Source organism: Herbaspirillum sp. AP02 (genome assembly GCF_015767275.1).
In the GTDB taxonomy this organism is placed as follows: Bacteria; Pseudomonadota; Gammaproteobacteria; order Burkholderiales; family Burkholderiaceae_D; genus Herbaspirillum.
The window spans coordinates 1-114,644 of record NZ_JADWMY010000002.1 but is presented as its reverse complement, the minus strand read 5'-3'; the positions used below and the strand labels follow the sequence as shown (position 1 = coordinate 114,644).

General features: G+C 62.0%; 101 protein-coding genes, 1 tRNA gene and 1 riboswitch (1 of these 103 running past the window's edge). Of the genes, 47 read left to right on the top strand and 55 right to left on the bottom strand.

Features of this window, described 5'->3' with window-relative positions:
- Window positions 1–718, top strand: the final stretch of a protein-coding gene (locus tag I5R65_RS06445; protein ID WP_180665531.1) for a hydantoinase B/oxoprolinase family protein. It extends 2,909 nt beyond the left edge of the window; only the last 718 of its 3,627 coding nucleotides appear in the window; the start codon falls outside the window, past its left edge; it ends in the stop codon at window positions 716–718.
- Between the two features lie 262 nt (window positions 719–980).
- On the opposite strand, the gene I5R65_RS06440 is transcribed toward I5R65_RS06445, so the two are convergent.
- The 3 genes from I5R65_RS06440 to I5R65_RS06430 all read right to left on the bottom strand — a co-directional run bounded on the left by I5R65_RS06440 (window position 981) and on the right by I5R65_RS06430 (window position 3,154).
- The gene (locus tag I5R65_RS06440) at window positions 981–1,283 is read right to left on the bottom strand and encodes a hypothetical protein (protein ID WP_180665529.1); all 303 of its coding nucleotides are present in this window, start codon (window positions 1,281–1,283) and stop codon (window positions 981–983) included.
- 155 nt (window positions 1,284–1,438) lie between these two features.
- Window positions 1,439–2,587: a sensor histidine kinase gene (locus tag I5R65_RS06435; protein ID WP_180665527.1), complete on the bottom strand. Its 1,149-nt coding sequence runs from the start codon at window positions 2,585–2,587 to the stop codon at window positions 1,439–1,441.
- Window positions 2,588–2,776: 189 nt separating this feature from the next.
- Entirely contained in the window at window positions 2,777–3,154 is a 378-nt protein-coding gene (locus tag I5R65_RS06430; protein WP_180665525.1) for a response regulator, read from the bottom strand.
- Window positions 3,155–3,560: 406 nt separating this feature from the next.
- Here I5R65_RS06430 and I5R65_RS06425 point away from each other — a divergent pair, with 406 nt between their 5' ends.
- The gene (locus tag I5R65_RS06425; protein WP_180665523.1) at window positions 3,561–6,092 is read left to right on the top strand and encodes a chemotaxis protein CheW; all 2,532 of its coding nucleotides are present in this window, start codon (window positions 3,561–3,563) and stop codon (window positions 6,090–6,092) included.
- Between the two features lie 84 nt (window positions 6,093–6,176).
- Here the strand turns inward: I5R65_RS06425 and I5R65_RS06420 are convergent, their stop codons facing one another.
- Both I5R65_RS06420 and I5R65_RS06415 read right to left on the bottom strand, forming a co-directional pair.
- A complete protein-coding gene (locus I5R65_RS06420; protein ID WP_180665522.1) occupies window positions 6,177–7,151 on the bottom strand; it encodes an XdhC family protein in 975 nt (324 codons plus the stop codon).
- A 16-nt stretch (window positions 7,152–7,167) separates the two neighbouring features.
- Entirely contained in the window at window positions 7,168–8,718 is a 1,551-nt protein-coding gene (locus tag I5R65_RS06415; protein ID WP_180665520.1) for a methyl-accepting chemotaxis protein, read from the bottom strand.
- 617 nt (window positions 8,719–9,335) lie between these two features.
- Between I5R65_RS06415 and I5R65_RS06410 the strand changes: the two genes are divergently transcribed.
- Window positions 9,336–10,433 (top strand): porin, encoded by a 1,098-nt coding sequence (locus I5R65_RS06410; protein ID WP_102661631.1) that lies wholly within the window; start codon window positions 9,336–9,338, stop codon window positions 10,431–10,433.
- A gap of 145 nt (window positions 10,434–10,578) precedes the next feature.
- Here I5R65_RS06410 and I5R65_RS06405 read toward each other — a convergent pair whose 3' ends face one another.
- The 19 genes from I5R65_RS06405 to I5R65_RS06315 form a co-directional block, all read right to left on the bottom strand.
- Window positions 10,579–12,990, bottom strand: a complete 2,412-nt coding sequence (locus I5R65_RS06405; RefSeq protein WP_180665518.1) for a xanthine dehydrogenase family protein molybdopterin-binding subunit — start codon at window positions 12,988–12,990, stop codon at window positions 10,579–10,581.
- Window positions 12,987–13,481 (bottom strand): (2Fe-2S)-binding protein, encoded by a 495-nt coding sequence (locus tag I5R65_RS06400; protein WP_180665516.1) that lies wholly within the window; start codon window positions 13,479–13,481, stop codon window positions 12,987–12,989. Before I5R65_RS06400 ends, I5R65_RS06405 begins: the two co-directional genes overlap by 4 nt.
- Complete coding sequence (locus tag I5R65_RS06395) at window positions 13,474–14,379, bottom strand: xanthine dehydrogenase family protein subunit M (protein ID WP_180665514.1); 906 nt, start codon at window positions 14,377–14,379, stop codon at window positions 13,474–13,476. The genes I5R65_RS06400 and I5R65_RS06395 overlap by 8 nt, the downstream gene beginning before the upstream one ends.
- Before the next feature lie 54 nt (window positions 14,380–14,433).
- A complete protein-coding gene (locus tag I5R65_RS06390; protein WP_180665512.1) occupies window positions 14,434–15,153 on the bottom strand; it encodes an ABC transporter ATP-binding protein in 720 nt (239 codons plus the stop codon).
- Entirely contained in the window at window positions 15,146–15,913 is a 768-nt protein-coding gene (locus I5R65_RS06385; protein ID WP_006461860.1) for an ABC transporter ATP-binding protein, read from the bottom strand. The genes I5R65_RS06390 and I5R65_RS06385 overlap by 8 nt, the downstream gene beginning before the upstream one ends.
- On the bottom strand, window positions 15,910–16,932 hold the full coding sequence (locus I5R65_RS06380) for a branched-chain amino acid ABC transporter permease (protein WP_180665510.1): 1,023 nt from the start codon (window positions 16,930–16,932) through the stop codon (window positions 15,910–15,912). The genes I5R65_RS06385 and I5R65_RS06380 overlap by 4 nt, the downstream gene beginning before the upstream one ends.
- On the bottom strand, window positions 16,929–17,837 hold the full coding sequence (locus I5R65_RS06375) for a branched-chain amino acid ABC transporter permease (RefSeq protein ID WP_077236967.1): 909 nt from the start codon (window positions 17,835–17,837) through the stop codon (window positions 16,929–16,931). The genes I5R65_RS06380 and I5R65_RS06375 overlap by 4 nt, the downstream gene beginning before the upstream one ends.
- Window positions 17,838–17,848: 11 nt before the next feature.
- Entirely contained in the window at window positions 17,849–19,042 is a 1,194-nt protein-coding gene (locus I5R65_RS06370; protein WP_039874205.1) for an ABC transporter substrate-binding protein, read from the bottom strand.
- Between the two features lie 88 nt (window positions 19,043–19,130).
- Window positions 19,131–19,679, bottom strand: coding sequence for a carbon monoxide dehydrogenase subunit G (locus I5R65_RS06365; protein WP_180665508.1), 549 nt, complete (start codon window positions 19,677–19,679; stop codon window positions 19,131–19,133).
- Between the two features lie 92 nt (window positions 19,680–19,771).
- Window positions 19,772–20,806 carry an asparaginase domain-containing protein gene (locus I5R65_RS06360; protein ID WP_180665505.1) on the bottom strand — a complete coding sequence of 345 codons (1,035 nt, stop codon included), beginning with the start codon at window positions 20,804–20,806 and terminating at the stop codon, window positions 19,772–19,774.
- Window positions 20,803–21,183: a non-heme iron oxygenase ferredoxin subunit gene (locus tag I5R65_RS06355; protein WP_180665503.1), complete on the bottom strand. Its 381-nt coding sequence runs from the start codon at window positions 21,181–21,183 to the stop codon at window positions 20,803–20,805. Before I5R65_RS06355 ends, I5R65_RS06360 begins: the two co-directional genes overlap by 4 nt.
- The gene (locus I5R65_RS06350; RefSeq protein ID WP_180665501.1) at window positions 21,180–22,118 is read right to left on the bottom strand and encodes a dihydroorotate dehydrogenase; all 939 of its coding nucleotides are present in this window, start codon (window positions 22,116–22,118) and stop codon (window positions 21,180–21,182) included. Before I5R65_RS06350 ends, I5R65_RS06355 begins: the two co-directional genes overlap by 4 nt.
- On the bottom strand, window positions 22,112–22,996 hold the full coding sequence (locus tag I5R65_RS06345; protein WP_102661624.1) for a dihydroorotate dehydrogenase electron transfer subunit: 885 nt from the start codon (window positions 22,994–22,996) through the stop codon (window positions 22,112–22,114). The genes I5R65_RS06350 and I5R65_RS06345 overlap by 7 nt, the downstream gene beginning before the upstream one ends.
- Before the next feature lie 5 nt (window positions 22,997–23,001).
- Window positions 23,002–23,556 (bottom strand): nuclear transport factor 2 family protein, encoded by a 555-nt coding sequence (locus tag I5R65_RS06340; protein WP_180665499.1) that lies wholly within the window; start codon window positions 23,554–23,556, stop codon window positions 23,002–23,004.
- Complete coding sequence (locus I5R65_RS06335) at window positions 23,553–24,818, bottom strand: NAD(P)/FAD-dependent oxidoreductase (RefSeq protein ID WP_180665497.1); 1,266 nt, start codon at window positions 24,816–24,818, stop codon at window positions 23,553–23,555. The genes I5R65_RS06340 and I5R65_RS06335 overlap by 4 nt, the downstream gene beginning before the upstream one ends.
- The gene (locus I5R65_RS06330; protein ID WP_180665495.1) at window positions 24,815–25,183 is read right to left on the bottom strand and encodes a cupin domain-containing protein; all 369 of its coding nucleotides are present in this window, start codon (window positions 25,181–25,183) and stop codon (window positions 24,815–24,817) included. The genes I5R65_RS06335 and I5R65_RS06330 overlap by 4 nt, the downstream gene beginning before the upstream one ends.
- A gap of 1 nt (window position 25,184) precedes the next feature.
- A complete protein-coding gene (locus tag I5R65_RS06325) occupies window positions 25,185–25,598 on the bottom strand; it encodes a cupin domain-containing protein (RefSeq protein ID WP_077236929.1) in 414 nt (137 codons plus the stop codon).
- A 30-nt stretch (window positions 25,599–25,628) separates the two neighbouring features.
- Window positions 25,629–26,015 carry a hypothetical protein gene (locus I5R65_RS06320; RefSeq protein WP_180665493.1) on the bottom strand — a complete coding sequence of 129 codons (387 nt, stop codon included), beginning with the start codon at window positions 26,013–26,015 and terminating at the stop codon, window positions 25,629–25,631.
- A 13-nt stretch (window positions 26,016–26,028) separates the two neighbouring features.
- Window positions 26,029–27,306 (bottom strand): SRPBCC family protein, encoded by a 1,278-nt coding sequence (locus I5R65_RS06315; protein WP_180665491.1) that lies wholly within the window; start codon window positions 27,304–27,306, stop codon window positions 26,029–26,031.
- A 381-nt stretch (window positions 27,307–27,687) separates the two neighbouring features.
- Here I5R65_RS06315 and I5R65_RS06310 point away from each other — a divergent pair, with 381 nt between their 5' ends.
- Entirely contained in the window at window positions 27,688–28,332 is a 645-nt protein-coding gene (locus I5R65_RS06310) for a TetR/AcrR family transcriptional regulator (RefSeq protein WP_370546102.1), read from the top strand.
- Between the two features lie 37 nt (window positions 28,333–28,369).
- On the opposite strand, the gene I5R65_RS06305 is transcribed toward I5R65_RS06310, so the two are convergent.
- A complete protein-coding gene (locus I5R65_RS06305; RefSeq protein ID WP_180665489.1) occupies window positions 28,370–28,543 on the bottom strand; it encodes a hypothetical protein in 174 nt (57 codons plus the stop codon).
- 11 nt (window positions 28,544–28,554) lie between these two features.
- On the bottom strand, window positions 28,555–29,388 hold the full coding sequence (locus tag I5R65_RS06300) for a ZIP family metal transporter (RefSeq protein WP_370460916.1): 834 nt from the start codon (window positions 29,386–29,388) through the stop codon (window positions 28,555–28,557).
- Between the two features lie 553 nt (window positions 29,389–29,941).
- Between I5R65_RS06300 and I5R65_RS06295 the strand changes: the two genes are divergently transcribed.
- Complete coding sequence (locus tag I5R65_RS06295) at window positions 29,942–30,844, top strand: manganese catalase family protein (RefSeq protein WP_180665487.1); 903 nt, start codon at window positions 29,942–29,944, stop codon at window positions 30,842–30,844.
- An 11-nt stretch (window positions 30,845–30,855) separates the two neighbouring features.
- Here I5R65_RS06295 and I5R65_RS06290 read toward each other — a convergent pair whose 3' ends face one another.
- Window positions 30,856–32,847 (bottom strand): bifunctional diguanylate cyclase/phosphodiesterase, encoded by a 1,992-nt coding sequence (locus I5R65_RS06290; RefSeq protein WP_180665485.1) that lies wholly within the window; start codon window positions 32,845–32,847, stop codon window positions 30,856–30,858.
- A gap of 323 nt (window positions 32,848–33,170) precedes the next feature.
- Here I5R65_RS06290 and I5R65_RS06285 point away from each other — a divergent pair, with 323 nt between their 5' ends.
- The gene (locus I5R65_RS06285; protein WP_180665483.1) at window positions 33,171–36,107 is read left to right on the top strand and encodes a PAS domain-containing protein; all 2,937 of its coding nucleotides are present in this window, start codon (window positions 33,171–33,173) and stop codon (window positions 36,105–36,107) included.
- A gap of 11 nt (window positions 36,108–36,118) precedes the next feature.
- On the opposite strand, the gene I5R65_RS06280 is transcribed toward I5R65_RS06285, so the two are convergent.
- On the bottom strand, window positions 36,119–36,973 hold the full coding sequence (locus tag I5R65_RS06280) for an IclR family transcriptional regulator (RefSeq protein WP_180665481.1): 855 nt from the start codon (window positions 36,971–36,973) through the stop codon (window positions 36,119–36,121).
- Complete coding sequence (locus I5R65_RS06275; RefSeq protein WP_180665478.1) at window positions 36,970–37,755, bottom strand: IclR family transcriptional regulator; 786 nt, start codon at window positions 37,753–37,755, stop codon at window positions 36,970–36,972. The genes I5R65_RS06280 and I5R65_RS06275 overlap by 4 nt, the downstream gene beginning before the upstream one ends.
- A 374-nt stretch (window positions 37,756–38,129) precedes the next feature.
- Here I5R65_RS06275 and I5R65_RS06270 point away from each other — a divergent pair, with 374 nt between their 5' ends.
- The 6 genes from I5R65_RS06270 (at window position 38,130) to I5R65_RS06245 (ending at window position 46,015) form a co-directional block, all read left to right on the top strand.
- On the top strand, window positions 38,130–39,089 hold the full coding sequence (locus I5R65_RS06270; RefSeq protein ID WP_180665476.1) for an MBL fold metallo-hydrolase: 960 nt from the start codon (window positions 38,130–38,132) through the stop codon (window positions 39,087–39,089).
- Between the two features lie 23 nt (window positions 39,090–39,112).
- Complete coding sequence (locus I5R65_RS06265) at window positions 39,113–40,936, top strand: FAD-dependent oxidoreductase (RefSeq protein WP_180665474.1); 1,824 nt, start codon at window positions 39,113–39,115, stop codon at window positions 40,934–40,936.
- A 78-nt stretch (window positions 40,937–41,014) separates the two neighbouring features.
- Window positions 41,015–41,230 (top strand): DUF2783 domain-containing protein, encoded by a 216-nt coding sequence (locus tag I5R65_RS06260; protein WP_180665472.1) that lies wholly within the window; start codon window positions 41,015–41,017, stop codon window positions 41,228–41,230.
- A 60-nt stretch (window positions 41,231–41,290) separates the two neighbouring features.
- Complete coding sequence (locus I5R65_RS06255) at window positions 41,291–42,649, top strand: MFS transporter (protein ID WP_180665470.1); 1,359 nt, start codon at window positions 41,291–41,293, stop codon at window positions 42,647–42,649.
- A 262-nt stretch (window positions 42,650–42,911) separates the two neighbouring features.
- Window positions 42,912–44,657, top strand: a complete 1,746-nt coding sequence (locus I5R65_RS06250) for an ABC transporter permease subunit (RefSeq protein ID WP_180666275.1) — start codon at window positions 42,912–42,914, stop codon at window positions 44,655–44,657.
- 14 nt (window positions 44,658–44,671) lie between these two features.
- Window positions 44,672–46,015: a nitrate/sulfonate/bicarbonate ABC transporter ATP-binding protein gene (locus I5R65_RS06245; protein ID WP_180665468.1), complete on the top strand. Its 1,344-nt coding sequence runs from the start codon at window positions 44,672–44,674 to the stop codon at window positions 46,013–46,015.
- Between the two features lie 93 nt (window positions 46,016–46,108).
- Here the strand turns inward: I5R65_RS06245 and I5R65_RS06240 are convergent, their stop codons facing one another.
- Entirely contained in the window at window positions 46,109–47,743 is a 1,635-nt protein-coding gene (locus tag I5R65_RS06240) for a methyl-accepting chemotaxis protein (RefSeq protein ID WP_180665466.1), read from the bottom strand.
- Between the two features lie 488 nt (window positions 47,744–48,231).
- The gene (locus I5R65_RS06235; protein WP_180665464.1) at window positions 48,232–49,692 is read right to left on the bottom strand and encodes an MFS transporter; all 1,461 of its coding nucleotides are present in this window, start codon (window positions 49,690–49,692) and stop codon (window positions 48,232–48,234) included.
- 130 nt (window positions 49,693–49,822) lie between these two features.
- On the opposite strand from I5R65_RS06235, the gene I5R65_RS06230 reads away from it, so the two are divergent.
- The 3 genes from I5R65_RS06230 to I5R65_RS06220 are packed head-to-tail and all read left to right on the top strand — an operon-like array spanning window position 49,823 to window position 53,146.
- The gene (locus tag I5R65_RS06230) at window positions 49,823–50,764 is read left to right on the top strand and encodes a LysR family transcriptional regulator (RefSeq protein WP_006461899.1); all 942 of its coding nucleotides are present in this window, start codon (window positions 49,823–49,825) and stop codon (window positions 50,762–50,764) included.
- Window positions 50,765–50,817: 53 nt separating this feature from the next.
- Entirely contained in the window at window positions 50,818–51,228 is a 411-nt protein-coding gene (locus I5R65_RS06225) for a VOC family protein (protein ID WP_180665462.1), read from the top strand.
- Between the two features lie 31 nt (window positions 51,229–51,259).
- Complete coding sequence (locus I5R65_RS06220; protein ID WP_180665460.1) at window positions 51,260–53,146, top strand: AI-2E family transporter; 1,887 nt, start codon at window positions 51,260–51,262, stop codon at window positions 53,144–53,146.
- 102 nt (window positions 53,147–53,248) lie between these two features.
- Here I5R65_RS06220 and ilvD read toward each other — a convergent pair whose 3' ends face one another.
- Together ilvD and I5R65_RS06210 are read right to left on the bottom strand one after the other, a co-directional pair.
- Window positions 53,249–55,111 carry a dihydroxy-acid dehydratase gene (gene ilvD / locus I5R65_RS06215; RefSeq protein ID WP_180665458.1) on the bottom strand — a complete coding sequence of 621 codons (1,863 nt, stop codon included), beginning with the start codon at window positions 55,109–55,111 and terminating at the stop codon, window positions 53,249–53,251.
- A 168-nt stretch (window positions 55,112–55,279) separates the two neighbouring features.
- Window positions 55,280–56,740 carry an MFS transporter gene (locus I5R65_RS06210; RefSeq protein ID WP_180665456.1) on the bottom strand — a complete coding sequence of 487 codons (1,461 nt, stop codon included), beginning with the start codon at window positions 56,738–56,740 and terminating at the stop codon, window positions 55,280–55,282.
- Window positions 56,741–57,143: 403 nt separating this feature from the next.
- On the opposite strand from I5R65_RS06210, the gene I5R65_RS06205 reads away from it, so the two are divergent.
- Together I5R65_RS06205 and I5R65_RS06200 are read left to right on the top strand one after the other, a co-directional pair.
- The gene (locus I5R65_RS06205; protein WP_180665454.1) at window positions 57,144–58,097 is read left to right on the top strand and encodes a 2-hydroxyacid dehydrogenase; all 954 of its coding nucleotides are present in this window, start codon (window positions 57,144–57,146) and stop codon (window positions 58,095–58,097) included.
- A 64-nt stretch (window positions 58,098–58,161) separates the two neighbouring features.
- Window positions 58,162–59,091: a LysR family transcriptional regulator gene (locus I5R65_RS06200; RefSeq protein WP_180665451.1), complete on the top strand. Its 930-nt coding sequence runs from the start codon at window positions 58,162–58,164 to the stop codon at window positions 59,089–59,091.
- A gap of 2 nt (window positions 59,092–59,093) precedes the next feature.
- Here I5R65_RS06200 and mntP read toward each other — a convergent pair whose 3' ends face one another.
- The 3 genes from mntP to I5R65_RS06185 all read right to left on the bottom strand — a co-directional run bounded on the left by mntP (window position 59,094) and on the right by I5R65_RS06185 (window position 62,643).
- Window positions 59,094–59,675, bottom strand: coding sequence for a manganese efflux pump MntP (gene mntP / locus I5R65_RS06195; protein WP_180665449.1), 582 nt, complete (start codon window positions 59,673–59,675; stop codon window positions 59,094–59,096).
- Between the two features lie 11 nt (window positions 59,676–59,686).
- Window positions 59,687–59,860: riboswitch (yybP-ykoY riboswitch) on the bottom strand.
- Window positions 59,861–59,962: 102 nt separating this feature from the next.
- On the bottom strand, window positions 59,963–61,378 hold the full coding sequence (locus tag I5R65_RS06190; RefSeq protein ID WP_231395095.1) for a hypothetical protein: 1,416 nt from the start codon (window positions 61,376–61,378) through the stop codon (window positions 59,963–59,965).
- A 356-nt stretch (window positions 61,379–61,734) separates the two neighbouring features.
- Window positions 61,735–62,643 (bottom strand): cation diffusion facilitator family transporter, encoded by a 909-nt coding sequence (locus I5R65_RS06185; RefSeq protein ID WP_180665447.1) that lies wholly within the window; start codon window positions 62,641–62,643, stop codon window positions 61,735–61,737.
- A gap of 303 nt (window positions 62,644–62,946) precedes the next feature.
- Here I5R65_RS06185 and I5R65_RS06180 point away from each other — a divergent pair, with 303 nt between their 5' ends.
- Together I5R65_RS06180 and I5R65_RS06175 are read left to right on the top strand one after the other, a co-directional pair.
- Window positions 62,947–64,584, top strand: a complete 1,638-nt coding sequence (locus I5R65_RS06180) for a DUF342 domain-containing protein (RefSeq protein WP_180665445.1) — start codon at window positions 62,947–62,949, stop codon at window positions 64,582–64,584.
- Between the two features lie 77 nt (window positions 64,585–64,661).
- Window positions 64,662–65,060: a hypothetical protein gene (locus I5R65_RS06175; protein WP_180665443.1), complete on the top strand. Its 399-nt coding sequence runs from the start codon at window positions 64,662–64,664 to the stop codon at window positions 65,058–65,060.
- A gap of 18 nt (window positions 65,061–65,078) precedes the next feature.
- Here I5R65_RS06175 and I5R65_RS06170 read toward each other — a convergent pair whose 3' ends face one another.
- A complete protein-coding gene (locus tag I5R65_RS06170; RefSeq protein WP_180665441.1) occupies window positions 65,079–65,927 on the bottom strand; it encodes a LysR family transcriptional regulator in 849 nt (282 codons plus the stop codon).
- A 112-nt stretch (window positions 65,928–66,039) separates the two neighbouring features.
- On the opposite strand from I5R65_RS06170, the gene I5R65_RS06165 reads away from it, so the two are divergent.
- The 5 genes from I5R65_RS06165 to I5R65_RS06145 all read left to right on the top strand — a co-directional run bounded on the left by I5R65_RS06165 (window position 66,040) and on the right by I5R65_RS06145 (window position 69,616).
- Window positions 66,040–67,062 carry a bile acid:sodium symporter family protein gene (locus I5R65_RS06165; RefSeq protein WP_180666271.1) on the top strand — a complete coding sequence of 341 codons (1,023 nt, stop codon included), beginning with the start codon at window positions 66,040–66,042 and terminating at the stop codon, window positions 67,060–67,062.
- Between the two features lie 142 nt (window positions 67,063–67,204).
- Entirely contained in the window at window positions 67,205–67,576 is a 372-nt protein-coding gene (locus I5R65_RS06160) for a VOC family protein (RefSeq protein ID WP_180665439.1), read from the top strand.
- A 118-nt stretch (window positions 67,577–67,694) separates the two neighbouring features.
- The gene (locus I5R65_RS06155; RefSeq protein ID WP_180665437.1) at window positions 67,695–68,393 is read left to right on the top strand and encodes a YafY family protein; all 699 of its coding nucleotides are present in this window, start codon (window positions 67,695–67,697) and stop codon (window positions 68,391–68,393) included.
- 170 nt (window positions 68,394–68,563) lie between these two features.
- The gene (locus tag I5R65_RS06150; protein ID WP_180665435.1) at window positions 68,564–68,974 is read left to right on the top strand and encodes a DUF2325 domain-containing protein; all 411 of its coding nucleotides are present in this window, start codon (window positions 68,564–68,566) and stop codon (window positions 68,972–68,974) included.
- 138 nt (window positions 68,975–69,112) lie between these two features.
- Complete coding sequence (locus tag I5R65_RS06145) at window positions 69,113–69,616, top strand: hypothetical protein (protein WP_180665433.1); 504 nt, start codon at window positions 69,113–69,115, stop codon at window positions 69,614–69,616.
- Window positions 69,617–69,744: 128 nt separating this feature from the next.
- Here I5R65_RS06145 and I5R65_RS06140 read toward each other — a convergent pair whose 3' ends face one another.
- The 3 genes from I5R65_RS06140 to I5R65_RS06130 form a co-directional block, all read right to left on the bottom strand.
- The gene (locus I5R65_RS06140; RefSeq protein ID WP_180665431.1) at window positions 69,745–70,575 is read right to left on the bottom strand and encodes a diguanylate cyclase; all 831 of its coding nucleotides are present in this window, start codon (window positions 70,573–70,575) and stop codon (window positions 69,745–69,747) included.
- A 214-nt stretch (window positions 70,576–70,789) separates the two neighbouring features.
- On the bottom strand, window positions 70,790–72,376 hold the full coding sequence (locus I5R65_RS06135; RefSeq protein WP_180665429.1) for a methyltransferase regulatory domain-containing protein: 1,587 nt from the start codon (window positions 72,374–72,376) through the stop codon (window positions 70,790–70,792).
- A gap of 55 nt (window positions 72,377–72,431) precedes the next feature.
- A complete protein-coding gene (locus tag I5R65_RS06130) occupies window positions 72,432–72,899 on the bottom strand; it encodes a nucleotide pyrophosphohydrolase (protein WP_180665427.1) in 468 nt (155 codons plus the stop codon).
- A 197-nt stretch (window positions 72,900–73,096) separates the two neighbouring features.
- On the opposite strand from I5R65_RS06130, the gene I5R65_RS06125 reads away from it, so the two are divergent.
- From I5R65_RS06125 to I5R65_RS06110, 4 genes are all read left to right on the top strand, one after another.
- Entirely contained in the window at window positions 73,097–73,690 is a 594-nt protein-coding gene (locus I5R65_RS06125; protein ID WP_231395094.1) for an attG domain containing protein, read from the top strand.
- A gap of 382 nt (window positions 73,691–74,072) precedes the next feature.
- Entirely contained in the window at window positions 74,073–75,722 is a 1,650-nt protein-coding gene (locus I5R65_RS06120) for a PAS domain-containing methyl-accepting chemotaxis protein (protein ID WP_180665423.1), read from the top strand.
- 180 nt (window positions 75,723–75,902) lie between these two features.
- Window positions 75,903–76,112, top strand: a complete 210-nt coding sequence (locus I5R65_RS06115) for a protamine P1 domain containing protein (RefSeq protein WP_180665421.1) — start codon at window positions 75,903–75,905, stop codon at window positions 76,110–76,112.
- Between the two features lie 148 nt (window positions 76,113–76,260).
- Window positions 76,261–76,887 (top strand): trimeric intracellular cation channel family protein, encoded by a 627-nt coding sequence (locus I5R65_RS06110; protein WP_180665419.1) that lies wholly within the window; start codon window positions 76,261–76,263, stop codon window positions 76,885–76,887.
- Window positions 76,888–77,472: 585 nt separating this feature from the next.
- On the opposite strand, the gene I5R65_RS06105 is transcribed toward I5R65_RS06110, so the two are convergent.
- Window positions 77,473–77,682, bottom strand: coding sequence for a cold-shock protein (locus I5R65_RS06105; protein WP_180665417.1), 210 nt, complete (start codon window positions 77,680–77,682; stop codon window positions 77,473–77,475).
- Window positions 77,683–78,129: 447 nt separating this feature from the next.
- Between I5R65_RS06105 and I5R65_RS06100 the strand changes: the two genes are divergently transcribed.
- From I5R65_RS06100 to I5R65_RS06085, 4 genes are all read left to right on the top strand, one after another.
- On the top strand, window positions 78,130–81,051 hold the full coding sequence (locus I5R65_RS06100; protein WP_180665415.1) for an HD domain-containing phosphohydrolase: 2,922 nt from the start codon (window positions 78,130–78,132) through the stop codon (window positions 81,049–81,051).
- Between the two features lie 93 nt (window positions 81,052–81,144).
- Window positions 81,145–81,801: an alanyl-tRNA editing protein gene (locus I5R65_RS06095; protein WP_180665413.1), complete on the top strand. Its 657-nt coding sequence runs from the start codon at window positions 81,145–81,147 to the stop codon at window positions 81,799–81,801.
- A gap of 33 nt (window positions 81,802–81,834) precedes the next feature.
- Window positions 81,835–82,224: an alternative ribosome rescue aminoacyl-tRNA hydrolase ArfB gene (gene arfB, locus I5R65_RS06090; protein WP_196872164.1), complete on the top strand. Its 390-nt coding sequence runs from the start codon at window positions 81,835–81,837 to the stop codon at window positions 82,222–82,224.
- Window positions 82,225–82,404: 180 nt separating this feature from the next.
- Window positions 82,405–83,340 (top strand): exopolyphosphatase, encoded by a 936-nt coding sequence (locus tag I5R65_RS06085; protein WP_180665411.1) that lies wholly within the window; start codon window positions 82,405–82,407, stop codon window positions 83,338–83,340.
- A gap of 98 nt (window positions 83,341–83,438) precedes the next feature.
- Here I5R65_RS06085 and trmB read toward each other — a convergent pair whose 3' ends face one another.
- Window positions 83,439–84,158 (bottom strand): tRNA (guanosine(46)-N7)-methyltransferase TrmB, encoded by a 720-nt coding sequence (gene trmB / locus I5R65_RS06080; protein ID WP_180665409.1) that lies wholly within the window; start codon window positions 84,156–84,158, stop codon window positions 83,439–83,441.
- A gap of 79 nt (window positions 84,159–84,237) precedes the next feature.
- Window positions 84,238–84,311: transfer RNA gene (locus tag I5R65_RS06075), tRNA-Gly, on the bottom strand.
- A gap of 319 nt (window positions 84,312–84,630) precedes the next feature.
- Here I5R65_RS06075 and I5R65_RS06070 point away from each other — a divergent pair.
- Entirely contained in the window at window positions 84,631–85,929 is a 1,299-nt protein-coding gene (locus tag I5R65_RS06070) for a DNA cytosine methyltransferase (protein ID WP_180665407.1), read from the top strand.
- A 33-nt stretch (window positions 85,930–85,962) separates the two neighbouring features.
- Here the strand turns inward: I5R65_RS06070 and I5R65_RS06065 are convergent, their stop codons facing one another.
- Together I5R65_RS06065 and I5R65_RS06060 are read right to left on the bottom strand one after the other, a co-directional pair.
- Window positions 85,963–86,802, bottom strand: a complete 840-nt coding sequence (locus tag I5R65_RS06065) for a hypothetical protein (RefSeq protein WP_180665405.1) — start codon at window positions 86,800–86,802, stop codon at window positions 85,963–85,965.
- A gap of 146 nt (window positions 86,803–86,948) precedes the next feature.
- Entirely contained in the window at window positions 86,949–87,299 is a 351-nt protein-coding gene (locus I5R65_RS06060; RefSeq protein ID WP_180665365.1) for a hypothetical protein, read from the bottom strand.
- Window positions 87,300–87,997: 698 nt separating this feature from the next.
- On the opposite strand from I5R65_RS06060, the gene I5R65_RS06055 reads away from it, so the two are divergent.
- Both I5R65_RS06055 and I5R65_RS06050 read left to right on the top strand, forming a co-directional pair.
- Window positions 87,998–90,262 carry a phage/plasmid primase, P4 family gene (locus I5R65_RS06055; protein WP_180665403.1) on the top strand — a complete coding sequence of 755 codons (2,265 nt, stop codon included), beginning with the start codon at window positions 87,998–88,000 and terminating at the stop codon, window positions 90,260–90,262.
- Window positions 90,263–90,365: 103 nt separating this feature from the next.
- Window positions 90,366–91,508, top strand: a complete 1,143-nt coding sequence (locus I5R65_RS06050) for a site-specific integrase (RefSeq protein WP_180665401.1) — start codon at window positions 90,366–90,368, stop codon at window positions 91,506–91,508.
- A gap of 598 nt (window positions 91,509–92,106) precedes the next feature.
- On the opposite strand, the gene I5R65_RS06045 is transcribed toward I5R65_RS06050, so the two are convergent.
- Genes I5R65_RS06045 through fliL form a run of 3 tightly spaced genes read right to left on the bottom strand, consistent with a single transcriptional unit; the run spans window position 92,107 to window position 93,557 of the window.
- Window positions 92,107–92,421 carry a hypothetical protein gene (locus tag I5R65_RS06045; RefSeq protein ID WP_196872157.1) on the bottom strand — a complete coding sequence of 105 codons (315 nt, stop codon included), beginning with the start codon at window positions 92,419–92,421 and terminating at the stop codon, window positions 92,107–92,109.
- A gap of 13 nt (window positions 92,422–92,434) precedes the next feature.
- Window positions 92,435–92,785, bottom strand: coding sequence for a hypothetical protein (locus tag I5R65_RS06040; RefSeq protein ID WP_180665398.1), 351 nt, complete (start codon window positions 92,783–92,785; stop codon window positions 92,435–92,437).
- A gap of 16 nt (window positions 92,786–92,801) precedes the next feature.
- Window positions 92,802–93,557 (bottom strand): flagellar basal body-associated protein FliL, encoded by a 756-nt coding sequence (fliL, locus tag I5R65_RS06035; RefSeq protein WP_180665396.1) that lies wholly within the window; start codon window positions 93,555–93,557, stop codon window positions 92,802–92,804.
- A 533-nt stretch (window positions 93,558–94,090) separates the two neighbouring features.
- Here fliL and I5R65_RS24465 point away from each other — a divergent pair.
- From I5R65_RS24465 to I5R65_RS06015, 4 genes are all read left to right on the top strand, one after another.
- Entirely contained in the window at window positions 94,091–94,432 is a 342-nt protein-coding gene (locus I5R65_RS24465) for a helix-turn-helix transcriptional regulator (protein WP_180665394.1), read from the top strand.
- Between the two features lie 430 nt (window positions 94,433–94,862).
- Window positions 94,863–95,636, top strand: a complete 774-nt coding sequence (locus tag I5R65_RS06025; protein ID WP_180665392.1) for an HNH endonuclease — start codon at window positions 94,863–94,865, stop codon at window positions 95,634–95,636.
- A 174-nt stretch (window positions 95,637–95,810) separates the two neighbouring features.
- Window positions 95,811–97,045, top strand: a protein-coding gene (locus tag I5R65_RS06020) for an IS3 family transposase (protein WP_180665390.1) whose coding sequence is annotated in 2 segments (ribosomal slippage) — window positions 95,811–96,171 and window positions 96,171–97,045 — 1,236 coding nt in all. Because the reading frame shifts where the segments join, the coding sequence is not laid out codon by codon here.
- Window positions 97,046–97,124: 79 nt separating this feature from the next.
- Window positions 97,125–97,361, top strand: a complete 237-nt coding sequence (locus I5R65_RS06015; protein WP_180665388.1) for a hypothetical protein — start codon at window positions 97,125–97,127, stop codon at window positions 97,359–97,361.
- A gap of 36 nt (window positions 97,362–97,397) precedes the next feature.
- Here the strand turns inward: I5R65_RS06015 and I5R65_RS06010 are convergent, their stop codons facing one another.
- From I5R65_RS06010 to I5R65_RS05990, 5 genes are all read right to left on the bottom strand, one after another.
- On the bottom strand, window positions 97,398–98,363 hold the full coding sequence (locus I5R65_RS06010) for a hypothetical protein (RefSeq protein WP_180665386.1): 966 nt from the start codon (window positions 98,361–98,363) through the stop codon (window positions 97,398–97,400).
- A gap of 534 nt (window positions 98,364–98,897) precedes the next feature.
- Window positions 98,898–99,629, bottom strand: a complete 732-nt coding sequence (locus tag I5R65_RS06005; RefSeq protein WP_180665384.1) for a substrate-binding domain-containing protein — start codon at window positions 99,627–99,629, stop codon at window positions 98,898–98,900.
- A gap of 247 nt (window positions 99,630–99,876) precedes the next feature.
- On the bottom strand, window positions 99,877–101,721 hold the full coding sequence (recQ, locus tag I5R65_RS06000; RefSeq protein ID WP_180665382.1) for a DNA helicase RecQ: 1,845 nt from the start codon (window positions 101,719–101,721) through the stop codon (window positions 99,877–99,879).
- 38 nt (window positions 101,722–101,759) lie between these two features.
- Window positions 101,760–102,632 (bottom strand): undecaprenyl-diphosphate phosphatase, encoded by an 873-nt coding sequence (locus tag I5R65_RS05995; protein ID WP_180665380.1) that lies wholly within the window; start codon window positions 102,630–102,632, stop codon window positions 101,760–101,762.
- Between the two features lie 126 nt (window positions 102,633–102,758).
- Window positions 102,759–103,613: an undecaprenyl-diphosphate phosphatase gene (locus I5R65_RS05990; protein WP_180665378.1), complete on the bottom strand. Its 855-nt coding sequence runs from the start codon at window positions 103,611–103,613 to the stop codon at window positions 102,759–102,761.
- Window positions 103,614–103,910: 297 nt separating this feature from the next.
- On the opposite strand from I5R65_RS05990, the gene arsC reads away from it, so the two are divergent.
- Together arsC and I5R65_RS05980 are read left to right on the top strand one after the other, a co-directional pair.
- Entirely contained in the window at window positions 103,911–104,264 is a 354-nt protein-coding gene (gene arsC / locus I5R65_RS05985; RefSeq protein ID WP_180665377.1) for an arsenate reductase (glutaredoxin), read from the top strand.
- 145 nt (window positions 104,265–104,409) lie between these two features.
- Entirely contained in the window at window positions 104,410–104,577 is a 168-nt protein-coding gene (locus I5R65_RS05980; protein ID WP_180665376.1) for a hypothetical protein, read from the top strand.
- Here the strand turns inward: I5R65_RS05980 and I5R65_RS05975 are convergent.
- Complete coding sequence (locus tag I5R65_RS05975; protein WP_180665375.1) at window positions 104,574–104,849, bottom strand: YkgJ family cysteine cluster protein; 276 nt, start codon at window positions 104,847–104,849, stop codon at window positions 104,574–104,576. The two genes, I5R65_RS05980 and I5R65_RS05975, sit on opposite strands and share 4 nt — an antisense overlap.
- Before the next feature lie 162 nt (window positions 104,850–105,011).
- On the opposite strand from I5R65_RS05975, the gene I5R65_RS05970 reads away from it, so the two are divergent.
- From I5R65_RS05970 to I5R65_RS05960, 3 genes are all read left to right on the top strand, one after another.
- Window positions 105,012–105,641, top strand: coding sequence for a TetR/AcrR family transcriptional regulator (locus I5R65_RS05970; RefSeq protein ID WP_180665373.1), 630 nt, complete (start codon window positions 105,012–105,014; stop codon window positions 105,639–105,641).
- A gap of 186 nt (window positions 105,642–105,827) precedes the next feature.
- Window positions 105,828–106,493, top strand: a complete 666-nt coding sequence (locus tag I5R65_RS05965; RefSeq protein ID WP_180665372.1) for a protein-L-isoaspartate O-methyltransferase — start codon at window positions 105,828–105,830, stop codon at window positions 106,491–106,493.
- Window positions 106,494–106,510: 17 nt separating this feature from the next.
- Window positions 106,511–106,834, top strand: a complete 324-nt coding sequence (locus I5R65_RS05960) for a rhodanese-like domain-containing protein (RefSeq protein WP_180665371.1) — start codon at window positions 106,511–106,513, stop codon at window positions 106,832–106,834.
- A 107-nt stretch (window positions 106,835–106,941) separates the two neighbouring features.
- Here I5R65_RS05960 and I5R65_RS05955 read toward each other — a convergent pair whose 3' ends face one another.
- Window positions 106,942–107,592, bottom strand: a complete 651-nt coding sequence (locus I5R65_RS05955) for a TetR family transcriptional regulator (RefSeq protein ID WP_180665370.1) — start codon at window positions 107,590–107,592, stop codon at window positions 106,942–106,944.
- A 590-nt stretch (window positions 107,593–108,182) separates the two neighbouring features.
- Here I5R65_RS05955 and I5R65_RS05950 point away from each other — a divergent pair.
- From I5R65_RS05950 to I5R65_RS05940, 3 genes are read left to right on the top strand one after another with little or no spacing between them, the layout of a single operon-like run.
- Window positions 108,183–109,391 (top strand): efflux RND transporter periplasmic adaptor subunit, encoded by a 1,209-nt coding sequence (locus tag I5R65_RS05950; protein WP_180665369.1) that lies wholly within the window; start codon window positions 108,183–108,185, stop codon window positions 109,389–109,391.
- An 11-nt stretch (window positions 109,392–109,402) separates the two neighbouring features.
- Entirely contained in the window at window positions 109,403–112,558 is a 3,156-nt protein-coding gene (locus I5R65_RS05945) for an efflux RND transporter permease subunit (RefSeq protein WP_180665368.1), read from the top strand.
- Window positions 112,551–114,002: an efflux transporter outer membrane subunit gene (locus I5R65_RS05940; RefSeq protein WP_305037723.1), complete on the top strand. Its 1,452-nt coding sequence runs from the start codon at window positions 112,551–112,553 to the stop codon at window positions 114,000–114,002. The genes I5R65_RS05945 and I5R65_RS05940 overlap by 8 nt, the downstream gene beginning before the upstream one ends.
- Window positions 114,003–114,644: the final 642 nt, after the last annotated feature.

Here is a 114,644-nt window from a genome sequence, read left to right as displayed (position 1 = left end):
GCTGAACAACAACTTCAATGCACCCAGCGCGATCTGCATGGCCGCCGTGCTGTATGTCTTCCGCACGCTGGTGGACGACGAGATTCCCCTCAATGCTGGTTGCCTAAAGCCCTTGAACGTCATCATCCCGGAAGGCTCCATGCTCAATCCGCGCTATCCGGCGGCGGTGGTCTCGGGCAATGTGGAAACCTCGAGCTGCATCACCAATGCCCTGTATGGTGCACTGGGCGTGCTGGCGTCGGCGCCGGGCACGATGAACAACTTCACCTTCGGTAACGGCCGCTACCAGTATTACGAAACCATCTCCGGCGGCTCCGGTGCCGGCCAGGGCTTCAATGGTACCGACGTGGTGCAGACCCACATGACCAATTCTCGCCTGACCGATCCGGAAATCCTGGAGTGGCGTTATCCGGTCCGACTGGAAAGCTATGAAATCCGCGAGGGTTCCGGTGGCGAGGGTGCCTGGCACGGCGGCAACGGCGGCATCCGCAAGATCCGCTTCCTGGAGCCGATGACGGCATCGATCCTCTCCAACAACCGCATCATCCCGCCCTTCGGCGCCAATGGTGGCGAGCCCGGAAAATGCGGCCGCAACTATGTACTCCGCAACGACGGTCGCGAAGAGGATGTCGGCTTCGTCGCCAGTACCGAGATGCAGGCCGGCGAAGTATTTGTCATCGAGACGCCGGGCGGCGGAGGTTATGGGAAGCCCGTCTGAAGCCCGCCCTGGCAGGCAGTAGGGGGGTACCGGGTGGGTTGGAGCAGTGGGTTGTAAAACGCAGCAAGCAGTACCTGAGCAGTACCGTGTAGTGCCGTAGTGAGTAGTACTTCTGGTGGTAGTGTGTCTCTTTGCGGCGTCCTCTTCGATCTTCGAAGGCGACGCCGCTTTTTTCTGGGAAGACCGATTTCGCAACGTCGCACGATCTGACGTCACATTCCAGAACCCAGAACCTTCCTGGCTATCTTCCTCAGCTAATTTCTTAGCTGTTCTTGTTGCTTTGCTGGCCGGTCTTCACCTGTTGCTCAGGCGAGTCGCCACGCGTGGAGTTCCCGTGCTGCTGACCCGCACCGCTGCTGCTCTGGTTCTGCTGGTCATTCTTGTGACTCTGCTGGCCAGCCTGCGCAGGCTGCTCGCTCGAACCGCCACGGGTACCGCCGCCTTGTTGCTGGCCGGCCTGGTTGCTGCTCTGGTTCTGCTGGTCGTTCTTGTGGCCTTGCTGACCGGCTTGCACATGCTGCTCGTGGGAACCGCCGCGGGTTCCGCCTTGATTCTGGTTCGACATGTTTCGCTCCTGGTTGATATTGCATGACGCTGCGCTCATGCGCAGTACCTGCATCATCAATCTGCGCCACGCTCTCGCGTATCGGCCAAGTGCTTGTGCTGGCGTAGGCGCTCGCTGTCGGAGGCGTCATCGAAATCCGAATGCTTGCAAAACCGCTACCGACGATGGCGAGGCAGGCGAATGGTAAAAGTCGTGCCCTGGGCAGCCGATGAACTGGCCGTGGCAGAGCCCCCGTGTGCGATCGCCACCTCCCGTACGATGTAGAGACCCAGCCCCATGCTGCCGGGCCGATCCCCCTCCCTGCTGTCGGAGGCCACCAGACGCACCAGCGGCTCGAAGATCGCCTGGAGTTGCTCCTCTGGAATCACCGGTCCCCGGTTGGTGACGGAGACCACCACTTCCTCCTCGCCAGCATCGATCGCTATCACGATGCGCTCGGCAGGAAGGCCATGTTGTATGGCGTTACCGAGCAGATTTGACAGGGCCTGCGCAATACGCCCCGGATCCCATTGGCCGTCGAGCTTTCCCGAACTCTGCAATGCGATTTCCCGATCCGGGTGGGCGCTACCGATTTCATCTATCACGCGTCGAGCGATTTCGCCCATGTTGGCGGACTTGATGTCCAGCGGCAGGCCGGCACCGAGATGGGTCCGGGTGTAGTCGAGCAGGTCGCTGACGAGCTTGCTCATGCGATGGCCGCTGTTGTAGATGCGGGCAGCGATCTTGCGATGCTGATCGTTGATGTCGTCCGCCAGCAGCAATATCTGCGCCCCCTGGATGGTCGCACCCAGCGGATTGCGCAGATCGTGACCCAGGATCGCCAGGAACAGGGTGCGCGACTGTTCGAACAGTTTGGTATAGCGTGCCAGCGATTCGGCCAGTGCCTGATCGATGGCCTCGTTGAAACGCGTGATGTCGTCGACGTTGGTTTCATACCCTTCCTTCCATTCCCGCGCCCATAGCCGCAATACACTGGAGCGCAAGGCCCGGTATTCGGAGGCAAGCTGCTCCACATCGAAGCCCGACAATAGCCTGGCAATGGCGTGGGTCTCGGCCGCGGTGTCATCGGCGGTGCGTGGCGCACGCCCTTCCGATTTCACGATGCCCTCGGCTTCGGTCTGGGTATTGTCCAGGTCATCGGCGATGGCGCGCAGCATGACGGAGGCGTGGTTCCTCAATGCTTTCGAATCCATGGTCAAGGCTGGCGGGGTGATCGTTTTGGCAAATTGCTCCCAGGCTTCCAGGATCAACTCCATGCGGGAGCGGATGAAGTCGGACAAGCGCAGCACAGGTCTGTTGGACATTTTTTGTTTTTCCTCCGGATCAGCTTTCCAATGGATGGAGCTTAGAAAAATAAGAACGGATAAGCCAATGCCTTGTTCCTGATGAGCAGAAAAATTCCCGACAAAAACACTCGACCGCGCGCGCCAGGCGGCTTCTACGGGACTCAGCCTTGCCCTGATGCAACTGGCACATCCGGCCCGCCTGTTCCTCTACAGGACCGCCTCAATGGTGGAAAGCAACAAGGTGAAGGCGCAAGGCTTGGTGAGCAGCGCCGCAAAGTTTTCGCGTGCCTGCCACGCGTTCTTCATCGGTGTGGCGCTCAGCAGCACCACGGGTATGGCCGCCAGCTGCTCGTGGGATTTGAGTTTTGTCGCCAGGGCCAGCCCGTCCATGACCGGCATGCGCAGGTCGGTCAGGACGACATCTACCCGCTGCTGCTGCTGGAGCAACAGATGATAGGCCTGCGCGCCGTTGGCAGCCTCCAGGACCACATAGCCCTCGGTCCGCAACACTTCGCAAAAAAGTGCGCGGACATCGGTGTTGTCTTCCACTACCAGGACGGTGCGGGCAATTTCCGTTCGTTGCATGGATGAGTCCGCTCTCGAGTACTGCGCCCGAGGTGGGCGTCGGTCATGATTATGAAGCGCTATCGGCGCCGCCGGGATCAGGGAATGACTCAAAACTCGCAAAAAATGGCCTACGCCAACGTAGGAAAAATCGCACACAGCGCAACCATGGCACGGCCGAATGGCAGGCGCTGTCACTGCCCACGATAGGGTTGCCGAACTGCAAGCTGTTACGCCCCTGTCACGCGCCGGTCACATGTTTGTCACATGCCCATCATGCGCCTGTCTCGATGCGCGGGAACATCCTTTCGGCCAGGTGAAAAGCGTTCTCATTGGCGCGCTACTTGCTTAGTGCCAATGGGGGTTTCAACTAGTAATTCACAAGATCATGCATGACAATCAACAGACCGAAGAATTTTTGCGGCACATGCCTGCCGTCGTCGACTGCGAACGTTCGCTCAGGGAGCTCAGCGTTGCCTGGCGCCTGATCGAATCGACCGCCAAGATGGTATGTCCCACCGAAGCCAAGAGCATCCTGCCCACCATCAAGGTGACGCGCGAGGGCTTCAACCAGTTGGAAAAGAGGCTCATCGCCAATCTGGTGCAACAGAACGTGTCGAAAGTGGTGCAGGAGTTCGATTTCAAGGCCCGGGTCATCATCGACATCGTGGTCCGCAACCTGTTCGAGCGCACCGCCGATGTCGGCTTCCTGGCCATGGACGAGGCCATCCGCCAGTTCATCCTGGCCGGACCGGACGGCGAGCGCCACCAGATCGTGGCGCGACTCGATGCCTACCGGCAAAAGTACACGGTCTATGACGAGATCTTCGTTCTCGATCCGCAGGGACAGGTGCTGGCCAATCTCGACCCTGCCAATACCGTCACGCAATCCCGCGACCCGCTGGTAGCGCGTACCCTGGCCGCCAACGGTTATCTGGAGACCTTTGCCGTCACCGATCTGCGCGGCGGCAGCGAACGCTCGCTGATCTACTCTCACAAGATCGTCAACCCCGAGGATGGCAAGACCATCGGCGTGCTGTGCCTGTGCTTCCCGGTGGCGGTGGAGATGGACGACGTCTTCGGCGGACTGCGCAAGCCCAACGACCGCAGCGTCATGCTCATGCTGGACCAGGACGGACGCGTCATCGCCAGCAGCGATGCCGAACACGTGCCGGTTGGGCGCACCGTGCCGCTGGCGCTGGAAGGCCCCTACCAGCTGGTGACGCATGCCGGGCGCGACTACCTGGCGCGTACCTGCGCCGCGCGCAATTACCAGGGTTATAGCGGCCCGGGCTGGTATGGCCATGTGATGGTGGCCTGCGATGTGGCCTTCCGCCAGCCCGGCCAGGACATGCTCTCGCAATACGACGCAGAACTGCTGTCCGGCGTGATGTCACATGCCCGCTCCTTCTGCCCACCCCTGCACGACGTCACGCTGCTGGCCGACTCCATCAACCACTCGCTGCGGCGCGTGGTGTGGAACGGCAAGATCATGGCCTCGGGCGATGCCGGCGACCTGCTGCGGCTCAAGGCCATCCTGCAGGAAATCAGTCAGACCGGTGACGAGACCAACGAAGTCTTCCGCGAATCCATCCTGGACCTGTATGCCACCGCGCTGTCGTCGAGCCTGCAGGACCTGCAGTACATCTCGCGCCTGATGGTCGACATCATGGACCGCAACCTCTACGAGCGCGCCAACGATTGCCGCTGGTGGGCACTGACCCCGCGCCTGCGCCAGCTGCTGGCCCAGGAAACGCGCCGGCCCGCCGAACTGGCCGAGCTCCAGAAAATCCTGGTCTCCATCAATGCGCTCTATACCGTCTACACCAGGCTGGTGGTGTTCGACAGCCACGGCAGCATCGTCGCGATGAGCAAGCCCCTGGCCGAAGACAGCGAAGACAGCGATCCCGGCGCCTCCGGCGGCGGCCTGAGAGTGGACGAACAGCTGCTGCGCAATACGATGCGACTGAGCGATCCAAGTCAGTACTGCGTGTCGCCCTTCGAAGCGACGGCACTCTACGATGGTGCCGCCACCTATCTCTACAGCGCGGCCATCTTCCACCCTGAGCGCAGTGGTCCGCCGGTCGGCGGCATCGCCATCGTGTTTGACGCCACGCCCGAGTTCGCCAACATGCTGGGCTCTGCCCTGCCCGAGCAGGAAGGCGCCTTCGCCGCCTATACCGACCGCCAGGGGCGGGTCATCTGCAGCACCCACCAGGATTACGCACCCGGCAGCGTACTGCCGCTGGGCGCGGCCACCAGCAGCAGTGCCAACGGCAGCAGCGCAGCCGAAATCCGCATCCATGACGGCCACTACATGGTGGTCGGCCACACCACCTCATTCGGCTACCGCGAGTACAAGAACAGCGACGATTACGTCAACGACGTGATTGCCATGGTCTTCACGCCCATCGGCCAACAGAGCGACGCCGTGCGTGCGCTGGACGGCACCGATATCGAAGTCGCCAGCAGCGGCGGCAAGCTGCGCGAATTCGCCACCATCACCATCGACGGCGCTGTCTTCGCACTGCCGGCCGGCAACGTGATCGAAGCCATCGAAGCCTCGCGCATGCTTTCCACCTCCACCTTCAAACCGGTCCTGGCGGGCGCGCTGGACTATCACGAAGGGGGCGCGGCGAAATCGGTGTTCGTGCCGGTGGTAGACATGCGCCAGCTGTTGCTGTCGACCGCATCGACCACGACCGACAGCCGCGAAATCGTCATCGTGCGCCATGCCGGCCGCCTGGTCGGACTGCTGGTCGATGGTCTGCATGACGTACTGGAATTCGGCGAGAGCCACATCGATGCGCCGCTGATCATGTTCGGCGGTGGCGTCAATTACATCGGCAACCTGATCCGGACCGCCAAGCCTGGCGACACCATCCAGGTGGTGGATGTGGAGCGCATCGTCATGAATTTCTTCGGGCCGCGCAAGGAGGCCTACCTGGCCGCATCCTGAGGCGAGTGGTGGATAGCAGCGGGTGACCGACGGCATCTATCATCGGTCACCCGCCCTCAGTTGCCTTCCCTCGCTTGCCTGCCCTCAGCCGTCACCGCCGGATAGACCCGCAGCATTCCTGACGGCTGTCATCTGCGCCAGGATGGAGACGGCGATTTCAGCCGGCCTATGACTATCGATGGGCAGACCGATCGGCGCATGCAGCCGCGCAATCTGCACCGCGCCGAGATCGAACAAGGCCAGCCGCTCGCGACGGCGCTGGCTGCTGGCACGCGAACCCAGGGCGCCGACATAGAAGGACGAAGAAGTCAGCGCCTCCAGCAATGCCATGTCATCCAGCTTGGGATCGTGGGTCAGCGCCACGATGGCGGTGTGGGAATCGGGCTTCATCTCCAGCACCACCTCATCGGGCATGCCGGCGACCAGCCGGGTACCGGCGATATGCCAGCCCGCCGCATACTCCTCGCGGGGATCGCAGACCAGCACCTCGTAGTCGAGCATCAGCGCCATCCTGGCCAGCGCCTGTGACAGCTGTCCGGCGCCGATGATCAAGAGGCGCCAGCGCGGACCGTAGCATACGGTGAAGTCGGGCTGCGCCAGCACTGGCCGGCGCAAGGCACCGTCGGCATGGCCCAGCCGCGTGCAGCGGGACAGGCCGCTGGCCAGATCGAGCTGGCGCCGGATGCGCCCCTGCGCGGCGGTGACCTCCAGCACGTCGTCGAGCCAGCCGGAGCCCGGCAGCGATTCGCGTACCAGGACCAGGGTTCCGCCACAGGGCAAGCCAAAACGTGCGGCCTGCTCCCGCGTGGTGCCATATTCCAGAACAGCGGGGCGCACAGACGTCGCCCCCTCCTGACGCACGCGCTCGATCAGATCATCCTCGACGCATCCGCCGGAGACCGATCCCACCACGCGACCATCGTCCCGGATGGCCAGCATCGCCCCGGGACTGCGGGGCGCGCTGCCCCAGGTGCGCGCGACCGTGAACAGTTGTACTTGATGTCCTTGCCCCCGCCAGTCGCGGGCCGTGCGCAAGACCTCCAGATCCAGGCTTTCCATGTCCGCCCGCCCTGCCTCAGACCGCAGCCAGACGAAATACGCCCATCGACAGCTTCACCGCCCCGGCCTGCTCCACCAACGACGCCGACGAGGCCGCAGCCTGCTCCACCAACGCCGCATTCTGCTGGGTAATGCGATCCAGCGAAGACAATGCCGCCGCCACCTGCTGCACGCCCTCGCGCTGCTCGATGCTGGCGCGGGAGATCTCGTCGATCAGGCCGCTCACGCCACCGATGGATGAGACAACCTCCGTGATCGTGGTCGCCGAGGTCTTCACCTGCCTCTGTCCATCGCTCACGCTGCGTAGCGATGCGGTGATCAGCTCGGCGATTTCGCGTGCCGCCGTGGTGCTGCGCTGGGCCAGCGTACGTACCTCGCTGGCCACCACCGCAAAGCCGCGTCCGTTCTCACCGGCGCGGGCTGCCTCCACCGCAGCATTGAGCGCCAGGATATTGGTCTGGAAGGCGATGGCCTCGACCACCTTGACGATCTGGCCGATCTGCGCGGCATCGTCGGCCATGGCCTGCATGGTCTGAACGATACGATCGAAGGCCTGCCCACCGCGTTGCGCCACATCTGCAGCCGCCACCGCATTGGCCGCCGCAGAGACGGCGTGATCGGCATTGTTCTGGATGGTGGCGGCCAGTTCCTCCATGCTGGAGGCAATCTCCTGCAGCGACGATGCCTGGCTCTCGGTGCGCTGGGACAGGTCCATGTTGCCGGCTGCGATGTCCGAACAGGCCCGCGTCACGCCATGCACATCACGACCGACTTCGCCGATCAGGCTGACCAGGCTGCTCCTCATCAGCAGAAGCGCTCGTACCAGATCGGCGGCATGTGGCTGGGCGGTCTGATCAAGGGGCGCATCGAGATCACCGGCAGCCATCCGATATGCAAAGTCGGTCGCCTGCTCCAGCGGCTGCATCAACTGTCGTCGCTGCCAGAGACTACCCAGCACCAGCATGGCCAACGTCACCACCAGCATGACCAGTGCCGGCACCCGGCTTGCTGCGGACCACAGCAGGCCGGCTGCCAGTGCGCTCGCCGACGGCAAGGCCTGCCACAACACGATCCGCTTGAGCAGCCCCGGTCGCCACAGCCGCTGCACCATCCCCGGCAGACCGGTGCGCAGGAACTGGCCACCGCGCACGGTCCAGCCACGGGCGCGCCGCTCCCTGAAGCGCCGCAACATGGCAGCGGCGAAGCCGACCTGCTCCGCTGGCGCATGGGTGCGCACCGAGGTCGATCCGATCACGCGCCCGCCTTCCCGCACCAGCGAGACATTGGTCATGGCCCAGATGCGCTGCCCATCGCTGCCCCGGATGCAGGTCAGTCCTGCCCACCGGCGTCCCTGCTCGATCGTGGTACGACGCATGTCCTTGACGGCTTCGGCCGGCACGTCCGGATCGATCAGGCGCGTATAGGGCATGCCCACCAGCTCCTGCATGGGGATGCCTACCTCGTCGGCGAACGCCTGGTTGGCATAGGTGATGATGCCCTCCGAGCTGGTCCGGCTGATCAGATACTGTCCCGGCCGCAGTGCGCGACCATCTTGCTGCTGGCTCACCATCCCCCTCCTTCGCACCGTCCGGCCAACTCTGCGGCGGCGGTAGTTTCCCGCGATTAATAACGAACATCATTCTGTTATTTTGCATCCTTCGATGTCAAGAAAAATTCCGCAATCGACATCATCATCAGGTGGTGCAACTGCGCTTCGATAGGTCAGCGTCACGGCATCGGCAACGCAGCGTCGTACACGAACAACGACGGAGCGCAGAGGTATGCGATAGCGAGCATTTCCTCACATCGCCCCCTAATCCAGTACGCATAGGGCTTCCATGAGCATGAAGAATAAAAAACGCACCAAAAATGCGAATATGGACAGCTGAACTTCATTTTTAAGTGCATGTGACGGAACGGCTGCACCATTTGTTTCCCCAGCCATCCTGCCCTGCCTTCCCCGGCAAGGACGCGTGACGAAAAAACTTTCCCCTCACACGACAATAACGATTGACATTCATTTTATTGAGATTAAATAATGTCATTCATTATTTGACGCGCATCAAAGCAGGCGCCGCGCCGCCCACTCGTTCAGATCCATTGCAGTCCGATTCATCCGTAGCGCCACCGCCAGCGGTGGTTTTCAACGCTGTCTTGATTGTTCAACCTGAAGGGGAAATAAAAGTGAAGAAACGTCTGTTAGCCGCCGTCTCCGCCGGCCTGTGCCTGGGGGGGCTGGGTACCGAAGCGATGGCCCAGAGCAGTGTCACCATCTACGGCATCATCGATACCGGGGTCGAATATCTCAATCACACCAATGCCGCCGGCCAGGGCAAGCTGCGTACACTGCCGCTGACCGGACTGCTGCCCTCGCGCATCGGCTTCAAAGGGGTCGAGGACCTGGGTGGTGGCATGCGCGCCTTCTTCAATCTGGAAAGCGGCTTCGTGCCGACCACCGGCGGCATGGGCCAGGGCAACCGCCTGTTCGGACGACAATCCAATGTCGGCCTGATGGACCCGACCTGGGGTACCTTCACGCTGGGTCGCCAGTACAACATGACGGCCATCTCGCTGATCGCCGCCGACATCATGGGACCGGCCAACCACGGCCTGTCCAACATGGACTCCTACCTGCCCAACACGCGCAGCGACAATGCGCTGGGCTACATGAACAAGATCGGCAACACCACCGTGGGCGCCACCTATAGCTTCGGTCGCGATACTTCTGCGGCGGGCGGGCCTGCCGCCACCAATTGCGCCGGCGAGAACGCCGCCGACGCGCAAGCCTGTCGCCAGTGGACGGCGTTGATCAAGTACGACACCGCCACCTGGGGTGTCGCCACCGCCTACGATACCCTGCGCGGCGGCGCCGGGGCGGGCAACCTGCTCACCAGCAGCAACTACAAGGACAACCGCGCCTCCTTCAATGGCTGGTTCAAGGTCGGCGATCTGAAGATCGGTGGTGGCCTGATTGCCCGCCACCTGCAACGTGCGGTCGATATCAACTACAACCTCTGGTATCTCGGCGCCAGCTACGCGCTCACGCCACAGTGGCAGGTCGAAGGCCAGGTGGCTCATCTGGATACCCGCAACTCACCCGACGACAGCACGCTGGGCACGGCGCGCGCGATCTACTTCCTGTCCAAGCGCACCAGCCTCTACGCGTCGTATGCGTACATCAAGAATCGCGGCAACGCCGCCATTGCCGTCAGCTCCGGCAGCACGGTCGGTGTCGGCCAGAACCAGTCCAGCGTGATGGCCGGCATCCGGCATACCTTCTGAAGCAGCTTTACTCCTGAGGATCCCTTTGTAGGACTTGGCGGAACGCATCGAGGCGTTCCGTTTTTTTTGGGCGTCCCGGAGCGGCCGGAGAGGGACGAAAAAAAGGCGCCGTCACGACGGCGCCTGCTCTTCCATCTGGGCCGCCTCAGAAGGGAGGCAGCCTTGCCTCGCCCTGACGCATCTCGGGATGATGCAGCACGTCCAGCACATGTGCCGGCGTAAACGGCTGCTGCCATACACCCTGCCCAAGGGGGCGCAAGGCGTCGTTGACGGCGCACCAGATGGCGCCAATGGCCCCCACCGTCCCGGCCTCACCCACCCCCTTGGCACCGAGACTGGTTTCGCGCTCGGGCGTGGTCACATGGCCCACATGGATCTGGGGCATCTCTGAGGCCATCGGAATCAGATAGTCCGCCAGCGAGGCATTGCTCATCTGCCCGTTCTCGGAATAGATGCACTGCTCGAACAGGGCCGCGCCTATCCCCTGCACCACGCCACCTCGGATCTGCTCATCGGTCAGCAGCGGGTTGACGATACGTCCGCAGTCTTCCACCACCCATACGTCCAGCACGCGGATCATGCCGGTCTCGACATCGACCTCGACCTGCGCCGCCTGCACGCCATTGGCGGCGAAGTAGGGCTTGCCGGTCGGCGCATAGCTGCGCTCCACCGTCAGTTCCGGGATGACGTCCAGCTTGATGGCGGTCGAATCGTAATGCGCCTTGAGCGCCACCTCCGCCAGGCTCATCAAGGTCTCGCCGTCACGCCCGATGATCATGCCATCGACGATATCGAGCCCGTCCTGCGATTGCTCACCAAGGGCCGCTGCGATCGACAGGATATTGGCGCGCAGCTGCGCTGCGGCCAGCAGGGCCGCTTCCCCCGCCAGGGAGATGCCGCGCGAGGCCCAGGCACCGCCCCCCAGTGGATCGCGGGAGGTATCGCCGGCCGCCACCGCCACCGTCTCCAGCGGACTACCCATGGCCTGGGCCACGATCTGGGTCAGGCCGGTGCGCGTGCCCTGCCCCTGGTCGGTCGCGCTCGTGCGGCACTGAATGTGACCGGAGGGCAGCAGGCTCAGGCGCACTCCCTCCTTGCCGGCCACCCTGACCTGATTGGGTCCATAAAGGCCCGCGCCCACGCCGGTCAGCTCGACAAAGGTGCACAAGCCGATGCCACGATAGACGCCGCGCTGGCGCAGCGCATCCTGCGTGGCGCGCAGCTGGCGGTAATCCATGTTCTCCAGCAACTGATCCATGCAGGCGTCCAATGACAGCGGGCCCAGTGGGATGCCGCCGGCAGCAGGCAGCATCGGCGCCTCGGCCGGACGCGCCGGCAGATGATTGCGTCGTCGCATGGTGACCGGATCCATGCCGATGGCCGCCGCCGCGTCATCGATCAGCTGTTCGATGACGGCGCAGGCGATGGGCTGACCCACGGCACGATAGGCACCGGTCGGCACCTTGTTGACGAAGGCCCCGCGCACCCGCCCGCGGAAGGCGTCGATGCGGTAGGCCGAGCCGCACAGATCGAGTGCCTGCAAGGCTTCGCCGATACTGGAGCGCGGGTAGGCGGACACCGCCCCGAAGCAGAACAGCAGATCCACGTCCAGCCCCAGCAGGTGTCCTTCGGCATCCACCGCCAGTTGCGCCTCGACGCTGGCGTCCCGGGCGTGGACATCGGAGACGAAGGATTCCAGGCGGTCCGCCTGGAACTTGACGGGCCGGCCCAGCAGCATCGCAATGGCGACCACCGCGATCTCGTCGGCATAGGCGTGCAGCTTGATGCCGAAAGCGCCGCCCACGTCGGGGCTGGCGACCCTGACCCGCTCCAGCGGCAGGCCCAGCAGACTGGCGTAGATCTCCTGCATCTGGAAGGGCGCCTGATGGGATTGCTGGATGTCCAGCTCACCGGTGCGCCGGTCGAAGCTGGCCAGGATGCCACGCGGCTCCAGTGGCACACCGGTCTGGCGACCGAAGCTGAAACGGCGTCGTACCACCTGGGCAGCGCCGGCAAATGCGGCGGCCACATCACCCTTGCCGATCTTGCGCTCCAGCGCCAGGTTGTGCTCGATGGCCGGGTGGCAGGGTGGACAGCCGGGTTCCAGTGCGGCGCTCGGGTCCACCACGGGCTCGCCCTCCTCCCAGTCGATCTCGATCAGTTCGAGCGCGTCCTCGGCCTGCGCGCGCGTAGCGGCCACCACCGCCGCCACCGCTTCGCCCTGCCAGAACACTTCATCGATAGCCAGCGGATTCTGCGGGGCCGAGACATGCGCCGGCCACAGGGCAAAGCGGGTGGTCCAGCCAGCGCAGACGGTCGCCAGGTCGGCGCCGGTGACGACCGCACTCACCCCGGGCATGGCCGCAGCGGCGTCGACATTGATCGCGTGCAAGCGCGCACGCGCAAACGGACTGCGGTAGAACACCACATGCTGCATATCGGCCAGCACCAGGTCGTCGAGATAGCGTCCGCGTCCGGCCACGAAACGCTCGGCATCCGCGCGGGCGACGCTACGGCCGATCAGGCCAGCGGCCGCGGTCTGGGCGGCGGCGCTCATGCGTCGTCCCCGGCGGCCATTTCGATGGCATCGACGATGGCCTGGTAACCGGTGCAACGGCAGTAATTGCCCGAGATGGCATCGCGGATCTCCAGGCGGCTGGGGCAGGCCTTGGCCTGCAGCAGTTCGTTGGCCGTCATCAGCATGCCCGGCGTACAGAATCCGCATTGCATGGCATTGCGCGTTACGAAGGCGCGTTGCAGGGCGGCGATCTCGCCGCTTTCGGCCAGCCCCTCCAGGGTCTCCACGCTCAAGCCGTCGACCTGCACCGCCAGCATCAGGCAGCCGCGCACCACCGCGCCATCGACGCGCACATTGCAGGCACCGCAGACGCCGACCTCGCAGCCGACGTGAGCTGCCGTCAATCCCATGTCCTGGCGCAGGAAGTCCACCAGGTTGCGGCGCACCGGCACCAGGCAATTGACGTCCTTGCCATTGAGGGTGAATTGGATGTTGGCGTGTTCCACGCAACGGACGGACAGATCATCCATGGCTGGCTCCGTAAGGAATGGTTGAATCGGCCGGCGCGCCGAAGGTCGCCGCCAGCACGCGACGTATCAGGGCGGCCGCCTGCAGGCGCTTGACCTCGGGGCTGCCGAAGTGGTTGTGATCGGGATTGAGCTCGGCCACGGCAGCCCTGGCGATCTCCTCGCCCAGCGCAACGGACCACGCCTGCCCCTGCGCCAGTACAGCGGCCGCGGTGGACAGGATGGGCATGGGATCGGTGCCGAAGGTGGTCAAGCGCAGGTCGCTGATGATGCCCTCGGCATAGCTGGCCCGCAGCGCGACGCCGACCATCGCGAAGTCCCCATGGCGGCGCGCCAGCTCGTCGAAGCCGAAGACCTCCTGCGGCTGGCAGGCCGGATAGAGTGCTTCGATCAGGATTTCGTCATCCTGGCGGGCCGTCTCGTACAGACCGAAGAAATAATCCACTGCCGGTACCTCGCGCACGCCGCCGTCACGGCTCTGCAGCACCAACAAGGCATCCAGAGTGATGGCGCAGGCCGGCATCTCCGCCGACGGATCGGCCAGCGCCAGACTGCCGCAGGTGGTACCGCGATTACGTACTGCCGGATGGGCCACATGGCGCATGGCCATGTGCAGCAAGGGCAGATGTTGTTCCACCAGCGGTGAGCTGGCGGTCTCGGCATGACGCACCAGGGCGCCGATGCGCACATGGCTGGCATCCTCGGCCAGCACAATGCCCTTGAGTTCCTCGATGCGATTGATGTCGATGAGCAGGCTCGGCGCCGACAGGCGCAGATTGAGGGTGGCGAACATGCTCTGGCCGCCGGCCAGGATGCGCGCATCGCTGCCGTGTTCAGCCAGCAGCGCGCATGCCTCTTCCAGCGAGCTCGGGCGGGCGTATTGGAAACCTGATGCCTTCATGCAATATCCGATAAGTTGTGACAGGCCGGGTGAGCGCAGCCGGGATGCACATGCTCACACGCCCATGTAACGATGCACCAGGGACGGGTCCTGCTGCAACTGCTGTGAGCTTCCACTCCAGGCGATACGCCCCTTCTCGACCACATAGTGGCGGTCAGCCAGTCCCATGAGCGACTGGATGTTCTTGTCGATGACGATCATCGACAGCCCTTCCCTCTTCAGTTCGTGCAGGGCGCGCCAGATATCGGCACGCGCCACCGGCGCCAGACCTTCGGTGGCCTCGTCCAGCACCAGCAGGGAGGGATTGGTCATCAGCGCACGCGAGATGGCCAGCATCTGCTGCTCGCCGCCGGACAACTGCGAGCCCATGTTCTGACGCCGCTCCGCCAGCCGTGGAAAGAATTCATAGGCGCGTCGCAAGGTCCAGGGCCGACTGTCGGCCTGCCCGGCGCGCGCCGGGCGGGCGGTGGCGATCAGGTTTTCTTCCACGGTCAGGTCGGCGAAGATCTGGCGCCCTTCCGGCACCAGCCCCAGGCCACGGCGCGCCACTTCGTGACAAGGCAGGGTATCGATGCGCTGGCCGCCAAAGCTGATGCTGCCGGCACTCGGGCGCAGCAGACCGAACAGGCATTTGACGGTGGTGGATCGTCCCATGCCATTGCGACCGAGCAAGGTGATCACCTCACCGCGCTGCAGGTCCAGCGAGATGTCGAACAAGGCCTGCGCCCGACCGTAGGAGGCCTGCAGCCCGCGGATGGATAACTGTTCAGCCATGAGCGGCTCCGGAAAAAGTCCCTGCTTCATCCCCCAGGTAGATGGCGCGGACCTCGGGGTGATTGCGAATTTCATCGGGCGTGCCACAGAAGGCGGCACGACCCGACACCAGCACCGTGATGCGGTCGGCCAGGGCGAAGACCGCATCCATGTCGTGTTCGATGAGCAGCATCGAGTAACGGCCCTTGAGGGATTGCAAGAGTTGTACCACCGATGCCGATTCTTCGATGCTCATGCCGGCCATGGGCTCGTCGAGCAACAGCAGGCGCGGCTGCGCGGCCAATGCCATGGCCAGCTCAAGCTGGCGTCGCTCGCCGTAGCCCAGTTCTCCTGCCAGCGTATCGCGGCGGGCTTCCAGGCGGGTGGCAAGCAGTGCCTGCTGCGCGTCCTGGCAGGCCTGCTCACGGGCCATCATCGGACGCCAGAAACCGTAGCCGCCGGTCGCGCCGACTGCCGCCAGCACGGCGTTTTCCATCACGGTGAACTCTTCGAAGATGGAGGTGATCTGGTAGGAGCGCAACAAGCCCCGGCAGGCGCGCTGATGCAGCGGCAGCGTGGTCACCTCCTCATCGCCGAACCAGACCTGGCCGCTGTCGGGCCGCAGCTCTCCGGACAGCTGGTTGATCAGGGTGGTCTTGCCGGCACCATTGGGGCCGATGATGGCGTGCAGTTCGCCGGGACGGATGTCCAGGCTGACGTCGTCGGTCACCAGCAGGCCGCCGAAGCGCTTGGTCAATCCCTGGGTACGCAGGCCGTTCATTGCTTGGCTCCATTGGCGACGATGGCAGTCGCATCGATACGGCCGGACGCGCCGCGTTGGCAGCACCGCACATCCAGCCAGTGCAAGGCACCCATGAGTCCGTCACGACCGGTGAGCGCAATGAGGATGATCATCGGCCCGAAGATGAGCATCCAGTGCTCGGTATAGGACTTCATCACCTCCTCCAGGCAGATAAACGCCAGTGCGCCCAGCAACGGACCGAACACGCTGCCCATACCGCCCAGCACGACCATCACGATCAGCTCGCCGGACACCTGCCAGCTCATCAGCCCCGGCGAGGCATAGGCATTCAGATTGGCCAGCAGGAAACCCGCCAGGCCGCACAGGATGGCGGAGAGCACATAGGCGATCAGTTGCAGACGGCGTGCCGGGAAGCCCAGTGCGCTGACGCGCGCGAGGTTCTGGCGCGAGCCGCGCAGGGCCATGCCGAAGGGGGCGTGCCGCAACCGGTGCATCCACAGCAGGGTCACCGCCAGCACGCCCCAGGCGGCATAGAACAAGGGCAGCACCGAGCCGAGGTCGATCCCCGCGCCCAGCCGGCTGGTGGCGATGATGGACATGCCATCGTCGCCACCATACTGCTTGAGGCTGACGAAGACGAAATAGCCCATCTGGGAAAACGCCAGGGTGATCATGATGAAGCCGATGCCACGGGTGCGCAGGCTGATGGCACCGGTGAGCGCCCCGATACAGCCGCACGACACCAGCACCAGCAGCAGCTGCGGCCACGCCGACTCCAGCCCGGCCAGCGAGGACAGGGAGACGCAATACGCCCCCAGGCCAATGAAGAGTGCATGTCCGAAGCCGATCAGGCCGGCATAGCCCAGCACCAGGTTGAGTGCACTGGCGGCCAGCGCATAGATCAGCACACGCGCCAGAAAGCCGACGTAGAACTGTGCACCCAGTGCAGCGGCCACCGGTGGCACGGCCAGCAGCGCCAGCAACAGCAGCAGGGGAATGCCCAGGCTGGGACGGAACAGGGAGGAAGTCGTCTTCATCGTCTTGCCACGAAAAGGCCTTGCGGACGCAGCGCCAGGACGGCCGCCATCAGCAGGTAGATCAATAGGGAAGCCAGTGCCGGACCAGCCGCATCGGCCAGCTGGCGGCTGACCATCTCACGCAACAGCATGGGCAGGAAGGCCCGTCCCATGGTATCGACGACACCGACGATCAGGGCCGAATAGAACGCGCCCTTGACCGAACCGATGCCGCCGATGACGATCACCACGAAGGTGGCGATCAGGACCGGCTCACCCATGCCGGCCTGGACCGACAGGATGGGGCCGGCCACGGCACCCGCCAGTCCGGCCAGGGCGGCACCGACGGCAAACAGCAGCGCATTGAGGAAGCGGATGTTGATCCCCAGCGCGCCCACCATGGCCGCATTGTTGGCGCCGGCACGGATGAGCATGCCCAGGCGGGTGCGGTGGATCATCCAGTAGCAGCCCACGGCCACGGCCAGACCGACCACGATGACCGCAAAGCGATACAGCGGATAGGGCAGGCCGAACAGGTTGATGACACCGTCCAGCATCGGTGGCACCGAGACGAACAGGGGCTGCTTGCCCCACAACATCGAGGCCAGTTCATTGAAGAACATGATCATGCCGAACGTGGCCAGGACATGGTTCAGGTGGTTCTTGTCGTACAGCCGCGCCACCGCCACCCGCTCCAGCAGCACACCGATGGCCAGGCAGCCCAGCAGCGCGGCCAGCAGCCCCAGCAGGAAGCTGCCGGTGGCATTGGCGACCGAGGCCGCAATGTAGGCCCCCATCATGTACAGCGAACCGTGCGCCAGGTTGACGAAGCTCATGATGCCGAACACCAGGGTCAGGCCGGCCGCCAGCAGGAACAGCAAGACCCCGTACTGGAGACCGTTGAGCAGTTGCGCAAACAGTAGCATGATGGCCTCGCTCACTTCAGGGGACAGGCTGCCACGTAGGCGTCCTTGTGGTCTACCAGCGGGGTGGCGACCAGCTTGCCCTTGATCTGATCACCTTCCTTGACGATCTCGAAGGCATAGTAGTTCTGGATCGGCATGTTATTGGTGTTGAAGCGGAAGGGACCGCGTACCGATTTGAACTCCGCACCGGCCGCCTTGACGGCAGCGGCGAAGGCCACCTTGTTGGAGGTGTCGCCCTTGAGCTTGCGCACTGCCGTATCGAGCAGGAAGGCCGCGTCATAGGCATTGGCGGCATAGGTACTCGGAACGCGCTTGTAGCGGGATTCGAAGGCTTTGACGAACTTCTGGTTTTCCGGATTCTCCAGCGCCGGATTCCAGGTATTGCCGCTGATCACGCCCACGGCGGCCTCGCGCAGGGCTGGCAGATTGGTACCATCGACGGTGAAGGTGGAATACACCGGTACCTTGCCGATCACCCCGGCCTGCTTGAGCTGCTTGGTAAAGTTCACGCCCATGCTGCCGGGGTAGAACATGAAGACCGCATCCATCTTGCTCAGCTGCAGCTGGGTGATCTCGGCCGAATAGTCAGTCTGGTTGATCTGCGTATAGACCTCGGCGGCCACGCCTCCCTTGTACCAGCGCTTGAAACCGGCCAGCATGTCCTTGCCGGCCTGGTAGTTGGGGGCCATCAGATAGACATTCTTGTAGCCCTTGTCCTGTACCAGCTTGCCGATGGCTTCGCCCGAACCGTCATTGGGGTAGGCGATGGAAAACACATTGGCGCCACACTCCGCACCGGCCATCGGCGAGGGGCCGCCGGCCACGGCGATGGAAACCACACCGGATTCCTTGAGTCGTCGCAGATTGGCCATGATGATGTTGGAGTAGCCCAGGCCGACGATGGCATCGACCTTGTCCAGCTCGATGAACTTGCGCATGACCTGCGAGCCCACATCCGGCTTCATCTGGTCATCACCCTGCAGCACCTGCACCTTCTGTCCGCCAAGCTGGTTGCCAAGCTGCTCCAAGGCCAGGCCGAAGCCGTCGATATATTCCTGGCCGTCGGCGGCCATGGGTCCGGAGAACGGACCGGACAGGCCAATCTTGATATCGGCCATGGCCTGCTGCGGAAACGCCAGCACGGCCAGCCCCGCCAACGCCCCCAGGGCACTCACCATCGACTTCACTACCGCAGATCTTTTCATTTTCATTCCTGTTCGTGGCTAAGGTTGAACTACGAATGCTGCTTGCTGCGTGCGGGAAAACTTGACTGTGATCGACCGTCCTGCGCCACTAGCGCGCGACGCGTGACCACATGCTGCGCAGGGCGCCCTGACGCGGCTGCTCCTGCGCCGGCTGATCGCCCTGGCCTTCAGCCGCGGGCGCGGCGGCGGCCTCCGGTTCGAACAGCTTGACGAAGCGTGCAAAGAAGTCATCGGCCATCTTGCGGGCCGAACTGTCGATGAGGCGTGCCCCGAGCTGCGCCAGCTTGCCGCCGACCTGGGCCTGTACCTCGTATTGCAGCAGCGTGCCCTCGCCTTCTTCGGGTGCTACCAGCCGCACTGCGGCACTGCCCTTGGCAAAGCCGGCCATGCCGCCCTGGCCTTCGAAGGTAATTGCATAGGACTGCGGCGCCACGATGTCGATCAGGCTCATGCGTCCCTTGAACTTGGCCGACACCGGGCCGATCTTGATCGACATGCCCACTTCGTACTCATGCTCGCCGACCTGCTCCAGCCGATCGCAGCCGGCGATGCAATCGCGCAGGCTGGCCGGATCGTTGAGGGCTTCCCATACCGCCTGTCGGGAGGCGGGTACCAGACGTTCGCTGATCATTTCCATGCTTGATTCGCTCCTCTTTCAATTGCCTGTCATTCGTATAGTCCGCCCGCTCCGTGGGCGCTGCGCTGCGTGCTACTGACTGCTGGCGGCCTTCAATGCGCCAGCAGCAGCGCCTGTATCGCGGCCGCATCCGGCAATGGCGACTGCGCCAGAATCAGCATGAGCAGGATGCGCAGTTTGGGGGCGGCCAGATCGCCTCCCGCCAGCACCCCGTCACGTTGCAGGAAGGCCTGCGGCGGCACCACACCACGCGCAGCGCGTGCGGCCTGCACCACCACCACACCCTGCGCCACTGCGCGCTGCAGGGCGGCGCGTTCGCCGTTGGCCGGGCGGCCGGGCGCCAGTCCGATGCTGATGATTCCTCGGGCACCTGCTGCCAGCACGCCATCGATGGCCGCACCGTCAGCACCGGCATAGGACACCACCATATCCACACGTGGCAAAGTCCGGCTCGACGACATGTCGAGCGCCGGCAGCATGCTGTGCGATATCGATGAAGTCACGCGGCGGCGCAGCACCACGCTGCCATCAGCGTCCACCCGACCGAGCGGGCCATAGGGCGTGGCCTCGAAGGCCTGCAGCTCGAAACTGGCGGCCTTGCTGACATCACGTGCCGCAAAAACCATGCCATCCATCACGACCAGAACGCCCTGCCCCTGGGCCTGTGGGGCAGCGGCCACCGCCAGTGCTGCGCGCAGATTGGCCATGGCATCGCTGCCCGACGTGTTCAGCGGACGCTGTGCTCCAGTGAGCACGATCGGTTGCCGGATATCGGTGGCCAGCTGCAGAAACCATGCAGTCTCTTCCATCGTCGCCGTGCCATGGGTGACGACGATGCCGGTCAGGCCGGGGTCGTCCTGCACCGTGCGCCTGATCAGCTGCGCCAGCTCCATCCAGTCCTGCGGCAGGATGCCGGTGCTGCCGATCATGCGGAAGGACTGCGGCAGGATCTCGATATCCAGGTCGACCCGGTCCAGTTGTTCCACCAGATCGTCGATGGGATGCACCACGCCGCTCTCGCTGTACTCGACCCAGTCGAAGGCATGCCGCGCATGCATGGCGAAGGTGCCACCGGTGCCGATGACGGCGACCCGTGGCGTACCCGATGCGCGGGACAGGCCGCTCATGCAGCCACCAGACGCAGGTGCAGCACACCCTCTTCGAGACGGATCTCGTGGCTGCGGACATCACGTGTCAAGGGCGCCGACAAGGCCTTGCCGGAACGGATGTCGAACAGCCCGGCATGCAGGGGGCATTCGACCTCGAAGCCGTCGATCTCGCCTTCCGACAAGCGCGCATTGCCATGGCTGCAGATGTCGTCGATGGCATAGACCTCGCCATCCACCAGGAACAGGCCGATCTGCGCACCGCCCAGCTTCAGCGAGCGACAGGCGCGATCACCAAACACCTCGGCCAGCGGACCCAGTGTCAGCCAGCCCTGGGCATCGGGTAACAACGGGGACGCCTGGGCGTCTGCCGCCACGATAGGCAGGATGCCATTCACAGGCCGGCCCTCGCTTCCAGCAATTTGGCCTCATGCACCTTCATCGCCCCGACCAGGTCGCGGATACGGGTAATGCCACGACGTAGGCAATAGGCCTGGAGGTCGTCGATGACGCGCGGCATGGCGCTGGTGCTGATGAAATTGGCGGTGCCCACCTGTACTGCCGTGCAACCGGCCAGCAGGTATTCAATGGCGTCCTCGGCGGTGGCGATGCCGCCACAACCGATGACCGGAATGCTGACCGCCTGCGCCGCCTGGTAAGCCATGCGCAACAGGATGGGCTTGGTGGCGCTGCCGGTGATCCCGCCCATCAGGTTGGCGACCTTGGGTTGATGACTTTCGATATCGATGGCCATGGCCAGGATGGCGTTGGAACTGACCAGGGCGTCTGCGCCGCCCTGCTCGGCGGCACGGGCGATCACGGCGATGCTGCCGACATTGGGCGAGAGCTTGGCCCAGACCTGCAGGTCGGTATTTCGCTTCATCGCCTTGATCACCGCTTCGGTGGCCTGCGGGTCCATGCCGAAGGCCTGGCCATCCTTCTTCAGGTTGGGACAGGAGATATTGGCCTCGATGGCGGCCACGCCCGGCACACTCAGGCGTGCGGCCAGCTCACCGAACTCTTCCACGGTATTGGCCGAAATGCTGGCCACCAGAGGGGGCGTGTAATTCCGGTAGAACGGCACCAGCTCTTCCAGATAGTGCTCCGGCCCCTTGCTGGGAATACCGATGGAGAACAAGGTGGAATTGCGCAGCTCGGCCACGCGTGGCGGAGTGTTGCCCTCGCGCAGGTCGCTGGTGATGGTCTTGGTGACGATGGCACCCAGACGATTGAGATCAATCACCTTGGCCATGCCCTCGGCAAAGGTCCCGGAGCCTGGCATGACCGGATTCTGCAAGGTCAGCTTACCGATGGATACGCTCATGTCTACCATGTCACTGTCTCCTGCGCGTCGAACACCGGGCCATCCCAGCACACGCGTCTGTAACTCATCGTTTCCGAACCGGGACTCTTGCGGAACGGCCGCACGCAGGCAAAGCACATACCCAGCGCACACCCCATCAATTGCTCCAGCGCCACCTGGGCCGGCACGTCCAGCTCCTGGCCCAGTCGCTGCAACGCCAGCAGGAAGCGGTTGGAACCGCAGGTGGTCAGCAGGTCGAAGGGCAGCTGCGCATGCCGTTCACGTACCAGCTTTTCGATGTGGGCGATGTCGCTGCTGCCATCCTGGTCATGCACCACGATGACATCTGCCCCCACCGAGCGCAGGTATTGCTCCGACATCACCAGGGCCGGCGAACGCGCCGAGAGGATGGCCGTCACCCTTGCCCCGCGCTGCACCGCGTGCTGGGCCAGCGGGGCCATGGTGGCCAGGCCCACGCCACGCGCCAGCACCAGCACATGGCGGGCCTGCGGCGGCAGAGTAAAGCCCTGGCCGACCGGCCCGAAGGCGTCCAGCGTGGCACCCGGCTCCAGGGTGGCCAGGCCACGGGTACCGGCGCCCTGTACCTTGTAGAGGAATTCGATGGTGCAGTCCTGCGGCGAAACCCGGTACAGGCTCATCGGTCGGCGCAGGTAAGGTACGTCGTTGCCGGAGGGCGGGCAGTTGAGGTGGAAGAACTGACCCGGCAGCACCGCCAGCGCAATCGGCGGCGCCTTCAGGACCAGGTGCTTGTACTCGGCGTTGACCCACGCATTGCTCAGTACCTGGCACAGGTTCTCGGCGATGGTGAAATCTGCGCAGTGGCCGCCGCAGGACGAGGCCGCTGTACTCGGCGCTGGCTGCAGCGGGATAGGGACGCTGTTGGTCATGATCTCTAGAGGTGGGTGGAAGAGGATGCACGCACGGCGGCATCGGTAATCTGCTCGAAGGACGTCACCAGCGGGAAGGCTCCTGCATCGATGGGCAGCATCTGGGTCTGCTCGAAGCGCATGCGTGAACAGAGCCACTGTCCCTGCTGGTCGCGGGCATATTCTTCGTAGGTCAGCGCGCCCAGCAGCACCGCCTTCTTGGTCTGCTCACGCAGTGCGATCTGCCACAGTCGCCAGCGTGCCGAGGCGACGTCGCCTTCGACGCTGATCTCCGGACTGCCGTAGTAATGCAGCGCATAGCACCAGGGCGAGCGCATGAACCACTGCGCCAGCGCATCGCGCCCGACCAGGCTGGCACCGAACTCGGCGCCGCCTTCCCAGATGGCGTCCTCGGTAAAGCAGGCGGCCTGGGCAAGCGCGATCTTTTCCATGCGCAGCGGCGGCTGCCGCTGGTAGTTCATCGTATATTTCTGATCGGCCAGGCTGGCATAGCGCGCCTTGAGCTGACGGATCGCTTCGGCTGCTTCCAGTGCGGCCACGCGTTGTTCCAGGTTGCTCATGAGCGCACCAGTTCCTTGAGCGAAATGGCAGGATCGCGCAGCACCGCTGCATCGATGGTGGAGCCGCGTCGTACCAGTTCTTCAAGCTGGCGGCGCTCCCGCCCACTGTCGACCAGCATGCCGCCGGCCACCCTGCCCTCATGCAGCCAGAGCAGCACGCCGGCCCTCTCCCCTGGCGGAATGCGCGATATCACCAGGTCGCCCGGCGTATAGATGCCGACCACCTGGATATTGCGATCAAGCTGATCGGTCCACATCCACGGCACTTCGATATACGGCTCCGGTCGGCCGACGATGGCGGCCGATACCGCACGCGCCTGATTTTCGGCATTGCGCCAGGTCTCCTGGCGCAATGCCCGCCCGTACAAGGGGCTGAAGCTGTTGGCCACGTCGCCCACGGCATAGCACCACGGCGCATCCGGATTGCGGCACCAGGCATCGGTCGGCACGCCGTTATCGAGGCGCACCGGGCTGCCCTCCAGGAAGGCCGTATTGAGCGAAATACCCACCGCCACCAGCACCAGGTCGGCCGCCAGCGCCATTTCCTGTCCGGCGCACTGCGCGTCGATGCGCAATCCTTCGGCCGTCTTCGCGATGCCCGACACGCTCATGCCGGTCAGCACCTTGATGCCGCGCTGTTCGTGCAGCGCCTGCAGCCACTGCGATCCTTCCGGCGGCAGGCACCGCGCCATCACCCGGGCCCCGCCTTCGACCACGGTCACTTCCATGCCCAGGGCGGCCGCCGAGGACGCCGCCTCCATGCCGATCACGCCACCGCCGATCACCAGCAGGCGACGCTGCTGGGCCATGGCCGGGCGCAACGCAAGGCAGTCTTCGATGGTGCGCAGGACCCTGACCTCGGGCAGATCCGCACCGGGGATCGTCAGACCACGAGCCTGACCACCGGATGCCACGACCAGAATGTCGAAGGGGATGACCTCGCCGCTCTCCAGATGGGCCTGGCGCAAGTCGTCGATACGGGCGACCACGCCCTGGCGATGTTCGACCATGGCGGGGTCCTCCCAGAAGCTGCGTGGCCCCAGCATCAGTTCGTCCACGGTCTTGCTGCCCAGCAGCAGTTCCTTGGACAGGGCCGGCCGTTCATAGGGGGTGTGCGGCTCCGCACCCAGCAGCAGGATACGGCCACCGAAACCATCCGAGCGCAAGGCTTGCGCCACGCGCCCACCGGCATGCCCGGCACCGACGATCAACACGCGCTGATCCTGCGGCGCGCCCTGCGCTTGCGGCTGACGGTGGTTCATGACACCGACTCCTCGACCGGCGGCAGCTTGTCCAGGCGGGTGATGACGCGATAGAGCGCGCCCCGCTCACTCTGACAGGTCCAGCGCCGTGGCTCATTGGGCGGAATGATGATGCCCTCGCCGGGCGACAGCTCGTAGCGCTCGCCAGCGGCTTCGACCAGGAACATCCCCTCCAGTACGGTCGCCACTTCCTCGCCTTGCGGTTGCGGCGGCACCTCGCTGTGCTGGCCACGACGGAAGACGCCGATGCCGATGTTCAGGTGCTGGCCCTCGATGGCATGCATGCCGGGCGCTGCCTGCGGATTCTGCCAGTCGGTTTGCAGCGGCTGGCAATGCGGATCGGTCGGGTTCGACAGGCTGGACATCTCAGCGACTCCTGTTCTTGAGGGGGTAATACGGCGTCGAATCCTCCGGGCCATACTCCTTGCGCGCCGGGGTCACCACGTTCAGGCGCAGCGACACGCCCTCGGCACCGAAGCGGTTGCTGCCGTAATGCAAAACCCCGGCCGGAATGATGAGCGCATCACCGCTATCCATCACCGATTCGAGGTCGGTCTCTTCGCTGTCACTGCTTTCGAAAACGGAGCAGCCACCCAGCAGCTGCAAGGACGCTTCCTCGCCGTGGCTATGCGACTTGGCAGGCAGGTCATGCCCCTGCGCGGCGACGAACTTGACCACCGCCACGCTGACGGACGCGCCGAACATGTGCTTGCCATACAAGCCATCGGCCACGATCTCCTTGAGGTTATCGTCGATGGCGAACACTCTGCATTTGGGCATGAAAGCTCCTTGGTTGATGACAGCGTCGGCTCAGATCGGCGGGCGCATGACGAACTTCTCATCGGCCACGAAGCGCGAGAACTCATAGCCATCGATCACGCCCGGCTGCTGGTAGGCCTCCACCGCCGGCGCCACCTCGGCCAGGGACAGCAGCATGTACATCAGCGCTGCTTCCGGCGGCGCCATGGCATCCAGTTCGAAGCCGTTGAGGTAGGCGACGATGGCATCGACATCGGCCAGCATGGCGTCCTTGAAGGCCACGATGTCGGCGAACGCGCTGGTATTGCGCATGCGGGTGCGCTCGGTCTCGGTGGCCAGACTCCAATGGCTGAACGGCATCAGATGGGCAAAACGGGCCGGAAGGCTGATGGCGCTTGTGATGGCGCCTTGGGGGCTTGCTGGTTGCGGCGAATTCATTGCGGGCGACTCCTCAGGCCTTGGTTTCTTCATTGACGATGCGATCGACCACGTGGGCGCCGTGGCGGACCAGCAGCTCGTAGTCCTGCAGGATCATTTCCTTCTTCACGCCGGTCTGCACCGCGCTCTGGGTACGTTCCAATGTGCTCAAGTCTTCCAGCAGGACATCGCGCAGGGCGACCTTCATGTATTCGAGATAGAAGCGACCGCCGGCGGTCTTCATTTCCGGGTAGTACACGCGCGCCTCCAGCAGGGTCTTGCCCTGGGAGATCGGCCGGAAGTTGTAGGCCTGGAAGTAGTTCGGACGCAGCGACAGGTAGAAGTCCGGAAACACGACATTGATATCGAAGAGCCAGTTCTCGTGGCCGGTCCAATTCATGCCCTTGGGCAGGTCTTCCTTGCGGAAGTGGTAGCTGGCCGCCCCCATGCCGGCGCGCAGTGCGGCGGCAGCAATGGGCTTCTTCACGGCCGAGTCGGCGATGGCCTTGCTGGCCTGCTCGCCACCGGCGGTCACCGCATTGGGATTGCCGTAGACCGATTTGGGATTGCCGGCGATGGACAGGCGTCGATGGAATTGTCCGCACAGTGCATCCAGGGGCGGCATGGCGCCGTCCTCGGCGGTATCGATGGCATCGGCGATCGAATGGCCGTGCACATAGGCCACGTGGTAGGCCTCCTGGAATGCGTCCAGCGCCAGCTTCCAGTTGCAATTGACCACCGTGGTCCACTGGAAGCCGGTGGTGATCTTGTCGAAGGGATAGCCTTCGATATCACCGAACATGGGTTGCAGGAACTGCGCCAGCGACAGTTCCGGGGTGGGATCGAGGTTGATGAAGATGAAGCCTTGCCAGACTTCGCAGGCCACGCGCGACAGACCGTGGTCGCACTTGTCCAGATCGAAGAAGGAGCCCTCTTCCGGCACCCCGGTCAGGTTGCCCTGCAGATCATAGGCCCAGCCGTGGAACTTGCAGAAGAACTTGCGCGCCTGGCCACGCTTTTCGTAGACGATCTGGTTCATGCGGTGCGAGCAAACGTTATGCATGGCATTGATTGCGCCCTGCTTGTCGCGTACCACGATGATGGAAGCTTCGCAGGCTTCCAGGTCCTTGACGAAGTAGTCGCCGGCGGCGGGAATCTCTTCCACGCGCCCCACGTGCAGCCAGGTCTTCTTGAAGATCTTGGCCTGTTCCTTGTCGTAGTAGGCGGTGGAGATGTACGGTTCGACAGGAACAGGCCCCTTGCCCAGTTCCGGATAGCGATCGTGCAGATGTAGCTTGATGACCTTGTTCATGAGCTCCCTCACTCGTGGATGGCAGGCCCGATCAGAGAGGGGCCTGAGAACAGATGCGTCCTAATAACGAATGTCATTCTGTATTCCTCAAAAATGAATGTCAAGCGTTTTTGATCGATTTCAAGGACAGGTGAAAAAGGCCTGGCAACACGCCTTCAGCATGCTGCACCACAACACGACAGCGGGCTTTGGCGAAGCACGCCGGGGTAGCGGATTCGCCCTCTTACCGCACCGGCATTGCACCAATATCGCGCTCAAAAGCGAATATTGTTTAAAGGATTCACCGTTGTGGGGAAGAGAGAAGATCCGGGGACAGGGACAGCAGGAAAGGGCTTGCGTGCTAGAATCCACGCCATTCATTACCAGCACGCAAGAGGAATCGTGGCGCAAATCAAGAAGAGCGGCATGCGCGAGGCCATCCTGGAGTCGGCCTTCGATCTGTTTTCCCGCAAGGGCTATACGCCGACCACCATGGCCGAGATCGCACGGGCGTCGAACATGACCGTGGCCAATCTCTATGTGTACTTCGATTCCAAGCTGGCCATCCTCTATGAGATCTACCAGCCCTGGCTGGAACAGCAGCTGCAGGCGCTGGCCGAGTCGGTCCGCAAGTTCCGCACGCCGCGCTCACGCCTGCGCCGGGTCTTCACAGGGATCTGGGGCGACATACCGGCCAGCGATCATTCCTTCGCCAACGCGCTGATCGAAGCCCTGGCCGTGTCGCCCCAGGGCATGACCAAGCCCAATACGCTGCTGATGGATGTGGAAACCTTCCTGACGGCCCTGATCAGCGAGTCCCTTCCCCCGGAGCGGGCTCACCTGGTGCGCAACGACCTGCTGGCCCATGTCATCTGGATGGCGTTCGATGGCTTCACCATCAACCAGCATCTCGGCGACGTGCGCGATGTCAGTGCCATCGCCGACATCATGACCAATCTGCTGCTGGGCGAGACGGAAGCGCCGGCAGCTGCCCCGGAAGCTCCGGCCGCCGCCAAGCGAACCGCCCGCAAGGCGCGGGCGGAATAGAAAGCAGGCAGGCCCTTGGGCGCGAACTGCCTCCGGTTCAGACCACCGGCACCAGCGCCGAGAGGAACACCCAGCGAGAACCAGCGGGCTCTCCACCGACCTTCCTGACCGGAAGGTCGGCCCCGGTCCAGAGTTCGACATAGGTGAAGGTCTGCGGATCGGGCGGCAGCGGAGGCAGGCTGTCATCGGCGCGATCTTGGGAAGTGTTCATGGCTGGCCTGTTCAGGAGAGCGCGGTATCCATCACCATCATCAAGACGAAACCGACGAGCAGGCAGCAGGTCGCCGGCAGCGCATCATGACGACGATGCGGATCGGGAATCACCTCGTGCGCCAGTACGAACAGCATGGCCCCTGCCGCACCGCCCAGCGCCCACGGCAGCAGGACCGAAGACCAGGCCACCACCGCTGCGCCAGCGACCGCCGCGAGCGGCTCCACCAGTCCCGAGAGGATGCCGCAGCCGATGGCGTCAGCGCGGGAATAGCCAATGCCGCGCAGGGCGGTCGCCACGATCATGCCTTCCGGAATATCCTGTAGTGCAATGCCGAAGGTCAGTACCGACGCCTGCTCCGGCGCGACACCACCGTAAGCCACCCCCACTGCCAGGCCTTCCGGCAGGTTGTGCAGGCCTACCGTCAGCACGAACAACCACACCCGACGCAGTGCCGCCTGCTGGGCCAGCTCATCATGTCCCCGCCCGGCCCGTTGCAGCGCCAGCACCAGCAGGGCACCGGCCAGCACGCTGGCACCGATCACCAGGCTGCCAGTGGACTTGCCCACACCGCCCTGCTCCAGCGCTTGCATGGCCGGCAGGATCAGCGAAAACACCGACGCCGCCAACATGACCCCGGCACCGAAACCGGTGCAGCAGTCCGCCACGCGGGCGGAAAAGCGGCGCGAGAAAAACAACGGCAGGGTGCCGGCGGCGGTCGCCGCAGCTGCGGCCATGCCGCCGCAATAGGCGCGCCAGACGCGATCGTCCTGTGCGCTCCACCAGCCCAAGGCAGCGGCCACCACCATGACGACTGCCATCACCAGCGGCCAGCTCAGGCGCATGGGTTGCGGCTGCTCAGGCAAGTCGCTCGATATCGGCGACTCCGGCTGCAGCGCGGCTTGCGGATCAGGCGCGGGGGTGAGGGAATACTCCACTTTCTTGAGCATGCATGTCCTTCTGGTTCTGTAATGTGACAGGTGCGGGGTCTGCGACAGGATGAACCGACGGCCCGGGGTGGTAGTGATCAGCGAGGAGTGATCATGATCAGCGAATGTCCAGCGCCGACATCGGCAGCGCGTCACGATCATCGAAGTCTAGCCAGTACGCTCGGTCGGCCCCATCGGACGAACACTGATTCGGGACGCTGTACTCGTCCGACGCGTAACGAACGCCACTGCGTCATTCAGCACGGACGGTGCTGTTGCGCTAAGGATGTCCGACACCGGTCGGCGAGACCGATCACCGCCTGTTTTCCGCTCCCGCCGATGGTATGGCTGAGCACCTCGCTCTTAGGATCAAGGCTCTGTCAATCGAACCACCCGATTGGCCGATCAAGCTTGTGCAATTTGCTTTCCGCCTCGCTTCCACCCTGAACCTGACAAGGAGACCATCACCATGTTTGCCCACAACAAACGTCTGCAATACACCGTCCGCGTCGCCGGCCCCAACCCCGGGCTGGCCAATCTGATGCTGGAACAGTTCGGCGGCCCGCAAGGCGAACTGGCTGCCGCCTGCCGCTACTTCACCCAGGCCATTGCCGAGGATGATCCGGGCCGCAAGGACATGCTGTTCGACATCGCCACCGAAGAACTGAGTCACCTGGAAGTGATCGGCAATATCGTCGTGATGCTCAACAAGGGTGCCAAGGGCAAGCTAGCCGAAGGCGTGGAAGAAGAAGGCACGCTCTACAAGGAAATTACCGGCGCCGGTAACGACAGTCACCTCACCCAGGTGTTGTATGGCGCCGGAGCGCCGCTGGTCAATTCGGCCGGAGTACCGTGGAGTGCGGCCTACGTGGACACCATCGGCGAACCCACTGCCGACCTGCGCTCCAACATCGCCGCTGAGGCACGGGCCAAGATCGTGTATGAACGGCTCATCAATTTGACCGATGATCCGGGTGTGAAAGAAGCACTGGGCTTCCTGATGACGCGTGAAATAGCGCACCAGAAATCCTTTGAAAAGGCACTCTATTCGATTCGCCCAAACTTCCCGCCGGGAAAGCTGCCCGGCGATCCGCGCTTCTCGAAGGTCTACGTCAATCTTTCGCAGGGGCTGGGTGAACAGACCGGCCCCTGGAATGATGGCGAACAATGGGAGCGGCTGGATGGCGCCGATGCACTCACACCGGTAGACGGCGGCGATGGCCAGGCGAGCGTGGAATTGAGCGCTGACGATCAGGCCGTGCTGGATCAGATGGCCGCGCGCACCGCGTCCGCACAGGATGGTGAACCGCTGACCGGGGCCGAAATCGGCTCGGCTGACGCGGACATGGAGCGCGAGGCTAAGCGCCCCTGAGCCCCCGAGTTTCAAGCTCCCCGGTTCTCCCCCGACCTATTGGCCGGCCCGCTTTGAGGCGGGGGGACTAGGGCCTGGGACTGCAGCCACGCCTCGACCTGCCCGGATGCCAGCGGCATGGCGAACAGATAACCCTGCCCGTATGTCGCGCCCAGTTCGCGCAGGCGCTGCAGGTGCTGCGCGGTTTCCACGCCCTCCACCACGCAGGCCAGTTCCATGTCGTGGGTCAGGGCCAGGAGGGATTTCACGATCTTGTAGCTCACCTCGTTGTGTTCGATATCGGCGACGAAGCTTTTGTCGATCTTGATACGGGTCAGCGGCAGGGCGTGCAGATGACTGAGGCTGGCATAGCCGGTGCCGAAGTCATCGAGCGTGATGCCGCAGCCGAGCTGGCGCAGCGCCGACACCAGCTGGCGCGATTTCTCAAGATCCTGCAGCACGGCGGTCTCGGTGATTTCCAGATCGAGTCGGGACGGGCTGAAGCCGGAACCGGTAATGACCTTGACGATCTCGGCCATCCCCTCGCTGGTGTTGATGTCGTTGGCAGAGAGGTTGAACGACAGTCGCAGCGAATCGGGCCAGGTCGTCGCAGCCTGCAGGGCCTTCTTCAGCAGGATCACGCTCAACTGGTTGATGATGCCCATGCGTTCGGCGGCCGGGATGAACTCCATCGGGGCGACGCTACCCTTGGTAGCGCTATGCCAGCGCGCCAGCGCTTCGAAGCCGATCGCCTGGCAGTCGCCCAGGCGCACGATGGGCTGGAAGAAAACCGATAGTTCCCGTTCGAAATCGGCCAGTCGCAGGGCCTGTTCGATATTGGCATTGCGCTGTATCTGCGCCTTGTCACGTTCGGAGAAAAGGGTGATGGTGCCGCGCCGCTCCCGCTTGCCCTGATAGAGGGCGTAGTCGGCATGTTCATAGAGGGACGTGGCATCGACTGCCATGTCCGGGAAGGTCGCCACGCCCACCGAGGCCGCGATCTGCACGGTGGCCTTGTACAACACGAAGGGCCGACGCAGCGCGGCGCAGATACGCCCGCCGAAAGCCTGCAGGGCGGCGTCGCCGAGGTCACCGTCGATGATGATGGCGAACTCATCGCCCCCCAGCCGCGCCAGGTGAAAGCATTCATCGTGGCACAGCACGGAAAGACGCTGCCCCACCTCCCTGAGCAACTGGTCACCATGGGTGTGCCCGTAGAGATCGTTGACGGCCTTGAACCCGTCGAGATCGAGGATGACCACCGCAAAGCGCTGCCCCCGCGCCGTGGCACGGGCGCAGATGCTCTCCAGCTGGGCGAAGAACTTGCGGCGATTGGGAATTTCGGTGAGCGAATCCAGGTTCGCCAGGCGCAGGTTTTCGTCGCTCAGCAGCGCCGTCTTGACCTGGGCCTCGATGAGACGGGTGAAGTCGTTATAGTGGCTGTTGACGATGGCCAGCATGCCCACCGTCACCAGTACCACATTGAGCGCTGCGGCCACGAACACCGGCACATGGGTGGAGAGGAAGAAGACGGTGAAGATGCCATTGACGATCAGCGCCACCGACAGCGCCGCCGAGCGCAAGTACATCAGGCAGAAGATGCAGCAGATGACGGTGATGCCCATGTAGAACGCAACATGCGCCTGGGCGTAGCTATCGCCATAGGGGAATAGCATCACCGACCACAAGGAGAAGCTCAAGGCGATGGGGGCCGCCAGCAGGTTGGTACGCTTGAGCGCCCGGGCGGCCATGCCGGGGGTGGGATCGACCAGGCGACCGCGCCACCAGAACGTCAGCCGGGCCACGCACATGACGGTCAGCAGCGCCGGGAAGTACAGGCTCAGCCAATACGGCGCGAGATCCAGATAGGTACAGGCCAGCGCCCAGCTGTTGATCAGCAGGATCAGGTACATCATGGGCATCTTCCCGGAAAACGCCCGGTACTGAGCAATCAGCAGTTCCGGCTGATCGTAGTTCACACGCCAGTAGCGGCGCACCATGCTCATCAATGCGGAAGGAGCCATCCTGTGCCCTGTGCCGTGTTCACCCTGCGCCCCGGTCCACTCGTCGGGCGGGACTTTGGCGTGATGCCGGCTGTTGTTCTGTTGTCATTCGAACAGCCATTATAGCTGCGAGCGGTGCCGGCCAAGATCAGGAAATACCTGATGTGGCGCGCCTTTCCGGCTCACAACAATGCCTACCGGCAAGCCTCGCTAGGGGGTCGCCCTGGCGCCACGGTGCGGTCCGCGAATATTCCTGGGGCCGTGCTGCAAGTCGCGGGCTTGTCCTACAGCATCCTGTCCATGGCTCATCTACAATCTGGCGTAACCAGAAATCAAGGTGTGCCATGCCCATGCTCCCTTCCCGTAACGATTCCCAGACGCCATTGGCCGGATTACCGGTGCCTGCGGTCGCCTTGCCGGCGGCGTTCCTGGCCGTGGACCTGCAGTGGCGGGTGATTTTCCTTGACGATGCCGCCATGACATTGCTGGCCGTATCCGACCGTCAGGCCACGGGGAAAGTGATCTGGCAGATCTGCCCGGCGCTGGCCGGCAGCGCACTGGAGGCGCCGTTGCGCGCCACCCTGTCCGACAGCCAGAGCCGGCAGTTCCCTTTTACCCCACCCGGCCAGGCACAATCCTACGAAGTGATCTGCCATGCCGGCGGGCAAGGCCTGTCGGTGAGCCTGCGCGCAGGCGCGCGGCAACAGCACCAGCAGCACCAGCAACAACAGCAACAATCGGAACGGCGCCTGCGCGAAAGCGAAACGCGTTTCCGGCTGATGACCGGCGCCATACCGCAGATCGTATGGATCGCCAATGCCCAGGGTGATCTGGAATTCGTCAATGACCAGTGGCATGCCCATGTCGGCGGCATCGATGCCGGGGACGGCCTGGGCAGTTTCGATGAGCTGGTGGCACGCCACGTGCACCCCGAGGATCACGATCTGACGGCGCAGGCCTGGCAACATGCCCGCAACAGCCGCTGCGAACTGTCGGTGGAACATCGCATCCGCAATGCCGACGGCCATTACCGCTGGTTCCTCACGCGTGGCAAGCCCCAGCTGGCGGCCGGTAGCCCGTCCATCCTGCACTGGTATGGCACCTCCACTGACATCCACGCGCAGAAGGAAGCGGTGGCCGAACTGGCAAGGCTGACCCAGGACTCCGAACGGCGGCGACGCTTCTACGAGAGTTTTCTTTCCACCACACCCGACCTGGCCTATGCCTGGGACCTGAATCATCGCTTCACCTACGCCAACCGGGTGCTGCTGCAGATGTGGGGCAAGAGCTGGGATGAGGCGATCGGCAAAACCTGCCTGGAACTGGGCTACGAGCCCTGGCATGCCGAAATGCACAGCCGCGAGATCGAACAGGTGCGCACCACCAAGCGTCCGGTGCGCGGCGACGTACCGTTCAATGGCACGTTCGGGCGGCGCATCTACGACTACATCATCTTTCCCGTGCTGGGTCCGGATGGCGAGGTCGAGGCGGTCGCCGGCACCACCCGCGATGTCACCGAACGCAAGAACAGCGAAGCGCGCCAGCACGCCCTGTTCCGCATGGCCGAAGCGATCCGCGCCGCCGAATCGCCGCCGGCCATTGCCGCAGCCGCCGCCCATATCATTGGCGAGACACTCAGCGTGCGCTGGGTCAGCTACCGCTCGCTCGGACCACAACAGCAAGCCAAGGTCGAGGGACACTGGTGCTTTCAGAACGACACCGACAACTGCCGGGCATTGGCCCTGCATGACCAGCAACGCATCAGCCGCGCCTTACGCAGCGGCAGCGTGGTACTGGTGGGTGATGTCGCCCGCGATGCCCGCACCGCGGCCATCGCACAGGAGCATCTGGCGCAGGGCGTAGCGGCCTTCATGGACGTGCCCATCATCGAACAGGGCGAACTGGTGGGCATTGTCTATGTCAGCAGTCATACGCCCCGCACCTGGACCGACAACGAACTGGCCATCGTGCGCGAGGTCTCCGAGCAGGCCCGCGCCGCCTTTGAGCGCATCCACAACCAGCAGGCGCTGGCCGCCAGCGAAGCGCGCCTGCGCGAGATCAATGAGTCGCTGGAGGCCGAGGTCAGCGAGCGCACCCGGGAACTGATGGCCACCGAAGAGGCCTTGCGCCACTCGCAGAAGATCGAAGCCATCGGTCAGCTCACCGGTGGCCTGGCCCACGATTTCAACAATCTGCTGGGGGGCATCACCGGCAGCCTGGACCTGATGCGCGTGCGCCTGGTGCAAGGGCGCGGAGACGAACTGTTCCGCTACATCGACCTGGCCGCGCGCAGCGCGCAACGCGCGGCGTCGCTGACGCAACGGCTGCTGGCGTTCGCGCGCCGGCAGACGCTGGCGCCACGGCCCACCGACGTCAACACCCTGGTGTCAGGCATGGAAGAGCTGATCCGCCGCACCATCGGCCCGGCCATCACGCTGGAGGTGGTGGGCGCGGCAGGATTATGGCCGACCTTCGTGGACGGGCCGCAACTGGAAAGCGCGCTGCTGAACCTGTGCATCAACGCACGTGACGCCATGCCCAATGGCGGTCGCCTGACCATCGAGACGGCCAATAAGTGGCTGGACGAAAAATGGGCCAGGGAACGCGACCTGCCGGAGGGTCAGTATGTCTGCGTCGCCGTCACCGACAATGGCACCGGCATGCCGCCAGATGTGTTGGCACGGGCCTTCGACCCCTTCTTCACCACCAAACCCATCGGTGAAGGTACCGGACTGGGGCTGTCGATGGTGTATGGCTTTGCCCGCCAATCGGGGGGACAGGTCCGGCTGTATTCGGAAGTCGGTCAGGGCAGCACGGTCTCGCTCTACCTGCCGCGCCATGATCTGGATGCTCAAAGCGAGGAGCCCGAGACGAATGAAGCGCCGCATGCCGCCGGCAGTGGCGAGGTGGTGCTGGTGGTGGATGACGAAGCCTCGATCCGCATGCTCACGGCCGAGGTCCTCAACGACGCCGGCTACGCCACGCTGCAGGCTGAGGACGGTCCGGCAGCCCTGCGCATCCTGCAGTCGCCGGCCCGCATCGACCTGCTGATCACCGACGTCGGCTTGCCGGGTGGCCTCAATGGCCGTCAGGTGGCCGATGCAGCGCAGGCGGCACGACCTGGCTTGCAGGTGCTGTTCATCACGGGCTACGCGGAAAATGCGGCCTTCGGCAATGGCCACCTGCAACCAGGCATGCAACTTCTGACCAAGCCATTCAAGCTGGAAACCCTGGCGCGGCGGGTCGAGGCCATCCTGGAAAGCCGCACCACCTCTTCCTGATGGCCGCGATCTCAGCGGCTGGTGGGGTCCGATAGGCCGGTATCGAACGCGCCCAGGCGCCACGAGATGACACGCGCCGCGTTCGCCAGCAACTGTGCCACCTCGCCCGCGATGGCCGTATCGTAGCTGCCGCTGCTGCCCATCACGGCCATCACCAGCGCCAGTTGACCCGCATGGTTGAACACCGGTGCGGCCAGCGTATTGATGCCCGGCACCGGCCGTCCCAGCGCCTGGTCCATGCCATCGGTGCGGATCTGGCACAGGCGCTGTGCGTAGTCATGGCGCAGACTGCCATCGGCATGGAGGACGGTGTCGGCCTGCGCGCCTTCCATGCGAATCGCATCCATCGCCAGCGCGCCGGCCAGCATGTCGGCCGGCTGATGCGCAGCACATACGCGCCCTATTGCGGTATGCACCATCGACAGCACAGTACCGATGCGCAAGCTGACATGCTGTGGCCGCGAGGATTCTTCCAGCCGCACCACGGTCGGTCCCAGCGGACCCAATACCGCCAGTGCCACCGACAGGCCGGTGGCCTGGGCCAGCGGAGCCACTTCAGCCTCGGCCTCGCGCAGCGGCGAGAGTCGCTGCAGGGCGGCCAGTCCCAGTTCCAGGCTCAACGGCCCGGGGAAGAAATTGCCCTGGGCATCGCGGGCCAGCAGACCGATCTTCTGCAGGCTCACCAGATGCGGGAATGCCTTGGCAGCCGGCATGCCGGCCAGCCGTGCCAGGTCGCCCAGCGGCAGCGGACGGGCCGCCGCCAGCAAGGCGTCCAGCAGGGCGCCGGTGCTGTCCAGTGACTGGATGCCGCGCTGGCCCTTTGCGCCGTCGTCGGGTTCGACAACCCTCTCGTCCAAGTTCGTCATGCGGCCTGCTCCGTGCGGCTGGTGGCCAGCGTATGAGCGATGGCATCGATGCATGCGCGTAGCTGGCGCGCCACGGTGCCGCGCCAGCCAGCGTCGATGACACCGCTGGTGCCGATCACGGTCACCAGCAGTTGCAATTCTCCCGCCCCCTCCAGCAAGGGCATGCACAGGCTGGTCACGCCTGGACTGGGGATATCGACGGCACGCTCCATGCCACGCTGGCGGATGGCGTCCAGCGCTTCATGGAATTGCTTCAGATGCGACCGCGAGGCGCCCGGGTGCTGGGCCTCCCATTGCGCCTGCCACGCCGTGGCAGGCCGGAACGCACAGTAGGTGCGGCCGGTGGCGGTGTCGGCCAGCGCCATCACGGTTCCCACGTGCAAGTTCACATGCAGCGGCTTGCCGGCATGGGCGTAATGAACGATGGTCGGACCTTCCGGCGTGGGCAGGGTGAGAGCCACACTCAAACCGGTGTCCTCGCTCAGTTGCTGCACCTGCGGCAACGCCAGCCGGTAGGCCGGCTCCTGCGCCAGGCGCGCCATCCCCAGACGCAGCGCCAGCGGCCCCGCCTCATAACGGCCATCGCCCGGAGTGCGCTTGATCAGTCCCAGCCGCAACAGGCTGACCAGGTAGGTATGGGCTTGTGCCGAGGACAATCCGGCTGCGCTCGCCAGCTCGACCAGCGGCATGGGCTGGCGCGTCTGGGCCAGCGCCTGCAAGAGGCGACCGGCCACTTCCACGCTCTGGATTCCGCGTTGGGTCTTGACGGGTGCTGCACTCATCGGTGATTCCGTTGGGTCATGGAAAAATCAAAAACTGAAAAGGCAAGAACAGGCCCACAGATCGGCATTGGCAGCAGGTGTGGCACGCGCTGTACAAGGTCTCCGCGCTACCTGCGCCAGGTCAGGATTCTAATCCATGTCGCCCTGGCAAGAGCGCCGGTGGCCTACCACCACACAAAACCACAATTAACTCATAACAAACACATTTGATATTGACTAATCAAAACCAGCTGACTAAGATGCCATCAACCTGCTCACTCCAGGCAACAACAAGAACGTTTGACCCCCATTGACCCATGACGGCGTGGACGGAGACATCCCCTGATGGCGCAAGCCATGTCCACCTGCGTCCCAACCATTTGAACGAGGCAGACATGGCCAAGGCATTTGCATCCCAGGCGGATCTTGACGCCAAGAAAATCACTTTCGAACGCATCTCCGAAAACGCCTACGCGTATACCGCCGAGGGTGATCCCAACTCCGGCGTCATCATCGGCGACGACAGCGTCATGGTCATCGACACCACGGCTACGCCGGCCATGGCGCAGGACCTGATCGCCCGCATCCGCAGCATCACCGACCTGCCCATCAAGTACGTGGTGCTGTCGCACTACCACGCAGTCCGGGTGCTGGGGGCGTCGGCCTATCGGAAGGAAGGCGGCGAGCAGGTCATCGCCAGCCGCGGCACCTACGAAATGATCGTCGAGCGCGGCGAGGCCGACATGAAGTCCGAGATCGAGCGCTTCCCGCGCCTGTTCGCCGGGGTGGAGACGGTACCCGGACTGACCTGGCCGACCATGGTGTTCGAGCGCGAAATGAGCATCTTCATGGGCAAGCTGGAAGTGAAGATCGCTCACCTGGGCGCGGGCCATACCAAGGGCGATACGGTGGTCTGGATTCCCGGGCAGAAGGTGTTGTTCTCGGGCGACCTGGTGGAGTACGACGCGGCCTGCTATTGCGGCGACGCCCAGCTGGAACAATGGCCGACCACCCTCGATGCCCTCTCGGCGCTGCAGGCCGAGGCACTGGTGCCGGGGCGCGGCCCGGCACTGCGCGGGCGCGAACAGGTCGAGCAGGGCATCGCCTATACCCGCGATTTCGTCTCCACCCTGTTGCGCGCCGGGCGCGAGGCAGTGGCCGCGAAGATGGGCCTGAAGGAGGCCATGGCCCATGCGCGCACGCTGATGGACCCCAGGTTCGGTCAGGTCTTCATCTACGAACACTGCCTGCCTTTCGACGTCACCCGCGCCTATGACGAGGCGTCCGGCATCCACCATCCGCGCATCTGGACTGCCGCGCGCGACAAGGAGATGTGGACGGCCCTGCAAGCCTGAGCAGAGGGAGAGAGGAGACCGACATGAACAATATCCCGAGCCTCGATGCTACGGCCATCGACTACCAGCAACAACGCTTCCCCTATCAGCCCTGCGCCGAACAGACCCGGCCCGGCCATGCCCCACTGCATCCGGTGGTCATCGTGGGCGCCGGTCCGGTCGGCCTGGTCACTGCGATCGAGCTGGCACGGCAGGGCATCAAGGTGGTGCTGGTGGACGACGACAATACCCTGTCCACCGGCTCGCGGGCGATCTGCTTCGCCCAGCGCACGCTGGATATCTTCGACCGCCTCGGCTGCGGCCAACGCATGGTGGACAAGGGCGTGGGCTGGAATCGCGGCAAGGTCTTCCTGCGCGACCAGCCGGTCTACGAATTCGACCTGCTGCCCGAGCGCGGCCACGCCCGCCCGGCCTTCATCAACCTGCAGCAGTACTACGTCGAGGGCTATCTGCTGGAGCAGGCGCACACCCTGCCCGATATCGACATCCGCTGGAGCAGCAAGGTCAGTGCGATTGCGCATCATGCCGATCACGAAGCGCTGACCGTGGACAGCCCCGACGGCAGCTATCGCCTCAAGGCGCGCTACGTGGTGGCGGCCGATGGCGCACGCAGCCCATTGCGCAGGATGATGGGCCTGGAGAGCGTGGGCCATACCTTCCGCGACCGCTTCCTGATCGCCGACGTCCGGATGGACGCGCCCTTCCCGGCCGAACGCTGGTTCTGGTTCGATCCGCCCTTCCATCCCAACCAGTCGGTATTGCTGCACCGGCAGCCGGATGAGGTCTGGCGCATCGACTTCCAGCTCGGCTGGGAGGCCGACCCGGTGCTGGAGAAGACGCCGGAGAAGGTGATCCCCCGGGTACGCGCCCTGCTGGGGCCGGAGGTGCAATTCTCTCTGGAGTGGGTGAGCGTCTATACCTTTGCCTGCGTGCGCATGGAACGCTTTCGCCATGGCCGTGTGCTGTTCGTGGGCGATGCCGCGCATTGCGTCTCGCCCTTCGGCGCGCGCGGCGCCAACAGCGGCATCCAGGATGCCGAGAACCTGGCCTGGAAGCTGGCCTGCGTACTCCAGGGCCAGGCCCCCGAGAGCCTGCTGGACAGCTATGCCGACGAGCGCGAATTCGCGGCCGATGAAAACCTGCTCAACTCCACCCGCTCCACCGATTTCATCACGCCCAAGAGCGAGGTCAGCCGGCGTTTCCGTGACGCCGTGCTGGACCTGGCGCGCGAGTACGGCTTTGCGCGCAGGCTGGTCAACAGCGGCCGGCTGTCGCTGCCGGCCACGCTGCACGCCTCACCGCTCAACACCGGGGATAGCACGTCCTTCGGCAACAGCATGCAGCCCGGAGCGCCCTGCTGCGATGCACCGGTGGCGTGCACTCCGGTGGCCGGCATTCCGGTGGCCGGCACTCCGGTGGCCGGCACTCCGGTGGCCGGCGATGACTGGCTGTTGCGGCATCTGGGCAACAGCTTCGCGCTGATGATCTTCGCCCCTGCGGCAAGCCTGGCGCGGTCACAGTTGCAGGAACTGGTCGGCATGACGCAGGGCCGACTGCCGCTGCGCTTGCTGTTCGTCAGCGCGACAGCCACCACGTCGCAGGATCGTGAGACCCTCGAAGGCATCGGCGCGGCAGCCAGCCAGGTCCACGACATCGAGGGCCTGGCCGCCCGGCGCTACGACATGCACGCGCCCGCCAGCGCGCCCGGTTGCTACCTGATCCGCCCCGACCAGCACGTCTGCGCGCGCTGGCGCGACATTGATGCGCTGGCGATCCTCCAGGCCCTGTGGCGCGCCACCGGCCATGCCGGCAGCGGCGATGCCATCGCGGTCAGGGACGCTGCCTGAGCGACGCCCCATCCCCATCCTCATCCCTCCGAGACCATTTCATCTGAACCCGACCCCACATCGACCAAGGAGAACACCATGATCCTGAACACCTCGCCCAACCTGGCGCGCCCGGACGACTTCTATGAAGCGCTGATCGCCATGCACCGCGACCTCGACGACGACGCCAGCCAGGCCGTGAACGCGCGCCTGATCCTGCTGTTGTGCAATCACATCGGCGGCCACGAGGTCCTGCTGGAAGGCATGCAGCGCGCCCGCGCCAGCGTGACGCCGGCCACCGCCGCGATGGCCTGAGCCCGCACTCGTCCACATCCTCGAGAGCGCCGATACAGGCGCCTGACAACGGAGACAACCATGATCCACCCATCCCAGGGCGCCGGCACGCTGGCCGCCCAGCCCGCTGACGAGCTCGGCGGCAGCACCGAAGACGCCGTCTACCGCAAGGTCTGGCTACGCATCATTCCCTTCCTGTTCATTTGCTATGTCGTTTCCTTCCTCGACCGCATCAACATCGGCTTCGCACAATTGCAGATGAAGCAGGACCTGGGCTTCAGCGACGCCATGTATGGCCTGGGCGCGGCCGTGTTCTACGTCGGCTACGTGCTGTGCGAGGTCCCCAGCAACATGGCGCTGGCACGCTTCGGTGCGCGCCGCACCTTCAGCCGCATCATGATCCTGTGGGGTCTGGCCTCGGTGGGCATGATGGCCGTCACCGATGCAAGCCATTTCTATGCGCTGCGCTTCCTGCTGGGCGTGTTCGAGGCCGGTTTCTTCCCGGGCATCGTGCTGTACCTGAGCTACTGGTTCCCGGCGCGGCGACGCGCAGCGGTGATGGCCATCTTCTTCGCCGGGGTGGCGGTGGCCGGGGTACTGGGCGGACTGGTCTCGGGCTGGATCATGCGCGACATGGCCGGCGTCATGGGCATGTATGGCTGGCAGTGGATGTTCGCCATCGAGGGCGCACCGGCGGTGGTACTGGGTCTGCTGGCCATCTTCTGGCTGGCTGACGGCCCGGCGCAGGCGACCTGGCTCAACCCTGGGGAACGCGGTTTCCTGCTGGCCCGGCACAGCCAGGAAGCGCATCGTGGCCGACACGTCAGCGCACATTCGCTGGCGGCATTGCGGCAGGCACTGTCGCACCCGCCGACCTACCTGTTCGCCTTCATCTACTTCGCCCTGACCTGTGGCTCGCTGACGCTGAACTTCTGGATGCCGCTGATGATCCGCGACTTCGGCATCAAGGATGTGGTGCAGGTATCGCTCTATAGCGTGATCCCCAATGCCATCGGCGCGGTCGGCCTGCTGCTGATCGCGCGCCGCTCGGACCGGCGCAATGAGCGTCATGGCCACTTCCTGGTCTGCACCACCGGCGGTGCACTGGCGCTGGCGGCGCTGACGCTGCATCCGTCCAGCCTGGCGGTCTCGCTGGGACTGCTGTCGCTGGCAGCGGTCCTGATCTTCGCCGCGCTGCCGATCTTCTGGTCGCTGCCTCCCAGCCTGCTGCCGCCCCAGGCCATCGCCCCCGGCATCGCCTTCATTTCCAGCGTGGGCATCACCAGCGGCATCGTCAGCCCCTGGCTGATCGGCCTGGTCAAGACCCGGACCGGCAACATGGATATCGCCCTCTATATCCTGGCGGGTCTGCTGTTGCTCAGCGGGTTGACGATGTGGAGCCTGATTCCGGGAAAATCGGCAACGGCAGACCAGGCCTGAGGTTGCCGACCGATATGGCCATACCGGCCTGATTCGACGAGGTGCCGGAACCGGCGCCGGGGCTGATCGCTCCGGCGCCGCTTGTCATTTATCTGTGTACATTTGCACGATCATCGGTAAGCTGGTCAAGAAACTGTCAGACTCATTTGCTAAAGTGGCGCCGCCCGTCCCTGGGAGCGTTTGATCCGACTTGATCGCGCACGACCGGCATCCGCGAACCCGACCACTTCTTGCAGCGCTATCCCGCCTCATCGCCATGAAAATGAAGACCACCTCGCCGCAACTGACGGCCTACGAAGAAGTCAAGCCTGGCTTCGGCTGGATCGATGCGCTGGTGCTGGCGGTGCTGTTCGGGCTGTTGTGGAGCGCGTTGCACTTCGGCCGCGGGATGCTGGTGCATTTCGACCCGTCCGACCAGCTGGAGGTCGACAGCTCGCCGGCCATGATCCCCTATTACGCCGGCCGCACCCTGTTGCGCATGTGGATCGCCTTCGCCTTTTCCTTGTTCTTCGCCATCGGTACCGGTTACCTGGCCGCCAAGAGCCGCCGGGCGCGCGCGCTGATCCTGCCAGCGCTGGACATCCTGCAGTCGGTCCCGGTACTGGGCTTCCTCTCGGCCACGGTGGCCGGATTCATGGCACTGTTCCCGGGCAGCCTGATGGGTGTCGAATGTGCCGCCATCTTCGCCATCTTCACGGGGCAGGTGTGGAACATGGCCTTCGGCTTCTATCATTCCATGGTCACCATCCCCACCGACATGCAGGAAGCCGCCACCACCTACCGCCTCACCGCCTGGCAGCGCTTTCGCACCGTGGAACTGCCGGCCTCGGCCCACAGCCTGATCTGGAACTCGATGATGTCCTTCGGCGGCGGCTGGTTCTTCGTGGCGCAGAGCGAGGCCATCAGCGTCATGAACAAGGACCTGAAGCTGCCTGGCCTGGGCTCCTACATGGCGCAGGCCATCGACCAGGGTGACCACACGGCGGCGCTGTGGGCAGTGATCGCCATGCTGGCGTTGATCCTCATCAGCGACCAGCTGGTGTGGCGGCCGCTGCTGGCCTGGGCCGACAAGTTCAAGATCGAGCTGACCGAATCGGGCTCGGCGCCGACCTCCTGGGTCTTCGACCTGCTGCGCGGCTCCTATGTCTTCACCTGGCTCGACGAAAAGCTGTGGCAGCCACTGGGCGACTGGCTGGCGCGCCGCCGCCCGGTATCATCCGGCACTCCTACCCCGGCCCGCATCGCGCGCCGGCGCTGGACCCATCGCATCCTGAGCGGCCTGATCTGCGGGCTACTGATCTTCGAGGCCCTGCGCGGGCTGGTCGCTGCCATCGACGCCCTGCATGGGGCGATGAGTTGGAGCCTGTTCGGGCATATCGTGTGGCTGGGTTTCCTGACCATGCTGCGGGTGCTGGCCATGACCGTGATCGCTACCCTGATCTGGACTCCCGTGGGGGTCTGGATCGGTTCGAAGCCGCACATCGCCCGATTCGCCCAGCCGCTGGCGCAGATCGGTGCGTCCTTCCCGGTCAACATGACCTTCCCGCTGGTGGTGGGCTGGTTCGTGGCCGGCAACGTCAGCATGAACTGGGGCAGCATCCTCCTGATCGCCATGGGCACGCAGTGGTACATCCTCTTCAACGTCATCGCCGGCGCCATGGCCATCCCCAACGACCTGAAGGAAGCCGCCCGCATGTACGGCCTGTCGCGCTGGAATCTGTGGAAGACCCTGATCCTGCCGGCCATCTTCCCGTTCTGGGTGACCGGTGCCTGCACCGCCGCCGGGGGCGCCTGGAATGCCTCCATCGTGGCCGAACTGGCCAGCTGGGGCGATGTCTCGCTCAAGGCCGACGGCCTGGGCGCCTATATCTCGGCGGTCACCAAGTCCGGTGATACGCCGCTCATCATCGCCAGCATCGGCGTGATGTCGATGTTCGTGGTACTGATGAACAAGTTTGTCTGGCGTCGCCTGTATGCCTTCGCCGAACGCCGTTTCCGCCTCGATTGATCCTGAGCCCAGCCATGACCATGACTTCTCCGCAACAACGTCCCGCCGTCGCCGAACTGTGCGCGGTCAGCAAATCCTATAACACCGCCGGCGGCCATGAACTGAAGGTGCTGGACAACATCGACCTGGCCGTGCACGAGGGTGAACTGCTGGCCCTGCTGGGCCAGTCCGGCTCGGGCAAGTCGACCATCCTGCGCTGCCTGACCGGACTGGTGGAACCCAGCTCGGGCCACACCATGGCGGCTGGCAAGCAGCTCTATGGCGTCAATCGCGATGCCTCGGTGGTGTTCCAGACCTTTGCGCTCTATCCCTGGCTGACGGTGGAACAGAACGTGGCGGTGGGCCTGATGTCGCACAACCCGAGCCGCGAGGAACGCGATGCGGCGGTGGACCGCGCCATCGAACTGATCGGCCTGGGCAATTACCACAGCGCCTATCCCCGCGAACTCTCCGGCGGCATGCGCCAGCGTGTGGGCATCGCCCGGGCCCTGGTGTCCAAGCCCAAGCTCTTGTGCCTGGACGAAGCCTTCAGCGCCCTGGACGTGCTGACCGCGGAAAACCTGCGGCAGGAACTGATCAGCCTGTGGCGCGCACCGGACAGCGGCCTGACCTCGATCTTCATGGTCACCCACAACATCGAGGAGGCGGTGGAGATGGCCACCCGCATCGTGGTGGTGTTCCCGCGCCCGGGTCGCCTGGGCCTGGTGCTGGACAACCCGTTGCCTTACCCGCGCGACAGCAAGAGCCCGGAATTCCAGCGCCTGGTCAACATCATCCACGAAGCGATCACCACCCTGAGCCTGCCCGACCTGCCGCCGGAAGTGCACATGCCCGGCGAGCCGATCTCGCGTGGCCGCAAGCGCATGGAGTCGATCCCGCTGATCCCGGTGGGCCAGATTCTGGGCCTGATGAGCCTGCTGCACGACGAGCCGGAGCTGAACAACATCTACGACATCTCCGACGAGATCGGCAAGGAATTCGGCGAGACCATCGCCACCGTCAAGGCCGCCGAAATCCTGGAACTGGTCGATACCCCAAAGCAGGAAGTCTTCCTCACCGAGCTCGGGCACCGCTTCGTGGCGGCCGACCGGCTGGGCCAGCGCGCCATCTTTGCCGAGCAGGTCTACAAGCTGCGCATCTTCCACATCATCCTGGCGGTGCTGGGCGAGGCCGAGGAGATCGAGGCCGCGCGCGTGCTCAAGGACATCGGCAGCGCCCTGCCCTACGACAACCCGGAAAAGACCTTCGAGACCATGATCGCCTGGGGCCGCTATGCCGGCCTGATGGATTACAACGCCAAGACCGGCATGGTGTTCGTGCCCAAGGACGAAGACGACGAGGACGGTTCCGCGGCCTGAGCCCGAGATCGCGCCTCTCGACAACGGCTGATCACGATCAGCCGTTGTCGTTTTCGTTTTCGTTTTTGTTTTTGTTTTTGCTTACGACTGCGCTCAATGCAGGGCTGGCGCCGGCGTGGCGCCGTTCAGCCCCCCCTGCTCATGCATTGCGGTCAGCGATTTGTCCTGGCGGATCTTGAAGATCGATACCACCTTCAGCAAGCCGCTGGCCTGCTGCGCCAGTGACTGTGCCGCAGCACTGGCTTCTTCCACCAATGCCGCATTCTGCTGCGTGACCTGATCCATCTGTACGACGGCGGTGTTGATCTGCTCGATACCGCTGCTCTGTTCCTGAGTGGCAGTGGAGATGTCATTCATGATCTCGCCGAAGCGCTGCACCGAAGCCACGATCTCGCCCATCTGCTGCCCCGCGCTGGTCACCAGTTGCGAACCAGCCCCGACATGTGCCATCGATTCGCCGATCAGGTCCTTGATCTCCTTGGCGGCGACCGCACTGCGCTGGGCCAGCGAACGCACTTCCGACGCCACCACCGCAAAACCTCGCCCCTGCTCGCCGGCCCGGGCTGCTTCCACTGCCGCGTTCAGCGCCAGGATATTGGTCTGGAAGGCGATCCCTTCGATCACGCTGATGATGTCGGCCATCTTGCCGGAGCTGGCGGAAATCCTGTCCATCGTCTGCACCACGCGATCAAAGGCCTCGCTGCCTGCGGTCGCGGTCTGCGAGGCACCGCCGGCCAGGCGCAGGGCCTCGCCTGCGTGCTGGGTATTCTGGCGCACGGTGGTGGTCAGCTCTTCCATGCTGGCGGCGGTCTCTTCCAGCGAGGCGGCCTGTTCTTCCGTGCGCTGGGAAAGATCGAAGTTACCTTGTGCGATCTGACCGCTGGCCACCGATATTGTCTCGGCGGCCGACTTGATGCCATGTGCGATCATGTTCAACTGGTAACGCATCTGTTCGATGGAGGCCATCAGGCTGGAACCATCACCCTGACGCAGTTGCACCGTGGCGGTCAGGTCGCCGCTGGCGATGTCGCGCGCGACGGCTTGCGCTTCGGACGGCTCGGCGCCCAGCTGGCGCAGGATGCTGCGGGCAATCACCACCGATGCTGCCACGCCCACCAGCAGAGCCAGCGCCATGGCCGCCAGCGTGACGCTGCGCAGCCAGTCATAGGTGAGGCGGGCATTGGCAGCGGCTTCTTCATTGAGCTGATCCTCGAAGTCGGCAAGTTCGGTGAGTGACTTGATCCAGGCCTGCTGGCGCGGCCGCACTTCAGTGACCAGTACCTTGACCGCGTCGGCCGGCTGGTTGGCCAGGCCCAGCTGCAGAGCCTTGGCCATCAATGGCACGGTCGCATTTTCATCGGCCTTGATCTGCGCCAGCAACTGGCGCTCACGGTCGGTCGTAGCGGCTTCGGTGGCGAACATCCTTTCCAGGGCAGCGTAGGCATCGGCATACAGTTTTTCCTGGCGCGCCAGGGTCTCCGATTCGACCCGCATGGCGTCCTGCTCATCCAGCAGGGCGATGTTGCGCAGGGCGATGGCACGCTGGCTCAGTGCATTGCGCAAGGCCGTGGCCAGCTTGGTTTCGATGTTGTTGACACTGGTGATATCGGTCAGCGATGCGTTGATGCGCGCCATGCCGTACAGCCCCAGCGCGGAAATGCCCAGCAGAAACACGAGAATCAGGCCGAAGCCCAATGCCAGCCTGGTGACGACTTTCAGATTACCCATGGTATTGCCCCCTTTGCAGTATCCCCCTGCCGGATTCCTGAGAAGTCAGGGGAGAGTTGGTTGGAGCTTGCCAGGAATATCTCGCAGCACCCGCCTGCTTGGAGCAGGCGGGTGGTGATCGGTTTTATGATGGTTGTTGTACCAATCGATTGCGAAGAAACCGGCAAGCCAGGGCCTGTTCACACTCAATCTGCGAGTGCGAGAGGTCGTCAAGCGTTGTCTGCCTAGGCGCAGCGACGCGCCGTAGTGGTGCTACGGCAAGAAGCTGCAACAACGGCAGGCGACGCTTGCCGGCCTCTCCCGGCGGGTTGCGCCCAGATTTAGTGCGAACAGGCCCCAGCACCAGTCTATGCTCTCATCGGTCGGGACAAAGCGATGATTAGAGAGGATTTGGCCAGTCACTAAAAATGTATTTTTTTATGTACATTTCAGTTTTACCGCCACCAATGCGGGCTCAATCCTTGCGCACCAGGTACCGGCCAGACCGATCAGGCGGGCGATTGCGCCTTGCGGCGCAGGCGGCTGGCGCTGACCGCAGTGGCCAGCGCGGTGGCCAGCGCGGCCACCCACAATGCGATACGGATCGCCTCGCCATCCTGCACCGGGCTCATCTGTAGTTCACCATGGGCAACGGCACCGGCGGTATGGACTGCCAGGATCACGCCCAGCAACGCGGCGCCCAGGCACTGGCCGAAGGTGCGCATGATGGCCAGTACGCCGGAAGCATTGCCGCTGCGCTCGCGGGAGACGTTGCCGAGCATCTCGCGGTTGTTGGGGCTCTGGAAAAAGCCGAAGCCCATGCCGCACACCAGGGCGCGCCAGCCGATGTCCCAGGCCTGGGCATGATCGGGCAGCAGCGCCAGCAATCCCAGGCCGACGGTGAACACGGCCAGCCCCAGGCTGGACAGCAGGGCCGGCGAATGCCGGTCGGCCAGGCGCCCGGCATGCGGCGCCACCAACACGATGCCCAGGGGCCAGGGCGTGAACAGCGCCGCCGATTCGAAGGCGCTGTAGGCGTAGGCATTCTGGAACAGGAACGGCAGGGCCACGAAGGCGATCCCCTGGCCCACGAAGGAAGCCAGCGAGGTCAGCGCGGCCAGGGAGAAGCGCGCATTGGCAAAGATGTCCAGCGGCAACAACGGCTCACGCACGCGGCGCTGGCCGCGCACGAAGGCCAGTGCAGAGACCAGTGCCACCAGGGCATACGCGGCGGCGGTGAACGCTGCGTGCGCACCCTGACCCGGGTCGGCGAAATGGGCGCAGGTGTCGGCGGCCATGATGACCGCGCCCATGGTCAGCGCCGACCACAGTGCGCCGGCCATGTCGAAGGGCGGGCGCAGGCGGCCGCGCTGGCGCGTGTCCGGGATGGCGCTCCACGACAGCAGCACCGCTGCCACGCCCAGCGGCAGATTGATGAGGAATATCCACTCCCAGCTCAACGCGGCCAGCAGGGTGCCACCCAACACCGGACCGATGGCGGTGCCCGCCGCCACCAGCACTGCATTGAGCCCCAGGATGCGGCCCAGCAGGCGGTTCGGGAAGACCGTGCGATGGATCGCCGGCGCGATGCTGAGCATGGCCGCGCCACCCAGCCCCTGCAGCACGCGCATGGCAATGAGCCATTCCACCGTGGGCGACAGGGCGCAGCCCAGCGAGGCCAGCGTGAACACCGCCAACCCGGCCGTGAACTGGTTGCGAAATCCCAGTCGTGACGACATGGCGGCAAAGGCCGCCAGCGTCATGGCGGTGGCCAGCAGGTAGGCATTGGCCACCCAGACCGAGGCAGCGGCCGAGGTCTGCAGTGCCAGGCCGATCTGGGGCAGGGCGACATTGATGATGGTGCCGTCGAATACTGCCATGGTGGTGGCGGTCATCACCGCCAGCATGGCGCGGCGGCGGCGTACGCCCGGCAGGCCTTCGTCGCCGGGCAGGTCGGAAAACAGTTCCATGGGAAAATTTCCTGGAGGATCGAATCAGGTCTTCACTATAGCCACCCACGAGACAAGGCGGAAGACGCATGGCTTGCATTGGATCATTGCATGCGACGCCATGTCATGCCGGGCGTGCTAGGATGCCCGCATGACCGAAACCGACCTCAACCTGCTCATCGCGCTCGACGCCCTCATCGCCGAGGCCAGCGTGGCCGGGGCCGCGCGCCGCCTGGGTCTGAGCGCCTCGGCCATGAGCCGCACGCTGACCCGGCTGCGCCAGGCCACCGGCGACCATTTGCTGGTGCGCGCCGGCCGGCAGATGGTGCTCACCCCGTGTGCCGAAGCGCTGCGCGAACGGGTGCGCAACGTCGTGCACGAGGCCCGTTCGGTATTGCGACCTTCCGTCCCCGAGTTGGACCTGGCCCGGCTGGAGCGGGATTTCACGGTGCGCGCCAACGAAGGCTTCATCGAAGCCTGTGGCGCCGCCCTGATCGGCGCCGTCGCGGCCGAAGCGCCGCTGGTGCGTCTGCGCTTCGCTCCCAAGGTGGAACGCAGTCCGCTGCCGCTGCGTGAAGGCAGCGCCGACCTGGAGATCGGCGTGGCCAGCGAGATGGGACCGGAAGTGCGGCTGCAGACCCTGTTCCGCGACCGCTTCGTGGGCGCGGTACGCATCGGCCATCCGCTGGCGGCATTGCGCCGCGTGAGCGCCGAACGCTATTGCAGCTTCGAACACGTGAGTGCATCGCCACGGGGCGACCGCAGCAGCCCGCTGGATGCGGCGCTGGCCGAACGCGGACTGACGCGCAAGGTGGTGGCTATCGTCCCCAGTTTTCCTGCCGCACTGGCGGTGGTGCGCTCGTCGGATCTGGTCTCCATGGTGCCGTACTCCTTCCTGACCACGGCGGGCGCGCCGCGCAAGGATGGCAGCGCCTCCGGCATCCATTTGTTCGAACTGCCGGTGGCGACCGATCCCATCGTGGTATCGCTGATGTGGCATCCGCGCGTGGAACTGGACCCGGCCCATCGCTGGCTGCGCGAGAAGGTACGCGGCGTCTGCGCCGAGCTGGCGCGCACCGGGCCGCGACGTTGATGCCAGCGCTCCCCTCCGCCTCCCTCTTCCCTTCTTCTCCCAGAGAGATCCGCATGCAACTGCAAGGCATCCATCACGTCGCCATCATCTGTTCCGACTACGCGCGCTCGAAGGCCTTCTACGTCGAACTGCTGGGCCTGCGCGTCGTCGCCGAGCATTATCGCGAGGCACGGGACTCCTGGAAACTGGACCTGGGCCTGCCCGATGGCACGCAGATCGAACTGTTTTCCTTCCCGGCGCCGCCGGCCCGGCCCTCGCGTCCGGAGGCCTGCGGTCTGCGCCACCTGTCCTTCGCGGTGGCCGATGTGCAGCAATGCAAGCAGCAGCTGGAAGACCAGGGCGTGGCGGTAGAAGACATCCGCGTGGATGAATACACCGGCCGCCGCTTCACCTTCTTCGCCGACCCCGACGGCCTGCCGCTGGAACTGTATGAAGTGATCGACCAGACGCGGCCACGCCGCTGATGCCGCTGCTGCCCCCGCTACCCACCCTCCCATGCCAAATTTCAAAACTTCCGCCTTCTCGCGCCTGAGCTCCACCACCTTGCTGGGAGCTGCCGTCATACTGGGCATGCTGTATTTCGGCCGCGATATCCTGGCGCCGCTGGCGGTCGCCGGCATTGCCAGCCTGATCATCCTGCCGCTGGTGCGCAAGCTTGATGCACTAGGCCTGAACCGCGCCGCCGCTGCCATGATCTCGGTACTGCTGGTCGGGGCCTGCCTGGTGGCGCTGGCGGTGGTCCTGGCGTTCCAGCTGGCCAGCGTCACCAGTGATCTGCCGCAATACCGCGAAGCCATCCAGGAAAAAGTGGAGAGCGTACGTGCCATCACCGAGCGCCCCTTCGCTCGCCTGGAAGCAGAATTGAGCGCGGTCATCCCGCAACCGGTAACTGAGCTCAACCGCAGCGGCAAGAAGAACAGCCACGCGGCGGCGGCCGCTGCCGCCGCCGCTAACGCCACACCGGAAGCCGATACCCGCATGTCGGTCCGGGGTGCCTTGCGACGCCTGTTTGCATTGGCCTGGGGGCCGATCGGCCAGGCCGGCATCGTGCTGGTGCTGCTGGTATTCATCCTGCTGGAACAGGAATCGCTGCGCGAGCGCCTGATCCGCCTGGCCGGCCTGACCGAGATGAGCCGCACCATGCAGGCCCTGGGGGATGCCGCCGAGGGGGTATCGCGGTTCTTCTTTTCGCAGTTCCTGGTCAACCTGGCCTTCGGCCTGATCATGGGTGCCGTGCTGGCTGCCGGCGGGGTACCGCATGCGGTGCTGTGGGGCACGCTGGCCGGGGTGCTGCGCTTCGTGCCCTACCTGGGCGCGCTGGCCTCGGGACTGATGATCTCGGTCTTCATTGCCGCCATCGATCCCGGCTGGTGGCTGGCGCTGTCCTTCCTGGCCTTCTATGTCTGCCTGGAAGTGATCGTCGCCAATTTCATCGAACCACGTATCTATGGTCATAGCTCCGGCCTGTCGCCGCTGGCGGTGATCGTCTCGGCGCTGTTCTGGGGGACGCTGTGGGGACCAATCGGGCTATTGCTGTCGACCCCGCTGACGCTGTGCCTGGTGGTGGCCGGCCGCCATGTGGCGGCGCTGGAGCCAATTACCATCCTGCTGGGCGAGGCCCCGGACATGACCCACGCCGAACGCTTCTACCAGCGCGCGCTGGCCGGCGAATCCGAGGCCATCATCCGCGACGCCCGCAGCCATCTGCAAAAGCAGAGCTTCGCCAAGTACTGCGACCAGATCCTGCTGCCGGGCCTGGCACTGGCGGCGCTGGACTTGCGCCACGGGCGTATCGAGGGGGCGCAGCAGGAGCGGCTGCTCGGCGCCGTCACGCAGTTGACCGAAGTGCTCACGCAAACCCCGGGTGCCCCGCGCAGTCTGCGGCGCCGGCGCGAAGTGCCCCTGCTCAACAGCGGCGTGGGCGCCCATCTGCGCGAACTGCGCCTGGCGCGACTGGGACGCTGGCAGGGCTCACTGGATGTGCCGCTGGGCTCGGTAGTGCTGTGCGGCGGCCTGCGTGGTGAGCGCGATGACCTGTTGTCGGAACTGCTGGTGCATGCGCTGCGCGTGAGCGGCGTCGACGCCCGCAGCATCATGCTGGACCAGCCCGAGGACGAACGCCCCGATAGCAGCAAGGCTGAACTGGTGTCCATCGTCTTTCTGGTCTATCCCACCCGCGAGCGGCTGGAGGCCTGGATGGAGGTGGTGGGGACGCTACGCAGCAACCTGCCACAAGCCTTGCTGGTGACGATCCGGCCATCCTTCTTCAATGAGGAAGTAGATGCGGCAACCGTGAAGGAACAGGTGGACATGGTGCTGTCCTCCTTCGAGGAGGGGCTGGCCCTGGCGTCCACCCATATGCGCCCGGCGATCAAGGCCTGAACTGGCGCTTGACCCCGTGCCATGAAAAATGCCGCCGGGCATGAAAGCCGGGCGGCATCATCGTCTGATGCTACCCATGATCAGGGCAGCACCCGCAGGACATCAGCGCTTCAGTTGCGACAGGTCGCGCACCGCACCGCGATCGGCCGAGGTGGTCAGGGCGGCATAGGCCTGCAGCGCCTGCGACACCACGCGGGTGCGCTCGGCCGGCTTCCAGGCGGCATCGCCACGGGCCTCCATGGCGGCGCGGCGCTTGGCCAGGTCGTCCGCCGTCACACGCAGGTTGATGCTGCGGTTGGGGATGTCGATATCGATCAGGTCACCTTCTTCCACCAGGCCGATGGCACCGCCTTCGGCCGCTTCCGGCGAGGCATGGCCGATCACCAGGCCCGAGGAGCCGCCGGAGAAGCGACCATCGGTGAACAGTGCGCAAGCCTTGCCCAGGCCCTTGGACTTGATGTACGAGGTGGGGTACAGCATTTCCTGCATGCCGGGGCCGCCCTTGGGACCTTCGTAACGCACGATGACCACGTCGCCGGCCTTGACCTTGTCACCCAGGATGGCATCAACGGCGGCGTCCTGGCTTTCGAACACGCGGGCCGTGCCGGAGAACTTGAGGATGCTTTCATCCACGCCGGCGGTCTTGACGATGCAACCCTTCTCGGCGATGTTGCCGTACAGGACGGCCAGGCCGCCATCCTGCGAATAGGCATGCTCGCGGTCGCGGATGCAGCCGGTGGCGCGGTCCAGGTCGTTGTCCTCAAAACGTTCCTGCTGCGAGAACGCCACCTGGGTGGGCACACCGCCCGGTGCAGCGCGGAACAGCTTGTGGACCTCCGCATCGCTGGAGACGCGGATATCGTATTTCTCGATGGCCTCGCCCAGGGTCTTGCTGTGCACGGTGGGGCGCGAGGTATCCAGCAGGCCGGCGCGGGCCAGTTCGCCCAGGATGGAGATGATGCCGCCGGCGCGGTGCACGTCTTCGATGTGGTACTTGTTGGTCATCGGCGCGACCTTGCACAGGCAGGGCACGTTGCGCGAGATGCGGTCGATGTCGGCCATGGTGAATTCGACCTTGGCTTCGTGCGCGGCCGCCAGCAGGTGCAACACGGTATTGGTGGAGCCGCCCATGGAGACGTCCAGGGTCATGGCGTTTTCCCAGGTGGCCTTGGTGGCGATGTTGCGCGGCAGGATGGAATAGTCGTCCTGCTCGTAGTGGCGCTTGGCCAGCTCGACGATCAGGCGACCGGCACGCAGGAACAGTTCCTTGCGGTCGGCGTGGGTGGCGACGATGGTGCCATTGCCCGGCAGCGACAGGCCCAGCACTTCGGTCAGGCAGTTCATCGAGTTGGCGGTGAACATACCCGAGCAGGAACCGCAGGTCGGACAGGCCGAGCGTTCCACTTCGGCCACGTCGGCATCCGAGATGTTCTGGTCGCCGGCCTGGATCATGGCATCCACCAGGTCCAGCTTGATGACCTTGCGGTCGGCATTGACGGTCTTGATGACCTTGCCGGCTTCCATCGGGCCGCCGGAGACGAAGACCACGGGGATGTTCAGGCGCATGGCGGCCATCAGCATGCCCGGGGTGATCTTGTCGCAGTTGGAGATGCACACCATGGCGTCAGCGCAGTGGGCGTTGACCATGTATTCGACCGAGTCGGCGATCAGGTCGCGCGAGGGCAGCGAGTACAGCATGCCGTCGTGGCCCATGGCGATGCCGTCATCGACGGCGATGGTGTTGAATTCCTTGGCCACGCCACCGGCCGCCTCGATCTCGCGGGCCACCAGCTGGCCCAGGTCCTTCAGGTGCACGTGGCCAGGCACGAACTGGGTGAAGGAGTTGACCACGGCGATGATGGGCTTGGTGAAGTCGCCATCCTTCATGCCGGTGGCGCGCCACAGCGCGCGTGCGCCGGCCATGTTGCGGCCCTGGGTGGTGGTATAGGAACGATAGGTCGGCATGATGGGTGTCTCCTCAGGGCTGCTTAGGGAAAATGGGACGCCAAGAGTGCCTCGGGCGCTACCATTTGTCCAATATATAATTCGACTCGAATTAATATCCTATGGATATTTATCCCACATGAAAAAGCCCGCGCGATGGCGGGCCCGGGTCGGTGGCCGAAACAAGGCTCAGGCTTCCTCCCCCGCCTTTCGCACCGTGATCGGCTCCACCACGCTCAAGAGCAGCACCAGGCACAGCAACGAGGTCCCGACCATGTAGAGGAACACGCTGGTCCAGTCATAGCGGTCCAGCAACATGCCCACCGCCAGCGGCGCGCAGGCACCACCGATCTGGCCCAGCGAATTGACGATGCCGAAGGCGGTCGGATAGGTGGCCTTGGTAGCCAGCCCCATGGGATAGGCGGAATAGCCGGCAAAGCCGATACCCAGCATCAGGCCGGAGAGCATCAGCATGGCGCCCAGGTAGAGCACGCTGTCGGGCGCTTCCACCAGCAGCAGGGTCATCGCTGCGGTACCCAGTGCGCCGAGCAGCATCATGGGCTTGCGCCGGCCACCCAGCAGACGGTCGGAGATGATGCCGCCCAGCATGTTGCCGGCCACCGCACCAATGAAGGGCGCCGAGGCCAGGAAGCCCATCTTGACCGAGGCGAAGCCCTTGACCGTGACCAGATAGGTCGGCATCCACGACATGAAGATATTGCTGATGCCGATCATGCAGCCGTAACCCAGGGCCACGCCGATCACGTTCCAGGAAGTAAACACCTGGCGCAGCGTTTCCAGGCGCGGCACGCGGCGGGTGCGGTTGATCCCGTCCAGCCAGGGCATGGGCGTGACCTGGGCGCCCACCAGGGGCTTGCTGCCGGCGGTGGCGGTGGTGCTGGAGTTGGTGCTGGCGTTCACAGCCGGGGCTTCCTGGCTGATGTAACGACGCTCGGCCTCGTTGCAGAAACGGTTGCCGGTCGGGGAATTGGTCACCAGGAACAGCCACAGGATGGCCAGGAAAATGCCCGGCACGGCAAAGACGTAGAAGATTTCGCGCCAGCCCCAGAGCTGGATGACGATGATGCACACGGTCGGCACGATCAGCGGCCCCAGCTTGGAGGCGGCGATCCAGAGACCGGTGGCGGTGCCCTTTTCTTCCGGCGGGAACCAGCGGTTGATGACATTGGTACAGCCGATGCCCAAGGGGCCCTCCGACAGGCCCAGGCCGACCCGGTAGAGCTGCAGCAGCAACACCGAGGAGGTGGTCCCCATCAGGCCGGTGAACAGCGAGGTCAGCAGCATGAACACCGAAAACAGGATGCCGGTGGTCTTTTCGCTCAGGCGCTTGTACATCAGGCCGACCGGAATCTGCACGAAACCGTAGGCGAACGAGAACAGGCTCACGATCAGGCCGGCCTCGGTGTTGGAAATGCCGTACTCCTTTTTCATGTACGGCAGGGCGATGCCGAAGTTGGCGCGGTCGGCACAGGCGATGGCCCAGATCAGGAAGATCAGGCCCATCACCACCCAGCGGTAACGGGTAGGCTTTTGCAGGGCAGATGCAGCAGACGGGGCTGAAGTTGCAGATGCGGTGGATGCGGCGGAACGGTGGCGGCCGACCTGGTCGGCGGCGTCGACATGATTCATCGTCGGACTCCTTGTGGCGTGTCTCGTGGTTATCGTTATTGGCGGCGGGAAGATGACGGTGCCGCCTTCAGGGCGGCAGCGCCCTGCCCGTCCGGTGTGATCGCAGGTGCATGCTTGTCTCCATTGCGGGTGGTGGGCTTTGTTGTGCTTCCCGGCAAGGGGGATATTGGCGCCCGGCGTTCTTGGCGGCCGTCTCGGGATGGCCGACGCTGGGAATCATGGGCGTGCACCGCAATACCGTCCAATCTTTTCTGGCTATCAGGTGATGTGCAGATTGAATCGATGCTGATACCGGATCGCTCACCAATTCCTGTATCAATTGATAGCCTTTTCGGATTGGACGCGCTCCCCGAATGACCGCATCATCCGCCGGCATTGCCATCGAACGAGAAGGAGTCTCCCCATGAAACGCCACGTGCTGCAACTCAATCCCATCCTGGTCCCGGCCATCAACGACAAGCTGGAAAGCCTGTACCACATGCATCGCCTGTTCGAGCAGGAGGACAAGGAAGCCTATATCGCCCGTCACGCCGCGGTCATCGAAGGTGTGATCACCGGCGGTCACACCGGCATCAGCAATGCGCTGATGGATCGCCTGCCCGCATTGAAGGTGGTGGCCGTCAATGGCGTGGGTACCGATGCCGTGGATCTGAACCATGCGCGCAGCAAGGGCCTGCCGGTGACCGGCACCTTCGGCGCACTCACCGAGGATGTGGCCGACCTGGCACTGGGTCTGATGCTGGCGGTGTGCCGCCAGATCTGTCCTGGCCATGCCTTCGTGCAGCGCGGCGATTGGGTGCGTCATCCCTCGCCGGCGGCGATCCCGCTGGCACGACGCCTCAGCGGCAAGCGCGTGGGCATCGTGGGCATGGGCAAGGTGGGGCGTGCCATCGCCCAGCGTGCCGCCGCCTTCGGCTGTCCGATCGCCTATACCGACCTGCGCGCCATGGACGACCTGCCGCATCGCTTCATTCCGGATTTGCTGCAACTGGCGCGCGAAAGCGATGTGCTGGTACTGGCCGCCGCCGCCGACAAGGCGCAGGGCATCGTCAATGCGGCCGTGCTCGATGCCCTGGGTCGCGACGGGGTGCTCATCAACATCGCGCGCGGCAAGCTGGTGGTGGAAGAGGATCTGGTCGATGCCCTGCAACGCGGCGTCATCGCCGGCGCCGGTCTGGACGTGTTCGTGGATGAACCCAACGTGCCGGCCGCCCTGCTGCAGATGGATCAGGTGGTGTTGCAGGCGCATCGCGCCAGCGCCACCTTGGAGTCGCGTACCGCCATGGGCGAGATGGTATTGGCCAGCCTGGAACAAGGCCTGGCCGGCCTGCGCCCGGAAGGCAGCCTGACCACCTGAGGCCAGCCGGCCGCAACAGGGAGTGCGCCTATAATGCAGGCGCACTCTTCACAGGCGAATCCCCATGCTCGATCTGGCTCAAGTCCGTTGTTTCGTGGTCGCTGCGACCGAACTCAACTTCCGTCGCGCAGCGGCCCTGCTGAACATGACGCAGCCACCGCTGTCGCGCCAGATCCATCTGCTGGAGCACAAGCTGGGCGTGCAGTTGTTTGAACGGGTCGGCCGCACGGTGCGGCTGACTACCGAAGGGCGGGTGTTCCTGGCCGATGCCTCGCGCCTGCTGCAGCTCTCCGAACAGGCCGAAAGCACGGTGCGCCGTGCCAGCCAGGGCAAGACCGGGCGCGTGCGGGTGGGCTTCACCGGCGCTGCCGGCTATGAACTGATCCCGGAACTGTTGATGCAGGCGCGCAAGACATTGCCGGAAATCGACGTGGTGCTGTTCGAACTGATCTCGGTGGCGCAGCTGGAAGCCTTTACCGCCAATACCATCGACATCGGTTTCCTGCGACCACTCTCGTCGCGCCAGCCGCTGGAGCTGGCCCTGGTGGACAACGAGCCGCTGGTACTGGCCATGCCCAAGGGCCATGCGCTGGCGCGCCATGCGGAGGTGGCCACCGCGCAACTGGACGGCCAGCCCTTCATCATGCATTCACCCACGCATGGCAAGTATTTCTACGAACGCATCATGGCCATGCTGGGCGCGGCCGATGTCAAACCCGACTTCACCCAGTACATCGACCAGAGCCACACCATCCTCTCGCTGGTCAGGGCCGGCCTGGGGGTGGGCATCCTGCCGGCCTCGGCTCAGCGCTTCCATTACGACCGGGTGGAGTTCCGTCCGCTGGCCGGCGAGGTGCCGCGAGCGGAAATGAGCATGGCCTGGCGCGCCGATCAGGACAACCCGGCGGTGACCGCCTTTCGCCTGATGGCCGCCGACTACTGCGCAGCCAGGGCAGCCAGCGGTGGCACCACAGGGGATGTCACACCGGGCTGAATTCAAGCGCCTGCGCGGCTCAGGTGTTCATACAGAATGGCCGCGCCGACACCGATCAACACCACACCACCGATGATCTCGGCACGCTTGCCGATGAGGTGACCGAGCACGCGACCGACCATCACGCCGATGGTGACCATGGTGGTGGTGGCCAGGCCGATCAGAAGCGCGGCTTCCAGGATGTTGACGTCGATGAAGGCCAGACCCACGCCCACTGCCATGGCGTCGATGCTGGTGGCGACAGCGGTGAGGGCCAGCATCACCACCGATTGCTTTTGCGGAGCGGCGTCGGCTTCTTCGTCTTCATCATCGTCGCTCAGGCCTTCGCGGATCATGCGCGCGCCCAGTACCAGTAGCAGCGTGAAGGCGATCCAGTGATCCCACTCCGACACCCATTTGGTGGCGACCGAGCCGGCGAACCAGCCGATCAGGGGGGTGATGGCCTCGATCACGCCGAACAGCAGACCGATGCGCAAGGCTTGCAGGAAGCGTGGCTTCTGCATGGCGGCGCCCTTGCCGATGGCTGCCGCAAAGGCGTCAGTGGACATCGCAAGCGCGAGAAGAAGGAGTGCGGGGAAATTCATGAAGGGGATTCCTTGGCCGGGCGAAGTCCATGGACGTGCCTGCGCGCCCAGCCTGGCCGCAGGATACGTCTATGGTCTCGCCTACCTGGTTGGCTACCCGCGCCACGGCAAAATGTTGCCGAGAATGTTGACGCGGGCTCTTCCGGATGACCCGGAAGCTGGCTACTCCCCAAAGAGAAGCCCGGATTTTAAACGAAGACGGCCGGGCTAGACAAGATGTTGTGGTGGTCGCTGCAACAGGAGGAATGACGATACGATTCGTCTCACGCCGCGTTGCTGCGGCCCGCTCAATCGACCAGCAGCTGCGTACCGTTGCGACGGACCTGGTCCGGATCGGCCTGCAACAGCCCGAGCGCGCTGATACTGTCGAGCAGCCGGCTGCGCCGGTAAGCCCCGTCGGCGGCGCGGGCCTCCTTGCCATCCTGCAACTGGGCGGCGAAGTCGCGCACGATCTGGGCCTGCAAGGGCGTGTGGCTCTGGCTCACCAGCTGACCGAGTACGTACTTGCTCACCCTGCTATCCTGGCTGGCTGATTGCTGCAGGCGGGCCTGCGTCATGTAACCGAGGCGGTAGCCGATCTCCAGCCGGCTGTCGGCCTGGTCGTCGATCTGGTGGTAGGTGTAGTTCTGCGATTGACGATCGGTACCCAGCCGCAGCGGCAGGTCGGGCTGCAGCGACTGGTGATAGGACGCCTTGAGCCGTGCCTGCGCCTGCTGCACGATGGAGCGATCGGCCTGGCTCGCACCGGACAGGCTGGTGTGCTGCGAGACCTGGTAGTCGAAACCATCCACCTCGTCGCGCCGCAAAGGATTGGGCGCCGAGCTGGCACCGGTGATGGAGGCCGTGAAATCGGCCAGGCCCGACAACATGCGGCGGTCGTTGAGGTCGGCGACCAGCGCCGGTGCCGATTGATCGTCGGGACGCGTCGGCGTCGTGCTACCGCCATGCAACTGGGCGAAGGCATCCTTGAACAAGTCGGCAAGGGCGGCATCGCCATGGCCGCGACGGGTGGCGGCATCGAACTGCTGCAGGTAACTGGCGATGGCGCGCTGGCGTTGCTGCGCGCTACCGGTGATGGCCTCGCTGGTGGCATCGACGGCGACCTTCATGGTGCCGGCGGCACTGGTGGCGCTCACGCTGCGCTGGGTCGCATCGGCATGCAGTTGCACCTGCAGATCGTCCCCCAGCGTGGCGTTGAGGTCGATGGCACCCAGATGCTGCTGGTCCAGGTGCATCAGGCCATCCAGGGCCAGCGTGGGCGGCTGGGCCGCCAGCCCCTTGAGGGCCTGCTCGAAGGCATCGCCCAGCGCGCTCACGGCAGCGCGGTCCTCATCGTCGAGCGTACCCTGGGACAGCTTGAAATCGACGGCGATGCCGTCGGCATTGGCAGCCAGCCGGAGCTCGATGCGCGCCCCCGATTGGGTGGTCAGCGAAAGATCGATGCGCTGGCTGGCGAAACGGTGCAACTGATCGCGCAGGACCGCCTGCACATCGCTGTTGCCCTGGGTGGCTGCGGACGACATCAGTACCGACTGCGAATAACTGCCGCCCCCCAGGCTGGCCTGGTCCAGCAGGGCCTTGCCCAGACCGGTCCAGCGCTCGTCCATCTGGCCGGCGCCGATGTTGCGTGCCATCAGGGTCGAAAGCGTGTCGCCCTGACGGTTTTCCCACACAGGCAGCAAGGCCGCAGGCGCGTCACTCATCCGTCCGGACGGCGAATAGAGGGAGAGCACGGGCGCAGAGAGGCGCGCGCTTGCCGTAGGGGTCGGGGAGGACGGCGTCGCACCGACTGCGGGCGGGTTCGTCGAGGTGGATGAGGTGGATGAGGTGGATGAGGCGGATGCGGGCGGTGCGGTGGGCGTGTAGGCCGGCGACGGCGACACGGAGGTCAGTGGGCTCATGAGCGCAGAGGGGGGCTGGCGACGATACGCTAGCTAACGGTCCCCTGCTGCGATTCTTTAGATGAACGTACGCAGCGTATCGACACGCATCGGCACGCGGCGTCTGGCGCGTTCTGGCGCGGTCTAGTGCATCAAGGCTGTTGCGCCGGGAGAGCCGTCTATTCCGGGGATTCGATCGGGTCCACGTGCGTCATCACATCCAGCACGTGATGCGCATCCAGCACCCGGCGCCGCGCATCGGTGGCGATCGCATGGCCTTGCGTGACGCTCAGGGTGCCGTCGATCTCCAGGTGCACGTCCACCAGCGTCATGTCGCCCATGCGTCGGGTGCGCAAGTCGTGCAGGCCTTGCACGCCCGGCGTGGCGAGGATGGTGGCACGGATGGCCTGCATTTCCTCGGTCGAGACGGCACGGTCCATCAGGTCATGCAGGGCGCTCCAGAAGAAACCCCAGCCGGTGCGCACCACCATCAGGCCGACTACCGCCGCGGCCACCGGATCGAGCAGGGTGAAACCGGCCAGGCTGCCGACGATGCCCAGCGCCACCACCAGCGACGATGCCGCGTCCGAGCGTGCATGCCAGGCGTTGGCCACCAGCATGCTGGAGCGCACCCGCTCGGCGATGCGCAACATGTAGCGGAACAGCAGTTCCTTGGCCAGCAGGGCCACCAGCGCCACCCACAGGGCCGTGATATGCACCGGCGGGGTATGTCCATAATGCTGGATCTTTTGCACGGCCGACACCAGCATGCCCAGGCCGACGGCCAGCAGCAAGGCGCCCAGTGCCAGGGAGGCGGCGTTCTCGTAACGCTGGTGACCATACTGGTGATCGTCGTCGGCCTGCTTGCGGCTGTGGTGTCCAGCCAGCAGCACCACGAAATCCGAGACCAGATCCGACAGCGAATGGATGCCATCGGCAATCAGGGCCTGCGAACCGGTGAACACGCCGGCCGTGACCTGCAACATCACCAGCACGATGTTGACCACGATACTGACCAGCGTGCTGACGCGTCCGGCGCGATGACGAGCGAGGTCGCCCTTGAAGTCTTCTATTTGGGTACTTAACATAAAACCAACGATAAGAGCCTAATCTAGAGCCAGAGTCGGCAAAACTTGTGCTATCAGTCAAATTACTGGATCATCTTGCCACATTACAATGTCAGCCGTATTGCGCCAGGGGGTAGCGTCACCGCTTTTTGCGGTCCGGCGTACGCAGGACCGCGCAAATGAAGCGACAAAGGCATGCGCCCCCTTCGCATGAAAGACGTCACGGCCGATATCACGGCAAACATCACGGCGGACACCACGACGTCCCAGGCGGGCGGTGTCCATCCGTGGCAGACCCGGTGCAGCCATTCATCGAGGAACAGCATGAACCAAGCAACTCCGCAACCGCTGTCGTTTGCGTTCGACAGGGCCAGCGGCGAACTGAGCGCAACGTTTACACCGACGGCGGGCTTCCCGCCGCTGACCCTGGCCTTCCTGAAGCAAGCCATGACCGATCATGGCCTGACCAAGCTGTTCTTCCAGGACTCGGTGCTCAATACCTTCGTGCGCAAGGCTGAAGACACCAAGGAAACCGTTACCCAGGTCATCGCCGAACGCCGTGACGGCGAATTTTCGCTGGACGTGGCCGATGACCTCATGACGGCCTCGCTGACCCTGGTGCCGCCCTATGGCGGTCGCGCCAAGAGCGTGGAAGTGGTCAATGCGATCCGCGCCGCCGGCATTACCTACGGCATCCTGCATGAGCAATTGCGCGGTGCGCTGTCCGCAGGTTTCTGCAACAAGCTGGTGGTCGCCCAGGGCCTCATGCCCACTCCCGCCGAACCGGCCCGTTTCGAGAGCCTGCTGGAAGAGAAGGAAGAAGAACTGGCCGACATTGACGACGATGCCGTGGTCTCCTATGCCGACATGGGCCATATCCTGCTGGTGAAGGTGGGCGACCCGCTGATGCGCCGTATTGCGCCGGTGCCGGGCAAGGATGGCATCGATATCCGTGGCGGCAAGGTGCCGGCGCGGCCGATTGCCGATGTGGGCTTCGCCAAGGAGAGCATCGGCGCCGAGCCCAGCGAGGACGATCCCGATCTGCTGGTGGCGATCGTGCCGGGCCAGCCGACCGTGATCAAGAACGGCGTGAAGGTCAATCCGGTGCTGGATGTGGAAAACGTCGACCTGTCCACCGGCAACCTGACGTTCGAAGGCACGGTGCGCGTCTCCGGGGATGTGCTGACCGGCATGAAGCTGCACGTAGGCGGCGACGTGGTCGTCAGCGGCACGGTGGAAGCGGCCGAGATCGTGGCCGGAGGCAGCGTCACCGTCAAGGGTGGCGTGATCGGCCACAGTGAAGGCGTGACCGCACAGGCTGGCACCACCGCCATCGCCTCGCGCATCAGTTCACAGAAATCGGTGCAGGTGATGTTTGCCGAGAGCGCCCACATCGAAGCGGCCGAAGATATTCTGGTGCTGGGCAATGCGCGTCACTGCGAACTGCTGGCCGGCAACGAGATCACGGTCGGCAAGGGCAATCCCCGCACCGGCCACATCATCGGCGGCCGGGTGGAGGCCACCAACATCATCCGTGCCAACGTGATCGGCGCGTCCACCAGCACCCATACCCGCGTACAGGTCGGCCTGGACCCTTATCTGGAAGAAAAGATCGCCATCAAGGAACAGGAGTACACCCGCAAGGTGGCCGAACTGGACCGCACCATCAAGCAGCAGAGCTACTACAAGCTCAATCCCGAGAAGGCCACGCCGGAACTGCTGCACGAGACCAGCGACAAGCGCAAGGCGCTGGCCTACGAGGTCAAGGTGCTGCTGGAGGAAGTGGGGCAGATGAAGGAAAACATGGTCGCCGCAGAGGATGCCCGCATCATCGTGGCCAAGGCCGTCTATGAAGGTACGGAGCTGCGTATCGGTCACGAAGTGTGGCCGGTGCAATCCGACCTCGGTGGCGGCACCGCGCAGTTGTTCGAAGGCGATATCCGCTACAACCCGAAAAAGTGATGTTGCGGCATCGCGCCTGTGGATAAATCGTTTATACGGTTACACTTGCATTTATCCACAGGCCCGACAACTCTCCCATGCAAGATCAGCTTTCCCAGGCCACGCCACAGTTGCTGCGCGAACTGGCCACCCGTAGCGCCGACATCTCCCGGAACTGCAACTGCCGTACGGTCGACACCAGCGGCTGGATCAGCCTGCCGCTGTCGCTGCCGGAAACGCAGCTGGCCGACGTCGCCACCCTGATCACCGATCCCTACGCCGAACCGACCTTCACCGAATATCACCCCGAGGGTACCCGTTACGATTCACCGACGGCGCCCATCGCCCCCGCCTGGTACCCCTACAACCGCTGCAACATCGCCCGCTGCACGCAATGCGGTCGCCATTACCTGCGCTACATGGAAGCCGGCGGCTACTTCGTCGACCGCCGCATCCGCGCCCTGGACAATCCTGCGCTGGTGGTGGAACAGGCGTAAGCCCTCTGCCCTTGGCCTTCAGCCACGACTGAGGCGGCTCGACATCAGGATCTGGTAGAGCGTATCGGCCGGGCGCGACAGGCGGCGCGCCGTCAGGGCCACATATTCCACATCCGGCAGACGCGGCAAGGCTGCGTGATTGAGCGGCGGCACCAGGTCACGCGAGGACAGGTGCTGCGGCAGGGCTGCCAGGCCGAGGCCGCCACGTGCGGCGGCCATGCAGCCGGCGTGGCTGCCGCTGGTGCAGACGATGCGCCAGTGATGGCCGGACTTGCCCAGCGCCTGCAAGGTCGCGGCCCGGGTGATGCTGGGTTCGGGCAGCAGGATCAGGGGCAGCGGCTCGGTCAGGTCCACCAGCGTGTCCGGCCGGGTCAGCCACTGCATCGGCGTGGAAAACATGCTGTGACCACGCGACTCGCCGGCGCGGCGCTTGCCCACCAGCAAATCCAGCTTGCCCTGGTCCAGCGAGGCATAGAGATCGCTGGTCAGGCCGATGGTGATCTCCAGTTCCACTTCGGGATGCTGGCTGCGAAAAGCGGCCAGCATGTCCGGCAATGGCCCCATGGCGAGATCGTCGGAGGTGCCGAAGCGTACCCGGCCGCGCAGGCGGGGGGCGCTGAACTGGGCCTCGGCGCGGGCATGCGCCTGCAGGATCAGGCGTGCATGCACGAGCAGGCTCTCGCCATCGGCGGTCAACGCCAGCGAGTGGGTATCGCGCACGAAGAGGCGCCGGCCCAGGCTTTCCTCCAGCCGACGGATGTGATCGCTCACGGTGGACTGGGTCAGCCCGAGCTGGCGCCCGGCCTCGGTAAAGCTGGCCGAGGCGGCGGCGGTGGTAAAGGTCTGGAGCCAGAGCGGATTGAGCATGGAGCATTATCATCGGATTTTCCGGTGACAGTCAACGCGCTCAGAGGGATTCCCGATGGCAGGCGAATTTCCTATCATGACGACAATCCCCCATTTCCTTCGCGAGTACGTCATGAACCGCTTCCTGCCTGACCGCTTCACCCAGCTACTGATCGGCACCGTGCTGCTGGCGACGCTCTTCCCGGCCACCGGGAGCTTCGAGCATTTCATGCACCTGGCCAGCAACGCAGCCATCTCGCTGCTGTTCTTCCTGCATGGGGCCAAGCTGTCGCGCGAGGCGGCGCTATCGGGCCTGAAGCAACCGCGCCTGCACCTGCTGACGCTGGGCTCGACCTTCATCCTTTTCCCGCTGCTGGGCCTGGCGCTCAAGAGCGTGGTGCCGGACCTGCTGACGCCGCAACTGTGGATGGGCGTGCTGTTCGTCTGCACGCTGTCGTCGACGGTGCAGTCCTCGATCGGTTTCACCTCCATCGCCCGCGGCAACGTGCCGGCGGCGATCTGCGGCGCCACGGCATCCAACCTGCTGGGCATCGTGATCACGCCGCTGCTGGTGACGCTGCTGCTGCACCGGCACCACGAGGCCAATGGCCTGTCGCAGGTATTCAGCATCCTGCTGCAATTGTTGCTGCCCTTCGTGCTGGGCAACCTGATGCGTCGCTGGATCGGCGAGTGGATCAACCGCCACAAGGTGATCGTCAACGTGGTCGATCGCGGCGGCATCCTGCTGTCGGTGTATGCCGCCTTCAGCGTGGCGGTGGCACAGGGCGTGTGGCACCTGTTCCCACCGGGCCAGCTGGCCTTGCTGGTGCTGGTCAATGCGGTGCTGCTGGGCGCGGTACTGCTGATCACCACCTTCGGCGCACGCGCCCTGAAGATGCCGCGCGGCGATGAAATCGTGCTGGTGTTCTGTGGGTCCAAGAAGTCGCTGGCCTCCGGCATCCCCATCGCCTCGGTGCTGTTTGCCGGCAGCGGTGCGGCGGTGGTGCTGTTGCCCATCATGCTGTTCCACCAGATGCAGCTGATGCTGTGTGCCGTGCTGGCGCGGCGCTATGCGGCACAGCTGGACGGCGTGGAGGCGGCTGCTGTGGCCGCGGCTGCAACCGAGACCGGCACGCCTCTGGCCACCTCCCGCTGAAGCGGGCCGCCCGGCGGGCGGACAAATTCATCTTCCCTGGCAAAGGCTACTGACAGAACGTTGTCAGTAGCCTTCGCGCATGATGCGTCGCATGCCACACGGCATGACAAACCCCTCATCAACGACGCAAAGGAAGAACAACATGCAAACCCAAGTCAACTGGTTCGAGATCGCCACCAAGGATCTGCAACGCGCCACCCGTTTCTACGAAGCCGTGTTCGCCACGCAGTTGCGCCAGGAGCAGTTCAGCGATAGCGGGCCAATGGCCATCTTCGTGCGTGACGACGGCCGCTCGGTCGGCTGCCTGACCGGTCCCGGCTGGCTGGAGCCGACCCGTCAGGGGACCCTGATCTATCTCGACGCGGGACCATCGATCCAGGCGGTGCTTGATCGTGTGGTCGCCGCCGGGGGCGAGCTCACCATGGAACGCACGCAGCTGCCCAATGACATCGGCTATATCGCGCAATTCATCGACAGCGAAGGCAACCGCATGGCGCTGCACGCCATGCACTGAGCGACTGGCCCGCCCCGGTGACGACCATGCAGGCATCTTGCACAGCAGCATCGAAGTCTGTGGCGGGCCTGCGGCGTGCGTGCCAGAATGGCGCGCATCAATTTTCCACCCGCCCTCCATGCGCCGAGCCGACCGCCTGTTCCAGATCACCCAGTACCTGCGTGGACGCCGTCTCACCACGGCGCGCCAGCTGGCGCAATGGCTCTCGGTGTCGGAGCGCACGGTCTATCGCGATATCCGCGATCTGTCGCTGTCGGGCGTGCCGGTCGATGGCGAAGCCGGCGTCGGTTATCGCATCAAGCCGGGCTATGACCTGCCGCCGCTGATGTTCAATGCCGATGAAATCGATGCCCTGGTGATCGGCATGCGCATGGTGCAGGCCTGGGGTGGCCCGCAACTGGGCGCCTCGGCCGCATCGGCGCTGGCCAAGGTGGTGCTGGCATTGCCCAAGGAAAAGCGTGATTTCGTCGAAGCCACGCCCTTGTTTGCGCCGACCGCACCGGATGCCGGCGGCCAGGGCGAGCGGCTGGAGGCGATCCGCCAGGCCATCGGTAGCCGTCACAAGCTGCTACTGCACTACACCGATGCCCAGCAACGCGCCAGCCAACGCGTGGTATGGCCACTGGCGCTGGCGTTCTTCGGCGGCACCTGGCTGCTGGCAGCGTGGTGCGAACGGCGTGACGACTTCCGCTCTTTCCGCCTGGACCGGGTCCAGCAGATGAGCGAACAGGGCCACTACCCGGACCGCAACGGACGGCGCCTGCCCGACTTCGTACGCGCCATGCAACGCCAGGCACGCAACCAGCCGGCGGTCTGAACCAGCCGTACCAGCTTCCTGACACCACAACCGCCCGTCCCGCGTGCGATCCAGGCGCGCATGCTGCGACCTCAACGCAAACCGCATATGTAGCTGCAAATTGATTCGTTCGCATGGCAGGAGCTGGCAGGTAGGCTGGAACCGTCCACCACTTCCGGCGAGTCTGTCTCATGCGTGCTGCCCTGCCCTCTCCCATCGCGGCCAATGCCGCCGTTTCGCTGGCCGACCGCTGCGTGCTGTGCGTGGGTGGTCTCACCGGCGCCCGCAACCACTATCGCGCCGAGATCGAAATACGCGCCGGCCGATTCCTGCATCACGATGGTGGCCGCGAAGACAACCTGCATCGTCTCACCCCCATGCTGGCAGCGGCTGACATCGTCATCTGCGCTTCCGGCAACATCAGTCATAACGCTTATCACCTGGTCAAGAGCACCTGCAAGAAACTCGGCAAACCCTGTGTGTTGGTGAAGGGGACGGGGATTGCCTCCTTCCTCGACGGACTGGATCACCTGGCCGCCGAGGAAGCGCCGGCGGACGGGCCATCGGCACGCGGCGACCGCGTCTTGAGGCGCAAGCGCTAGCGGCGCATCCGCCGCAAAAAATGCCGCGCTGCAGTACGGATTGGAAAAATCGGCAAAAGCCCCCTACAATCGACTCCCTGGCCCGCATTGCCTGGCCACACAGATAACATGCCGTCACGGCAACTTCCGGGAGTCCGTTTGAAGATCGTAACCCGCCTGACCAACCGCCTCCTGGCGCTGGCACTGGCCTGCGCGGCCAGCGTCGCACCGGCGGCGCACGCCGCGCCGCAGCCCAGCTTCGGTATCGAGGTCGGTAACGCCCTGCTCTGCCTGAACCAGCTCAACAGCAAGTATTTCTTCGATTACCTGGTGGCGGCCTTCGGACCGCCCTACAAGACCGAGGGCGGCGCCTACTGGTTCAAGGCCACCAATGTCTCGCTATGGGGCATGCAGGCCACCGACTTCCTGATCAATGACAGCAGCAGCCAGGCCGATTTCATCGGAGCCTACTTCAACACCACACCGGTCAAGCTGACCGATGCCATCAAGGCAGCGCTGGGCATCCGCTTCACGCCCGAGGATGACACGGCCTATCCAGTCCGACAGTCGCAGGCTGGCAGCAAGATCGTCTACAACGATACCAATGCCAAGATGTATTGCGCCAAGTCCAAATTCCTGGTGCCCGGGCCGGAACAGCCCTGACGCGACAGCGCAACGCCGCCCTCGCCTGTCCAGGAAAAATGCCGCGCGCTGCAGATTGCAACGCGCGGCATTTTTCCATTTGTACTCCGGATGACTCCGGAGCGCCCCGTCCTGGGCAAGGGGCCGGCTCAGGCGTGCGTCTTGCCCATATCCTCGGTGGTGCGGATACAGTCGCGGCCGGAAGACTTGGCCAGCGCCAGTGCCTGTTCCGATTCGCGCAGCACCGTCTCGGGCTCGTCGACCTGGCGCTGTGGCGTCACCGAAGCGATACCGATGCTGATGGTCACCCGTCCGGTCGGGCTGGCGCTGTGGGTGATATCGAGTTGCTCGATCGACTTGCGGATGCGCTCGGCCACGATCAGCGCCCCGTCCAGCTTCGAACCTGGCAGCAGAACCGCGATTTCCTGGGTACCGAAGCGCGAGAGCAGGTCTTCCGGCCGCACGTTGGTATCGCGGATGGCGCTGCCCACCCGGCGCAGCACCTTGTCGCCGGCCATGCGGCCGTAGGCGGAGTTGTATTCATCGAACAGGTCGATGTCGATCATGATCACCGCCAGGGAAAGATTGGTGCGGGCAGCGCGGTTGAATTCCTCCAGCAGGCCGCGCTCGAACTGGCGGCGGTTGGCAAGCCCCGTGAGCGCATCCTCCAGGCCGACGCGGGCCAGGGTCTTTTCCATTTCATCCAGATGGACGCGCGCATCGTCGCGCTGCTCCACCAATTGCTTGCGCTCGCTCTGCAGGTTCTGCAGTTCGCCTTCCAGACCGCTCAAGGGGCGCAGCAACTGGCCCAGCAGCAGCCAGGACAATAGTGCCGACAGCAGTACCAGCGCGATGGCGGCGCCAGCCAGGACCTGCGTGCTGCCGCCCCATACCATGGCGGTCAGGACGGCAGCGGTGATGACCACGGCGGCGGTGATGGCCAGGGTCAGGCGTGTTTGAAGTGTGCGGGACAGGGACATAGGCAGAAAACCGACTTTCCTTAAAAGAATTCCGGCGCCGGGGGCTGCAAGCGCGGCAGTGACGGCCGGCAATACGGCCACGCGAAATGCTACAGGCTCGGACGCTGCGATGCAACGCGCAATGTCATCCGGCGTGTCGACGCCCGCCCTGCTCGGCGACACCGTGAGGATTGTGGTGAGGATTGCGGTGGTGATTGGCGCGCCGGGCCTGCCATCAAGCCACCTGCAAGGCCTGCAGCAACGGCAACCGGGTACGTGCGAAGAGCCTGGCCTGGGTCGCCAGTTCAGCCAGGTTTTCCTCTTCGCCTTCCAGCCGCACGCCGTCGCGAACCAGGCGTTTGCCTTGCGCCGCGACGTAGCGCCAGACCTGGGCCGGCCAGGCATCGAGGTCATCGCCGCAATGCTGGCGCGCCAGCAGGAACAGCTGCTCGACGCGATCCACGCGCACGCCGCCACCGGTGAGCGGGCTGACCAGATGAGTGACGTCCCCCTCGTCGCCCGCGTGGCCCGCATTGCCATTGGCCGGCGCCATCGCGGCGCGCTGCAGCAGCCAGGCATTCAGGTCGCCCGTCCGACGCGCGATCTGGGCCTGGGTGGCGGCGTCCGACTCGGCCGGCAGCGGTGCGGCATGGCCGGTGCCGATCAACATCAGTGCAGAGTCGATCACTTGCGAGAGATTCAGGTTGCGATGGGCCAGCGTCGCCGCCAGGTCGACCAGGGTGTGGGGCTGGTAGTCCGACAGGGCTTGCAGGATGGGCTCGTAGATCAGGCGGTTGAGGGTGATCTCGGAGGCCACGTTCTGGATGGTCAACGGCACCTTGTCCGGTTCGGTCAGCAGGACCACGCTCTGCAGCGCCAGCGCCTGTACCCGCTGGCGCTCGTCGAGGACCTCCCCGCCGCGCACCCAGTAATCGCGCCGGAAGGTCTGGTTGACCATGAAGTCGCGCACGCTCTGGTACAGCACCGGGTCGCTGATCCCGGCCAGGCACTGGCGCTGGGCGGGGGTCAGGTTGGCCATGTCGAGGTGGTCGATGTAGTGCGCCGGGCAGGCGAACTGCAGACCGGCACGCGCCAGGCAGCGATGGATGTCGGCGAAGGCCTCGGCATGCCAGTCGCGATTGAAGTATTCGTGGGCGAGATAGCTGCGCGGTTGCTGCTGCAGGATCTTGAGGCGGTCGCGCATGAAGGGGTTGGCCTGGGCATAGACCGGATCGGTCTCGAACATCTGTGCGGCGAAGGCCAGCGCAGCATCGATGCGGGCGGCGGTGGGCAAACCCTGCTCGTCATTGCCGACCTGCTGGGTGTGCTGCACCAGCAGGTCGCGCAGCGGCATGAACGCCGACCAGCCGGGCTGGGTGTTGTAGCTCAGGTAGAGCACGCCACCGGGCTTGAGCTTGCGGTCGATGAAGTCGAAGATGATCTCGCGGTTTTCCTGCGAGACCCAGCTCCAGATGCCGTGCAGGGCGATGAAGTCGAAGTCGGGCAGGTCGTCGCGGCGGCAGAAATGCGAGAAGCTGGAATCCTCCAGTTGTGCCCCGCTGCCGCTGGCAGCCGCCAGTTCGCGGGCGAAGGCCGCCTGCAACGGGTTGAAATCATTGCCCCACCAGCGCGTGCCGGACGCAGCCGCGTGGAAATTGGTCGACAGCCCCTGGCCGAAACCCAGCTCACAGGCGGTCTGGATGGCCGGCGCACGCAAGCCGTGGAAGGCGAAGGCCAGCGGCAGGCGCGCCGGGTTCATGCCCGGGTAGTAGCCATAGGTGTAGGCGATGTCGACGACGTAACCGTCATTCCAGTTGTTCAAGGCGGGCTCCGTACGGCAGGGAAGACTGGCTAAGGGATAAGGGACGACAACCGGCTCAGCGCGCCTGACCGGCATCGCCGCCGGTGGCGTCGGCTGCTGCCGAAGCGGCCAGCACATCGTATTTGCGGGCGTTGCCGCGTGCCAGCTCGACCGGGTACTTGCGGCGGTTCAGTTCCATCTTCTCCAGCACGGCGCTGCGCAGGTCGACGCCGGTATGGTCGGCCAGCTGGATCAGGTAGACCAGCACGTCGGCCATCTCGTGCCGGATGCCTTCGCGCGCGGCGTCGTCAAGCTCGTGCATGGCACCGGTCGGCAGCCACTGGAAATGCTCCATCAGCTCGGCCACTTCCACCGACAGGGCCATGACCAGATTCTTGGAGGTGTGGAAGCGCAACCAGTCGCGCTCGCCGGAAAAGCGGCGGATGATGTCGCGCAGTTCATGCAGGTCAGAAACAGGGGCGACGCCGTCCGCGCTCGGGCCAGAAGCAGGGACGGAAGGGGACTGGGCTGGATGGTCGGTCATGGCGTCTTGTCCGGGCGGTTACGCGGTTACGCTGTTGCGCTGTTGTGCAGTTGTATTGATGCGCGTCGATACGCGTCTGTTTGGCTCGACACTTTATCACCAACCCACACAGGCGCAGGCGGGACGATTGATCTGGGACAGCTTTCATGTCTCCGTAATGATGCACAATGCGCAAAACACGCGACAATTTGATAACCATGCCGACACCTCTTCGCTCCCCGCTGCGTTTCTTGTCCGGCGTCACGCTCATGCTGGCGCTGCTCACGGCAGGCTGCGACCGACGCATCGACCAGCAACTGGCCGAGCACGAAGCTGCACAGATCACACTGGGCGTGACCCCAAAGCAATTCGCTGCGCGCTTCAATGAGCGCCTGGCCGATGTGCTCAAGGACATGCAGGTGGAAGAGCCCGAGCACATGGCCCGTCTTTACATGCTGGATGCGGACCGCCTGCATCCCGGCCAGTACGATTACGTGCTCGACGCCAAGGTCGGTCCGGCCCAGACCACCATCATCGGTACGCTCAACAAGAACGGCGAGCTGCGCAACGTGGGCGTGATGCTGACCAACAAGACCCAGGGCGCCCGCGATGAATTTCTCATCTGTTCCTCCAGCGCCGCGCGCAGCTTCATCGCTTCCGGCCAGGACAAGCTGCTGCCGCTCATTACCCGCCTGACCACGGTCGCTCTGGATAATCCAGGACAACGCATGACCGAAGTCGTGGCCGATCAGTTGCTGTCGGTCGAGCTGGTGCCACAAGGAGTTCTGTTCCAGGTACAGCCTCGGCAGTGATGCATGACGGCCCGGCCGATGACGCCGGGAAACTATCCGATGACGCAAGCCCTGCACAAGAAAACGCCACGATTTCAAAGGTTTCAGTTGGAAATGCCTGCCTTTTTCTCAGATCGAAAAGGCCAGCCAACGTTTAGATTCAAGGCATCGTGGTTTCCGTGTTCCCTTGATCACGCCGAGACAGGCTGGCGGGGAACATTCATTGCGGAAAGGCCATGGATCGCCTTCGCACCGACCCAGGATTCCACGTCAGGCCTCAATCATGGCCTGTCTTGAAAAACGGGGCTGCCACGCTTGGGGAAAGAAGCGCTGCAGCTTTCTATAACAGCGGCAGGACCGTGGCCTGGGCAGGGTCAGGCGGTCCGAAGGCACGGGGGCAAGCATGCGCACGAATCTACCGATCACCACCAATGAACAGTTGCTGGAGGATGGCAAATCCATCGTTTCCAAGACCGACCTGCAAGGCAACATCCTTTACGTCAATCCTTACTTCGTTGAAATCAGCGGCTTTGACGAGACCGAACTGATCGGCGCGCCACAGAATATCGTGCGTCACCCGGAGATGCCGCGCGAAGCCTTTGCCGACATGTGGACCACACTCAAGGCCGGCCTTCCCTGGAACGGGCTGGTCAAGAACCGCTGCAAGAACGGTGACTATTACTGGGTGCAGGCCAACGTGACGCCGGTGCGGGAAAACGGCCACGTCGTCGGCTACATGTCGGTACGTACCCGCCCTTCGCGTGAACAAGTGCAGGCCGCCGATGCGGCGTATCGGCGCTTCGTCGCCGGCCAGGCACGCGGCGTGCGCATTCATCGCGGTGCCGTGGTCCGCACTGGCCTGATCGGCTGGCTGCAGGGGTTGCGCGAGCTGTCGGTGGCCAGGCGGCTGGGATGGACCATGAGCGTGCTGACGCTGATATTCCTGCTGGGCGGCATCGTCGCCGGAAGTGCCGTACAACGCGCCGGCGGCAGCCCATACGCCGTGTGGCTGGGGACAGCCGTCGGCCTGGCCTTGCTGCTGGGGTCGTGGGCGCTGCTGCACGCGAGCATCGTTGCGCCGCTGCAGCGGGCCATCAAGTCCGTGCATGGCCTGGCCGGTGGTGACCTCGACCTGCTCATCGACACCGATGCCCGGGGCGACATGGGCCTGCTGCTACAGGCGCTGCAACAACTCAACGTCAACCTGCGCGCCATCATCGGCGACGTGCGACGCAATGTGGAATCGATGACCATCTCCACCGGCGAAATCGCCAGCGGCAACATGGATCTGTCCGGCCGCACGGAATCGCAGGCCTCGGCGCTGGAGGAGACCGCTTCCAGCGTCGAGCAGTTCGCCGCCACCGTGCGCCAGAATGCCGACTCGGCCGCCAATGCCGACCGCCAGGCGCAGTCGGCCTCGTCCATCGCCCAGCGCGGCGGCCAATCGGTGCAACGCATGGGCAAGACCATGGAAGAGATCGATACGGCCTCGCACAAGATCGTCGACATCATCTCGCTCATCGACGGCATCTCCTTCCAGACCAACATCCTGGCGCTGAATGCGGCCGTCGAAGCGGCCCGTGCTGGTGAGCAGGGACGCGGCTTTGCGGTGGTGGCCTCCGAGGTGCGCACGCTGGCGCAGCGCTCGGCCGCGGCCGCCAAGGACATCAAGGGACTGATCGACGACTCTCGCGCGAAGGTGGAAAGCGGCAACCAGTTGGTGCGCGAAACCGCGCAAGCCATGGGGGACCTGGGCGGCGCGGTGGAAAACATGGCGGTGACCATGGCCGAGATCACGGTGGCCAGCAACGAGCAGAGTGGCGGCATCGAGCAACTGAACCAGGCGGTCAATGCCATCGACGAAACCACGCAGCAGAACGCGGCGCTGGTGGAGCAGGCAGCAGCTGCCGCCGAAAACCTGCGCGACCAGGCGGTGAAGTTGAGCCAGGCCATGTCGGTCTTCAAGATCAGCCATGAGGGCAGGCGCCCGGGGGTTACCCTGGCAGGCAGGTCATCGCGCCAGCCGGACCCGGCGCGGATGCTGGCGCAGTGAGGTCGCAGGCGGCGGGCTTTACACAGCATTGCATATCTTTACGCGTGCGGCGGGGTGCGGCACCTTTGCATGGTCGTCGCGCTTGCTTATGATGAACTCCTGCCCGGCCACATCCGAAATCGGTGACGTTGCCGATGCGAGGCGCCGGGCTCCTCCGATCTCACAACAAGGGAGTTTCACATGAGCGTATCTTCCGTCTCCTCCAGCAACGGCGGTTTCTACAACACCATCATCCAACCGATCAAGAACGTCGCCGTGGAAGTGGGTGACGAGATCGAAAGCGCCTACGACAGCACCGCCGACGCCGTCTCCTCGGCCGCGCACGCCGTGGCTGACAGTGTCAGCTCGGGTATCAAGGCGATCGGCAACATCATCGATACCACGGCCTGAACCGGCCACGTCACGCGACCGCGTCGCCCATGCTGGCGAGGGTCGCGTTTGCATTGCCGGCAAGGATGGCGAAGCAGGTAATCGCCCTGCGCAGGGAGGCGTGCAATAATCCGGGCAATCCGACTCTTCGGCTCGCCCGGACCCTGCCATGCTGCTGCATACCATCTACCTGATCGCCATCTGCGCCGAAGCCATCTCCGGCGCGCTCATGGGTATCCGCAAGGATATGGACATCTTCGGCATCTGCCTCATTGGCACGGTGGCCGCACTCGGCGGCGGCACCGTGCGCGATATCCTGATCGGTCACTACCCGCTGGGCTGGGTGGCGCATCCGGAATACCTGGCCTTCACCATCTGCGCGGCCATCGTGGCAGCCGTCGCGGCGCGCGCGCTGCATCACTTCAAATCGGCCTTCCTAGTGGTGGATGCGCTGGGGCTGGTGGCCTTCACCATCATCGGCTGCGACATCGCCCGCAGCTTCGACAACTTCCATCCCGCCATCGTCGTCATGCTGGGGATGGTCACGGGCGTATTCGGTGGTCTGCTGCGTGACGTGCTGTGCAACGAAATCCCGCTGGTGCTGCGGCGGGAGATCTATGCCAGCGTATCGCTGCTGACCGGCACCCTGTATGTGCTGATCCTGCATCTGCAGATCGACAGCCGCATCGCCACGCTGAGCTCACTGCTGCTGGGCTTTTCGGTGCGTCTGCTGGCCATCCGATTCCATTGGGAATTGCCACGCATGGACAAGGAGCGGGTACGCGGTTTCGACTGAGATATCGGCCGCCCAAAACGCAAAAAGCCCGCCTGGAATGAGGCGGGCCGTTCATTGATTAACGCTGGATTCACCACGACCGATGCTATCTGCAGGGTGCCGTGGATCTGACCGGCCCGACCTATCTGGTCGGTGCGATCGTACTCCAGGTGTTCGTCTTGTCTGTCCTGGCCCCGCCATATCCCTGGGATTGTGCGGTCCAGTCACTCCATCTACGAGCGATTAATTAACTATTTGCTCCACGGGACTCGCCCGTGGGCGGCGGACGATCTGCTGTGCCTGCCGCATGTCCGCGCTATCTGCACGGCCACATGTGACTGGCCACTGGCTATCGCCGGCCGCGCCCCGCGCATCGTGGGCGCAACGAAGTGCTGCGCCCCTGATGCAAGCAGGGCTGACATCATCTTCTTCCGTATCGGAGATCGACCCTGACTATCTGCCGGGTGTCGATCCGAGGAAGCCCTCGTGCGGGACGAGGATGATGCCACTGCGCTGCCTGCCTGGCCATCGGAACGTATGGAATACCATGGCGTTCAGGCGTGGACAGCGCGGATGTTCGGGTTCGCTTGCGCGACGATCGAGGTCTTAGATGACCTTGATGTTGGTGGCCTTTTCACCCTTGGGGCCGACGCCACGGTCAAACGACACGCGCTGGTTTTCTGCCAGGCTGCGGAAGCCGTTGGACTGGATGTCCTGGAAATGCGCGAAGAGGTCGGCGCCACCGGCATCAGGAGTGATGAAGCCGAAGCCCTTGGCATCGTTGAACCATTTGACTACGCCAGTTTGAGTGCTCATGTTTATTCCTTTGGAAAGTTTGGGACGAATGAAGGCAACATGCCTGCAAGGCACTTGAGACCAAGAACTGAAACCGAAGGAAAGAAAACAGAACGACCGAGGAGGGAACGACAGTCAGGCGGAATTGGAACCAACAAGAATGCAACTTGATGCAAGTACAAATCGTATTGTACCAGAGATAGGTGGCAATAGCAGCAACTTGTTGGCGAAGATGTGGTTTTTACGAGCTAACCCGTCGCTCAACCGCTCGCAGCGCGAGTAAAGCCCACTTACGCCCCGGGAATCGAAACGGCAATCAGGGGGAAGAAAAACCGCTTAACCGCTTTATGCCCCTTTCGCGTAATTCCGGTATATTCGCTCGAATGGCCGTGTCCCGTTTGCGCCTGTGCCTGGCGCTGCAAACGGCATCGCGGGTTTCGCTGCATGTCACCAGTCCCTGCGTGCTCAATGCCCCTTCCCGAACGTCCCTCGCCCGATGCGGCCGACAACGATGCCAACCTGCCCGGCTTGCCCGTGCGCTTCGGTATTTCGGCACTAGTGATGGCGGGCATGATCCTACTGGCGGTGGTGCTGGTATCAGTAGGCTGGTGGGGCGCGCGCCAGGTGCTGCTGGACATGGCCGAACGCTCGGCCGAGGACGCCGGGCGCATCATGACGGAACGCTCGCGTCGCATCATCGACCCTGCCGTGGCCACGCTGCGCCAGCTGGCATTCGATCCCATCACGCAGGCCGGCACCCTGGACGAACGTCTCACGCGCATTGCCGCCTTCTCCATCGACATGGTCGCCAACCCGCTGGTCTCGGCGGTCTATGTGGGCTATCCCAATGGCGACTTCCTGCTGGTGCGGGCGCTACGCGGCGCCGAGCAGCGCGCGTTCTTTGGCGCGCCGACGACAGCGACCTTTCTGGTGCAGACCATCACCCGCAACGCCGCCGACGAGCAAAAGGGGCAATACCGTTTCTATAACGCCGAACTGACACTGTTGGCCCAGCAAGACCAGCCCGACTACCGTTTCGACCCCCGTACCCGTCCCTGGTATGCGAGCGCCGATCGTTCGCTGGCACCGGCGATTTCGGCACCCTATGTGTTCTTCACCACGCGCCAGATCGGCATCAGCCTGTCGCAGCGCGCCCGCAACAGTGACGCGGTGGTGGCCATCGACATGACGCTCGATGACCTCGCCGCCAGCCTGGGTAACCTGCGCCTGACGCCGCACAGCGAGCTAGCGCTGGTGGATGAGAACGACAAGGTGATCGCCTACAGCGATATGGACCGGGTCCTGGAACAGGATGGCGACAACTTCCGCTTCCGCAGCCTGGCCGAGCTGGATGTGGTCAGCCTGTCGCTGCTGGCGGCCAAGTCCAGGGCGGGTGAGCAGCGCGCGCTCTACGACGTCAACGGCCGGGAGTGGCTGGGCCTGTCACTACCGTTCAATGTGATCGACGGCCACACCCTCAATCTCCTGATCTCCGCGCCCGGCGACGAATTGCTGGGACAACTGGATCGCAACCGCAAGACCCTGGTGCTGGTCGCCCTGCTGCTGGTGATCGCCTTCCTGCCCCTGGGCTGGTGGGCCGGCCGCGCCATCGGACGCAGCATGGAACGACTGGCACAGCAGGCCGGACGGATGTCGCGTTTCGACTTCCGCACTCAGGGCCGCAAGCACAGCGCATTGCGCGAAATCAATATGCTCACCGAGATGGTGGACCACGTCAGCCTGACAGTGGAAGCCTTTCTCGACATCAGCGCCATTCTCAGCACCGAGGTCCACGTCGAGGAGATGTTGCAGCAGGTGCTGGAGAAATTCGTGCAGGCTACCCGCTGCGATGGCGGTGCGGTCTACCTATGGCAGCGTGAGAGTCACCATATGCAGCGTGCCGCAGCCTATGGCCAGCAGTGCGGGCTGACCGATACGATGGCCTACGATGAACACGCTCCTGCCGCCGGCATCGCCAGCGAAACCGACGACAACCGGCTGCGCGTGGAACTGGACCTGCGCGGCCGCAATGGCTCGCTGGAAGGGTTGCTGGTGCTGATGCATGCGCACGACAGCGCACACGAGGACCCGCGCTTCCTGGCCTTTGCGCGCCGGCTGTCGGGCATGCTGGCCGTGGCCATCGAGACGCGCCAGCTGATCGCCAGCCAGAAGGCCTTGCTGGAATCCCTGATCCGCCTGATGGCCGACGCCATCGATGCCAAGAGCCCCTATACCGGCGGCCATTGCGAACGGGTGCCCTACCTGGCCATCAGGTTGGCGGAAAGCCTGGAGAAGGAGCAGGAGGGTCGCTACGCCGACTTCAGCATGAACGAGGACCAGCGTTACGCCTTCCAGCTGGCCGCGCTGCTGCACGATTGCGGCAAGGTCACCAGTCCCGAGCACATCGTGGACAAGGCCACCAAGCTGGAGGTGATCCACAACCGTATCCACGAGGTAAGGATGCGCTTCGAGGTCCTGTGGCGCGATGCCGAACTGGAGCTCCTGCACGACTACCTGCCGGCACTGGCGCCGGCGCAGGCCGAGGCACTGCGGCTGCGGCTTGAGGAAAGGCGCACGCGGCTGCGCGAAGATTTTACCTTCGTCGCGCAATGCAATGTGGGGAGCGAAGCGATGTCCGAGCAAGCCATCGCCCAGTTGCACCAGATTGCTGCGCAGACCTGGCAACGTCACTTCGACGACAGCCTCGGACTGGCCGATGAGGAAGCCCGCCGCCTGGCAGCAGCGCGTGGCGGTCAGCCGTCCCAGGCATTGCCGCAGACCGAGCAGCTGCTGGCCGATCGGCCGGAGCACATGGTGGCGTGGGATGAGGAACATCGTCCGGCGGTCGAACGCGGTGACCCGCGCAACACACTGGGCTTCAACATGAAGCTGCCGCGCTATCGGCAGAACATGGGCGAACTGCACAACCTGACGGTACGGCGCGGCACGCTGACCGAGGAAGACCGCTTCGCCATCAACAACCACATCGTGCAAACCCTGGTGATGCTCAAGAGCCTGCCCTGGCCCGATTCGCTCAAGAGCGTGCCTGACACGGCCGCCAACCATCACGAGAAAATGGATGGCACCGGCTATCCACGCGGCCTGCTGGCGGGCGAGCTGCCCTTGCAGGATCGCGTGATGGCGCTGGCCGATGTATTCGAAGCACTGACGGCGGCCGACCGCCCCTACAAGCCGGCCAAGACCTTGTCGGAATCCCTGCGCATCATGGCCTTCATGTGCCGCGACCGCCATCTGGATGCGGAATTGTTCCGCTATTTCCTGCGTAGCCGGCTGTGGCAGAACTATGCCGATGACATGCTGCGACCGGCGCAACGAGATGAGGTCGATATCGCAGGCATCGAAGCACTGCTGACGCCCATGCCGGCCTGAACCGCAGGCAGGCCTGGGTCAACCAGCACTTCCGGCGTAGAATCGGCGGCTGCCGACGTTGGCACACCCTCTTATCCCTTGCGAACGAATTCCATGACGCACAAGATCTTCTGGTCGGCACCCTACCAGACCGAGCTTGATACCGTGATCACCCACCTCGATGGCGATCAGGTGCAGGTGGCCGACACCATCTTCTTCGCCTTCTCCGGAGGGCAGGAGAGCGACGCCGGCATGCTCGGCGGCCAACCGGTCCTTACGGCGGAAAAGCGCGACATGTCCATCGTCTACACGCTGCCGACCGGGCATGGATTGCAGGTCGGCGATGCAGTGAAGATGAACATCGACTGGGAGCGCCGGTACCGCCTGATGCGCCTGCATTTCGCCGCCGAGATGGTGCTGCAGCTGGTGTACCAGTTGCGCCCCGGGATCGAACGCATCGGCGCCCATATCGCAGCGGACAAGGCGCGCGTGGATTTCGCCAGCGAAACCAGTCTGGCGCCGCTGTTCGGGGAAATCGAGGTCGCCACGCAACGGCTGGTCGCAGCGGGATTGCCGATCGTCACCGCCTTCAGCGATGAACAGGCAGGGCGTCGCTATTGGGAAGTCGAAGGATTCGCGCGGATGGCCTGCGGCGGTACGCACCCGCGCACCACTGCCGAAGTGGGCGCGGTTCGGCTCAAGCGCAAGAACATCGGCAAGGGCAAGGAACGCATCGAGATCATGCTCGATGCCGGCCTGCCGTCTGCCTGAATTTCAACAGAGGACTTAACCATTTCCGTCCCGCTGATCCCCGAGGAAGAAGTCGAACTGACGGCCATCCGCGCACAAGGCGCAGGCGGACAGAACGTCAACAAGGTATCGAGCGCGATCCACCTGCGCTTCGATATCCACGCTTCGTCCTTGCCAGATGAGATCAAGCAACGTCTGCTGACATGGTCGGACCAGCGCATCAGCAAGGATGGCGTCATCATCATCAAGGCGCAGACACATCGCAGCCAGGAAAAGAACAAGGCGGAAGCCTTGCAGCGCCTCCAGGAAATGCTGGCGCTGGCCGCGGCAGTACCGGTGCCGCGCCGCCCGACCCGCCCCACCCGCAGTTCCCAGCGGAAACGTCTGCAGAGCAAGACACAGCGTGGCGAGATCAAATCGATGCGCGGCAAAGTGCGCGACTGATACCGGCCCGGGCCGTCGCCAAGGGTCAGCGAAGGTCGCAAGAATTCCCGCCTGGGTCCAGGGTAACGAGGTAACATGGACTTTTGCATCGCAAGGGATGATCCATGGGCGAGCCATCAAGCCATGGTCAAGGCGATGAACGACACCGCGTCAATTTCATCAATGGAGGGGGATGTAATCATGTCGGAAGCAAAGAAATATCGTCTCGTCACGCGCAGCGACTTCGATGGTCTGGTCTGTGCAGTCTTGTTGAAGCATCTGGACATGATCGACGAGATCCTGTTCGTCCACCCCAAGGACATGCAGGATGGCAAGATCGCCATCAGCGACAACGACATCACCACCAACCTGCCCTTCGTTGCGGGCGTGCATCTCGCCTTCGACCACCACCTGTCCGAGACCATCCGCAACACCGGCGAACGCAAGAACCACGTGATCCATCCCGAGGCGCCGTCGGCGGCGCGCGTGGTGTATGACTACTACGGCGGCGACAAGACTTTCCCGGCGTCATGGGCCGACATGATGGCCGCCGTCGACAAGGGTGACTCTGCCCGCTTCAACGAAGAGGAAGTACTCAACCCGCAAGGCTGGGACCTGCTGAACTTCCTGATGGATGCGCGCACCGGCCTGGGTCGTTTCCGCGACTTCCGCATCTCCAACTACAACCTGATGATGGACCTGATCGAACTGTGCAAGACGCACACCATCGATCAGATCATGGACTCGCCGGACGTCAAGGAACGTCGCGAGCTGTATTTCGAACATGCCGAGAAATGCAAGGAGCAGATCCGCCGCTGCGCCACCGTGCACAAGAACCTGGTGGTGCTGGACCTGCGCAAGGAAGAGACCATCTTTGCCGGCAACCGCTTCATCATCTATGCCCTGTTCCCGCAGACCAACATTTCCATCCACGTGCTGTGGGGCCTGAAGAACCAGAACACCGTCTTCGCCACCGGAAAGTCGATTCTCAACCGTAGCGCCAAGACCAATATCGGTACGCTGATGCTGGAATACGGCGGCGGTGGGCACGAGAACGCCGGTACCTGTCAGGTGGACAACGAGCGAGCAGAAGAGGTGCTGGAAGCCTTGATCACGCGGATCAATAAGGACGGCTAAACAGCAGGCGGCTGGCGCTCCAAGGAAAAAAGGCATGTCGAATCTCGACATGCCTTTTCATTTTGTGTTCCGAACCTGCGGTGCCGGGCTCAAGCCGCTTACGCCACCTTTTCAAACACCAGGTCCCAGACCCCATGCCCCAGACGCAGGCCGCGGTTCTCGAACTTGGTGGTGGGACGATAATCCGGACGCGGTGCATAGCCCGAGGGATCGGTGGAGGTGTTCTTCAGCGTCGGCTCCGCGCCCAGCACTTCCAGCATCTGGATTGCATAGTCTTCCCAGTCGGTGGCGCAGTGGATGTAACCGCCCACGGCCAGACGCGAGCTCAGCAGCTGCACCAGCGGCGCCTGGATCAGGCGGCGTTTGTTGTGGCGCGCCTTGTGCCAGGGATCGGGGAAGAACACGTGCACGCCCGCCAGGGTGCCTGGCACGATCATGTTGTTGAGTACTTCCACGGCATCGTGCTGGATGATGCGCACGTTATCCAGGTTGCCTTCACCGGCCAGCTTCAGGTAGCTGCCCACACCGGGCGTATGCACTTCCACGCCGATGAAATTCTTTTCCGGCATCAATGCGGCGATCTTGGCGCTGGTCTCGCCCATACCGAAGCCGATCTCCAGCACGGTCGGTGCCGAGCGACCGAAAGCGGGCTGCAGATCCAGGGCTTGCTTGGCATAGGGCAGCATGAACCTGGGCCCCAGTTCTTCCAGCGCACGACCCTGTGCATTGGAGACGCGCCCGGTGCGCGTGACGAAGCTGCGGATGCGGCGCTCGCTCGGATCATAGAAAAGCGGCTTGCCGGATTTGTTCTCAGACATGGATGACTCGTGAATCGGTGAAGCGCGGCCCTGAACCCCTCTTGTGCCGGAGGCTTCCGGCGGCAGGCCGCATGCGGTATGGAGCGGGTGAAGGGGATCGAACCCTCGTCTTAAGCTTGGGAAGCTTCTGCTCTACCATTGAGCTACACCCGCGAAGCCCCGCATTTTACGCGGGATTGCTACGTGTCTGCAAACAAGAGGCTTCGATTGTACGGGGGATTCTCGTATGGCCTACTACGTTCAGCTTCGGGCGTTTTGCTTAGGCCATTTCGATGGTGCCGGAAAATCCGCTGTTGTTGAGATGGTGCTTTTAAAACTCCAATGTTGTGGACGCACCGGACACTTCGTTGAGAAAAAACCACTGTTTTTAAAAACAGTATAATTCCGTAGTAAAAAATCGATCGATTTTCTGTTCGTAACGGGCTAGAATCTGCGGCAGATTTATGCGAATTTTACTTGTATGGAGTGTTTAATGGAGCGTCCAATTGGGGTCGACTTGTTCGCAGGCGCAGGTGGCCTGTCATTGGGATTTGAGCAAGCCGGCTTTGACATTGCAGCGGCAATTGAGATCGACCCGATTCACTGCGCTACGCATGAATACAATTTTCCCAAGACAAAGGTCATCTGCGCAAGTGTTGTTGATCTTTCTGGAGATCAAATACGAGAGCGCAGTGGTATCGCCGAAAAGGACATTGACGTAGTTTTTGGTGGTGCGCCATGCCAAGGGTTCTCGATGATTGGAAAGCGTGCGCTTGACGATCAGCGTAATCAATTGGTATTCCACTTCGTACGGCTTGTGAAGGAGCTCAGGCCGAAATACTGTGTTTTTGAAAACGTTAAAGGGCTGACGCTCGGTAAGCATTCACAATTTCTGACTGAGCTAGTCGATGCGCTTGGCGATGCTGGCTACGATATTCAGTTGCCGTATAAAGTGTTGAACGCAGCTAATTTCGGCGTGCCTCAGTCTAGAGAACGCCTCTTTTTGTTGGGTGCAAGAAGAGATCAAAAACTGCCTCAATACCCCAATAACGTAGACGAAAAGGTCAGTGTTAGGGATGCTATTGCAGATTTGCCAGATGCGAATCAATTTAAAGATCTGCAAGAAAATGACAGTACAGAACTGCAGTGGGCAACGGAATCTGACTATGCTCTGCGTTTGCGCGGTATGCTGGACGATGCTGACGACTTTAGCCACAAGCGGATATTTAACTCAAATCTCTTGAGCTGCAGCTTGATCACAGAGCACACAGAGATTTCTAGGCAACGATTCTTGGCTACTAAACCGGGGCAAACTGAAAAAATCAGCAGATTTCTTCGCCTAGATCCCGAAGGTGTATGCAACACCCTTCGCGCCGGCACTGATAGTGCTCGAGGAGCACATACCTCTCCTCGCCCAATTCATCCTGTCTTCCCGAGAGTCATTACCGTCCGAGAGGCCGCGAGGCTCCACTCATATCCTGATTGGTTTAGGTTGCACGCAACGAAATGGCATGGATTTCGGCAAATCGGAAATAGCGTTCCTCCACTTTTAGGCAGAGCTGTTGCAGCTGAAGTAATCAAAGCTCTGGGCGTTTCTCCGACCAAACCAGCTGACCCACTTGAAATGGGGAACGTGGCACTGCTGAAAATGAATATGGGTGAAGCGGCCGAACATTTCTCGGTTTCACGGAAGGTAATTGCACAGCGGGAACGGAAAGTGGCAACGTTGAAGCCAGCGGTAATGGACGTCCCAAGTGATGTTGAGCAGGAAGCCGAATATGCTCTAGAGTGATTTCCCTGGAATGGGCAACCATTCCAGGTGAACTTAAATACCGGGGACGGAAGGGTGAAGGGCTATCATGGAATCGCGATGAAATATAGGTGCTTTGAAGCTATCGATCTCACTTCTCTGGACTGCTTTGAACTCCACGAGATAAATCCCTTTGCCTTTGATTGCTGCCACAGCTGTGGGTATCACGGTATCGTTGTTTGTTGATTCGAAGACCGCAACAACTTGTCGAGCGATTTGCTCTGTCAAGATCCGTTGATTTCCTTGTTTTGCCTCAACCGTAATAAGAACGTTATCCGATGCACACTTTGCGATATACAAAGCATCAATTTGCACCTTGCGCAGCTTGATATCCATTTGCAGATGATTAAGCTCTAGAGCATTTATCTGTGGATTTTCACCTACAGCAAAATGGGTCTCAACTACCCTAAGGTTAACGGCGACTTGTAGTAGCCACGATTCGTCGTTACGTCCTAGTTGCTTTGAGGCTTGAGGTAAACTTAAGCTCTGAACAGCTAACTCGGGCGTTAATTCTGTAGGACGAAAATCGATATCGAAGCTTTCGGACGCACCTTCAACTAACGGGACAAACTCAAAGATCTTACCGTCTCCCGTTCTCTGCTCACCCACGAATCCGCGAGCGCGAACATCTTCCGGCCAAATTTTTGATGCGCTTTTGCCGCGAACAATGTCCTTCATAAAATTAAAGGGATTTCCGTCTAATTTTATGGTCGTTCCGTAGTTCTCGTTGCAGAACCGTTTCGCATCTTCTAAATCCTGCGCTGTCACAATTGTGCGACGTAAAGAATGCGTATTTGCATCATAAAACTGCTCGAAAAGATGCTTAATAACGATAGTCTTCTGACTCTTAGCCATATGAATGTTTTACTCTTAGCCGTGATGGCATGAGTTTAACAAAGCTGGTCAGATTCTGTGTTGCGACAGTGGCGAGAACTTGATGCGATAACAAACAGAAAACCCAGCATTGTGCCGGGTCGCTTCTGCCCCTTCGTGGAAATAGCTTATTTCATTTTGGCTTTGATAAGCTGGTAGTAAGTCGATGCAGCAGCCTTCGATAGCTTTGCTTCCTTGACGAATTCATCGATAATTTCCTTGCGTTTGACGTTTTTATTCTTCTGCATCCGCACGTAGATCGCCGTAGCGATTTTCATTTTTACGGGGGCTTGTGCCTTCGCTTCCTTACCATTGGACGCAGCCTTAGCCTCTTGGCTTGAATGTTCTGTGGACTTGCTTACCGCATTGGACGAAGGCATGCCATCGGTGATCTTTACCGTCTGCAATGGTGTGGTCGTGTTTTCAGCAGGCTTGACTGATTGGACAGGGGCGTTGGACTTGGTCTGGCTGTTTTGCATGATGTGGGCTCCTTGATTGATGGGAGCAGCCACCGTCCTACCGTTTTTGGAGCTGGACAACATGCCCGACGCTTCACCAAATTATTTCTTGTGCAGTGCCGCATGTTTTTGCGGCTGACCACTCAACTTTTCCACAGAAGTCACTTACTCATATGGCCGCTAACCCGCTTTCTACGTGGGTAGTCGGCATATCGGTTAGAAGCTTAATTAGCTTCTGGCATACATTGCAGCGCTGGCCACCGCTGGTCATGTTGCCGCCAGAGAGAAGATTATTTAAACGATTTGACGATTTCTCTTTAAATAAAAAAGTTGGAAAAAACGAAGAGGAGTCGTAGCAGCAGTTTGCAAAAAATACGAACAATCGTTTAATAGTCAAAACGAAAAATCATCGTGTGGCGAAGGGACTTGCAAAAAAAATTTAAGTGTGGCTTAATTCGGTCTCAACAGTGCAGCACAACTAGTGGAAGCAGGCGACGATTTGTTTTCGTATGAATTATTCATATGAAAATGAGAATTCAAGCCGTGGTAGCCGTCCTCGCAAGATGGTCTGATTAAAGTCAGGTCTGAAGTTTAGATTACTCGGTGGGTATAACCTCTAGTTGGATGCGAAGCGCCCTTTGGCGCTTTGTCCGTCCAACTATGAGTGTGCCCAATTCATCTGCTCGCACTGTGGGCACACTCGGTTTCCCGAGTGAACTATGCCCGAAAACACAAGCACTTCCCCACATTCCCAAGCTACTCCATTCCTCTCCGCGTCTACTCTCGTAGAGCGCGGCTTTAAGGTATTCCCGCTCGTGCATGGTGGGAAAAATCCAGCCGTCGAACACGGCTTCAAGCAAGCGACAAGCGATAGAGATCAAGTGTCTTATTGGGCGCGCACCATGCCTTGGGCAAACATCGGTATCGCAACCGGGCGGCAAGAAAGCCGCAATTTCTTCGTCGTGGATATTGATGTTAAAGGCGACGCGAAAGGCATGGAATCGCTCGCTTGCCTGCGCCAAGATATCGAATTTCCTGAAACACTGATGGCGAAGACTCCCTCCGGTGGTCTGCATCTGTATTTCCGTCTCCCCCTCGATACCAAGTTGAGAAATCGTACGAATATCATGCCTGGCATTGATATCCGCGCGGATGGTGGCTATGTCGTTGCAGCACCTTCCGTCATTGCTGGAACCAGTTACGAATGGGTTGACGATACTGTGCTGATTGCTGAAGCACCTGAAGCCCTGATTGCTTGGGCAAAATCCCGTCAAAAGAAGGATAAGGACACGGAGGCGTCAGCTGACGCCGTCCCGCAAGGCGGTCGCAACGACCAGCTCATGCGATTGGCGATGAAACAGTTGAAGAAAGGGGCTTCCCGCGAAGAAGTTACGGAGTTGGTCATGGATGCCAACATCGATTTCTGTGACCCACCGCTGGAAAATACCGAGGTGCTGCACATTATCGATAACGTCTTCCGCAACTATGAAGACCAGAGGAGCACGCACTTCACCGACATGGGCAATGCCAAACGTATGGCCATGAAGTATGGTGCCGATATCCGTTACGTCGTCGAGACTAAGCAGTGGTTGATCTGGACAGGAAACTACTGGATGGAGATCAACAATCTCGACATTGTAGCAATGGCAAAGACTATTCCCATGGAGCTACATGTCGAAGCTGATCAAGTCGCTGACGACAACCTGCGCAAAGAAATGAAGCGCCATGCTAGCGCAAGTGAAGGTGCGTTGAAGCTGCAGCACATGATTGAGCTCTTCAAGTCTGAACCAAATATCGCGGTATCCATCGACGACCTGGATCGAAATCGTTTCTTGTTTGGCGTCCAAAATGGCGTGATCAACTTGAAGACTGGGGAATTCAAGGAGGCGAAGCGCGAAATGCTCATCACCCAGGTGTCGCCAGTAACCTACGATCCAGATGCAACGTGCCCGTTGTTCGAGAGCTTCATGATGCAAATCATGAAGAAGGATAAGGAACTGGTTGAGTACCTGCAAAAGGCCGTTGGTTACTCGTTGAGTGGTTCGGTTTCGGAGCAATGCCTGTTCTTCCTCTACGGCTATGGTGCAAACGGGAAAAGTACCTTTCTGAATATCGTCCGCGCTGTGGTAGGGGACTATGGTGCCCAAGCGGCCGGTGAGACGTTGCTGGAGCAAAATCGTTCTAGCAATGGGCCTTCCGAAGATCTCGCCCGTTTGCGTGGAAAGCGCTTTGTAGCCTTGAGTGAAGTCGATGATGGTAAGGCTTTCGCAGAAGGCCTGTTCAAGTCATTGACTGGCGGGGAGCCGATCACTGCACGGCGGCTCTATCAGGGGATGTTCGAGTATCTGCCTGCATTCAAGTTGTTCTTGGCGGCAAACCATAAGCCGATCGCAAAAAGTGGAGGCCACGGATTCTATCGTCGGTTGCGACTCATCCCCTTTGAGATGACTATCAAAAAAGAAGATCAGGATCCCCAGCTGGAACACAAGTTGCGGGAAGAGGCTCCCGGCATCTTGAATTGGGCGATTAAGGGTTGCCTGGAGTGGCAAAAGCACGGCCTGACATCGCCGAAGGCAGTCGTTAGAGCAATTGAAGAGTATGAATCCGAGATGAACATCCTCAAGGCTTGGATGGCCGAGTATGTCGTAGTTGATAGCAAGTATCGGGCTAGCTCCGCTGAGTTGTATGCGTCATTCAGCGAATGGGCGAAGAGTTACCATTCTTGGAGCTGGAGTCAGAATCGCTTTGGCAGGAAACTCGCGGAGCATGGCTTCAAATCTAAGAAGACCCCGAAAATCGTATATCTCGGACTGACCTTGCGCGATAACGTGAGCAAGGTGGACCTCGTTAAGTACGACCAATCAGCGCGTTCGAGCGGGCTGTTTACTGATGAAGAGGATGAGCGGCGAGCGAAATTTCGTCGACTAGCCGCTATGATTATGGGGATCTCTGCAATCACCGATGAAGAAAGTGACGAGACCTAGAAGGAGTAGTTTTTCTCTGTTCTCTTCTGTTCAGCCCATCCGTTCTCTTCAACGTGAAGAGAACGGATGGTGCAAGCACTGACTTCTAATAACGGTGATTCACATGTCTCTCCATAAGCCAAAAAACAGCTCTCGCTGGCACTACCAATTTCAAGTAAACGGAAAACGCTATACCGGCACAACCGGTACGGCTAATAAGACCAAAGCACTGCAAGTCGAGCGTGAAGTGCGCAATAAAGTTCATGGACAAGTCTTCCTCGGAGAGGCTGAGACCATTACGCTGGAAGATGCGCTCCAAAAATACGTGGATGCTCGACGTTCTGCCTCTTATTACAAGGGGATGCAAGGCGTAGCCCGAAAGATTTGTGGCTACAAACTGCATCCGAAGACCCAGCAAAAGATCGCTTGCTATGGCTTGCCGGGCACAAATGACTTGCATGAAATTCAGACGAGAGACATTGAGCGTCTGGTGCATGCACGTAAATCGGAGCGTCTGTCAGCGGCCACCATCAAGCATGAAATCGCGTTGATTCGCTCAACTATTAACGAGATGGCGCGGCTCGGTTATCGCGTTAATAAGGATATCAACTATCCCATGCTTAAAACGAATTCTAGGCTGCGATATCTCGATTCTGATGAAGAGTCGGCATTGCTATGCGCGCTCGACGTCAATACGCTGAGAAGCGGTATTAAACGTTCTGAAGCGTGGTCAGGTGAAATGCAGCGTAATTTGCAGGACAACTACGATCTGGTTATCTTCTTGCTAGATACCGGTTGTCGCTATTCGGAAGCGGCCAATATCCCGTGGTCTGCTATTAACATGGAAGAAGGTACGATTGGCCTGTACCGGTCTAAGGTTGGCAATGAAGACGTGCTCTACATGTCCAATCGGTTGCGATCTGTCATGGAGCGAAGGTTAAAAGTCCGCCTAGACGGAAGCCGGTTTGTCTTCGAAAATCGTAATGGAAAGGCTCGGGGCTATGCTGTCCAAGCGATCAGAAAGGCCATTGACCGAGCGGGCTTGAACCGCCCGGATATCATTCTGGAAAAAGGCGGCAAAGTAACTATTCACACCCTCCGCCACAGCTTCGCATCGAAGATGGTGAAGAATGGAGTCAGTCTGTTTCAGGTTTCCGTGCTGCTGGGACATAGCGATTCGAAAATGACGCAACGGTATGCTCACCTTGCTCCCAACGATGCAAGTCGGCTTGCAGTGAAAGTCTTGGACGGACTGCAGGGTGCGTAGGGTAAAGGCGATGCGGCGGAGACTCGCCGCGTCGCCTAACGGGGATAGCTTATCAGCAGATAAATAGGGCTTTAGGATCCAACAAATGCCCTTACTCCTCCCGTATATCGATGAAATCCCTTCTGAAACTAGGTCCGGCGCGGTTACGATTCAATTCAGTTGGCGCGGTAGCAGCTCCTTGACATCGCCGAAACAAGATGGGGTCCGGCAATACATCTTGTCCTGGCTTGCTGATCAGAAGATCGTATTTCAGCCGTGCGGTCCCCTTTCTAGCTCAGGAAGAATCGAAGGGGAATCAGGAGAAGTGTATGTCGATCTTGCCTGGAATGAGAGTGATCCGAAGTTCAGAAAATTGCAGAATCTTCTGTACAAGGAGGATGGAAAAGCTAGGGTCGATGGGGTTCAGCTGAATTTTTATCCCTATCCGTGAGCTATGCGATTAGCCGCATCTGGTTAAGGAAATGTAGTCTAATAACCCGCCTACCCGCGACGCAAAATGCGGCTTTTCTGCCGTCTGTAGACTGACATCTCGTCTACAAGTTTGTGCAGGTAAAGTATCTTGGTTGCAGGTGTGTATTTCCGAAAAACAGTAAGTGGTTTACCGAACAGTCTTAATGGGCGTAACGAGATTCATCTTGATGCCCACCTTAACCCATGTTCCTGCCTTTACCTGCTCTTTCGATACCACGTCGAAAATTATCGGCAGGTCATTCTCTTTGGTTCGTTGAACTAACCTAAGGCCCAATTTGTAGCCAATCAGAACGTCGGGGCAGGTAATGCAATCAAGCGACGATTTTCCCTGAACGGGTACGGACTCAAACACTTCTGCATACGTGTAGAACTGATTATCGTCCGCGGCGAATATCTTGGTAGAGACCAAAATCAGTGCGATCAACATGAGCGTTTTTTTCATTCATCTTCCGTTGCTATGGTTGCGAAGAGGCCGACTGTTTTGCTTCAATCGATGGGCAGTCTCTGCCGCAGTGTTTGCATATTTGGGCTTCCGCCCTGATTGTCTCCGCGCAGTAAGTACATTTTTTTTGTGGCATATCGGCATCGTTCGGATTTTTGGAGAAGGCAACGATAAAGATAATCGTGACCAATCCAACAGCGGCTGTCCAAGCGGTGAAGGCAAGGTCTGAAAAATTTCCGGCCAGGTATGCGACGACATTGATTACAGTGGCTCCGATAACCCAGGGCCAGCCAGCTACTCCCCGTACTTTCCTAGCAAATGTATCAATACCGAAGATGAAAATCAGCCACAATAATAAGTACATTCTGTCCCCGTATATTTCATTCTGTTTGGATTACGAACGTCGTGAAGTAAATGTTCTGTGCGTTGATTCTCTCTCCACCGAGGCTGGACATCGGTTGATTAAAGAGTGAGACCAATTCTTGTACCAAGGCTTCTTTGCCGGGCACTGTGGTGATGTCAGAAGACGTTTTTGTAGACAGAAGCTTAATGGCCCTGTCCTTCAATTCTGCCATGGCACGTTTTGTTTTTTCCGCAGACTCTTTATCGCTCACTTGAACGGAAAAGATCGTTTGGAAATAGTGGGCTTTTTCTGGATCAGCCAAGACAACAGTAAGAGGCTCAATCTGAACCACGGATGGAGCGGTAGGGATGGAAGAATTATTGTCGTCTACTGATAATGGCTTCTGATTGTTCTGCTGCAATGCCGGATTGGTGTTGTTGATATAAGCGACCAATTCAGGTGGTGCGGCCGTTGCCTTTTCATCGAAGCAAGCGCGAGGAATTCGCTCTGTCATTCTATAAAGTATTTGTTCTCGGTAGGCCTCGGGGCCGCGACGAGGATCGGCGTATCCGATGATCAGCTTACCCAGAGGAATACATCGCGGGTCATCTCTTAAATGAGCAGCAATCACCACCGCGTTTGAAAAAATGGAATCTCTTATGCGTGGGTCATCAGGCAAATTTGGCGAGGCGCTCGATGAGGCCGAGGAAAAGTAGAAGAACGCGTATCCAAGGATGGCAGCACCTATTGTTGCTGCAGCGATCAACTTAATTTTGTAGGTAGATTGAGGCATGGTTTTATTTTTCGGTTTGTGATTGGTCCGATCCTGACCTACGACGAAAGACCCAGCTGTTCAGAATTCTGTGAGCTTTTCTCTATTAATTAACAGTCCGCATCCCAATATCAGCGTGATGGTCGCCCCAAGCCAGAAGGGGGCGTCGAAATAATCCAGCAAGAGGCAGAGAGGGACTAGCAATACCAATAGGTAAAGTCCGGGCGTTACAAGGACTTCTAGCAGTTGATCAACGTCGCTGCTGTAGTTAGCGCCGCCAATTACATAACCCTCATCAAATCGGAAATCGGTCTGGCAATACGGGCACTTCCGCGCGAAGGGGGAAATCGCGCTTCTGCATATGGAACATTCTGCGGTCACAATAGGCTCCTTCTGTCCTCAAGTATCTTCACCGGGGGAGGCGTACCAGGCAACTAGACATACGCCACAAACTACAGCCCTAATATGCCTATTGTAGGCATATTGTGATATTACATATTTTGCTGCCCTGGGACAACATAACTTGCATTTTCTATGCAAATTATGTTTATCTCATGAGCAACGATATTGCCGTTCGGATCGGAAGAAACATCGCTGAAGCTCGTAAGGCACGGGGTCGCACGCAAGCAGAGGTGGCCGAAGCCGTAGGAATGGACACCGTGTCGCTCTCACGCATAGAGCGAGGTGTGGTTACGGCTGGGGTGCCCACGCTGGATAGAATCGCTGCAGAGTTGAGCGTGCCCCTGGGAGGTTTATTTGATGGCGTATCAGCTAACTCCTCGACACTGGCAGATAGCATCATCGCTCAGTTGGTCCCCCTACATGACGAGGATCGCCTCTTCTTGATGGAACAATTACAAGTGTGGGCGAAGCAACTAGCGAAGCGTCGGAAGTAGACGTTCATTCAGGTCCAGAGGAGTAAATCTTCCAGAGGTCGTTTAATAACTCGATATCCGGATGCCTAGTTTCGAAGCCGGGGATGTCTTCGAATGCGGCAAGGGCGATTTCGACGAAGCTGAAATAATCTAAATCGGTGCCGCTGTTACACCGGATTGTCTCTGCGAGACTTTTCTTTTCGGTAGCTCGGAGTACGTCCATCTCGACAATCGAAATTAAATATTAGCAAGCATCACTCACGTTTTGTTGTCAGACAACGCTGAATGCGTAAGCCCTTTCCGACGACTACAAACACCAATTTGGCATTTTTCTGGTAGTAGAATCTTCATAGCCCTCAACTGCTCGGACGCAGCATTTAGCTGCTTGACGTACCCGTTCAACGTACCCGGTGTCGGCACCGATTTGCCGGATGGATTGGAGGAAACACGGATGGTGATTCGCAAGGAAAAACAAATACTCCGAGATCACGTGGAGAAAGCAGCGGCGTTTTGGGAAAAAAATCCGGGCTACAAGGGATTTCGTGACAGCACGAAATATGATGTATGGGTCGGGGGGAAGCCTTATCCGCCAAAGGCAATAGCTGCGATATCAAGCAAGTTCGCTGGCCTTAACGAAATGGAACCCTCAGATTTTGCCGGAGCCAAAGATGGGAAGTGGCACAGGCTTTTACGGTCGCTTGGTTTTCTTATCGTGCCGAAAGGAACTGTCGCCACACCAGTTTCAGAAATAGGCGAGAGCGCATTCATTGAGTCAGATATCGAGGAAATTGATCGAACGCATCAAGATAATCCGACCGTTAGAGCGACTCTCGTAATGGCGAGATTGGGACAGGGAAAGTATCGAAAAGAACTTCTAGCGCTATGGGATGGAAAATGTGCTGTGACAGGTTGTGCCGTAAGTGAGGTGCTTCGCGCATCTCACGCAAAGCCATGGCGTATTTCTGATGATGGTGAGCGTCTTGATCCATATAATGGATTGCCACTCGTTGCGAATCTAGATGCTTTGTTTGATGCAGGGCTCATTGGCTTCGACGACGACGGGAAGATGCACATATCTGAACAGCTGAAAGAAGGAAAAATGCTGCTCGATGGTATCCCTCGGCATCTCCGTAATCCGCCCAATGCAAAACAGGCTAGCTATCTAGCCGAACATTTGGAGAATGTTTTCCAGCATGAAGAAGTGAAGCTCTTTGCTGATTTCTAGAAAAACTAATAGCGGGATGCAGGCCGGCCTATCGCGGTGCATCTCTGCTAGTTTATGGGCTGTTGTCTACTAAGAACTTCGTGTGAATTGTTAATTAATGCGGGATTTGGTACCAGTGGAATAGCCCCTTGAATCTCAGGACACGAAGACTCTCTTAAAATAGAGGATAGTCTTATGACCAGTTTTACGACTAGGCAAACCGTGGACCACATCGAGATTCTGACCGAGCCGGAGCGTCGCAGAAGACGCACGCCCCAAGAGAAAATAGCCATCGTTCAGGAGACCTTGGCTCCTGGAGCCTCCGTATCAGCCGTTGCCCGGCGACACGGGGTGAACGCGAACCAGGTGTTTGGTTGGCGCAAGCAATACCAGGAAGGCAGTCTGACCGCCGTCAAGGCTGGGGAGACAGTAGTGCCGGCCTCGGAGCTGGCTGCGGCCATCAAGGAAATCAAAGAACTGCAGCGGCTATTGGGCAAGAAGACCATGGAGAACGAGATTCTGCGCGAGGCCGTCGAATGGGGCCGGTCAAAAAACCTGATTGCGCGCTCGCCCTTGCTGCCGGAGGACGACCAATGAAAGCGGTCTGTGACGTTCTCGGTGTGGCGCGCTCTGCAGTGGCAGTAAAACGAGCCCGGAGCCCGGAATGGCGAGATGGCCGTAGTGCTCGCAAAGTCGACGACAGCGGCTTGCTCGAAGAGATTGAGCTGCATGCCGCGAGCTTGCCGAGCTATGGCTATCGCCGCATCTGGGCCTTGCTGCGACGTAGCCGGGAATCCCTGGGACAGGCGTGCGTGAACCATAAACGGGTCTATCGCGTCATGCGAGAGCACGCGTTGCTGCTGCGCCGACCCGGTGTGAGACGAGACAATCGACGCCACGATGGTCGTGTAGCGGTCAAGCAAAGTAATGCGCGCTGGTGTTCGGACGGCTTCGAATTCCGTTGTGATGACGGGTCTGCATTGCGAGTGACGTTTGCGCTGGATTGTTGTGACCGTGAGGCCATCAGCTGGGCGGCCACTACCGGTGGGCATAGCGGGGATGTCGTGCGCGACGTGATGCTGGCTGCCGTAGAGCAGCGGTTTGGGAGCACGCAGACTCCAGAGGTGATTGAATGGCTCAGCGACAACGGCTCGGCCTACATCGACCATCGCACACGCAGCTTCGCGCGCGAGCTGGGACTGGAGCCCTTGACCACGCCCGTGCGCTCGCCACAGAGTAACGGCATGGCGGAGCGGTTCGTAAAAACGATGAAGCATGATTACATCGCCTTCATGGATAAGCCCGATGTGCCCACGGCGCTCACGCATCTGGCCTCTGCCTTCGAGCAATACAATGAGTACCATCCGCACAAGGCCCTGAAATACCGCTCGCCTCGCGAGTTCAGACGGGCTGTAGCATCAGTAACTTAACGATGTCTGAGTGTCCTGAATTGCGGGGGCAACTACAACCAGTTAACGCGCAGATTCCATGTAAGCAGGGAGGTGTAAGGTGGAAAAATATATTCGAGAAGGAGCTGCTGCCTACTACTCGCAACAAGGTGGATATAAAAACCCATATCAGCATGGTTCCGAAGAGTTCAATGCGTTCGAACGTGGATGGATGCAGTCTTTGAAAAAAGATGATGCACAGCTGGTATCGCGTGCCAAATCACATTCTGCATCACCAAGAAAAGCATATTCATCAAATGAAGATGCAGCAAAGACCTATAAGAGCAGAAAGGGGTAGCTAGCATGTGTCCAGCCCTTAGAGGTGAAATGCACGTTAGTCATCTTTTTCATCACGCTTAATCATGAAACCCTTGGGCTTAGCAAGTTCGCAAAATTCTTCGGCAGAATATTTCATAACTAAGGCGGCAACTCCGCCAGCTAGCATCGGTAAGCCAATGCGAAAATCGTTAAAGGTCGTAATAACAGCAGCAGAAAAATAGCCCTTATTGAAAACTTCAGGTGTTTGTTTCGACCAAAGTTTAAAAATCGGGCTGGATGGTTTGCAGAAGGTCTTCCATGCGATTCTTCGTAGCATCGAGAATGCTGTCTTGCCGATCTTCTGGCGCTCTTGAGCGTTGGGAGGTGCAGCGAGCAGTTTTCTGTCTGGCGCTGGCAGTCTCAATATTGAGAACTGATGCACGTCATTCAGAAGCTCAATACTACTTGTTGGCACCGTAGATCCGATTATCTCAAGGATTTTTGCTTCATCCTGGCTTTGAATAAGCCTAATAGCTTCGGCCTGAATTTCGTCGACTTTTAAAGTGCTATCTGCAGTCCCGATGAGTTCCGAGAGGATGCATTCCTCCTCAATTCTAGAAATCAGTCGCTGCTGAAATTGATGACGGGTCACGTCCGAAGTGATGTTGTTTATTTTCAGAATTACTTCTGCGATTGCCGCTTTTGCGGAAGCAACCTTTTTTTGTCGCAAATAGACTATCGCCAAAAGTCCGCCCGCTTCGAGCGCAATACGCGTAGAAGGAGAGGCTAGTTGGCTGATTCCAATTAGGCCTTTTTCGGCAATATTTAGTCTGTTCGCGTCAATACAAGCTTCGAAGAGCCAAAGTTTGGCTCGAAGCAAACGATGATGTTTCCTATCCTGTGGAAAAAGATCTTGAATTTTCGACGCCAATTCAATCGCTAAATCAACCTCTGATTTTGCAACTGCTGCTTGAAGTTGCTTTTCCAGTGGCCGTAGGACGGCCAGTTGAGCATCGGTAAGTTTTGTCGAGCGCATGTTCATCGGAGCTACTGATATTTTTTATCGGATGAAACTTTGTTGATGAAAATCTTCAGATGTGAGTTCGTTGATTGAATAGCATACAGTATCGAAACCACGAATCCGATCTCCACGATTACAAGTGTCGCATATGGCTACCTCCGAAAGGTGCGACAAGAAAGTCTACGATGAAAACTCAGATGGGCGATTTCGAGAGGAAATCGCGATTTGGATGGAATGGGCGATGATTTGAAGACGAGAAACCGCGCACGTTTGCGACATGATTTCCATTGAGTGAGCTTGGGAAGCTTCTGCTCTACCATTGAGCTACACCCGCGTGTGGGTGGGCATTATACCGGGTTACGAGGGGTCTTTTCCAGCATCCGGGATTAACCAAGGGGAGGATTGACGAGAAGCCTGCGTCGTCATGACCACGGTGAAGCTGTTCATCATGCAGGGATTTGCACATGCTTGATCTGATGGAAACGGTTCGCTACCTCACAGGGCTGGCCCGACGATCAGTGGCGCATGGTGATGCTAAATTGGGCCCACCTCCCGTCAGCGATCCTCAGGGGACAACCCATGCTCCTCAATCGCCTTGCGCGCCGCCGGCTCCGCAAACATCGTCAGAAAGGCGCGCGCGGCGACAGCAGAAGCAGAGTGAGCACCCACTGCACCAGCATAGACGGTGTAGTTCTGGATGGCGGCGGGTAAGGGACCGACCAGGTGGGCGCCTTTGACCTGCAGGATTTCGCTCTGCTGATGCAGTGCCAGCGCGGCGCTGCCATCGACCAGCTTTTCGGCCACCAGACCGCCGGGTACCAGGACTTCCTTGGCATGCATCTGGGCGGCGATGCCGAGTTTTTCAAACAGCTTTTCCAGATAGATCCCGCTTGACCCTCCGGCCTTGGGATCGATCAGCGCCACCGAGGGCGCGTCCAGCAATGCCTTCCTGAACTGGGCGACGGTGGCGATGGCCGGCGACGGGGCGCCCTGCTTTACCGCAACCGCGATGCCCACGCGCGCAATCGGGCGGCTGCTTGCCAGGTTGAGATAGCCATCCTTGCCCAGGCCATCCAATACGCCGTCTGGCAGGACGGCCACGTCAAAAGAGGCGCCTGAGCGGACACGTTTGTCCATGACGCCGGCAGTGGCGTTTTCCACTGTCACATGGATGCCGCTGCGCCGTTCGAGGTCGGCTGCCACGGTGCGGACGACGGGAGCAATGGCGCCGGCAGCAAGGATCTTGAGATCGTCGGCCGCGGCGGGCAGTGCGATCAGGACGGACAAGGCGGCGGCTACAAGAAGCGGGAGACAGAACGGGCGCACGATTTCTCCAGAGGTGGAAGTGCAGCGGATGGGAACAGCGGAAGGAAGACAGAAAGCGCGTCGGCGCTGATTATACGACGCGTGAAGATGGGGCGTTTGCGCCCTGCCGACAGGCCGTGCATGAAGACGGCCTGTGGCTTGGAAGTACACCGGCGGACACCGGATTGCCTCTGGGGTGGCGACAATTTCGATCTATCGCCCTACCCGCTCAGGCCTGCATCTCCGCAATCAATGCAATGATCTGCTCACCGTAGGTTTCCAGCTTCTTCTCACCCACGCCGGTGACGTGACGCAGGTCGTCCAGCGATTGCGGTCGTGCCTTGGCGATTTCGCGCATGGTCGCATCGTGGAAGATGACATAGGCCGGTACGTTGTGGGCGCGCGCGGTTTCGACGCGCCACCAACGCAGCTTTTCGAAGAGCGCCTGTTCTTCGGTGTTGAGATCGGTCTCGACGAAACTGGAACGCTGGGAGCTGCGCTTGGCCTTTTCCGGCTTGCGGTAACGGCGCAATTGGACCGGCTGTTCGCCGCGCAGCACCGGGCGGGCGGCCTCGGTGAGCTTGAGGGCGCTGTAGTTCTCGGCATCCACCGTCAACAGGCCCAGGGCGATGACCTGGCGCAGGATGGCGCGCCATTCGGCTTCGCCACGATCACTGCCGACGCCGAAGACGGAGAGCTGGTCGTGCCGCCACTGCTTGACGCGCTCGCCATCGATACCGCGCAGTACCTCGATCACATGGCCTGGCGCAAAGCGCTGGTCGACCCGATAGACGGTGGAGAGGAGTTTCTGCACCTCGACGGTGGCATCGAAGGACACCGGGGGCGTGAGGCAGGTGTCGCAGTTGCCGCAGGGGCCGGACTTCTCGCCGAAGTAATCGAGCAGGTGCATACGCCGGCAGTGCAGGGTTTCGCACAAGGACAGCATGGCGTCGAGCTTGGTGCTCTGTACCCGCTTGAAGGTGTCGTCGGCTTCGGATTCGTCGATCATGCGGCGCTGTTGCACCACGTCCTGCAGTCCGTAGGCCATCCAGGCATCGGCGGGCTGGCCGTCGCGGCCGGCGCGGCCGGTTTCCTGGTAGTAGCCTTCCACGCTCTTGGGAAGATCCAGGTGACAGACAAAGCGCACGTCGGGCTTGTCGATACCCATGCCGAAGGCGATGGTGGCGACCATCACGATCCGGTCCTCGCGCAGGAAACGTGCCTGGTTGGCGGTGCGCAGCGCGTAATCCATCCCCGCATGATAGGCCAGCGCATCGATGCCTTCGCCGCGCAGGAACTCGGCGGTTTCCTCGACCTTCTTGCGGGAGAGGCAGTAGACGATGCCGGCGTCGTCGGGGTGTTCGCTCTTGATGAAGTCCAGCAGCTGCTTGCGACCGTTGGCCTTTTCCACGATCTGGTAGCGGATGTTGGGGCGATCGAAGGAAGAGACGAACTGGCGTGCATCTTCCAGCTGCAGGCGATGGATGATTTCTTCGCGGGTCTGCTGGTCGGCGGTGGCCGTCAGGGCGATGCGCGGCACCTGCGGGAAGCGCTCGTGCAGCACCGACAGCTTGATGTATTCCGGCCGGAAATCGTGGCCCCATTGGGAGACGCAGTGCGCTTCGTCGATGGCGAAGAGGGAGATGCGGGAGGATTCGAGCAGCTCCAGGCAGCGCGGCGTCATCAGCCGCTCGGGGGCGACATAGAGCAGGTCGAGGTCGCCCTGGCGCAGGCGGCGCTCGATCTGCATGGCTTCGTCGAAGCTTTGGGTGGAATTGAGGAAGGCAGCGCGCACGCCAACTTCGGCCAGGGCATCCACCTGGTCCTGCATGAGCGCAATCAGCGGCGAGACCACCACGCCGGTACCTGCGCGCAGCAAGGCCGGCACCTGGTAGCACAGCGACTTGCCGCCGCCGGTGGGCATGAGCACCAGGGCATCACCGCCGCCGGCGACGTGCTGGACGATCTCGCCCTGATGACCGCGAAAGGACGAATAACCGAACACCGTCTCCAGCACATGCAATGCACGTTCTTGCTGGGTGGCGCCGGCGGGCAGGGAATCGAAATCGACCATGGAAAAACCTGAAGCTGCTGCGTAGCGAAGGCGCTATTTTATTGCAGCCAGCCTCGCGACACTGCAAACAGCAGGAAAACACCCAGTACAGCTCGATAGATGATGAAGGGCCACGTGGAGAAACGCTCCAGGAATTTCATCAAACCCCAGATGGCGGCAAAGGCCGAGACGCTCGCCACGGCCAGGCCGAACAGCAGCACTCCCCAGGCTTCCAGGGGGATGTGTGCGTGCAGCAGCACCACCAGTTCCTTCAGGCCAGCCAGGGCGATGGCCGGCAGCCCGAGCAGGAAGGAGAAGCGTGCGGCTTCTTCCCGACGGAAATTGAGGAACAGCGCTGCCGTGAGCGTGGAACCGGAGCGGGAAACACCCGGGATCAGCGCGCCGACCTGGGCCAGGCCGACGATGAGGGCATCGCGCAGGCGCATCTGGTCGACGCTGCGGCGATGCCGGCAGACCAGTTCGGAGAGCGCCAGCAGCAGCGCCATGGCGATGCAGGACCAGCCGATCACGGACAGGCTGCGCAGCGGCGAGCCGCAGGCGTTGAGGACGTGCGATAGCGCCAGGCCGGCAATGCCGATGGGAATGGTGGCCAGGATGATGGCCACGGCCAGCTTGAACATGGGGTCACTGAAATCGCGACGGCGCCAGGCCGCCAGGCTGCCACCAGTGACGGCCGCGACATCGCGCCGGAAGTAGCTGATCACGGCTGCCAGGGCTGCCAGTTGCATGGCGGCCGAGAAGGCCGAACCCGGGTCCTGCCAGCCGAGAAAGGCGGGCACGATGCGCATGTGGGCGGTCGAGGAAATGGGGAGCAGTTCGGTGATGCCCTGGACGATGCCGAGGAAACCGATCTGTGCGTAGCTCAGGGAGGCAAAGCCGATATCAAGCCCGGCGCTGCAGACGTTGGCCATGGAGTGTGCTCTGAAGGGGGTGGCGAAAGAGAGTTGTGAACGCCGCCGGCGTCGAGGCCGGCGGCGGGTGCTGCAGTGTACCGCGCCACGGAAGGCGCTGGCTGACGGGGTCCTGACGACGACGCTTTACTCGACCCAGGCCACCACGCCGGTATAGGAGGTGACCAGCACGATGATGCCGAAGACGATGCGATACCAGGCGAAGATCGTGAAGTCGTGCGAGCTGATGTAGCGCAGCAACCAGCGTACGCACAGGAAGGCGGAGACGAAGGCGGCCACCGTGCCCACCGTGAACAGCGGGACATCGGCCGCCGACAACAGCGCGCGCTCCTTGTAGAGCGAATAGAGGGTGGCGGCAAACAGGGTCGGTATGGCCAGGAAGAAGGAAAACTCGGTGGCGGCCTTGCGCGACAGGCCGAACATCATGCCGCCGATGATGGTAGCGCCGGAGCGGCTGGTGCCGGGGATCAGGGCGAAGGCCTGGGCGATGCCGACCTTCAGCGCGTCCAGCGGGGTCATGTCGTCCACGGTTTCGACCCGGGCCGAGGCCATGCTCATGCGATCCTTGTTGCGGCGCTCCACCCACAGGATGATCAGGCCGCCGACGATGAAGGCAATGGCCACCGAGACCGGATTAAACAGCACTTCCTTGATACGGCGACTGAACAAAAAGCCCAGGATGGCGGCCGGCAGGAAGGCGATGATCAGGTTGATGACCAGGCGCTGCGCCTTGCGGTCGGTGAACATGCCGGTGAGGACCGTGGCGATGCGCACGCGATATTCCCAGCACACTGCCAGGATGGCGCCGGCCTGGATCACGATTTCGAAGACGTCGGCTTTTTCCTTGGAGAAAGAGGGGCCGGTGAATTCCAGGAGGCTGTTGGCCAGGATCAGGTGGCCGGTGGAGGAGATGGGCAGGAATTCGGTCAGGCCTTCGACAATGCCCATGATGAGCGCCTTGAGCGCGAGGATGGTATCCATACGGTAGCTGGGGGTGGCTTTTTCTGAGGAGTTGAAGGGAAATGGCGCTGACGACGCAGATTTATCCGCGAAATCGATACCGATATGGCCGGAATCGTGCAAATGCACCGCCAACAAGTCACATCGGCAAGCCAGCATCGGTGCAAACCGGCGTTTCGACCGCGCCAAGGTGAAAAAAGTGCAGTCGGTGCACTGCAACAAAGTCGGATTCTACCTTAGCAACGTAACAAAACTCGCGTTTTCCTGCTGCGATAACGCGTTACCATGCGGTTTTTTCATTCATCCATCGGGATTCGCATGAGCACTTTTACCATCTATCACAACCCGCGCTGCGGCACCTCGCGCAATGTGCTGCAGGGCCTGCGCGACGGCGGTGTGGAGCCGACCATCATCGAATACCTGAAGAACCCGCCTGACCGCGCCACCTTGAAGCAGTTGATCGCTGCCATGGGCGTGCCGGTGCGCGAGGTGGTGCGAACCAAGGAAGCGCTGTACCAGGAGCTGGGGCTGGATGCTGCGGACGTGACCGATGAACAGCTGATCGATGCCATGCTGGAGCATCCCGTGCTGATCAACCGCCCCATCGTCGTCGCCCCCAAGGGAACGATGCTGGTGCGTCCCAGCGAACGGCTGGCGGAAATCTTTCCCTGACCTGCCTGACATTTCCTGAACGCAATCAAGAGGCATCGGGACGGTATCCGCACCGTATCGGCAGTCATTTGGACTCAATCGCGCTATACTTGGCTGATCCGTGGTACAACGCGGGAGTTCTCTCCCCATCGAATCAGGAGCAGCGGTGCATCATCGACACGAAGAAAGTACTGCCGATCTGAAGGAGCTGACGACCATCGCTCCAATCAGCCGAGAAGCCCATGCCGCACACCTCAAAGAAAAGGTGGATACGCGGCGCCTCATTGAAGATATCCGCGACGAAGCGCGACGGCGGCGCGAAGAGGCCTTTTAACCGGCGACAGATAAGGGCTCGGGCGCCGTCAGCGCCTCCAGCCGGGTAAGCCAGGCAATGGCCTGGCTACGGTCGTCGCCGCACATTTCTGCGGAGGGCTGCAGTCCTGCGCAGAACGCCGGCCGTCCAGGTTGTCCAAAAATCTTGCAGCGCATGTCCTGACCCAGTTGCACGCATGGCACGTTGGCCGGCTTGCCCTCGGGCATGCCGGGAATCGGGCTGGTGATGGAGGGGGCAATGCAGCAGGCGCCGCAGGCGTCTCGGCACTTCATCTAGCTTCCTGGTGGTGGGACGGTGGGCCTGCATTGTAGTGCATCACCACCGCCAACGACCTGCCTACGGCAATCGCAATGGATGACGCCACCTTGCGCCAACGGCTTGACGCCAGCGCGGCTTGCCACTTACAGTGCCCCGTCCCGGTAATTTTGTTTCTCATGTCTGCATCGGCCAAAGAACCGCGTTGGGAACGACGCAAGCAGGATCGCCCCCAGGAGTTGCTGGCGGCGGCCCTGGAATTGTTCGTGGAGCGCGGCTATGCAGCGACCCGTCTGGAAGACGTGGCCACCCGCGCCGGGGTTTCCAAGGGCACCCTCTATCTCTATTTCGACGGCAAGGAAAGTCTCTTCAAGGCGGTGGTGCGCACCAGCATGCTGCCCTTGCTGGATCAGGCCGAGGCGCGCATCGATGGCCATGCCGGCAGCAGCGCCGACCTGCTGCGCGATCTGATCATGCACTGGTGGGAGGCAGCCTCGCACTCGGGCGTGATGGGCATCGCCAAGCTGATGATGGCCGAATCCGGCAATTTCCCCGAACTTGCACGCTTCTACCATGAGGAAATCACCGCCCGTGGCGACGCCACGGTGGTTCGCGTATTGGAACGCGGCATGGCGCGCGGGGAATTCAGACGCATCGACGCGGAAGCGATGAAAAAGGTCATCGTCGCCCCGGTGGTCATGCTGATGCTGTGGGATCAGTCGCTGGCGCCCTGTGCGGTGGCGCCCATCGATCCACGTTGCTATCTGGAGAACATGATCGACCTCTGCCTCAATGGGCTCATGGCGTGAGTTGCGGACGGCAGAATACCGCCATCTTTCTGCGCCAGCACCGGATGCACTCGCATTGCACTGAGGAAAACCCGCAACAGAAGGCCCGCCTACCGCTTTTTCCCGCCATAGATGGGCTGATTAGCTGGGCGGTGTTTGATAAAATGCTGCCTTTCCGTCGCTACTAGATTAGATCGAGCCACCGCCATGAATATCGAACAAGCCCGCTTCAACATGATCGAACAGCAAATCCGTCCCTGGAATGTGCTGGCGCAGGATGTGCTGGACCTGCTGATGGTCGTCAAGCGTGAAGAATTCGTCCCGGCCGCCTGTCGCAGCCTGGCTTTCTTCGACACCGAGATCCCCCTGCCCGGCGGCGAGAACATGCTGGCGCCCAAGATCGAGGCGCGCATGCTGCAGGAAGCCAACGTCAAGAAGCATGAATACGTGCTGGAAATCGGCGCCGGCTCGGGCTATATGGCGGCACTGCTGGCGCATAAGGCGCGTCACGTCACCACTGTGGAAATCTCGCCCGAACTGAAGGCACTGGCCGAGCAGAACCTGGCCGACTATGGCGTGGCCAACGTCGATGTGCAACTGGGCAACGGCGCCCAGGGCTGGACAGGTGCCGATGGCAAGGCCGGTGAATATGACGTGATCGTCATTTCCGGTTCGCTGCCGATGCTGCCGGAAGCATTCGGCAAGCAACTGAAGGTGGGCGGTCGCCTGCTGGCCATCGTCGGCTCCGCACCGGTGATGGAGTTGCAACTGATCACCCGCACCTCGGAACATGTGTTTGAAACCGTGAACATCGTGGAAACTCTGGCCAAGCCGCTGCATGCGGCGCTGGTGCCGTCCCACTTCACGTTCTGACCTTACAGGAAAGCATCATGGAGCATATCTCTGCCCCGGAACTGGCCGCCTGGATCAATGATCCGGACCGCCCCACGCCTCTGCTGCTGGATGTGCGCGAACCCTGGGAACACCAGACCTGCCATATCGCCGGCACGCAACTGGTACCGATGAACACCATTCCCGGCCGTTTTTCCGAGCTCGACGAAGAACAGCCGGTGGTGTGCATCTGCCACCATGGCGGACGTAGCATGCAGGTCGCGGCTTTCCTGGAGCGCCAGGGCTTTACCAAGGTCATCAACCTGAGCGGCGGTGTCCACGCCTGGGCCTCGCAGGTCGATCCTACGATGCCGACCTACTGAGCCGGTACTCCCTCCCGTCCATGCGGACCGGTCAGATCGGACCGCATGGCGTGGCAAGGCGGTCTTTCTCCTTCCCTGGCCTCCCCGGCCGCCCGTCCCTACCTCACTCAGCGCTCCGCTGCCGGCACTTTCTGCAGCGAGGGTGCAGCCTTCAGCGCGTACAGGGATGCAGCCAGTACGCGCTCGCCTTCCACAACCAGATCGAAACTCTCCGGTGAAAAGAACCAGTCCGTCAGCAGGCCGCTGAAGGTCGCATGAGCCATCAAGCAGGCCAGGCGGATATCCAGCGTGGCCGGTAACTGTCCGCGCGCCACCGCATTGCCGAGAATCTGCTCCAGCCGCAACATGCCATCGACGTGACACTCGCGCTGACGGATCAAAATGGGATCGTGAGCATCGGCGAATTCGCACTTGTTGAAGATGATGTCGAACACGCGCCGGCAACGCTCATCGGTCGCCGCCATGGTCAATACATAGATGCCGCTGCGCAGGAACTGTCCGAGCGGATCGGCCACCTGCGGGCTGGCGTTTTCCTCCAGTACGGCCTCCATCGGCAAGCGCACCCGTTCGCACATGGCATCGAACAGGTCGCTCTTGTTCTTGAAATGCCAGTAGATCGCACCGCGCGTGACATCGGCCGCCTTGGCCACATCAGCCAGCGAAGTCTGCGACACGCCGCGCTCATGGAATACCTGCTCGGCTGCATCGAGAATGCGGGCACGCGTTTCCAGTGCTTCTTCCTTGGTGGAACGGGCCATCTCAGCCACCTCCGGCAAGAACCCGGATACCACCATCCGAGGGAATGGAGAGCAAGGATTGCTGCATGAGCACATATTCAGAGTGCGCAGAACGCATGTGAAGCATTGTGCTTAAGCAGAAACTGTCATGGAATAGAAAGAATTCGTCGTACACAATATTGGGCCATCGGTTTCGTCTCACCCAAGGCCCGTGCGTAGCGACGGGCAATGCGGAAGAGCTCGGTTTCAACCCTGCGGAAACGGTATCAGAGTGCCTTCTGCAGGAAAATGCAAGGAATCGCTCATATTTTGCTACGCCGTTTCGAACAAGTTTGTTAAATTAATGTGATGTTTTAGAGAAATACATACATACATGAATGTATGTATAATAGCATCCGCTCCAAGCCCCTGTCGTAAGTCATCTGCAAAAATTCGTCGCCCTCGCCGACAAGCGGGCGGGGAATTTCTCGCATTGCAACAATGCCTCATCCTGCCGTCCCGCCAATTCCTGCCGGCGACGTCGGGCGCAGCATCATCGTCCTTACCGGTTTTACCGAATTCGTTTCATCGCCGCCCTGGCGGCTTCAACTTTACTTTCGTGCGAGATATCTATGAGCTCAGTCAGTCGTTTCACGCGCCTCACCATGACCGTCGCCATTGCCGCTGCGCTGGTCGCCTGCGGACAAAAACCCGCCGCCCAAGGCGGCCAGATGCCGCCGGCCGAGGTGTCGGTGGTGACTATCGCCCCGCAACGCGTGGCCATTACCAATGAACTGCCTGGCCGGGTGGAAGCCTTCCGCGTGGCGCAAGTGCGCGCACGGGTGGCCGGTATCGTGCAAAAGCGCGTCTTCAAGGAAGGCAGCGAAGTCAAGGAAGGCCAGGTCCTGTTCAAGATCGATCCGGCCCAGTACAAGGCTAGCCTGGAAAGCGCGCAAGCCACGCTGGCGCGCGCCCAGGCCAATCTGACGCAGACCTCGCTGACCGCGCAACGCTACAAGCCGCTGGTGGAAGTCAACGCCGTCTCCAAGCAGGAATATGACAACGCGGTCGCCGCCCAGAAACAGGCCGAAGCCGATGTGGCCTCCGGCAAGGCTGCCGTGCAGACCGCCAGCCTGAATCTGGGCTACGCCACCGTGACCTCACCCATCTCCGGCCGCATCGGTCGTGCACTGGTGACCGAGGGCGCGCTGGTGGGTCAGGGCGATGCGACGCAGCTGGCGCTGGTGCAGCAGCTCGATCCGGTCTATGTCAACGTGACCCAGTCCAGTGCAGACCTCTTGAAGCTGCAGCAGGCCATGGCGGCAGGCCAGCTGAAGAGCGTGGGCGAGAACAAGGCCAGCGTGACCCTGGTGCTGGAAAACGGCCAAGCCTATGAACAACCTGGGAAGCTGCTGTTCTCCGACATCAGCGTGGACGAGAGCACCGGTTCGGTCTCGCTGCGCGCCGAGTTCCCCAACCCCAAGCGCCTGCTGCTGCCGGGTACCTATGTGCGTACCAAGATCGAGCAGGCAGTGGACGAACAGGCCCTGCTGGTGCCGCAACAGGCTGTGATGCGCGATGCCGGCGGCTCGTCGGTGCTGGTGGTCAATGCCGAGAACAAGGTCGAGCCGCGTCCGGTCAAGACGGGCGGCGCGCGTGGCAATAACTGGCAGGTCCTGGATGGCCTGAAGGAAGGTGACCGCGTGATCGTGGAGGGCCTGCAGAAGGTCCGCCCGGGCGCTTCGGTCAAACCGGTGCAATGGAATCCCGCGGGCGCTCCCGCACAAGCGCAAGGCCAGCCGGCCAAGCAGGACCCGAGCGCCCAACCGAAAGCTAACTAAGAGGCTGCCAGATGGGAAAGTTTTTTATTGATCGCCCCGTATTCGCGTGGGTGCTAGCGATCTTCATCATGTTGGCCGGTGCGCTGGCCATTACCGGCCTGCCGGTGTCGCAGTACCCCAACATTGCGCCGCCGACCATCGTGGTCACGGCGACCTATCCGGGCGCGACCGCGCAGACCCTGGACGATTCGGTGACCAGCCTGATCGAACAGGAAATGAACGGCGCCGATGGCCTGCAATACATCGAGTCGCAAAGCCAGGCCAATGGCCAGGTGCAGATCACCATCACCTTCTCGCCGGAAACCAATCCGGACCTGGCGGCGGTGGATGTGCAGAACCGCTTGAAGCGCGTCGAGGCCCGCTTGCCGGCCGCCGTGACGCAACAGGGCGTGCAGGTGACCAAGTCGCGTTCCAACTTCCTGCTCTTCATCGGTCTTTCCTCGACCGACGGCAAGCTCGATCCGGTGGCGCTGGGTGACTATCTGTCGCGTAACGTCCTCAACGAAATCAAGCGTGTCCCCGGCGTCGGCCAGGCACAGCTGTTCGGTACCGAGCGCGCCATGCGCATCTGGATCGATCCGAACAAGCTGATCGGCCTGAACCTGACTCCGGCTGACGTGACCGCAGCCATCCAGGCACAGAACGCGCTGGTGGCCGGCGGTACACTGGGTGCCCTGCCCAGCCCGGGCACCCAGCAGATCGCAGCCACCGTGGTGGTGAACGGTCAGCTGACTTCGCCCGAGCAGTTCGGCAACATCGTGCTGCGCGCCAATGCCAATGGTTCGTCGGTGCGCCTGCGCGATGTCGCCCGGGTCGAGGTCGGTGGCCAGAGCTATGACACCTCCGGTCGCCTGGACGGCAAGCCCTCGTCCTTCATCGGCGTGCAGCTCTCGCCCACGGCCAATGCGCTGGGTACCGCCACCGCCGTACACAAGAAGATGGATGAGCTGGCCAAGTACTTCCCGACCGGCGTGAAGTACACCATCCCCTACGACACCTCCAAGTTCGTCAAGATCTCGATCGAGGAAGTGGTCAAGACCCTGATCGAAGCAATCGTGCTGGTGTTCCTGGTGATGTTCCTGTTCCTGCAGAACATCCGTTACACCATCATCCCCACCATTGTGGTGCCGGTGGCGCTGTTGGGTACCTTTGCCACGCTGCTGCTGTTCGGCTTCTCGATCAACGTGCTGACCATGTTCGGCATGGTGCTGGCCATCGGTATCCTGGTGGACGATGCGATCGTGGTGGTGGAAAACGTCGAACGCATCATGAGCGAGGAAGGTCTCGCGCCGGCAGACGCGACCCGCAAGGCCATGGGCCAGATCAGCGGCGCGCTGATCGGTATCACCCTGGTGCTGATCGCGGTGTTCATCCCGATGGCTTTCTTCGGCGGCGCCGTGGGAGCAATCTATCGACAGTTCTCGCTGTCGATGGTGGCTTCGATGGTGTTCTCGGTGCTGATGGCCTTCACGCTGACGCCAGCGCTGTGCGCCACCATCCTCAAGCCGGTCGAAAAGGGACATCACCACGAAAAGAAGGGCTTCTTCGGCTGGTTCAACCGCAAGTTCAACAGCACCGCCGCGGGCTACCAGGGCGTGATCGCCCGCATGCTGAACAAGGCTGGCCGCTACATGATCGTCTATGTCGTGATCGTGGCCTGCGTGGGCTTGCTGTACGTGCGCCTGCCCGCGTCCTTCCTGCCCAATGAAGACCAGGGCTACATCATCACCAACGTCCAGTTGCCGCCGGGTGCAAGCACGGCGCGCACCATCGAGGTGGTCAAGAAGATCGAGGAGTACTACCTCAAGGACCCGGCAGTGGAACACGCTATCGCCGTGCTTGGCTTCTCGTTCTCGGGTAATGGGCAGAATGCGGCACTGGTGTTTACCCCGCTGAAGGACTGGTCCGAACGCGACAAGTCGCAGTCGGCCGACGCCGTCGCGGGCAAGGCCTTCGGTGCGTTCTCGAAGATCAAGGATGCGATCGTGTTCCCGCTGAACCCGCCGCCGATCCCGGAACTGGGTAATGCCACCGGCTTCACCTTCCGTCTGCAGGATCGCGCCGGGATGGGCCATACCGCGCTGGTGCAGGCCCGCAACCAGATTCTGGGGATGGCTGCGCAGAGCAAGGTGCTGGCCGGGGTGCGCCCGGAAGGTCTGGAAGATGCGCCACAGTTGCAACTGGACATCGACCGCGACAAGGCCAACGCCCTGGGCGTGCCGTTCTCGGCGATCAACAGCGTGCTGTCCACGGCGCTGGGCTCGTCCTATGTGAACGACTTCCCCAACCTGGGTCGTCAACAGCGTGTGATCGTGCAGGCTGACGCCACCCGTCGTCTGCAACCGGAAGACCTGACCAACCTGTACGCCCGCAATTCCAATGGCGGCATGGTTCCGTTCTCCGCCTTCGTCACTGCGAAATGGATCAATGGTCCGGTACAACTGATCCGCTACAACGGCTACCCGGCCATGAAGATCGCCGGTGGCGCTGCTCCTGGCCGCAGTACCGGTGAGGCGATGGCGGAACTGGAATCCTTCGTGGCCAAGCTGCCACCGGGCTTCGGCTTCGAATGGACTGGTCAGTCGCTGGAAGAAAAGACCTCCGGCAACCAGGCTCCTGCCCTGTACGCACTGTCGCTGATCGCGGTGTTCCTGGTGCTGGCGGCGCTGTATGAAAGCACCTCCATCCCGCTGGCGGTGATGCTGGTGGTGCCGCTGGGTATCCTGGGTGCACTGCTGGGCGTGACGCTGCGTGCCATGCCCAACGACGTGTACTTCAAGGTGGGCATGATCGCAGTGGTGGGTCTGTCGGCCAAGAACGCGATCCTGATCATCGAGTTCGCCAAGGATCTGCAGGCGCAGGGCAAGGGGTTGATCGAGGCAACGCTTGAGGCGGTTCACCTGCGTTTCCGTCCGATCATCATGACCTCGCTGGCCTTCATCCTCGGCGTGCTGCCGCTGGCGATTGCCTCTGGCGCCGGCTCTGCCAGCCAGCGCGCCATCGGTACCGGTGTGATGGGCGGCATGATCACGGCGACCGTACTGGCGGTGTTCCTGGTGCCGATCTTCTTCGTGGTCGTGCGCAAGATTTTCAAGGGTAGCGATCGTCAGCGCAAGTTCGACACTGACCATTCGCCCAAGATCAATGTGGAGAACAACAATGGCTAATCTGTCGTTGCCGCGCTCACCGCGCCTGCTGCAAATGTGCGCAGCGCTGCTGGTGGCCGGCGTCCTGGGGGGCTGCTCGCTGGCTCCCACCTATGAACGTCCGCAAGCGCCGGTGGAAACCGGCTATCCGGCTGACGCCGCAGGCCGCGCCGAACTGCAGGCCGTCAATCTGGGCTGGCGCCAGTTCTTCCCCGACCAGCGGCTGCAGCAGCTGATCGCCGCGGCGCTCGAGAACAACCGCGATCTGCGTACGGCAGTCCTCAACATCGAGCAAGCGCGTGCGCAATATCAGATCGCCCGCGCCGATCTGCTGCCCAACCTGAACGTTAGCGGCAATGCTGCGCGTACCCGTACGGCGGCCAGCCAGTCGCTGACCGGCCAGCCGGTGATCAGCAACAGCTATCAGGTGGGACTGGCGGTACCGGCGTACGAACTGGATTTCTTCGGTCGCGTGCGCAATCTCAAGGATGCGGCACTGGCCAGCTATCTGAGTACCGAAGAGGCGCAGAAGTCGGCACAGATCAGCTTGGTGGCGCAAGTGGCACAGGCCTACCTGTCTGAGCGCTCCTATGCCGAACAGCTGCAACTGGCCAATGACACCCTGAGGTCGCGGGAATCCAATCTGGACCTGGCGCAGAAGCGTTTCGATGTGGGTGCCAGCTCGGCCCTGGATTTCCGCTTGACGCAGACGCTGGTGGAGTCGGCTCGCGTAGCCAAGGCACAGCTGGAACGTCAGCGTGCGCAAGCCGAGAATGCCCTCACGCTGCTGGTCGGCAAGAAGGTCGGTGACTTACCGCCGGCGCAACTGCTGTCGGATGAAAAGATCGTGACCGATATCCCGGCGGGCCTGCCGTCGGAGCTGTTGACCAATCGTCCCGACATCCGTTCGGCCGAACAGAGCCTGCTGGCAGCCAATGCGAATATCGGCGCGGCCCGCGCTGCGTTCTTCCCACGTATTTCTCTGACCGGCAGTTTTGGCAGCGCCAGCAATACCCTGGGCGGTCTGTTCGAAAGCGGTTCGGGTGCCTGGAGCTTCGGTCCCTCGTTATCGCTGCCCATCTTCGATTTCGGCCGGAATAGCGCCAATCTGGACTTGACCGAGGTGCGCAAGAACCTGGCCGTGGTGACCTACGAAAAGACCATCCAGACTGCTTTCCGGGAAGTTGCGGATGCGCTGGTTGCGCGGGGCAGCCTGGAGGACCAGGTCAAGGCCCAGGAGGCCTTCCTGGCAGCCCAGCAAGAGCGTTTGAAACTGACTGATCTGCGTTTCAAGAACGGGATTGCCTCTTCACTGGATCAGCTCGATGCGCAGCGTGATCTCTTCTCTGCGCAGCAGGCCTTGATCCAGGCGCGCCAACTGCGGTTGAACAATGCCATCGATCTGTACAAGGCACTGGGCGGCGGCATCAATGAAAACACATTGAATGTGGCATCCAAGCAGTAAGGTTGTGCAATGACCTGCTGAGATCGTGTTGGGATGAAATGTAGAAAAGCCGGCATCGCCGGCTTTTTTATCGTCTTGTGTTTTGTATTCTGTGTGGTGTGTTGTGTTGTGTGTGTGTGTGTTGAGGGGCTGGCATCTGGCTGAGATCCCCCCGCTCAATCAGCGGTCGATCAGGTCATCAGCGGTGCGCGTCGAAGTACGCGTTTCGGGATGTGGATAAGATAAACCTGGCGCAATGTCGTACGCCACCTTGTTCATAAATCTAAGTCTTCTCATCCGAAGAGCCTCACCGGACCCCACTTTACGCCTTGTTTGCGCACGGAATACTAAGTTTTTGATGCGATGTTGTGCAACCGATGAGTCTGAGCGATGACGCAGCAGGCTGTGGACAAGATATCCAACAGAAGGACTTTATCGTTCGGTCGACTTACCCTGCGCGATCCAGACACCGACGTTTCCAAACACAAACATGGTGTGGTCCGCAGACGGTGATCGATGAGTCAGTTCAGCTTTTTTCGTGCGAGCGCCAGCAGGCGAAGTGATGGTTGAGGCTGCGTTACCGCGTTAGCTGCGCACTTGGGCGCGGCCCGGCTTTGCTGCTCGGGAGCGTGATGCTTGTCGATGCACGCACGCATGGGCGGG

What these genes read in the sequence shown, in the direction of transcription:
- I5R65_RS06440 (WP_180665529.1), bottom strand. Translation starts at nt 1,283, where the DNA reads ATGTCGAACCAGAATCAAGGCGGAACCCGCGGCGGTTCCCACGAGCAG.
- I5R65_RS06435 (WP_180665527.1), bottom strand. Translation starts at nt 2,587, where the DNA reads ATGTCCAACAGACCTGTGCTGCGCTTGTCCGACTTCATCCGCTCCCGC.
- I5R65_RS06430 (WP_180665525.1), bottom strand. Translation starts at nt 3,154, where the DNA reads ATGCAACGAACGGAAATTGCCCGCACCGTCCTGGTAGTGGAAGACAAC.
- I5R65_RS06425 (WP_180665523.1), top strand. Translation starts at nt 3,561, where the DNA reads ATGCCTGCCGTCGTCGACTGCGAACGTTCGCTCAGGGAGCTCAGCGTT.
- I5R65_RS06420 (WP_180665522.1), bottom strand. Translation starts at nt 7,151, where the DNA reads ATGGAAAGCCTGGATCTGGAGGTCTTGCGCACGGCCCGCGACTGGCGG.
- I5R65_RS06405 (WP_180665518.1), bottom strand. Translation starts at nt 12,990, where the DNA reads ATGAGCGCCGCCGCCCAGACCGCGGCCGCTGGCCTGATCGGCCGTAGC.
- I5R65_RS06400 (WP_180665516.1), bottom strand. Translation starts at nt 13,481, where the DNA reads ATGGATGATCTGTCCGTCCGTTGCGTGGAACACGCCAACATCCAATTC.
- I5R65_RS06395 (WP_180665514.1), bottom strand. Translation starts at nt 14,379, where the DNA reads ATGAAGGCATCAGGTTTCCAATACGCCCGCCCGAGCTCGCTGGAAGAG.
- I5R65_RS06390 (WP_180665512.1), bottom strand. Translation starts at nt 15,153, where the DNA reads ATGGCTGAACAGTTATCCATCCGCGGGCTGCAGGCCTCCTACGGTCGG.
- I5R65_RS06385 (WP_006461860.1), bottom strand. Translation starts at nt 15,913, where the DNA reads ATGAACGGCCTGCGTACCCAGGGATTGACCAAGCGCTTCGGCGGCCTG.
- I5R65_RS06380 (WP_180665510.1), bottom strand. Translation starts at nt 16,932, where the DNA reads ATGAAGACGACTTCCTCCCTGTTCCGTCCCAGCCTGGGCATTCCCCTG.
- I5R65_RS06375 (WP_077236967.1), bottom strand. Translation starts at nt 17,837, where the DNA reads ATGCTACTGTTTGCGCAACTGCTCAACGGTCTCCAGTACGGGGTCTTG.
- I5R65_RS06370 (WP_039874205.1), bottom strand. Translation starts at nt 19,042, where the DNA reads ATGAAAAGATCTGCGGTAGTGAAGTCGATGGTGAGTGCCCTGGGGGCG.
- I5R65_RS06365 (WP_180665508.1), bottom strand. Translation starts at nt 19,679, where the DNA reads ATGGAAATGATCAGCGAACGTCTGGTACCCGCCTCCCGACAGGCGGTA.
- I5R65_RS06360 (WP_180665505.1), bottom strand. Translation starts at nt 20,806, where the DNA reads ATGAGCGGCCTGTCCCGCGCATCGGGTACGCCACGGGTCGCCGTCATC.
- I5R65_RS06350 (WP_180665501.1), bottom strand. Translation starts at nt 22,118, where the DNA reads ATGGTAGACATGAGCGTATCCATCGGTAAGCTGACCTTGCAGAATCCG.
- I5R65_RS06345 (WP_102661624.1), bottom strand. Translation starts at nt 22,996, where the DNA reads ATGACCAACAGCGTCCCTATCCCGCTGCAGCCAGCGCCGAGTACAGCG.
- I5R65_RS06340 (WP_180665499.1), bottom strand. Translation starts at nt 23,556, where the DNA reads ATGAGCAACCTGGAACAACGCGTGGCCGCACTGGAAGCAGCCGAAGCG.
- I5R65_RS06335 (WP_180665497.1), bottom strand. Translation starts at nt 24,818, where the DNA reads ATGAACCACCGTCAGCCGCAAGCGCAGGGCGCGCCGCAGGATCAGCGC.
- I5R65_RS06330 (WP_180665495.1), bottom strand. Translation starts at nt 25,183, where the DNA reads ATGTCCAGCCTGTCGAACCCGACCGATCCGCATTGCCAGCCGCTGCAA.
- I5R65_RS06325 (WP_077236929.1), bottom strand. Translation starts at nt 25,598, where the DNA reads ATGCCCAAATGCAGAGTGTTCGCCATCGACGATAACCTCAAGGAGATC.
- I5R65_RS06320 (WP_180665493.1), bottom strand. Translation starts at nt 26,015, where the DNA reads ATGAATTCGCCGCAACCAGCAAGCCCCCAAGGCGCCATCACAAGCGCC.
- I5R65_RS06315 (WP_180665491.1), bottom strand. Translation starts at nt 27,306, where the DNA reads ATGAACAAGGTCATCAAGCTACATCTGCACGATCGCTATCCGGAACTG.
- I5R65_RS06305 (WP_180665489.1), bottom strand. Translation starts at nt 28,543, where the DNA reads ATGAACACTTCCCAAGATCGCGCCGATGACAGCCTGCCTCCGCTGCCG.
- I5R65_RS06300 (WP_370460916.1), bottom strand. Translation starts at nt 29,388, where the DNA reads ATGCGCCTGAGCTGGCCGCTGGTGATGGCAGTCGTCATGGTGGTGGCC.
- I5R65_RS06295 (WP_180665487.1), top strand. Translation starts at nt 29,942, where the DNA reads ATGTTTGCCCACAACAAACGTCTGCAATACACCGTCCGCGTCGCCGGC.
- I5R65_RS06290 (WP_180665485.1), bottom strand. Translation starts at nt 32,847, where the DNA reads ATGGCTCCTTCCGCATTGATGAGCATGGTGCGCCGCTACTGGCGTGTG.
- I5R65_RS06285 (WP_180665483.1), top strand. Translation starts at nt 33,171, where the DNA reads ATGCCCATGCTCCCTTCCCGTAACGATTCCCAGACGCCATTGGCCGGA.
- I5R65_RS06280 (WP_180665481.1), bottom strand. Translation starts at nt 36,973, where the DNA reads ATGACGAACTTGGACGAGAGGGTTGTCGAACCCGACGACGGCGCAAAG.
- I5R65_RS06275 (WP_180665478.1), bottom strand. Translation starts at nt 37,755, where the DNA reads ATGAGTGCAGCACCCGTCAAGACCCAACGCGGAATCCAGAGCGTGGAA.
- I5R65_RS06270 (WP_180665476.1), top strand. Translation starts at nt 38,130, where the DNA reads ATGGCCAAGGCATTTGCATCCCAGGCGGATCTTGACGCCAAGAAAATC.
- I5R65_RS06265 (WP_180665474.1), top strand. Translation starts at nt 39,113, where the DNA reads ATGAACAATATCCCGAGCCTCGATGCTACGGCCATCGACTACCAGCAA.
- I5R65_RS06260 (WP_180665472.1), top strand. Translation starts at nt 41,015, where the DNA reads ATGATCCTGAACACCTCGCCCAACCTGGCGCGCCCGGACGACTTCTAT.
- I5R65_RS06255 (WP_180665470.1), top strand. Translation starts at nt 41,291, where the DNA reads ATGATCCACCCATCCCAGGGCGCCGGCACGCTGGCCGCCCAGCCCGCT.
- I5R65_RS06250 (WP_180666275.1), top strand. Translation starts at nt 42,912, where the DNA reads ATGAAGACCACCTCGCCGCAACTGACGGCCTACGAAGAAGTCAAGCCT.
- I5R65_RS06245 (WP_180665468.1), top strand. Translation starts at nt 44,672, where the DNA reads ATGACCATGACTTCTCCGCAACAACGTCCCGCCGTCGCCGAACTGTGC.
- I5R65_RS06240 (WP_180665466.1), bottom strand. Translation starts at nt 47,743, where the DNA reads ATGGGTAATCTGAAAGTCGTCACCAGGCTGGCATTGGGCTTCGGCCTG.
- I5R65_RS06235 (WP_180665464.1), bottom strand. Translation starts at nt 49,692, where the DNA reads ATGGAACTGTTTTCCGACCTGCCCGGCGACGAAGGCCTGCCGGGCGTA.
- I5R65_RS06230 (WP_006461899.1), top strand. Translation starts at nt 49,823, where the DNA reads ATGACCGAAACCGACCTCAACCTGCTCATCGCGCTCGACGCCCTCATC.
- I5R65_RS06225 (WP_180665462.1), top strand. Translation starts at nt 50,818, where the DNA reads ATGCAACTGCAAGGCATCCATCACGTCGCCATCATCTGTTCCGACTAC.
- I5R65_RS06220 (WP_180665460.1), top strand. Translation starts at nt 51,260, where the DNA reads ATGCCAAATTTCAAAACTTCCGCCTTCTCGCGCCTGAGCTCCACCACC.
- ilvD (WP_180665458.1), bottom strand. Translation starts at nt 55,111, where the DNA reads ATGCCGACCTATCGTTCCTATACCACCACCCAGGGCCGCAACATGGCC.
- I5R65_RS06210 (WP_180665456.1), bottom strand. Translation starts at nt 56,740, where the DNA reads ATGAATCATGTCGACGCCGCCGACCAGGTCGGCCGCCACCGTTCCGCC.
- I5R65_RS06205 (WP_180665454.1), top strand. Translation starts at nt 57,144, where the DNA reads ATGAAACGCCACGTGCTGCAACTCAATCCCATCCTGGTCCCGGCCATC.
- I5R65_RS06200 (WP_180665451.1), top strand. Translation starts at nt 58,162, where the DNA reads ATGCTCGATCTGGCTCAAGTCCGTTGTTTCGTGGTCGCTGCGACCGAA.
- mntP (WP_180665449.1), bottom strand. Translation starts at nt 59,675, where the DNA reads ATGAATTTCCCCGCACTCCTTCTTCTCGCGCTTGCGATGTCCACTGAC.
- I5R65_RS06190 (WP_231395095.1), bottom strand. Translation starts at nt 61,378, where the DNA reads ATGAGTGACGCGCCTGCGGCCTTGCTGCCTGTGTGGGAAAACCGTCAG.
- I5R65_RS06185 (WP_180665447.1), bottom strand. Translation starts at nt 62,643, where the DNA reads ATGTTAAGTACCCAAATAGAAGACTTCAAGGGCGACCTCGCTCGTCAT.
- I5R65_RS06180 (WP_180665445.1), top strand. Translation starts at nt 62,947, where the DNA reads ATGAACCAAGCAACTCCGCAACCGCTGTCGTTTGCGTTCGACAGGGCC.
- I5R65_RS06175 (WP_180665443.1), top strand. Translation starts at nt 64,662, where the DNA reads ATGCAAGATCAGCTTTCCCAGGCCACGCCACAGTTGCTGCGCGAACTG.
- I5R65_RS06170 (WP_180665441.1), bottom strand. Translation starts at nt 65,927, where the DNA reads ATGCTCAATCCGCTCTGGCTCCAGACCTTTACCACCGCCGCCGCCTCG.
- I5R65_RS06165 (WP_180666271.1), top strand. Translation starts at nt 66,040, where the DNA reads ATGAACCGCTTCCTGCCTGACCGCTTCACCCAGCTACTGATCGGCACC.
- I5R65_RS06160 (WP_180665439.1), top strand. Translation starts at nt 67,205, where the DNA reads ATGCAAACCCAAGTCAACTGGTTCGAGATCGCCACCAAGGATCTGCAA.
- I5R65_RS06155 (WP_180665437.1), top strand. Translation starts at nt 67,695, where the DNA reads ATGCGCCGAGCCGACCGCCTGTTCCAGATCACCCAGTACCTGCGTGGA.
- I5R65_RS06150 (WP_180665435.1), top strand. Translation starts at nt 68,564, where the DNA reads ATGCGTGCTGCCCTGCCCTCTCCCATCGCGGCCAATGCCGCCGTTTCG.
- I5R65_RS06140 (WP_180665431.1), bottom strand. Translation starts at nt 70,575, where the DNA reads ATGTCCCTGTCCCGCACACTTCAAACACGCCTGACCCTGGCCATCACC.
- I5R65_RS06130 (WP_180665427.1), bottom strand. Translation starts at nt 72,899, where the DNA reads ATGACCGACCATCCAGCCCAGTCCCCTTCCGTCCCTGCTTCTGGCCCG.
- I5R65_RS06125 (WP_231395094.1), top strand. Translation starts at nt 73,097, where the DNA reads ATGCCGACACCTCTTCGCTCCCCGCTGCGTTTCTTGTCCGGCGTCACG.
- I5R65_RS06120 (WP_180665423.1), top strand. Translation starts at nt 74,073, where the DNA reads ATGCGCACGAATCTACCGATCACCACCAATGAACAGTTGCTGGAGGAT.
- I5R65_RS06115 (WP_180665421.1), top strand. Translation starts at nt 75,903, where the DNA reads ATGAGCGTATCTTCCGTCTCCTCCAGCAACGGCGGTTTCTACAACACC.
- I5R65_RS06110 (WP_180665419.1), top strand. Translation starts at nt 76,261, where the DNA reads ATGCTGCTGCATACCATCTACCTGATCGCCATCTGCGCCGAAGCCATC.
- I5R65_RS06105 (WP_180665417.1), bottom strand. Translation starts at nt 77,682, where the DNA reads ATGAGCACTCAAACTGGCGTAGTCAAATGGTTCAACGATGCCAAGGGC.
- I5R65_RS06100 (WP_180665415.1), top strand. Translation starts at nt 78,130, where the DNA reads ATGCCCCTTCCCGAACGTCCCTCGCCCGATGCGGCCGACAACGATGCC.
- I5R65_RS06095 (WP_180665413.1), top strand. Translation starts at nt 81,145, where the DNA reads ATGACGCACAAGATCTTCTGGTCGGCACCCTACCAGACCGAGCTTGAT.
- I5R65_RS06085 (WP_180665411.1), top strand. Translation starts at nt 82,405, where the DNA reads ATGTCGGAAGCAAAGAAATATCGTCTCGTCACGCGCAGCGACTTCGAT.
- trmB (WP_180665409.1), bottom strand. Translation starts at nt 84,158, where the DNA reads ATGTCTGAGAACAAATCCGGCAAGCCGCTTTTCTATGATCCGAGCGAG.
- I5R65_RS06070 (WP_180665407.1), top strand. Translation starts at nt 84,631, where the DNA reads ATGGAGCGTCCAATTGGGGTCGACTTGTTCGCAGGCGCAGGTGGCCTG.
- I5R65_RS06065 (WP_180665405.1), bottom strand. Translation starts at nt 86,802, where the DNA reads ATGGCTAAGAGTCAGAAGACTATCGTTATTAAGCATCTTTTCGAGCAG.
- I5R65_RS06060 (WP_180665365.1), bottom strand. Translation starts at nt 87,299, where the DNA reads ATGCAAAACAGCCAGACCAAGTCCAACGCCCCTGTCCAATCAGTCAAG.
- I5R65_RS06055 (WP_180665403.1), top strand. Translation starts at nt 87,998, where the DNA reads ATGCCCGAAAACACAAGCACTTCCCCACATTCCCAAGCTACTCCATTC.
- I5R65_RS06050 (WP_180665401.1), top strand. Translation starts at nt 90,366, where the DNA reads ATGTCTCTCCATAAGCCAAAAAACAGCTCTCGCTGGCACTACCAATTT.
- I5R65_RS06045 (WP_196872157.1), bottom strand. Translation starts at nt 92,421, where the DNA reads ATGAAAAAAACGCTCATGTTGATCGCACTGATTTTGGTCTCTACCAAG.
- I5R65_RS06040 (WP_180665398.1), bottom strand. Translation starts at nt 92,785, where the DNA reads ATGTACTTATTATTGTGGCTGATTTTCATCTTCGGTATTGATACATTT.
- fliL (WP_180665396.1), bottom strand. Translation starts at nt 93,557, where the DNA reads ATGCCTCAATCTACCTACAAAATTAAGTTGATCGCTGCAGCAACAATA.
- I5R65_RS24465 (WP_180665394.1), top strand. Translation starts at nt 94,091, where the DNA reads ATGAGCAACGATATTGCCGTTCGGATCGGAAGAAACATCGCTGAAGCT.
- I5R65_RS06025 (WP_180665392.1), top strand. Translation starts at nt 94,863, where the DNA reads ATGGTGATTCGCAAGGAAAAACAAATACTCCGAGATCACGTGGAGAAA.
- I5R65_RS06010 (WP_180665386.1), bottom strand. Translation starts at nt 98,363, where the DNA reads ATGAACATGCGCTCGACAAAACTTACCGATGCTCAACTGGCCGTCCTA.
- recQ (WP_180665382.1), bottom strand. Translation starts at nt 101,721, where the DNA reads ATGGTCGATTTCGATTCCCTGCCCGCCGGCGCCACCCAGCAAGAACGT.
- I5R65_RS05995 (WP_180665380.1), bottom strand. Translation starts at nt 102,632, where the DNA reads ATGGCCAACGTCTGCAGCGCCGGGCTTGATATCGGCTTTGCCTCCCTG.
- I5R65_RS05990 (WP_180665378.1), bottom strand. Translation starts at nt 103,613, where the DNA reads ATGGATACCATCCTCGCGCTCAAGGCGCTCATCATGGGCATTGTCGAA.
- arsC (WP_180665377.1), top strand. Translation starts at nt 103,911, where the DNA reads ATGAGCACTTTTACCATCTATCACAACCCGCGCTGCGGCACCTCGCGC.
- I5R65_RS05975 (WP_180665375.1), bottom strand. Translation starts at nt 104,849, where the DNA reads ATGAAGTGCCGAGACGCCTGCGGCGCCTGCTGCATTGCCCCCTCCATC.
- I5R65_RS05970 (WP_180665373.1), top strand. Translation starts at nt 105,012, where the DNA reads ATGTCTGCATCGGCCAAAGAACCGCGTTGGGAACGACGCAAGCAGGAT.
- I5R65_RS05965 (WP_180665372.1), top strand. Translation starts at nt 105,828, where the DNA reads ATGAATATCGAACAAGCCCGCTTCAACATGATCGAACAGCAAATCCGT.
- I5R65_RS05960 (WP_180665371.1), top strand. Translation starts at nt 106,511, where the DNA reads ATGGAGCATATCTCTGCCCCGGAACTGGCCGCCTGGATCAATGATCCG.
- I5R65_RS05955 (WP_180665370.1), bottom strand. Translation starts at nt 107,592, where the DNA reads ATGGCCCGTTCCACCAAGGAAGAAGCACTGGAAACGCGTGCCCGCATT.
- I5R65_RS05950 (WP_180665369.1), top strand. Translation starts at nt 108,183, where the DNA reads ATGAGCTCAGTCAGTCGTTTCACGCGCCTCACCATGACCGTCGCCATT.
- I5R65_RS05945 (WP_180665368.1), top strand. Translation starts at nt 109,403, where the DNA reads ATGGGAAAGTTTTTTATTGATCGCCCCGTATTCGCGTGGGTGCTAGCG.
- I5R65_RS05940 (WP_305037723.1), top strand. Translation starts at nt 112,551, where the DNA reads ATGGCTAATCTGTCGTTGCCGCGCTCACCGCGCCTGCTGCAAATGTGC.